The following is a 111,623-nucleotide window of genomic DNA, read 5'->3' as shown; positions in this document are numbered from 1 at the left end:
GGTGCTCGTGGCCGCCGTGGTGGGCCACGCCGTCGCCGCGTACCAGCTCAGCCGCCGGGACATCAGGGCGCGGCCCCGGGGATACGTCCACAAGCGGGCCCGGGCCAGTTACGCGACCCGCACCATGCGCTGGGGCGGCACCATCCTCGCCCTGTTCATCGTCTGGCACATCCTGGACCTGACGACCGGCACCGTGCACTCCGGCTTCCGGCCCGGCCACCCCTACCAGAACGTCGTGGACACCTTCTCCACCTGGTACGGGAACACGATCTACATCGTGGCGATGGCCGCGCTCGCCCTGCACGTCCAGCACGGCTTCTGGAGCGCCGCTCAGACCCTCGGCGTCGGCAACGCCACCCGCGACCGGGTCCTGAAGGCCCTCGCCAACGTCCTCGCCGTGCTGCTCTTCGCCGGATTCGTCTCCGTACCCGTCGCCGTCATGACCGGAGTGGTGAGCTGACATGACCTCGTACACCGATTACACGGCGGGGGACCCCGTCGTCGACGGCCGCGCTCCGCAGGGGCCGATCGCGGAGCGCTGGGACACCCGCCGCTTCGAGGCCAAGCTGGTCAACCCGGCCAACCGCCGCAAGCACACCGTCATCGTGGTCGGCACCGGCCTCGCGGGCGGCTCGGCGGGCGCCACGCTCGCCGAACAGGGCTACCACGTCGTCCAGCTCTGCTTCCAGGACTCCCCGCGCCGCGCCCACTCCATCGCCGCCCAGGGCGGCATCAACGCCGCGAAGAACTACCGCAACGACGGCGACTCCGTCCACCGGCTGTTCTACGACACCGTCAAGGGCGGCGACTTCCGCGCCCGGGAGTCCAACGTCCACCGCCTCGCACAGATCTCCGTCGAGATCATCGACCAGTGCGTGGCCCAGGGCGTGCCGTTCGCCCGCGAGTACGGCGGACTCCTCGACACCCGCTCCTTCGGCGGCGTCCAGGTCTCGCGCACCTTCTACGCCCGGGGCCAGACGGGTCAGCAGCTCCTGCTCGGCGCCTACCAGGCGCTCTCACGTCAAATCGCCGCCGGGAACGTGGAGTTGCACGCCCGCACCGAGATGCTCGACCTGATCGTGGTGGACGGCAAGGCGCGCGGCATCGTGGCCCGCGACCTGGTCACCGGGAAGATCGACACGTACTTCGCGGACGCGGTGGTCCTCGCGAGCGGCGGCTACGGCAACGTCTTCTATCTGTCGACGAACGCCATGAACTCCAACGCGACCGCGATCTGGCGGGCCCACCGCCGGGGCGCGTACTTCGCGAACCCCTGCTTCACGCAGATCCACCCGACCTGCATCCCGCGCACCGGCGAGCACCAGTCCAAGCTCACCCTGATGAGCGAGTCGCTGCGCAACGACGGCCGCATCTGGGTGCCGAAGGCCAAGGGCGACTCCCGCCCGGCGGCCGAGATCCCCGAGGACGAGCGCGACTACTACCTGGAGCGGATCTACCCCGCCTTCGGCAACCTGGTGCCGCGCGACATCGCCTCGCGCGCCGCCAAGAACGTCTGCGACGAGGGACGCGGGGTCGGCCCCGGCGGACAGGGCGTCTACCTCGACTTCGCCGACGCGATCGCGCGGATGGGCCGGGCGGCCGTCGAGGCGAAGTACGGCAACCTCTTCGACATGTACGCGCGGATCACCGCCGAGGACCCGTACGAGACACCGATGCGGATCTATCCCGCCGTGCACTACACGATGGGCGGACTGTGGGTCGACTACGACCTCCACACCACCGTGCCGGGCCTGTTCGCGATCGGTGAGGCCAACTTCTCCGACCACGGTGCCAACCGCCTCGGTGCCTCCGCCCTGATGCAGGGACTCGCGGACGGCTACTTCGTGCTGCCCGCCACCATCAACGACTACCTCGCGCGCAACCCGCACCAGGAGCCGGTCACCGACGCCCACCCGGCGGTCGCCGAAGCCGTCGCCGAGACCGAGGACCGCCTTCACCTGCTCCTCGCCGTGAACGGGGACCGCACCCCGGACTCCTTCCACCGCGAGATCGGTGAACTCATGTGGGAGTACTGCGGGATGGCCCGCACCGCGCCGGGCCTGCGCAAGGCGCTCGACCGGATCCCGCAGATCCGCGAGGAGTTCTGGCGCCGGATCAAGGTGCCGGGCAGCGGCGAGGAGTTCAACCAGTCCCTGGAGAAGGCCAACCGCGTCGTCGACTACCTGGAGCTCGCCGAGCTCATGTGCCTCGACGCGCTGCATCGCGCGGAGTCCTGCGGAGGCCACTTCCGCGAGGAGTCCCAGACGCCTCAGGGCGAGGCCGAACGCCGCGACGAGGAGTTCTCCTACGCGGCTGCCTGGCAGTTCACCGGCACCGGCACCGCGCCCGTCCTGCACAAGGAAGACCTCGTCTTCGAGTACGTCCACCCCACTCAGCGGAGCTACGCATGAAGCTCACCCTGCGCGTCTGGCGCCAGAAGAACGCCGACTCGCCCGGCGCCATGGCCACGTACGATGTCGACGACATCTCGGCGGACATGTCCTTCCTCGAAATGCTCGACACCCTCAACGAGGAACTCACCCTCAGGGGCGAGGAGCCGGTCGCCTTCGACCACGACTGCCGGGAGGGGATCTGCGGGGCCTGCTCGCTCGTCATCAACGGCGACGCCCACGGCCCCGAGCGGACCACGACCTGCCAGCTCCACATGCGGTCCTTCAGCGACGGCGACACCATCGACGTCGAGCCGTGGCGCGCCTCGGCGTTCCCGGTGGTCAAGGACCTGGTGGTGGACCGCTCGTCCTTCGACCGGATCATCCAGGCCGGCGGCTACGTCAGCGTGCCGACCGGTGCCGCCCCCGAGGCGCACGCCACCCCGGTGCCCAAGCCCGACGCCGACTTCGCCTTCGAGCACGCCGAGTGCATCGGCTGCGGCGCCTGCGTCGCCGCCTGTCCCAACGGCTCGGCGATGCTCTTCACCTCGGCCAAGGTCAACCATCTGAACGTGCTGCCGCAGGGCGCCCCCGAGCGCGAGACCCGGGTCCTGGACATGGTCGGGCAGATGGACGACGAGGGCTTCGGCGGCTGCACCCTGACGGGGGAGTGCGCGACGGCCTGCCCCAAGGGCATCCCGCTGCCGTCGATCGCGGCGATGAACAAGGAGTGGCTGCGGGCGACGCGGAAGGCTCGGAAGGTGGGCCGCTGACGCGGCCGGACGCGCCCCCGGAGGTCTTCCGGGGGCGCGCCGGTGTTCTCAACTCACTTACTTGAAAGCCGAGTTGGCTAGGCGACCGACAGATCGTCGCCGTACACCGCGCCCTGGCCGTACCAGCCGTGCAGGTAGACGGTCACGGTGCCCGAGGCGCCGGTGGTGAACGGCACGCTGAGCTGGGACCAGCCGGTGGTGCTGGTCCACGCGCTGCCGGTGGCGCCGCCCCGGACCCCGAGGTAGGCGTAGCTGCCCTGCACCCAACCGCTCAGTGTGTACTTGGTGTTGGGGGCCAGGGTGAGCGTCTGCGCGCACTCGCCGGTCGTCGACGAGGTGGGCGCGGTCTTCACGGCGTGCGTGCCGCCGTGCACCGGGCTCGCCACCACGGCGGCCCCGCCGTCACAGGTCCACGGGGTGAGCGAGCCGCTCTCGAAGCCGCCGTTGACGAGCGCGCCGGTGTTGCCGCCGGGGCCCGACACGGTGAGCGTGAACGTCGTCGAGTGGGTGAGCGTGCCCGCCGTGCCGGTGACGGTCACCGGGTACGTTCCGGGCGCGGCCGACGCCGATGCCGCGACGGTGAGCTGCGCCGAGGCGCCCGCCGTGACCGAGCTCGGCGTGAGCGTCGCGGTCACCCCGGCGGGAGCGCCGGTGGCGGTCAGCGCGAGCGACTTGGCGCTGCCGGAGGTCACGGCCGTACTCACGGTGGCGGTGGTGGAGCCGCCGGGCGCCACGGAGGCCGAGCCGGGTGCGACCGCCACCGAGAAGTCGTCCTGGACCGGTCCGCCGCCCCCGGTGAAGGGCTCGAAGGTGTGGCTGAAGTACCACGGGTCCTGAGCGATGCCGGAGCAGGTGTCCGAGCCGCCGGTGCCCGGGCAGCCGCCGTTGTCACGCTGGAGGGCCCAGAAGGAGAGGGTGTTGATGCCCTTGGCGGTGGCCCAGTTGTAGACGGCGGTGGCGTCCGCCGTGGTGAACGTCTCGGCCGCGCCGTAGTCGTCGATGCCCGGCATCTCGGTGACACCGACCATGCCCCACAGCTGGGTGGACGACTTGCCCGGGTAGAGCGAGGCCAGCTGGTTGTAGAGGCCGGTGGCGGCGGTCTGGGTGTCGTTCGCCATGTTGTGCGTGGCGCCGTCGTAGTAGTCGAAGGTCATGATGTTCACGACGTCGACCTTGGCGCCGTACTTGACCGCGCTGTTGAGCACCGCGAGCCCGCTGTCGGCGAGACCGCCGGTGGTGGTCGGCAGGGTGTAGGAGATCTGCACGGAACGCCCGTTGGCGGCGGCCCAGTCCTGCACCTTCTTGATCGCCTGGTTGCGGCGGTCGATACCGGCCTTGTTGGTGAGCGAGTTGTCCTCGATGTCCATGTCGAGACGCGACAGGTCGTAGGTGGTGATGACCTTCTCGTACGCGGCCGCGATCGAGTCCACGTTGGTGCAGCTGTCCGCGATCTCGGTGCCGCCGTTGTCGGCCGCGTAGCCGCCGAAGGACGGTATGACGTCGCCGCCGCGCGAGCGGATGGTGGTGATGTCGGCGCCGAACACGGACGACGAGATCGGCTGGCTGGTCGAACCGTTCCAGTACGGGGTGCAGGACCCCTTGGCCTCGGTCTGCACGAACGCCATCGTCAGGTACTTGGCCCCCGACTTCTGCGCGAGATCGGCGGGGCTGTCGGAGGAGTACGCCTCGAAGTACGGCGCGAAGACATGGGCGGGCAACGGGGTCGCGGCGTGTGCGGCGCCCCCGGCCCCGATGACGAGGCCGGCGGACGCGGCGACGGTACTGAGCGTGGCGAACAGGGCGCGGACGGATCTCGGACGTCTCATCGGGGCTCTCCGACGGGGGTGAGAGAAGGGTGCGGACGCCCCATGATTGGTCTGGACCAACGGCCGGTCAAGGGTCTAGGCCAATTCATTCCGCGCGCTTTGCCTTGAGCCCCAACTGACCTGCGGGGCAAGGGAGTCGACGCGTCTGCCGTTCCTGTCGGCGGCCCGCCGGGCCCGCGACGGCCCCGGCGGAGTTCGGCTACCGGGCCCGGGCGCCGCCGGCCAGCGCCCTCGCGAGGTAGGGCGCCGTGCGGCTCGCCGCCGAGGCGGCGATCTCGGCCGGCGGGCCCGCGGCCACCACTTGGCCGCCCTCGTCGCCGCCGCCCGGGCCGAGGTCGAGCACCCAGTCGGCGCCCGCCACCACGTTCATGTCGTGCTCGACGGCGACCACGGAGTGGCCCGCGTCGACCAGGCCGTGTAGCTGGCGCAGCAGGATCTCCACGTCGGCCGGGTGCAGACCCGTCGTCGGCTCGTCCAGGACGTACAGGGTGTGTTCGCGGCGACGGCGCTGCAACTCCGTCGCCAGCTTGATGCGTTGGGCCTCGCCGCCCGACAGCTCGGTGGCGGGCTGGCCCAGTCGGAGATAGCCGAGGCCGACGTCGAGCAGGGCGTCCAGGCCGCGGGCGGCCGACGGCGTGTCCGCGAAGACCTCGGCCGCCGCCTCCACCGTGAGGTCGAGGACCTCGGCGATGTTGCGGCCCCGGTGGGTCACTTCGAGGGTCTCGGCGTTGTAGCGGGCCCCGTGGCAGTCCGGGCAGGGCGCGTACGTGCTCGGCAGGAAGAGCAGCTCGACCGAGACGAACCCCTCGCCCTGGCAGGTCTCGCACCGGCCGCCCGCCACGTTGAAGGAGAACCGGCCCGCCTTGTACCCGCGCGCCTTCGCCTCCCGCGTCTCCGTGAACACCTTGCGCACGACGTCGAACAGGCCGGTGTAGGTGGCCGGATTGGAGCGCGGGGTCCGGCCGATCGGCTTCTGATCCACCCTCACCAGTCGGCCCACGCCCGGGAGTTGCTCGGTGATCGCATCCACGAGAGTGGACTTTCCGGAGCCGGAGACGCCGGTGACCGCGGTGAACACCCCGAGCGGGAACGCCGCGTCCACGCCGCGCAGATTGTGCCGGGTCACCCCGGTCAGCTCAAGCCAGCGCAGTGGCTCGCGGACTGTGCGGCGCGGGGCGGGGGAGCGGTCGAACAGGAAGCGACGGGTCGCCGACGCCTCCACCTCCGCCAGGCCGGCGGGCGGCCCGCTGTGCAGCACCCGGCCGCCGTGCTCGCCGGCCAGCGGACCCACGTCCACCAGCCAGTCCGCGTGCCGCATCACGTCCAGGTGGTGCTCGACCACGAACACCGAGTTGCCCGCAGCCTTGAGCCGGTCCAGGACCGTGAGCAGCGCCTCGGTGTCGGCCGGGTGCAGCCCCGCGGACGGCTCGTCCAGGACGTACACCACGCCGAACAGGCCCGAACGCAACTGGGTGGCGAGCCGCAGGCGTTGCAGTTCTCCCGCCGAGAGGGTGGGCGCGGTCCGGTCCAGGCTCAGATAGCCGAGGCCCAGCTCCACGACCGGGGCGATCCGGGAGAGCAGATCGCCGGTGAGCACGTCCGCGGTCGCACCGCCGCCCGCCTCGGCGAGCAGCCCGGCGAGGGCGGTGAGCGGGAGCGAGACGAGCTCGGCGATCGTCCGGCCCGCGAACGTCACGGCAAGCGCCTCGGGCCGTAGCCGGCGGCCCTCGCACACCGGGCAGTCGGCGGCGGTCAGGAAGCGCTCGGCCTTCGCGCGCAGCGTGGGGCTCTTGCTCTCCGCGAACGTCTTCATCACATAGCGCTGGGCGCTGAAGTACGTTCCCTGGTAAGGGCGTTGGATGCGACCGGCCTCGCGCACCGGGTGCACGGTCACCACCGGCTGCTCGTCGGTGAACAGGATCCAGTCCCGGTCCTTCCGGTCGAGCTCGCCCCAGGGCCGGTCCACGTCGTACCCGAGCGTGTCCAGCACATCGCGCAGGTTCTTGCCCTGCCAGGCGCCCGGCCACGCGGCGATCGCCCCCTCGCGGATCGACAGCGACGGATCGGGCACGAGAAGGTCCTCGCTGGTGCGGTGGACGCGGCCGAGCCCCTGGCACGCGGGGCAGGCGCCGGCGGCCGTGTTGGGCGAGAAGGAGTCCGAGTCCAGCCGCCCCGCGCCCGCCGGATAGTCCCCGGCCCGCGAGAACAGCATCCGCAGCGAGTTCGAGAGTGCGGTCACCGTGCCGACCGACGAACGCGAGCTGGGCGCCGAGCGGCGCTGTTCGAGCGAGACGGCGGGCGGCAGCCCCGAGATCTCGCCGACCTTCGGCGCCCCCACCTGGTGGATCAGCCGGCGCGCGTACGGCGCGACCGACTCGAAGTAGCGGCGCTGCGCCTCGGCGTAGATCGTGCCGAACGCGAGCGAGGACTTCCCGGACCCGGAGACGCCGGTGAACACGGCGAGGCAGTCACGCGGAACATCGACGTCCACCCCGCGCAGATTGTGCTCCCGGGCACCGCGGACACGGACGTACGGATCAGAGGGGCTTTGCATAACGGAATCCTACGGCCGGACACCCAGCCGTGATCTTCAGCGCCGGGGCAACGGGCGCCCGTGACCCTCCGGCCCCGATGCCGCGCCCAGACCCGCGAGCCGCGCCAGGCGACGGTAGGAGCCGAGCAGGGCCGTGCGGTCGTACGTACTCGTGGTGACCAGGAACTCATCGGCGCCGCTGTGCCCGATGACCTTCTCCAGGGCGTCGGCCACCTCCTCCTCGGTCCCGTACACCTGGCCGCGCAGCGCCTCCTCGAACAGGGCACGCTCACGGTCGGTCATCGTCCGGGACAGCACGTCCTCGGCGGGGGACAGGGGAGGGAACTCGCCGCGGGTGCGGGAGTACGCCGTCGACCAGGCCTCCGGGAGCAGGATCCGGCGGGCCTCCTCGGTGGTGTCCGCGACGGCCACGGTGCCCGAGAGGACGACGTACGGGTGCTCGGACCGGGCCGAGGGCCGGAAGGAGGCGCGGTAGTCGTCGATGGCCCGCAGCATCGCGTCCTCGCCCCGGACGTTCGCGATGACGAGGGGCAGCCCGGCCTCGGCCGCGACCCGGGCGCCCTTGCCCGTGGCCAGCACGAAGGCGGGCACAAAAAGGCCCTCGGCGGGGCGGGCGTGGACCTGGGGGTGGGCCCGCTGGGTCCCGTCGAAGTAGCCGAGCAGTTCGGCGAGCTGCCCGCCGAAGTCGTCGGCGTCCTCCTTGCCCCGGCCGAGCGCCTTGCGTATCCCGTCGGTGAAGCCCACGGAGCGGCCGAGTCCCATGTCGATCCGGCCGGGGAAGAGCGCTTCCAGGACCCCGAACTGCTCGGCGACGACGAGGGGTTGGTGGTTGGGCAGCATCACCCCTCCGGTGCCGACCCGGATCGTGGCGGTGGCCGAGGCGACGGCCGCGGCCAGGACCGCGGGGGCCGATCCGGCGACACCGGGCACCGAGTGGTGCTCGGAGACCCAGAAGCGGTGGTAGCCGAGCTGCTCGGCCTCGCGGGCCAGGGCCACGGTGTCCCGCAGCGCCTGCGGCCCGTCGTGCCCGGCGCGGGTGCGCGAGCGGTCGAGTACGGAGAAGCGGGTTGCCGCGATCACAGAGCTCACACCAGGGTTCAACGCCCGCGCGGCGCCAGGATTCCCGTCCGTCCGGTGCGGCCCGTCCGGCCGGTGCGGGGCGCACCGGCCCGCCCGCCGTGAAGCGCCGACGGCGAGTCGCCCCGAGCGCCTCGACAAGCGACCCGCCCCGAGCGCCTCGACAAGCGACCCGCCCCCGCGCGGCCGCGGTCCGCGCTCTAGCCTGGGCGCGTGATCGACAGAACCCGGCCCTACGCCGTCTTCGACCTGGACGGCACCCTCGCCGACAGCGCGCACCGCCAGCATTTCCTCGACGGCAGACCGCGCGACTGGGACGCCTTCTTCGCCGCGGCCCCGGCCGATCCCCCGCTGGCCGAGGGCGTGGCGCTGTGTCTGACGGCCGCCGAGGAGTGCGAGGTCGTCTACCTCACCGGGCGGCCCGAGCGGTGTCGCGAGGACACCCTGCACTGGCTCGCCGGACAGGGCCTGCCGGCCGGCACCGTCCACATGCGGCGCAACGACGACCGGCGGCCGGCCCGCGTCACCAAACTGGAGATCCTGCGCCGCCTGGGCCGCGACCGCGAGGTCCGGATGCTGGTCGACGACGACGAGCTGGTGTGCGACGCCGCCGAGCGGGCCGGGTTCCGGGTCGTGCGGGCGTGCTGGACCGGTGCCAGTGCCGCTCTGAAGGACGCCCAGGAGCGCGAGGGCCGCACCTGAGGGGACCGGGGCGTAACCCGGCCCGCAGGCCGCACCGCCGCACCTCTGCCCGCGGGTCGCACCGCCGCCCCTCGGGCCCGGGGGTCAGACCTCCGCGTCGTCGTCCAGGCGGAAGCCCACCTTGAGCCCGACCTGGTAGTGCTCGACGACGCCGTTCTCGATGTGGCCGCGGACCTGGGTCACCTCGAACCAGTCCAGGTTGCGCAGGGTCTGCGCCGCGCGGGCCACACCGTTGCGGATGGCCTGGTCCACGCCCTCGTGGGAGGTGCCGACGATCTCGCTGACGCGGTACGTGTGGTGGGACATGGAGGTGCTCCCCTCTCGTCGCATGACTCCACCGTGCCCCACCCGGCCGCACTCCGCGAGACAGCGGACCGCGGTCCGGCGCCGGCCGTCCGCCGGTGGCCGGAAAAGTTCGGTGCCCGCCGGGGCTTGACCACCCCATTGGTCCATACCAAACTCACGGGACAACACCCGAACAAGCTCATCGCGCTTGCCCCCCATGTCGGGTCATGACTGCTTGCCCACACGCAGAAGGTGACCTTTCGTGAGGATCCATCGTGCCCTTGCCTGCTCGCTCGCGCTGGTGTCGGTCTCTGCCGCCGGCGGCTGCGGCACACTGCCGGGATTCGGCGGCGACACCACCAAGGTGACCGTCTGGCTGATGCGCAACAGCGCCTCCGACGACTTCGTGCAGCGTTTCGAGCGCGACTTCGAGAAGCAGCACAACAACGTCGAGCTCGACGTCCGGATCCAGGAGTGGACCGGCATCGGCGAGAAGATCGACGCCGCCCTGAAGGGCAAGGACGCGCCGGACGTCATCGAGGTCGGCAACACCCAGGTCCCCCAGTACGCGGCCAGCGGCGGCCTGCTCGACATGACCCTGGAGTCGATCCGCGACTGGGGCAGCGACGCCTGGCTGCCGGGTCTCGCCCAGCCGGGCAACGTGGACGGCATGCAGTACGGCATCCCGTGGTACGCCGCCAACCGCGTCGTCATCTACAACAAGGACCTCTTCGCGGCCGCCGGGATCGCCAAGCCGCCGAAGGACCGCGCGGAGTGGCTGGCCGACACGGCGAAGCTCAACTCCGGCGGAAACCAGGGGATTTACCTGTCCGGACAGGACTGGTACACGCTGGCCGGATTTGTCTGGGACGAGGGCGGGCAGCTGGCCCAGGAGGACGCAGGCGACTGGAAGGGCACCCTCGACAGCCCGGCCGCCCTGCGCGGAATGGAGTTCTACAAGCAGCTCCAGGCACTCGGCAAGGGGCCGAGGAACGCCGACGAGGAGACCCCGCCGCAGGCCGGCGTCTTCGCCAAGGGCAAGGTCGCGCAGATGATCGCGGTGCCCGGCGCGGCCAAGGCCATCCAGAAGGCGAACCCGGCCCTCGCCGACAAGCTGGGCTACTTCCCGATCCCGGGGCCCACCGACGCCAAGCCGGGCGCGGTCTTCACCGGCGGGTCGGACCTGATCATCCCGCGCCGGACCGCGCACCGGGCCGAGGCCGTCCAGGTCGTCGCGGCGCTGACCGGCGAGAAGTGGCAGACCGACCTGGCCACGACCATGAACTACGTACCCAACAAGTCCAGCCTGGCGCCCGCCGTCGAAGGCCAGGCAGGTACCGCGACCATGGCCAAGGGCGCCGCCCAGGGCCGGGCCACTCCCAACTCGCCGCAGTGGGCCGCCGTCGAGGCGGACAACCCCATCAAGCCGTACATGACGGCCGTCCTGAACGGGGCCGATCCCAAGAAGGCCGCGAAGGCCGCCTCGGGGCGGATCACGAGCCTGCTGTTCCCCTGAAGCACCCCTGCCGGAGTCCAAGGGCGAGCCGGGATCGGGCCCGGGGACGGCGGATGTCAGGATGGGGCCATGCAGAACGTTTACTTCGACATCACCATTGACGGCGAGAAGGCCGGCCGCATCGTCTTCCGGCTCTTCGACGACGTCGTCCCCGAGACCGCCCGCAACTTCCGCGAGCTGTGCACCGGCCAGAACGACTACGGCTACGCCGGCTCCACCTTCCACCGCGTCATCCCCGAGTTCATGCTCCAGGGCGGTGACTTCACGCACGGCAACGGCACCGGCGGCAAGAGCATCTTCGGCGCCACCTTCGCCGACGAGAACTTCAAGCTCAAGCACGACCGGCCGTTCCTGCTCTCGATGGCCAACCGGGGCCCGGACACCAACGGCTCCCAGTTCTTCGTGACGACCGTCGTCACCCCCTGGCTGGACGGCAAGCACGTCGTCTTCGGCGAGGTCGTCGAGGGCGAGGACCTCGTGAAGAAGATCGAGGCGCTCGGCACCCGCAGCGGCGCCCCGCGCGCGACCGTGGTCATCAGCGAGAGCGGCGTCGTCGCCTGACGTCCGCCCCGTGCGCGAACGGCGCCGTCCGACCGGATCCATTCCGGCCGGACGGCGCCGTTCCGTGTGTCCGGGTGGGGGCATTCGGTGGTGCGCCCGCGCCGGGTTGATCACTATGGGGATGTTGACGAACGCCGGTCAGGGGCACTCGGGCAGTGGACGGGCCCAGTTCTCGTCCCCGTTCTCAGGTCCCAGGGAAAGGACGCACACCGTGGCACGACCGAGGATTCTCGTCGTAGGCGCCGGCTTCGCCGGAGTCGAATGCGTACGGCGCCTGGAACGCCGCCTCCAACCGGGAGAAGCGGAGATCTCCCTGGTCACCCCGTTCTCGTACCAGCTCTACCTGCCCCTGCTGCCCCAGGTCGCCTCGGGGGTGCTCACCCCCCAGTCGGTGGCGGTCTCGCTGCGGCGCAGCGCCAAGCACCGCACCCGGATCATCCCGGGCGGCGCCATTGGAGTGGACCCCAAGGCGAAGATCTGCGTCATCCGCAAGATCACCGGCGAAACACTCGACCAGCCGTACGACTACATCGTTCTGGCCCCCGGCAGTGTGACCCGCACCTTCGACATCCCCGGCCTCGTCGAGCACGCCCGCGGCATGAAGACCCTCGCGGAGGCCGCCTACATCCGCGACCACGTCATCTCCCAGCTCGACCTGGCCGACGCCAGCGACGACGAGGACGAGCGGGCCTCCCGGCTGCGCTTCGTCGTGGTCGGCGGCGGATACGCGGGCACCGAGACGGCCGCCTGCCTCCAGCGGATCACCACGAACGCGATCAAGCGTTACCCGCGCCTCGACCCGCGCCAGATCAAGTGGCACCTCATCGACATCGCGCCCAAGCTCATGCCCGAACTGGGCGACAAGCTCGGCAAGGCCGCCCTGGAGATCCTCCAGAAGCGCGGCATCGAGGTCTCGCTGGGCGTCTCGATCGCCGAGGCGGGGGCGGACAAGGTCACCTTCACCGACGGCCGCGTACTGCCCTGCCGCACCCTCATCTGGACGGCGGGCGTCGCCGCCAGTCCGCTGGTGGGCACCCTCGACGCGGAGACCGAGCGCGGCCGGCTGCTGGTCACCCCGGAGATGACCGTGCCCGGCATGGACGGCGTGTTCGCGCTCGGCGACGCGGCCGCGGTGCCCGACCTCGCCAAGGGCGAGGGCGCGTTCTGCCCGCCCACCGCGCAGCACGCGATGCGCCAGGGCCCCAGGCTGGCCGACAACATCGTGGCCTCGCTGCGCAACGAGCCGCTCGCGCCCTACCTCCACAAGGACCTCGGCCTCGTCGTGGACCTCGGTGGCCGCGACGCCGTCTCCAAGCCGCTCGGCATCGAGCTGCGCGGCCTGCCCGCCCAGGCGGTGGCCCGCGGTTACCACTGGTCGGCGCTGCGCACCAACGTCGCCAAGACCCGGGTCCTGACCAACTGGATGCTGAACGCGGTCGCGGGCGACGACTTCGTGCGCACCGGCTTCCAGGCGCAGAAGGCCGCCACCCTGAAGGACTTCGAGTACACGGACGCCTATCTGACCCCGGAGCAGGTCCGCGCGCACACGGCCTCACTGACCGTACGAGGCTGACGCGGGCGGCTCCCCGGCCCGCGCCCCGCGGCGGCTCTCGCGGGCGAGGCGTCGGCCGGATGCCGCGTACCACTGGAGCCCGACGACGGCCGCCAGGGCGATCTCCACGAGGTCGCCGCCGTAGTACATGAGCTCGGCGGCGGCCGCGAGGTCGTGCGCACCGAAGCCGGTGCCGGGCGGGGGAGCCGCGTACAGCGTCCTGGCGAGGACGGCGTGCGCGGCTCCCGCGCCGATCAGCGCCGCCGATCGGACGACGGTGCCGGGCCGGCGTGGCAGCGGGTCGAGCGCGCAGACGACGGCGGTGAACAGCAGCCCCGCCGCGAAGACGTGCACATGGACCAGGGCCGCGAGCCAGGGGCGTTCGTGTGCGGCCGCGAACAGCGGGCCGCGGTACAGCAGCCAGAGGCCGCCCACGTCGAGCAGCGCGGCCACCGGCGGACGGCTCAGCACCCCGACCGGACGCGAGCGCAGCACGCCGAGGAGACCCCGCCGGCCGCCCGGCGGCAGCGCGCGCGACGCGAGCGTGACCGGACGGCCGAGGACGAGCAGCAGCGGGGCCGCCATCGCGGTGGCCAGGTGCTGGGCCATGTGGGCCGTGAAGGGGCCACCGGGCGGTGCGAGGAGGGCCACCGCCACCAGCACGGCCGACCCCGCCGTGAAGGAGAGGTCGCGCAACGGCGACCAGCGGTCCCCGCGCCTTCGTAGCCGGGACGCCGCGAGCACATAGGCGAGCGCCCCGCACAGCGCGAGCCCGGCCGCGAGGAGGGCGAGCCGTCCATCCTGCTGATGCTGCATCAAGAGGTGTGCGCGGAAGGCTGGTTGACACTCCGGGCGACGCCACGGAGCAGGACCGCTCCCGCACCGATGAACACCACGGCGAGGATGTTCCACGTCAGGTCGTACGGCACGAGGTCGACGTGGTACCTGATCTGGTGCAGCCCCATCAGTTTGTGCTGGACCGTGCCGTCGTAGAGCTGGAACGCGCCCGCGCCGGCCAGGACGCCGCCGACGAGCGCACGTCGCACCAGGCCCGCCCGCTGGCGCAGGTCGGCGACCAAGACCAGGCCGATGACCACGGCGAACCAGCCGAAGGCGTGGAACAGGCCGTCGGAGACCAGGGCGACGCCCGGGGTGGAGCGGTCGTAGAAGTGGTGCCAGTGCAACAGCTGGTGGAAGACCGTCTCGTCGACGAAGGCGGCGATGCCCACGCCGATGAGCACGCCCGACCAGGCCGAACGGGCCCGCAGCGGCCGGCCCCGCGAGGGCTGGGGAGGGGGCTGCGGAGGGCGCTGGGAAGCGGCTGGAGTCGCCATCGGTGGCACATCCTCGGGGAGTCTGCGGAAGATCGTCCGACGCGGAACTGCACATCCCGTCCGCTGCCCGCACCCGTAACGGGCAAGCGTTCGAATCAGGCCTTCCTGTCCGCTCGGCGGATTCCGGCCTTCCTGCCACCCTCGGGTGTCCTTCGGCGCGGAAGGCGGACGTCGCGGGGAAGATGAGGGGAGCCGACGGCGTTTGACCGGAGGCCGGCCGAAGCACGGCCGGCCCGCAGGTTCACGGACGAAGGGACCCCACCATGCCTCTCGACGGCGAGTACGAACCGACCCCTACCGCGTGGGTGCGCAAACAGGTCGAGCTCATCGAGCAATCCGGCGGTGCCAAGGGAATGTCGATGAACGGCATGCGGGTGGTCCTGCTGACGACGCGCGGCGCCAAGAGCGGCAAGCTGCGCAAGTCCCCGGTGATGCGGGTCGAGCACGACGGCCGGTACGCGGTGGTGGCGTCCCTCGGCGGCGCGCCCAAGAACCCGCTCTGGTACCACAACATCGTCGCCGACCCGCGCGTCGAGCTCCAGGACGGCACCGAACGGCAGGACATGACGGCCCGTGAGGTGACGGGCGAGGAGAAGGCCGAGTGGTGGGAGCGGGCCGTCGCGGCGTTCCCCAACTACGCGGACTACCAGGAGAAGACGGACCGTGACATCCCCGTCTTCGTCCTGGAGGCGGTGCCCGGCGGCCACTGATCCCGGACGAGCGGGTGACGCGCGCACGGGCGCGGGTTCCCGCACGGGGCGCGGGTCCTGCGGCCGTGCCGCGCCGCAGGACCCGCGTGCCCGGCTCTAGCCGGCCGTCGCCAGGGAGAGCGCGAACCGCCCGGCCGCGTCCGTCCACCAGTGGGTGGGTACGAAGCCGGCCGCGCCCAATTCGGCCCGTACGCCCTCTTCGCGGAACTTGGCCGAGATCTCGGTGCGCAGTTCCTCGCCCGCCGCGAACGGGACCACCAGGTCGAGTTCCGGGATCTTCACCACCACGTCGCGGCGGGCCCGCAGCCGCATCTCGATCCACTCCTCCTCGCGGTTCCACAGCGCCACGTGGTCGAAGTCGTCCGGGTCGAAGTCGGCGTCCAGTTCCCGGTCGATGACGCTGAGCACGTTCTTGTTGAACGCCGCCGTCACCCCGGTGGGATCGTCGTAGGCGCGGACCAGGACGGACTCCTCCTTCACCAGGTCGGTCCCGATGAGCAGCGAGTCACCCGGGTCCATCAACTTCCTTACGGAGCTGAGGAATTCGGCCCGCTCGGCGGGCAGCAGGTTCCCGATGGTGCCGCCGAGGAACGCGACGAGCCGGGGGCCCGGCGCCTCGGGCAGTTCGAGGACCCGGGTGAAGTCCGCGATCAGGGCGTGCACACGCAGATCAGGATGGTCGGCGAGCAGCCCTTCCGCCGCTCCGGCCAGCGCGCTCTCGCTCACGTCCACCGGGATGTACGTGAGCGGCGCCGGCAGCGCGTCCAGGAGCAGCCGGGTCTTCTCCGAGGATCCCGAACCCAGTTCGACCAGGGTGTGCGCCCCGGTCGCGGCGGCGATGCCGGCGGCGCGGTCGGCGAGGATCTCCCGCTCGGCGCGGGTCGGGTAGTAGTCGGGCAGCCGGGTGATCTCCTCGAACAGCTCGCTGCCGCGGGCGTCGTAGAACCACTTCGGCGGAAGGGACTTGGGGGCCTGGGCCAGCCCGTGCAGCACATCGGCGCGCAGTGCGGCCCCGGTGGCGTCCTCGGGCAGGGTGCGGGTCAGCTGGAACGGGCGCACTACGGGGACTCCTTGAGGGGGGTGAGGAGGACATCGGTGCGGCTGGCGGTCAGCAGGGTGCGGTCGGGCACCTCGCGCCAGTGCGGATCGTCGTCGTAGGGCTCGGAGGCGACGACGGCGGAACGGCCGGGCGTGTGCAGATACCAGAGGGTGTCGCCCCAGGCCGTCGCCGTGATGGTCCCGCCGTCGGTGAGCAGCAGGTTCAGCCGCGAGCCGGGTGTGGCGGCGGCGAGTTCGGCGACGGTGTCGGCCAGCGCCTGCCCCGGCGCGTCACCGCTGTTCAGGCGGTGCAGGACCAGCGCCCACACGAACGCCGAGTCGCAGCGCGCCTCAAGGCGCAGCAGGGCTTCGGCGGGCAGCGCGGCGGCGAGCCCCGCCACGCCGTCGGGCCAGTTCCGCAGGGCGCCGTTGTGGCTGAACAGCCAGCGCCCGGAGGCGAACGGGGCGGCCGCGGCCTCGCCGTCCGCGCCCGCCTCGGTGGCGTCCCGGACCGCCGCGAGCAGCGTTCCGGTGCGCACCACCCGGGCCAGGTCCGCGAAGTTCGGGTCGGCCCAGATGGGCCCGGACCGCCGGTAGCGGGCCGGCGCGGGGTCGCCCTCCGCGTACCAGCCGACGCCGAAGCCGTCGGCGTTGACCGTGCCGTAGCGCTGGCGGCGTGGCGCCCACGACTGCCGGTGGAGGCCGTGCGGCGGCCCCACGAGCAGCTCGCCGAGGGTCGAAGGCGGTCCCGTATAAGCGATATGACGGCACATCAGGCGCCGTCCCGTGCGGTACGGAAGCCCGCGAAGATCTGGCGGCGGACCGGCAGGTCCCAGTTGCGGAACGTGCCCCGGCAGGCGACCTCGTCGACGGAGAACGCCCCGCCGCGCAGCACCTTGTGCCCGGGGCCGAAGAACACCTCCGAATACTCGCGGTAGGGGAAGGCCACGAACCCCGTGTAGGGCAGGAAGTCGCTCGACGTCCACTCCCAGACATCGCCCATCAACTGCCCGACCCCCAAGGGTGATCGGCCCTCGGGGTAGGCGCCGGCGGGCGCGGGCCGCAGATGGCGTTGGCCGAGGTTGGCGTGGGCGGCGGTCGGGTCGGCGTCGCCCCAGGGGTAGCGGCGCGAGCGGCCCGAGACCGGGTCGTGACGGGCCGCCTTCTCCCACTCCGCCTCGGTCGGCAGGCGCCGCCCGGCCCAGCGGGCGTAGGCGTCGGCCTCGTACCAGCTGACGTGCAGGACGGGCTCCTCCAGCGGCACCGGCTCGGTCACTCCGAAGCGCCGCCGCAGCCACTGGCCGCCCTCCTGCCGCCAGAACAGCGGTGCGCCCAGGTCGTGTTCGCGGATCATCGCCCAGCCCGCCGGCTCCCACCAGCGCTCCTCGCGGTAGCCGCCGTCCTCGATGAAGCGGAGGTAGGCCCCACAGGTCACCGGGGTCGTGTCGAGGTGGAAGGCGGACACCACGCGATGGTGGGCGGGGCGCTCGTTGTCCAGGGCCCAGGGCTCGGTCGAGGTGCCCATGGTGAACGGGCCGCCGGGGACGAGCACTTCGGCGCGGAGGCCGTCGGTGGTGCCGGTCGGCGGCTCGGGGGCGGTGAGAGCGACCGGGCCCGACCGCAGCTGATGGGTGATCAGCATGGTCTCGTCGTGCTGCTGTTCATGCTGGGCGATCATGCCGAAGGCGAAGGCGGCATCCGTCAGCGGGCCGCCGCGCAGCGGGGTGCTCTCCAGTACGTCCAGGGCCCGGCCGCGCACATCGGCGGCGTACCGGCGCGCCTCGGCGGGGGCGAGCAGCGGCAGGGTGGGGCGGGCGGCGCGGGGATGCTCGAAGGCGTCGTAGAGGGAGTCGATCTCGGGCCGGATCGCTTCCTGACCGGCGACGGCACGCAGCAGCCACTGCTCCTCCTGGTTGCCGATGTGCGCGAGGTCCCAGACGAGCGGTGACATCAACGGCGAGTGCTGCGCGGTCAGTTCGTGGTCGTCGACGGTGGAGGTGAGCGTGCCGGTGCGGGCGCGCGCAGCGGTGAGTGCTGTCAGGGCGCGGGCCCTGAGCAGCTCCGGGTCGGTCATGGGCGGAGGTCCTTCGGTGCGGCGGGCGAGGGTGTGTCGTCGGCCGGACATCGGCCCCGTACGACATAGCGATCGGTGAAGTCGGCCACCCGGTCCAGGAGGTCCGGTGCGGCGCCGAGCCGGGGGAGCGCGCCGAGTGCCGCCGCGAAGCAGGCCGTGGCCGCCTCGCGCAACTCGGGGTCGGTGAGACCGTCGCGGGCCGCCGCGTGCCAGAGCGGATTGCGCGGCGCGGTCAGTGAACCGGCGCGCTCGGCAAGGGGTTTGACGGTCCGGTAGGCGAGCTCGGCGGCCTCCGGATCGTCGAAAAGGGCGGTGGTCACGGCGAGCGGAACGGTCCACCCGTGGTCGCCGGGCTGCGCGTCGATCATGCGCAGTTCCAGGTGGCCGCGCGGCCGGACCGGCGGGAACAGGGTGGTCAGGTGGTAGTCGAGATCGGCGCGGGTGGGCGGCCGCGGTGCCTTGGTGCGCAGCCACTGCCGGAAGGTGAGGCCCGCCGGGGCGGACCACGGGCCGTGGTCGGACCGTACGCACAGGACCGGGGCGTCCATGACGTGCGCCGCCCAGGACGCGCGTGGCGGGGCATGGAGCGGCGGGGCGAGCGCGAACACCGGGTCGATGTCGCTCCAGTTGGCCTGCCGGACCGAACGCCAGCCGGTCGGCCGGCCCTGCTGCACGGGGGAGTTGGCGAACGCGGCGACCAGGACCGGTCCCAGGAGGTGGGCCATCAGCCAGCGCCGCCCGAAGCCGAGCGGGCCGGGCTCCTCGTACCCGGCGTCGAGGCAGACCTGCACGGAGGCCGAGGAGCACATCATGGCCCGGCCCGCGGGACCCGTTTGGTCGAACCGGGCCTCCATGGCGTCGTAACGGGCCTCGCGCAGCATGCGGCGCGGGGGATGCCAGGGTTCCTGGCCCAGTCCGACGAGGGCGAGACCGCGTTCCTTGAGGGCGCCGCGGACCGCCATCAGGTCCGCGGAGACGGTGGAGACGCACTCCATGAGCGATGCGGCGGGCAGCGAGCTGAGCTCAAGCTGACCGCCGGGTTCGACGGTGAGGGGCGTGCGCACCGGCAGGGTGCGCAGGGCCGCGTAGGCGGATCGGAGTCGGTCGTGCGGGACGGCGAGCCGGGGGTCGTGCAGATCGTGGACGAGCCACTCCAGCTCCACGCCCACAGTGCGTGGCGGACCCGTCTTGAAGCAGATACATCGCAGCAGGTCCTCGGCCTCTGTCTCGGTCAACTCACCTGCGGTCATGGGCGGATGTCCGCCTTTCCGGGGGCTCGGATGCACATGGCGTCTCACCTAAGTCTTCGCCGCCGCCGCGCACAAGAGCGCCTCCCCGGGCGGATATTCGATTGCGACAATCTTTCGCACACGTTCACGATGCCGTTCATGAGTGTACGATTGCGCGGGATTGCCCGCCACACGGTGGAGATCACCGACATCGGACGGTACGCGACCGGAAACGGCCGCACGGTGTCGATCGCCGAGCCGGTGGCGGCCGCCCTCGCCGGAACCACCCTGCACGGCCCGGACCCCGTCCCCGTCACCCCCGACCGCGATCGCTCGACCCGCATCGAGGTCACCCCGGAGAGCAGCCTCGACGCGGCCCGGCGGATGGTGGACGCGGACGGCACGGGCAGGGTCGCGGTGCTCACCTTCGCCTCCGCACGCAACCCCGGCGGCGGTTTCCTCAACGGCGCCCAGGCCCAGGAGGAGGCGCTGTGCCGCTCCTCCGCCCTGTACGCCACGCTGCTGCGGGTCCCGGACTTCTATGCCCACCACCGCGCGGACCGGGACGTGTTCTACACCGACCGGGTCATCCACTCGCCCGGCGTCCCGGTGTTCCGCGACGACCGCGGCCGGTTCCTGGAGACGCCCTACCAGGTGGGCTTCCTGACCTCGCCGGCGCCGAACGCGGGAGTGATCAGGTCCCGTACGCCCGAAGCCGCACCCCGCATCGGGCCCGCCCTCGACGCGCGGGCCGAACGCGTGCTGGAGACGGCGGCTCTGCACGGCTACCGGCGTCTGGTGCTCGGGGCGTGGGGCTGCGGGGTGTTCCGGAACGACCCGGCGCGGGTGGCCGCGGCCTTCCGCACACACCTGACGGGGGAGGGCCGGTTCGCGGCCCACTTCGACGAGATCGTCTTCGCGGTCCTCGACCGCGGCAGCGAGCGGGCCACATTGCGGGCGTTCGAACTCGCCTGGAAACAGCGGTGCGTGCAGCGCGGGTGGGTCGGACCCGGTGTCCCGGCCCGGAGCGACGGCGGCGGGCCGGGGCGTTCATCGGGAACGAGGCCGGACGGGCCCTAGCGCCAGCCGTACCGCTCGCGCAGCCGCTCCGCGACCAGGGCGAAGCGGGGCAGGTCCAGGGCACAGGCCTCACGGCGCATCCCCTGTTCGTGCAGCCGCAGCACCCGGTCGAGGTCGACCCAGGACTCACGGCCCTCCCGGTCCCAGGGGCCGACGCCGATCGGCACCCACTCGCGGTCGTGGTCGTGCCGCTTGCTGGACAGCTGCACGGCGAGCAGCGTGCCGGCCGCCTCGCGGGCCACCACGAGCACCGGCCGGTCCTTGCCGCGTCCGTCGTTCTCCTCGAACGGGACCCAGGTCCACACGATCTCGCCGGGGTCGGGGTCGCCGTCACGGTCCGGGGCGTAGTCCATGCGCACGGCCGCCACCCCGTGGGGGTCGGCCTGGCTGGTGGCGCTCGGGCCGCTCTGGCCGGGCAGCGGCGGGCGGTCGGTGTGGTCGTCGAGATATGCGGTCATCCGGACACCGTAGGGCCTGTACGGCCCAATGCGTGGAGCGGGTGGGCCGGTCGGGCCGCAGGCTCGGACGCATGGCCCTCCGCTCCGGCGCACGAACGCGCCTCGCCGCCCTGTGCGCCACCGCCGCGACCCTGACCGCCCTCCTCCACTCCCCGGCACGCGCCGAAGAACCGCTCCCGCCGCCCCTGCCGCGCACCGTCTCCGGCTGGCTTCCGTACTGGGACCAGGAGGGCGCGTACGCCGATGTGCTGCGGCACGCCGCCCAACTGCACACCGTCAGCCCGTTCTGGTATCAGGCGAAGGCGGCCGACCGGATCGACGGCCACCCCGGCGCGGGCGAGATCCGCATCATCGACGGCCTGCACCAGGCGGGCATCAAGGTCGTGCCGACCGTCATGGAGACGCTGAAGGCGGGCGAACTCGCGGAGATCCTCACGGATCCGGCCACGCGTACCACCCATGTGGAGGCGCTGCTCGCGCTGGTGCGCAGCCGGGCGTACGACGGGATCGACATCGACTACGAGTCGATCGCCCCGACCGGCGAGGCCGACTACCTCGCGGTGCGCGCCGCCTATGCCGCCTTCGCCGGCGAACTGTGCGGGCGGCTGCGCGCGTTGGCCAAGAGCTGCGTGCTCACGGTGTCCCCGCAGACCGCGACCACGGGACGGATCTGGGACTACGCGGCGCTCGGCCGGGTCGCGGACCGGGTCCGCGTCATGGGGTACGACCTGCACTGGCAGGGCGGCGACGCGGGCCCGCTGGCCAGCCCCCAGTGGTACGACGACATCCTGCGCCGGGCCACCGCGCTGATCCCCGCCGACCGCCTGGAGATGGGCGTGCCCGCGTACGGCTGGGACTGGGTGGAGGGCGGGAAGACCCGCCACGTGACCTGGAAGGAGGCCGAGGCCCTGCGTGCGGCGAAGGGCGCCCCGTACCGTCTCGACCCCGATTCCAGCACGCCCCACTTCACCTATGAGGAGGCCGGCGCCGTCCGGCAGGTCTGGTACCAGGACGCGGCGGGCATCACCGCGGACCTGCCGGTCCTGAGCCGCTACGGCATCCACCACACCGCGATCTGGGCCCTCGGCTTCGAGGACCCCGCGGTGTGGCCGGTCCTGGGACGGGCCTGAACATGGCCGGATCACGACGGAGGGAAAAGGACCGGACCACTGGCCGGTGCCGCGTGCTTGACCGTTGTCGCGGCGCACCCCCGGTGGGACGCCGGCCGGGGCACGCGCGCCCCGCGACGGAACCGTGCGCGTCGGCACGCTCCGGGTGGAGCTTCCCCGCCACGCCTCAGCGCGCGGGCAGCGGCTCGCCGGTCTCCAGAAGGGTCTTCAGGCTGGAGAGGATCGGCGGCCAGCCCTGGCTGCACATGTCGTGCAGGATGCCCTCGGGGTCGAAGTCCTGGGTCACGGTCAACTCGACCTGACTGCCCAGGGGTTCGAGATCGAAGGTGACGGTCGAGCGGCGCTCCACGGCGAGTTCGGCGCGCACCTCCTCCGCGATGCCCACCGCCTGCGCCCACTGCTCGGTGAACGTGTGCCAGGTGTAGGCGAGCCGGCGGTACGGGTCGGATACGAGGACCACCTGTTCGGGGTCGCTCATCGTGGCTCCGCCCTGCTTCCAGACGAGCGGGGAGCCCTCGGTCCAGTCGCTCTCGAAGGCCACGCCCCAGTACCGCTCCGTGAAGGCGGGCTCGGTGAGGGCCTGCCACAGCCGTTCCGGGGTGGTGGCGATGTAGGTCGTGTACACGAACGTCCTGCTGTCCATGACGGTCTGCTTCAGTGCTCTCTTCAGGTCCGCGAGGGCGGTGACCCTGCCGCGGTCGAAGCGGCTGATCCACCGCTCGGCGATGGCGTTGATCGGGACGGCGTTCACGTAGTGCAGCTTGTCCCGCCCCCGGCGCACCGTGGTGATGAGACCGGCGCTCTCCAGGACGGTGAGGTGTTTGCTCACCGACTGACGGGCCATGTCGAGCCCCGCGCACAGCTCCCGCAGGGTCTGTCCGTCGCGGTCCCCGAGCCGGTCGAGCAGCTGTCGGCGGCTCGGATCCGCCAGAGCCTTGAACACGTCGTCCACGGGGCGTCACCTTCAGTCATGCAGCCATCCGGCTGCCTCTCCATGATTGGCACCCGGACGGCTGCATGTCAAACGGAGGCCGCGTCAACCCCCGGGCGTGATCATCGTGGGCGTGTTCCACCCGGACACCCGCAGGCGTGGCGCCGAGCCGTGCAGGTCCGCCGTGCGGTAGGTCGCGGTCAGGGTCGCCGACTCGCCCGGCCACAGGCTCACCTGGTTGTCCGACCAGTGGACCGGCAGGACGGGGGTGCCCTTCGCGTCCACCAGGTGTACGTCCGTGAGGAGCGCCGGGGCCGGCCCGGAGCCCGTGTTCCGCACGGTCACCGTCGTCGTCGAGGTGCCGCCCGGGTCCCTCGTGGTCGCGCCCGCCGCCGTCACCGTCGCGCTCGGCATGGCGGCCAGTCCCTTCAGGTCGGCGTAGGACGTGGTCGGGGTGTGGAACCAGTCGGTGTGGGTGTAGTCGAGCGTGTCGGGCTTGGTGGAGAGCCAGTACACATTGCGGCTCACCTCCCGGCCCGAGGCGTCGGTGAGGACGAGCTTCGCCAGGTAGGTGGCGGGGAGGCCGCTCACCGACGCGGGGACCGTCAGGGCCGTGGTGCTCGCGCCGTCGCCGGCGACGTTCAGGCCCGTCGCCGTCCGGTCGTACTTCCGGGTGCCGTCCGGGGTGTGGAGCGAGACGTGTGCGGTCAGTCCCGAGGCCGGGGTTGGGCGGCTGTTGACCACGGTCACCGCGCGCGTGTCGTAGGAGTACTGGATGTGCAGCGGTTCGTTCGCCTTCTTCGCGCCGAAGTAGGCGCCGCCCTGGTCCAGGTAACGGTCCGTCAACTGCCAGTGCAGGGAGGTCCATCCGCTGTTGAACATCCAGTACACGACGCCGGTCGAGGGCTTCGAGGCGTCCTTGGCGTTACGGCCGTACGCCTCGAACTGGGCCCGGACGTTCTCGTACTGCGCGAGCTGCGCCTTGCGCACGTAGTCGTCGAGGCCGGTGGGGGCGCCGTAACGCCCCGCCAGGGCGTCGTCGTACAGCTTGAGCGTGGCGAAGGTGGCCGAGGGGGAGCGGTGGTACTGCTTGGCCGAGGGGGACCGCCAGAGGGTGTCGAGCTCGGACGGTGACAGCATGCGGCGCAGGGTGTCGAGCGTGGGGATGTCGGGGCCCGCGCTGGTCTCGGAGTTGAAGCCGGTGGCCCCGCCCTCCTGCTTGTTGTACCAGTAGCCGGGCGGCACCCAGTCGTAGGGCCCGGTCATCTTCATGCCCGAACTACCGCTGATGGGTGCCGAGTTGTCGGACGCGGCGGCGATCACCGGCGTCGGCCAGTCCGCCGCGCCGAGTGCTTCGACATACGTCTTCTCGATCGTCCGGTCCGGCGCGAAGTCGCTGCCGATCAGGAAGGAGATCACGCTGGGGTGGTCGCGCAGACGGGCCGCCTCCGCGGCCATGGACGCCTTCGCGACCGGGTAGTCGGCCGCCGTCCACGGGTCGCCCGTCTCGGCGCCGTTGACCTGGCCCTCCCACTTGTCGCAGCACTCCCAGCCGGGCAGGGTGAGGATGCCGTAGCGGTCGGCCAGGTCGAAGAACTCGTCCGGCTCGATGTGCCCCTCCAGGCGGATGGTGTTGAGCCCCAGGTCCAGGGCGTACTTGAGCCGGTCCTCGACAGAGGTGCGGTCCCAGCGCAGATACTCGTCGGGGGACCAGCCGCCGCCCTTGATCAGCAGCGGACGCCCGTTGATCACGTACTGGCGGGCTCCCGCCGCGTTGAGCGGAGCCTTCACATCGTGGATGCCGAACGACTCGTGGGCGGTGTCGGAGGTGCGGGAGGCGACCGTCGCCGTCAGGTCGAGGGCGTAGAGCGGCTGGCCGCCCATGCCCGCCGGCCACCACACCCGCGGTGCTGTCAGCCGGAGTTGGGGGTGGGTGAGGGGAGAGAAGGTGACCGCTCTCGTCTCGTGCGGGGCGAGTCCCACGTCCTGGCTGAAGGAGAGGCCACCGATCGTGCCGGAGACCGTCGCGGTGACCGGGGCCGCCGAGTCGTTGCGGACCCGGGCCTTCACGGTCAGGTCGGCCGAGGACAGCGACGGCACCGTGAGGGCCGTCATCACATGCGCGTCGCGCAACGCGACCGGGCCGCCGCGCCGGACCAGCACGTCGCGGACGATGCCCATGTTCTCGTCGGGCGGCGGTTGCAGCCAGTCGATCCAGCCCATCGTGAGGTTCTTGGCGGGGTCGTTGGGCTGGATGCGGAAGGCCACCGTGTTCGTGCCCGCCCTGACCAACTCGCTCACGTCCAGCTCGTGTCGGGTGTAGGCCCCGGTGACGGTGCTCTTGCCGGCGACCTGCTTGCCGTTGACGAAGACGTCGGCCGCCGAGATCACCCCGCTGAAGTCGAGGTAGGTGCGCGACGCGGTGTCGGCGACGGTGAAGTCCGAGCGGTACCACCAGGGGACCGCGAAGTCCGCCTTCGGGATCTTCTGCTGGTCGGTCGAGTAGAAGGGGTCGGCGTACTTGCCGGTCGCGAGCAGCGCCGCGAGGACCGTGGAGCGGGCGCCGGCCGGGTACCAGCCCGCCGTGGGGTAGCCGGGGCTCGACACGGCCGCCGGGGGGTCGGCGACCTCGGCCGTCGACCGGATGTCGTACCCGGCCAGGGCGGTCGCGTGGCCCGGGGCCGGGTCGACCGGTGTGGCGCGGGTATGCACGGGGTGGGCGTCGGGCGTGGCCGACGGAGTTCCGGCGGTCAGGGCGAGGAGCAGCCCGAGCACCGCGACGGCGGCGGTCTTCGGGTGCGTGGATACGGGGCGGTGGAACACGGTGGTCTCCCAGGGGGCTGGTCGGGACTTCCGCGCATCGCTACAGGTGCTTGTGCAGGTGCTTCGTCATGTGCTGGTTCGGGTGCTTGTCCATGGGGCGACAAGTAAAGGAACTTTACTTACTTACCAAGGATGTTGGAGGCGGTGATAGGGGCATGTCAATCACAGGCCTGAGGGGTGACGCGGTGTCCTCAGTGCGCCGCGCGGCGTTCGAAGGCCACGTCCCGTGCCGTGCCGAGCGCCGTCGCCACCGCGCCGAGCAGCACCGCGTCCTCGCCGAGCGAGCTCCGCGCCAGCTTCGGCCGCAGCGGAGTGAGCGCCCGCAGCGTCTCGCGCACGGGGCGAAGCAGCAGGTCCGCGCTGTGGCCGACGCCGCCGCCGAGTATCACGAGATCGGGGTCGAGAACGGCCGCGACCACCGCGACGGTGTGCGCGATCCGCTCGCCCTCCAGCCGAACCGCCTTGACGGCGGCGGACGTTCCGGCCCGCGCCGCGTCGAAGACGTCCTTCGCGGTGAGGGGGCCCGCCATGCCGAGCGAGCGGGCGGCCGCGACGACCGCGTCGCCGGAGACCGCGCCCTCCAGGGTGTCCGGCTTCTGACCGCCCGGCCACGGCAGGAAACCGATCTCGCCCGCACCACCGTGCGCGCCCGTGAAGAGCTGGCCCTCGCTGACCACTCCCATGCCGAGACCGGTGCCGATCATGACGTACACGAAGAGCCGGCTGCCCGCCCCGATGCCGAAGGTGTACTCGCCGAGGGCCGCCAGATTGGCGTCGTTGTGCACGGCCAGCGGCATGCCGAGCCGCTCCCGCATCTGGTCGAACAGGCCCGGCCTGCCCCAGCCCGGCAGGTGCTGCGCGTAGCGGACCCGGCGCTTCTCGGCGTCGTACACGCCCGGTGTGCCGACCACGGCCTGGGCGACCTTGTCCGCGTCCACGCCCGAACCCTCGACGAGCCGGTGGGCGCTGGTGACGACGAGATCGGCCATGCCGGCCGAGGTGCGCGCGTGGTTGCGGACCTCGGAGCGGGCCACCACGGTGCCGTCCAGGTCGGCCAGGGCGATCCGCAGCCAGGCCCGGCCGATGTCGATGCCCAGCGCGTAACCGGCCGTCGGGTCCGGCGCGTACAGCACGGCGGCCCGGCCGCGCTCGGGGATCATCGTGCCCGCCTCGCGGACCAGGCCGGCCGCTTCGAGGGAGGCGAGCGCACTGGACACGGTGGGCTTGGAAAGGCCGGTGTCGCGGGCGAGCTGGGCCCGGGAGGCCGGACCCTCGGCGCGCAGCCGGTCGAGCAGCAGGCGCTCGTTGGAACTGCGCTGGCGCTGTGGGTTCCAGGGCAGGTCGCCACCCTCGTCACTGCTGGTCATCGCATCATTCTCACGCATCGGTCCGAGCTGCCCACTGACGACCCCTTGACGGTGAAAGTAAGGGTACTTAACTTAAGCACGCCCAACGTCGAGGGGAATCCCTGCGCCACGCGTCGGCAGTAGCTTCCTTATCCAGACATCAGCCCAGGGAGGACCCCGTGTCCGCAACCCCTCCGCCCTCCGGCGGCTTCGTCCGCCGGATCGGACTGTTCCAGGCCACCGCCATCAACATGAGCCAGATGTGCGGCATCGGCCCCTTCGTGACCATTCCCCTGATGGTCGCCGCCTTCGGTGGACCCCAGGCCGTCATCGGGTTCGTGGCGGGCGCGGTCCTCGCGCTCGCGGACGGTCTGATCTGGGCCGAACTCGGCGCCTCGCTGCCGGGTTCCGGTGGCAGCTACGTCTATCTGCGCCAGGCCTTCCAGTACCGCACGGGCCGCCTCATGCCGTTCCTCTTCGTGTGGACGGCGATGCTCTTCATCCCGCTCGCCATGTCCACCGGCGTCGTCGGGTTCGTGCAGTACCTCGGCTATCTCGCCCCCGGCCTCGGCGAGACCGCCGGCGACCTGATCGGGCTCGGCATCATCGCGCTGGTGGTCCTGCTCCTGTGGCGGGGGATCGAGAACATCGCCCGGATCACCGCCGTGATGTGGGTGGTGATGATCGCCTCCGTGGGCCTGGTGATCCTCGCCGCCGCCACCGACTTCAGCCCCCGCCTCGCGTTCCACTACCCGGCCGGCGCCTTCGAGTTGACGAGCAGTCACTTCTGGATCGGCTTCGCGGCCGGACTCACCATCGGGATCTACGACTACCTCGGCTACAACACCACCGCCTACATGGGCGCCGAGATCAAGGACCCCGGACGCACCCTGCCGCGCTCCATCATCTACTCCATCTTCGGCATCATGGCGATCTATCTGCTGCTCCAGATCGGCACCCTCGGCGTGATCGACTACCACCGGATGCTGGACCCGAACGACATCGCCTCCTCGTCCGTGGCCTCCGCCGTCCTGGAGAAGGCCTGGGGCAGAACCGCCGCCGACGTGGTGACCGTTCTCATCCTCGTCACCGCCTTCGCCTCGGTGTTCGCCGGACTCCTCGGCGGCTCCCGGGTCCCGTACGACGCCGCACGCGACAAGGTGTTCTTCCGCCCCTACGCCAAGCTGCACCCCCGCCACCGCTTCCCGATGCTGGGCCTGGCCACCATGGGGGTCATCACCGCCATCGGCTTCATGATCGGCCGACGCACCGATCTGACCACCCTCATCCAGCTGCTCACCACGGTGATGGTCATCGTGCAGGCGCTCGCGCAGATCCTCGCCGTGACCGTACTGCGCAAACGCCAGCCCGCACTGCGCCGCCCGTACCGGATGTGGCTCTACCCGCTGCCGAGTCTGGTCGCCCTGATCGGCTGGCTCACCATCTACGGCTACTCCGACAAGAACTCGCCGGGCCGCCACCCCATCGAGTGGTCGCTGGCCTGGCTGGCGCTCGGCTGTGTGGCCTTCGTGCTGTGGGCGCGCTTCGAGAAGGTCTGGCCGTTCGGGCCGCGCGAGATCCACGAGGAGTACCTCGACCAGCAGACCGCGGAGACGCTGGCGGCCTGAGCCGATACGGCAGTCGGCCCCCCTCCGGTCGCCGGAGGGGAGCCGACTTCCTTTCATCCAGGCCTAGTTGCGCGTGCCGTTGGCCTCCTCCGTGATCGGTATGGTCTTGGAGCGGGGCGAAGGGGCGGCCGGGGACCGCCCGGTCGGGGCATCGCCGTTCTGGTTCATCGACGCGAGCAGCTGACGTGCGAGACCCAGGCCCGTGCCGCCCATCGTCAGCGCCTTCGCGAACATCTCCGACATGCCCTCGGCGCCGTTCAGGAGCACCATGTGCTCCACGTTGCCGAAGGCGGAGGCCCCCGCCTCCACGATCTGCGGCCAGTTCTCGGCGAGTTGCTGGGCGACCACGGCCTCCTGGTTCTCCGCCAGGGCCGCCGCCCGCGCCTTGATGGCCTCGGCCTCCGCGAGGCCCTGGGCCTTCGCCGACTCGGCCTGCGCGAGGCCCCTGGCCTGCGTCGCCGCCGCCTCGGCCTCGCCCGTCGCCCGGGTCGCCTTCGCGGCCGCGAGCCCGCGCGCCTCGGTGGCCTGGGCCTCGGCTGCCGCGGCCGCCTTCACCCGGGTCGCCTCGGCCGCCGCGGCGAGCTCGGTCTCCTTGGCCTTGGCCTGCGCGGCCGAGATGCGGGCGTCACGCTCGGCCTCGGCCAGCGTGCGCTTCTCGTACGCCTGGGCGTCGGCCGGCTTGCGTACGTCCGCCTGGAGCTGCTGCTCGCGGCGGTGGGCCTCCAGCTCGGCGACCCGGGTCTCCTGGACCACCACCTCCTGGCGGGCGGCGGCGTCCGCGAGGGGGCCCGCCTGGCGCGAGCTGGCCGCGGCCTTGTCCCGCTCGGCCTGATAGCCGGCCTGGAGGATCTCGCTGTCCCGGGTCGCCTCCGACATCCGCGCGAACGCGGCCTGTTCGGCCTCGGTGGCCCGCAGGTTCGCCTCGGCCTGCGCGATCCGCGCGTCCCGCTGCACCGCGGCGGCGTGCGGCATCGCCAGGTTCTTGATGTAACCGGTCGGATCCTCGATCTCGTGGATCTGGAGCGAGTCGACGATCAGGCCCAGCTTCTCCATCTCCGTACCGCAGGCCGCCCGGGTCTGCCCGGTGAGCTTCTCGCGGTCCCGGATCATGTCCTCGACCGTCAACCCGCCCACGATGGAACGGAGATGACCGGCGAAGACGTTGTGCACCCGGTCCGACATCATCTTCTGCTGGTCGAGGAAGCGGCGGGCCGCGTTCGCGATCGACACGAAGTCGTCGCCCACCTTGAAGATGACCACGCCGCGCACCCGCAGCGGAATGCCCTGCTGGGTCACACAGTCCACCGACAGCTCGGTCTCGTTGAGATCGAGCGACAGTTTCCTGACCGCCTGCACACCGGGCAGTACCAGGGTCCCCCGACCGGTGACGATCCGGAACCCCATGCCCTCGCCGAGCCCCTCGGTCCGGTGCTTGGACCCGGAGATGACGAGTGCTTCGTTCGGTTCGGCCACCCGCCACATGAGCTTGAACAGGCCTACCAGAACGATGATGGCGGCGAGAACGAGTCCCGCCGCGACGCCGATGACCATCGGCATACGCCCCCTTCACGCAGTGCCGCTCGGCACTGACGAGGGGAGTTTGCTCCTGGCCGCCGATGGCGGGAAGACGCTGACGATTCCTTGTCGCAATCTTGATACGCACCGGTGAACGTGCAGGTGAAGACGGGGGCCAACGTGAGCGTGGGAGTGCTCAGTTGTCGTATGCGGCCATCACGTAGACCGTGCGCGGAGGCAGATATTCCACCACCGTCACCACCGTCCCCGTCTCCAGTCGGCCGGTGCCCGGCGCGGGGTGGGCCAGGAAGTGCTCGGCCCCGCCCCGGATCCTGACGATGACCTCACCCACGAGCCCGGGCCCGACCGTTCCGGACACCCGGCCGGGCAGTCCCACCATGTCCTCGCTCATCGGGGGAGCGTAACGGACCGGCCGGGCAGCCCGTACGGGTGCGGCATACCGTATGGCCCATGACGCAGAACGACGGCGACCTGGACGGTCTGGTACGCAAACGGATCCGCGCCCTGCGGCTGGCCCAGGGCTGGTCCCTCGACGAGCTGGCCTCGCGGGCCAACCTCAGCCAGTCCACGCTCAGCCGGATCGAGAACGGGCAGCGCCGTCTCGCCCTGGACAGCCTGGTCACCCTCGCCCGCGCCCTGGACACGACGCTGGACCAGCTCGTGGAGACCGCCGCCGAGGACGTCATCATCAGCCCGACGGTCGACGCCACCCGAGGACAACTGCGCTGGCCGGTCAGGGCAGACCCCGGCATGAGCGTCATCCGCCAGCGCATGACCGAGCCGCCGCCCGACAGCCCCGCGCGGATGCGCGCCCACCCCGGCCGCGAATGGCTCGTCGTGCTGTCCGGCACCGCGGTCCTGCTGCTCGGCAACCGCCGCATCCGGGTGGAGACGAACCAGGCCGCGGAGTTCCCCACGATGCTGCCGCACGCCATGGGCGCGGAGGGCGGCCCGTGCGAGGTCCTCGGCATCTTCGACCGGGACGCCCGGCGCGGCCACCAGCGCGCCGAGAACGGTGGCGGGAGCGGTGGCGAGAACGGCGCCGAGAACGGTGGTCGGCGCGGTGGCCGACGGCCCGCCTGAGCAGCCGGGCCGCCCCCGGCGGAGCCGGGCAGCGGCCGCCTGACGAGCGGGGCCGCCGCAGGTCAGCGGGTTTCTTGCGCGTTCGGCAGCCGATCGGGGCATCGTCTTGCGCATTCGGGGGCGCGCCGTGCCGCGCCCGCGCGACCGGCTTAGCGTGGGCGGCATGAGTCACGCAAGCCCGAAGACCGCGCCCGACCAGCACGCCGGCCACGGCCACGCCGCGCACCGAGCCCACACCCACTCCCAGCCCTTCCGGCACGACGCCGACGGCGAGGCCGAGATCCTCGACCTGGACGCCGCCGTGCTCGCCGAGCACATCGCCTCCATCACCGCCTCCCTCCCGCTCACCGCCGACCCGCGCCACATCGTGGACTTGGGCTGCGGGACCGGCACCGGCACCTTCGCCCTGCTCACCCGCTTCCCCGAGGCCGAGGTGACCGCCGTCGACAGCTCGGCGGACCATCTGCGCCGTCTGCGCGAGAAGGCCGAGGACAGGGGAGTGGCCGACCGGATCCGCACGGTGCGGGCCGACCTGGACGACGAGTGGCCCGAACTCGGTGCGCCGGAACTCGTCTGGGCCTCGGCCTCGATGCACCACATGGCCGACCCGGACCGCACCCTGCGGGCGGTTCACGACCTGCTCGTGCCCGGCGGCCTCTTCGCCGTCGTCGAACTGTCCGGCTTCCCGCGCTTCCTGCCCGAGGACGCCCCGTCCGAGCGCCCCGGTCTGGAGGAGCGCAGCCACGCCGCGAGCGAGCGCCACCACGCCGAGCACGTGCCGAACCGCGGCGCCGACTGGGGACCCATGCTGGCCGAGGCCGGGTTCACCATCGAGGACCACCGCACGATCACCGTGCACCTCGACCGCTCCCACAGCGACGCCGTCGGCCGCTATGCCCTCCAGAGCCTGCTCCGCATGCGCGACACCGTCGTCCAGAACCTGTCGGCCGAGGACCTCGCCGCGTACGACCGGCTCCTCGACACCGGGAGTCCGCAGGGCATCGTGAACCGTGACGACCTCGCGGTGCGCACCGAGCGCACGGTCTGGGCCGCCCGGCGCCGGGACTGAGCCCGGGCGTGCCCGGCGCGGCGGCCCGGACGAGCCGGAGCGGGCCCGTGTCCGGATGTGACAGGGAATCGTCATTGCGGCCACCGGAGCGGGCGCGGAGGATGGGTGCATGCCCACTTCGCACCGGGTCGTCATCGCGGTCTTCCCCGACGTCGACCTCCTGGACGTCACCGGACCGGCCGAGGTCTTCGCCCTGGCCAACCGGGAGACCGGCGGCCGTGCCGGGTACGAGGTGTGCCTCGCCGGCCCCGCCGCCGGAGAGGTCCGCACATCGGCGGGCGTGCGGCTGATCGCCGACCTGTCGTTCGCGGAGGCCGGCCGACGCGTGGACACCCTGCTCGTGCCCGGCGCGGTCGACCTCACCGACGCGGGGCCCGTCGCCCGCATCGACCCGGACGTCGTGTCCTGGGTGAAGGACACCGCACGGCACGCCCGCCGGGTGGCCTCGGTGTGCGTGGGCGCCCATGTCCTCGCCGCGGCCGGGCTCCTCGACGGCCACACGGTGACCACGCACTGGCTGACGGCCGCTCAGCTCGCCGCCGACCACCCCGCCGTCACGGTCGACCCGGACCCCATCTTCGTCCGCTCGGACCGGGGGCGGCTGTGGACCGGCGCCGGGATCAGCGCCTGCCTCGACCTCGCGCTCGCCCTGGTCGCCGAGGACCGGGGGGAGGACGTCGCCCTGGCGGTGGCCCGGCAGTTGGTGATGTATCTCAGACGGCAGGGCGGCCAGAGCCAGTTCTCCGTGCCGCTCAGCCGGCCCGCCACCTCCCGGCGCGACATCGACGAGCTGCGCCTGTGGATCGCCGACCACCTCGACGAGGACCTGTCGGCCCAGGCCCTCGCGGCCCGCATGTGTCTGAGCGAGCGGCACTTCGCCCGGGTCTTCAAACAGGAGACCGGCGCGAGCCCCGCCTCCTATGTCGAGGCCGCCCGGGTCGAGTCGGCCCGGCGCCTGCTGGAAACCACCGATTGCCCGCTGGACGAGGTCGCGAACGCGTCCGGACTCGGCTCGGTCGAGACCCTGCACCGGGCGGTCAGACGCCAGCTCGCCACCACCCCGGCCGCCTACCGCCGACGCTTCCGCACCCAGCCCGCCTGAGCTCTGACCCCTCTTCCCGGGTTCCCCGAGCACGGGCCCCACGGCTTCGCCGTGCCGGGACGGCCTCGCCATGCCCGGAACCATGACCACACCGATATCTGATGCCCCGTCAATTTCCTTACGAAAGGCCCGAGATGAGCACCCGAGAGAACTCCGCCCACTCCGCCCACCAGTCCTCCACCCACCAAGCCTCCGCGACCCTGCGCGAGGTGGTGGGCCTGGACAGCCGGCCGCCGCGGCTCGGCGACTCGATCCTGATCCTGGTCGACTACCAGAACACCTACCGCACCGGCGTGATGGCCCTGGAAGGCGCCGGGGAAGCCCTCACGGCCGGCGCACGCCTGCTGGAGCGGGCCCGCGCCGAGGGCGCCCCGGTCGTGCACATCGTCAACGACGGGGGTGAGGGCGGACCGTACGACATCCGCGCCCACATCGGAGCCATCAGCGACGAGGTCGCCCCCAAGGACGGGGAGCCCGTCGTCGTCAAGCAGTTCCCCAACTCCTTCCACCGTACCGAGCTGGAGCAGACCCTCACCGACCTCGGCGCGGCCCCGGGCAGCGGCAAGGACCTGGTCATCGCCGGGTTCATGACCCACATGTGCGTCAACTACACCGCGCAGGGCGCCTTCAACCTCGGCTACCGGCCCACGGTCGTCGCCGAGACCACGGCGACCCGCTCCCTCGCCGCGCCCGACGGCACGGTCCTTCGGGCTGACGACCTCCAGGCCGCCGCGCTCACCGCGATCACCGACCTGTTCGGGGTCGTCGTGCCCACGGTCGACGCGCTCCCGGCCTGAGCGAGGACGGCGGGGCGGCCGGGACGGGGGTCCGGCCGCCCGACGCCGTCAGATCCAGCCGTCGAGCGAGGCCATGAACCCGTCGAAGTCGTCGCGGTGGATGGTGTGCCCCGCGCCCTTGACGGTACGGACCTCGAAGCCACGCGCTGCGAGGCGGGCCGCCTCCGTCGCGTCGTAGAGGAAGCTCGCCTCGGCGAGCTGGACGAGCGAGGGGACGACGGCCTTCGCGGGGACCAGGTCCGAGCCGAACATCGCGGCCAGGCCGAGGGCGGTGTTCTCGTCCCAGAGTCCCAGCGTCGCCAGCTCGATGTCGATGTCCTCCCGCTCCCAGCGCGGGTTGAGCTCCGCGATCATCTCCCGGGTCGCCCCCTTGAACTGGGCGAAGAGCTCCGGACTGACGCTCTCGTGAGACGAGTTGACGTTCCAGGCCGGATCCGAGTAGACCGCGCGGGCCGGACGCAGCCGCTCGGCGGCGAGCGAGAGGGAGAGTGCGCCGAGTGAGTGGCCGATCGCCAACTCGGCCCCGGCGGGCAGGGTTTCGACGAGGTCGTCGGCGAAGAGCTCGGGGCGGTACGCGCCGCGGCCGCTCGCGCCGTGGCCGCGCAGGTCCACCGCGATGACGCGATAGCCCCGGTCGGCGAGTGCCGGGCCCACCTTCCGCCAGGTGCGGTGGTCGGCCATGATCCCGTGGATCAGGAGGGCGACCCGGTCGCCCTCTCCCCAGGTGCGGGTGTTGAGTTGCACGATCTTGCCTTTCGGTGCGGTGGTGCCGTCGATCGGAGGGTGTACGGGCCCGGGGCGGGCGGCGCGGTCAGGTGCGGGCCCGCCCCGGAACCGTACGGATACGGCCCCGGACCGGCGCGCGTGTCAGGCACGCGCGGGCCCGGGCCCGTACGTCTGTCAGCGCACGGACCTGATCGGGCGCACGGCGAGCGCGCCCAGGACCGAGAGCGCCGCTCCGGCCAGGAAGAGCGCGGTGTAGCCGCCACTGGCCGAGACGATCAGGGAGGCCGCGAACGGGGCGACGATCTGCGGGCCCGCGTTGGCGACGTTGAGGACGCCCATGTCCCGGGCCGCGTCCTCGGCCTTCGGCAGGACGAGGGTGACGAGGGCGGTGTCGACCGCCATGTAGCAGCCGAAACCCAGGCCGTTGACGACCGCGAACGCGATCATCGCGGACCAGCTCGGCGAGACGGCCGGAATGACCAGGGCCGCCGCGGACAGTGCCGCCGAGGCCCCGACGAACAGCTTGCGCCGGTCGTGCCGGTCGGAGAGCCAGCCGCCGAGCACGGTCGAGACCACCATGGCGACGGCGTTGACCGGCGTCAGGATCGCCACCGCGTGTTCGGGCGAGAGGCCCGCCGGGAGACGGGTGTGGTCCTGGAGGATGTAGAGCTGATATCCGGCCACCGAGAAGTAGCCGAGCACGAGCAGGGCCCGGCCGATGAACGCCCAGCGGAAGTCGTGGTCGCGCAGCGCGCCGGTGAACGCGGAGAGCTGCCGGGTGAAGGGGAGCGGTGCCCTGGCCGGCCGTCTCTCCTCGCGCGTCCCGGCCGTGAACACGACCGCGGCGACGGCGATGAGGGCGCCGAAGACCAGGTAGCCGGTGCGGTAGTGATCGGAGAAGGCGGCGCCGAGCAGCGCGCCGACGGTGGAGCCGAAGGGCAGCCCGAGCCCGACGGCGGCCGAGGCCCTGCCGCGGGCGGACAGCGGCACCCGGTCGGGTACGACCGAGGTCAGGGCCGCCTGGTAGACGTTGAGGACGGCCTGGCCCAGACACCACACGATGGTCACGAGCAGCAGCGTGTGGACCGTGCCGAGCAGCAGCATGACCGGCAGCGCCAGCAGGCCGCCGCCGAGTATCCAGGGATTGCGGAGCCCCGAACGGTCGGAGAGCGCGCCCGCCACCGGGTTGAACACGGTCGCGAAGATGGCCGAGACGCCGGAGACGAGACCGAAGTCGGCGACCTTGTGCGCCGCGTCGATGTGCTCGATCTGGAGCGCGAGCAGCACCCCGGGCACGCCGATGTAGAGGGCGTACAGGGCGGTGTTGCCGAGCAGCAGCAGGGGAAGGAGCCCGCGTGCGGGCCGGGGAGCCGGGTCGGTGACGGCCAGGGGGATGCCGGTGCCGGGGGAGGAAAGGGCCACGCTGCCCTCCGAGGAGTGGGAAGAGGCGGACGAGGGGTACGAGCGCGTGCGGCGCGGGGCCCCACCGGGACGGAATGAGGGTTCCGGACGGTGGAGGACTCCCGGTGACACCGGTGCCGACGGGTCGACGGCCCGTGACCGACGGCGGTGACGCTGGGCGGTGACACGTGTAAACGAGTGCGTAGCCACTGTGTAGCATCGAATTCAGGCCATCCGCTAGACCCCGGCCCGGACGCGTCTGGAAAGATGCCGATCGCGATGAGCCAGACACCCAAGCAGCCTGCCGACCGTCCCGTCCCGACCAGTGCCGACGTGGCCAGGCTCGCCGGGGTCTCCCGGGCGACCGTGAGCTACGTGCTCAACAACACCTCGGCCGTGCGGATCAGCGAGCCCACCCGGATCAAGGTGCGGGCCGCCGCCGAAGAACTGGGCTATGTGCCGCACGCGGCGGCCCGCAGCCTGCGTGCCGGGCACACCCGGATCGTGCTGCTGCCGACCTCCCACATCCCGGTGGGGCCGCTCTACAGCCGGTTCTTCAACGAGCTCCAGTGGGAGCTGCGCCGGCTCGACTACACCGTCGTGCAGTACGGGAGCCTCGGGCTCGGCGCCGAAGAGGCGGCCCGCGCGTGGGCCGAGCTGCGGCCGGTCGCGGTGGTCTCGCTCGGCGAGATCGAGCTCACTCCGCAGGGCGTCCGGCTCCTCAAGCGCTCCGGGGCCCGCGCGGTCATCACACTGGGCCCGCAGCGCGTCGAGGGCGCCCACGCGCTCGTGATGGACCAGCGCGAGGTCGGCGAGAGCGCCGTCGCCCACCTCCTTGGGCGGGGCCGTCGCCGGATCGGTGTGCTGATCCCCGAGGAGCCCGGTCTCGAACTCTTCTCCCGGCCCCGCCTGGCCGGCGCACGCAAGGCCGCGCACGGCACGGACGCGGTCGTCGAGCCGGTCACGATGGCGTACACGGAGGAGTCGGCATCCCAACTCGCCCTCCGCTGGCGCGAGTCGGGTCTGGACGCGGTGTTCGCCTACAACGACGAGTACGCGATGCTCCTGATGCGCGCGCTCCAAGACGCTGACATCGATGTCCCCGGCGAGGCCGCGGTGATCGGCGCCGACGACCTGCTGCTCGGCAGGCTCCTGCGCCCCCGTCTGAGCACGGTGCGCGTCGAGATGGTGACCGGCCGCCACCTGGCCGAACTGGTCGACCGCGTGGTGCGCGACCCGGACGGCGCCCCCGAGCGGCACGACCTGATGGGCGCCCGCGCGCTGCCGCGCGAATCCAGCTGAACCCGTGCGCGGGACGGGGTGCGCCAGGGGCCCCGGGTGTCTAGCGTTCGGAGCATGAGCCATCAACCGCAGTACGCGAGCCGCCACCCGCGGCGCTTCGAGATCCTGCTGGTGCCCGAGCACGTCGAGTCCCGTGGCGAGGCCTCGGTGGTCGACAGCGCCGTACGGTCCGCCGTCGTCGAGGCGACCGGTGAGACGGGGGTCTCGGGCTACCCCCGCTACGCCGGCCACGGCATCGAGGCCGAGATCGACTCCGCCGGGCGGGCGGTCGAGGCGCTGCTGGTCGACGGGTCCGAACTCGACATCGGTCTGACCGCGGTGGTCAGGGACGTGCCGGCCCGCCCCGGCGGCTGACCGGGTTCCGGCCGGGGCCCGTTGACAGCGGACGGCGAGGGGCAGAGACTCGGGCGCAGCCATTCATGAACATCACTTCACTGGGCGAACAGGCTGCCGTGGTGGCCGCGAAGCGGTGAAGAGATCCGTGGGAGAGACCCGATGAGCATCCGCGACGTGTACATCGTCGACGCCGTCCGCACCCCGATCGGCAAGTTCGGCGGCGCCCTCGCCGCGGTGCGGCCCGACGACCTCGCCGCCCACGTGGTCAGGTCCCTGGTGGACCGCACCCCGGAGCTCGACCCGGCCCGCATCGACGACGTGTACTTCGGCGACGCCAACGGCGCGGGGGAGGACAACCGCGATGTGGCCCGGATGGCCGTGCTGCTCGCGGGGCTGCCCGTCTCGGTGCCCGGCGTCACCGTCAACCGGCTGTGCGGCTCGGGTCTCGAAGCCGTCATCCAGGCGGCCCGCGCCATCGCCCTCGGCGACGCCTCCGTCGCCGTCGCGGGCGGTGTCGAGTCGATGTCCCGCGCCCCCTGGGTCGTCCAGAAGCCCGAACGCGCCTTTCCCGCCGCGCATCAGCAGATGTTCTCCACCACCCTCGGCTGGCGCATGACCAACCCGAAGCTGCCCGCCGAGTGGACCGTCCCGCTCGGCGAGGGCGCCGAACTCATCGCCGACCGGCACGGCATCACCCGCGAACAGCAGGACGCCTTCGCCCTGGAGAGCCACCGCAAGGCCGCCGAAGCCTGGGCCAAGGGCCTCTACGACGGCGAGGTCGTCCCGTACGCCGGGGTCGAGCTCGCCCGTGACGAGTGCATCCGCGAGTCCTCCCCGGAGGCGCTCGCCCGGCTCAAGCCGGCCTTCCGGACGGACGGTTCGGTGACCGCGGGCAACGCCTCGCCGCTCAACGACGGCGCCGCGGCCCTGCTCCTCGTCGACGAGGACGGCCTGCGCGCGACCGGGCGCGAACCGCTCGCCCGCATCCGGAGCTCCGCCGTGACCGGCATCGAGCCCCAGCTCTTCGGGCTCGGCCCCGTCGAGGCGGTCCGCAAGGCGCTCGCCAAGGCCGGCAAGGACTTCGGCGACCTCACCACCTTCGAGCTGAACGAGGCGTTCGCCGCCCAGTCGCTCGGCTGCCTCGCCGAGTGGCCCGGCCTCGACCCCGCCGTGGTCAACCCGCGCGGCGGCGCCATCGCGATCGGCCACCCGCTCGGCGCCTCCGGAGCCCGCCTCGCCGGGGCCGTGGCCCACCAGCTCGCCGCGGCCGGCTCGGGCACGGGCCTCGCGGCCCTGTGCGTCGGGGTGGGTCAGGGCCTCGCCCTCGTACTGGAACGCTGACCGACCCGGACTCCGGCGGTGCCGCCGACGGCCGGTACCGTCAACCAGCCTGACCCGCACGGGACTTCACCCCTCCGACGTGAATGTGACTGGAGCGCCTTCATGACCCTGCTCGACCCCAGGACCTGGCAGCCCGCACCGCTCGCCGGGGGTGAGTACGAGGTCGTCGAGCCCGCCACCGGTGAATCGCTCGGCGCCGTCACCCTCGCCGCCGGCGAGGACGTGGAAACGGCCGCCGCCGTCGCCGCCGCGGCTCAGGCCGGCTGGGCGCGCACCCCGCACCTCACGCGTGCGGCCGTCCTGCGCAAGGCGGGCGACCTCTTCGGCCGCCACGCCGACGAACTGCGGGAATGGCTGGTGCGCGAGTCCGGCTCGATCCCCGGCAAGGCCGACTTCGAGCTGCACGTCGCCGCCCAGGAGTGTTACGAGGCGGCCGCCCTGGCCTCCCGCCCGCTCGGCGAGATACTTCCGAGCGAACAGCCGCGGCTCTCCTACACCCGCCGCGTCCCGGTCGGTGTGACCGGAGTGATCGCCCCGTTCAACGCCCCGCTCATCCTGTCCATCCGCTCGGTGGCCCCCGCGCTCGCGCTCGGCAACGCGGTGCTCCTCAAGCCCGACCCGCGCACCGCGGTCTGCGGCGGCCTCGCGCTCGGGGCCGTGTTCGCCGAGGCGGGGCTGCCCGAGGGGCTGCTGCACATTCTTCCCGGCGGTGCCGAGACCGGACAGGCCCTCGTCGCCGAGCCCCGGATCCCCGTCATCTCCTTCACCGGATCGACCGCCGCGGGCCGCCGGGTGGGCGAGGCGGCCGGGCGTCAACTCAAGCGGGCACACCTGGAGTTGGGCGGAAACTCCGCGCTCGTCGTCCTCGCGGACGCCGACATCGAGGGCGCCGTCGCCCAGGCCACCTGGGGCTCCTTCTTCCACCAGGGCCAGATCTGCATGACCACCGGCCGCCACCTCGTGCACGAGTCGTTGTACGAGGAGTACATCGAGCGGCTCGCCGCCAAGGCCGAAGCGCTGACCGTCGGCGATCCCCACCGTGAGAAGGTCCACCTCGGCCCCGTCATCGACCGGGGCCAACTCGGCAAGATCCACGGCCTGGTGGAGTCCAGCATCGCGCGCGGTGCCCGGCTCGCAGCCGGCGGCGGCCACCGTGACCTCTTCTTCCGCCCGACCGTCCTCGCCGACGTCGACGACCGCACTCCCGCCTACGCCGAGGAGGTCTTCGGACCGGTCGCGCCGGTGCGGTCCTTCGCCACCCTGGACGAGGCGGCGACCCTGGCGGCGAGCGGCCCCTACGGGCTCTCGCTCGGCATCGTCACCCGGGACACCGCGCTCGGCCTGGAACTCGCGGACCGCATCCCGACCGGGATCGCCCACATCAACGACCAGACGGTCAACGACGAGGCCGTGGCCCCCTTCGGCGGGATCGCCGCCTCCGGCACCGGCGCCCGCTTCGGCGGCTCCGCCAACCTGGACGCCTTCACCGAACTGCGCTGGACCACCGTGCGCCGCGAGGCCGCCGACCATCCCTTCTAGCCCGGCCGCCGAGGACGCGTGTCCGGTCAGCGGGACCCCGACGCCGAGGAGCGGACGCCGCTCGGGCATCCTTGGCCCGGTGCACTCGGTCTTCTCCGGATTCCTGCCCATCTGGATCGTCACCGCGTTCGGCTGGGCGGCCGGACGGTTCAACCTGCTCGGCGACCAGGCCCAACAGGTGCTCGGCCGCTTCGCGTTCACCTTCGCCATGCCCTCGCTGCTGTTCCTGACGATGGCGAAGTCGCGCCCCGGACATCTCGCACAGCCCGGCGTCGCGGTCTTCGCCCTCAGCCTGCTCGCCGTGTTCGCGGCGGGCCTGGTGGCGAGCGGGCGGCTCTTCGGGCGCGAACGGGCGGAGCGGGCGATCGGCGCGATGGGCGCCTCCTACGGGAACTCGGCCAACCTCGGGATCCCGGTCGCGGTGCACGTCCTGCACGACACCTCGTTCATCGTGGCCGCGGCACTCTTCCAGATGCTCTTCATCACGCCGCTGATCCTGGTCCTCATCGAACTCGACCTACGCCGTGACACCCCCGGGCGATGGCTCAGGATGCTCCAACTACCCCTACGCAACCCGGTGGTTGGGGCATCGGCCGCCGGGGTGGCGGTGGCCGCGCTCGGCCTCCGGCTGCCCACCGAGGTGACCTCGCCGCTCACCGTGCTGGGCGGCGGCGCCGTCCCCGCCGCCCTCTTCGCCCTCGGCATGTCGCTCACCGCGCGGACCGCGGCCGCCCCGGGGGAGCGGGCCGAGCGCGCCCTGCTCGTCACCCTGAAGACGGCCGTCCAGCCGCTCCTGGCCTATGGGCTGGGACGGTGGGCCTTCGGGCTCGGCGGCCCCGAACTGTTCGCGGTGGTGCTCTGCGCGGGGCTGCCCACCGCGCAGAACGCCTTCGTCTTCGCCTCCGAATACCGCCTCGACACCGCACTGCCCCGGGACACCGTGCTGCTCTCGACCCTCCTGTCGATGGCGTCCCTGTCCCTGATCGCGGCCCTGCTCGGCTGAGACCGCGGCCCCTTTCAGCAGGGCTGACGCCACACGTCCAGCTTGAGGTTCTTGCGCATCGAGGAGAGCCCCAGTTTGTCGGACTCGGCACAGAAGTCCTTGTTCGGCAGCTCGTACTCGACGTGGAACACGGCCTTGTCCGCCTTCACGAACGGCGTGAGCTTGGCGCACTCGTCGAACTGCGCGCACTGCTCGTTGACCGCGAACTCGAAGTCGGGCACCAGCTCCGAGATCTGCTGGAGGTCGTTCTTGAGTCCCACCGCGAGCCCCCGTGCGTGGGCGATCCGGGCGAGCATGCGGTTGTACGCCAACTGGTCCGCCGCCGTGAGCGGGAAGCCCGTCTTGTTGGCGTAGCCGTCCATCAGGTCGGGCTCGACGCCGTCGAAACCCTTCTGCTTGCACATGTCGAAGCGGCGCTCCATCAGCGGCCGCAGCACGTCGATCTGCCGGATGTCGAGCCAGCGTTCGCCCTCCCAGCCGTTGTTCTCGCCCAGCACCGAGCCGGGGAAGTCCCCCTTGTCCGACCGGAAGTTCTCCCAGGCGCCCGCGTTGATGTAGCAGATCGCCTTGCGGCCCTGGCTGTGCAGTTTGGCGACGTCGGCCGCGGTGTTCTCGAAGCCGTCGATGTCGTACACCGGGACGTCGGGCCCGTCCTGCACCCGGCCGTTGAGCTGCCACTGCCAGGCGGTGCCGGGCCTCGGCTGCCAGATCTTCGCCTTCGCCGGGCCGCTCGGCGAGGGCGACGCGGGCGGGGTGGGCGGGGTGGGTGTGGCCGGTGAAGGCGTGCCCGGCCTGCTGGGCGCCGGGGAGTGCGCGGGCGTGGGGCCGGTCGATGCCGGGGTGGGCCCGTCCGGGCCGTCCGCGTCGTCGTCGGAAGACCCGGACGAGCAAGCGGTCGCGAGCAGCAGCACGGTGACGGCGGTGCACAGCAGCGCGGTCGAACGACGGGGCGGAGTGCGGTTCATGGTGTCTTTCCGGGAAGCACGGGCGGCAGCGCCGCCCACGGATTGGGCAGCTCGCGCTCGACCACGCAGCACACACCGGCGCCGCGGTCGCCCGTCGTCCGCAGGGCGAGCGCGAGGAGCGCCCCGGGGACGCCGTACACCAAGTGGCAGAGCCGCTCGGGTGGTTGGCGGTCGGCCCAGGCGGGCCGGGAGAACGTGGACACATAGGTCGTCCAGTGTCCCTCGAAGGTGACCACCAGATCGGCGAGGCGCAGATAGCCGGGCGCGGGATGCACGCCCGGGTTGAGCACCAGCGTCGTGGCACCCGCCCGCCGCGCGGCCCGGGTGGCCTGCCGCACGAACGGCAGGCCGGTGCGGTCGGCGGGCGCCCGGTCGAAGAAGCAGCCGTCCGTGCCGTACCAGGCGCGATGGCGGTCGATGTCCCGGACCACGTCGGCCAGGGGCCGGGCGCCGTAGTCCAGGTCGACGTAGCCGAGCACCCGGACACCGGCCGAGCGCAGCGTCTCGACCGGGCCGGTGAATGCCGCGTCCGGGGCGGTGCCCGGGCCGTCGGCCGCGTTCAGCACCACCCCGTACACATCGTCCGCCGCCTCGGCGAGCCGCTGCCAGGCGGCCGGATCCTCGGCGGGATGGACGTAAAGGGGAACCAGCAGCATCAGTGCACCGGTTCCCGGTCCGGCTCGGCGTTCACGGCCGCCCACAGGGCCGACACCGAGTCGGCGAGGCCGTGCCGGGGCGACCAGTCGAGCGTGGTGCGGGCCGCGGCGGGGTCGGAACACTGCCAGGGCACGTCCGCCGAACGCGCCGAGCCCTCGGCGTTCTCCTCGATACGGCCCCTGAACCCGGCCGCGTGCGCCAGCTCGTGCACCAACTCCCTTACGGGAACGGCCTGTCCACGGGAGATGTTGAGGAGCGGAGGCAGCGGGCCGCGGCTGGTCGCCGCGAGGACCGCGGCGTGCGCGACATCGCGCGCGTCCACGAAGTCGCGGTGCGCCGAGAGATCGCCGAGCCGTACCGAGGCCCGGGGTCCGAGGTCGCGCAGCTGGCGGGCCAGCCGGCCCGGCAGCCCGGCGGCGGGTGCGCCGGGGCCGACCGGGTTGGTGATCCGCAGCACCACGGCGTCCAGACCCGACGAGGTGACGGCCAAGGTGCCGGCCAACTTCGTGGCCCCGTACAACGTGGTGGGCCGGGCCGCGGTCTGCTCGGTCACGCGCTCCCCGATCCCGCTCGGCCCGTACTCGGCCGCGGAGCCGAAGTGGACGAGCCGGGCGGTCGGGGCCGCCTCGCGCAGGGCCGCGCACAGCACGGCCGGCCCCCGCACATTGATCTCGGCGAGGGGCACGGACTGCGGGCCGACCGCGCCCGCGCAGTTGATGACCGCGTCGGGCGCGAACGAGAAGAGCTGCTCGGCGAGTTGGGCCGGGGCGACGGTGGCGAGGTCCACGGCGAGGTCCGAGGTGGGGCCCCGGCCCGCGCCGAAGTACCGCACACCGGGCAGGGCACGCAACTCCTGGGCGACATGGCCGCCCAGGTAGCCGCTGTGCCCCAGTACGAGGATGCGCATGGGGCGGTCAGGCCCCCTTCAGCAGGAGTGAACGGTGGGTGGTGAACTCGGCGTTGGCCCGGTCGTAGTCGTCCGGGCGGCCGATGTCCAGCCAGTAGCCGTCGAACGCGTAGGCGTGCGGCGGCGTCTGGGCCTTGAGCAGGTCCAGGACCAGCTCGTCGAAGCCCAGCGGCAGGCCCGGGGTGTAGTCGGCCAGCGTGCTGAGGGACAGGCCGTAGACCCCCATCGACACCCGGTAGTCCATGCTCGGCTTCTCGGTGAAGGCCACCACCTTGGTGTCGTCGGTGGTCAGCACCCCGAAGTCGATGTGCACCTTGCGGGCGTAGGTGGCGATGGTCAGCGGCGCGCCGCTGGTCCGGTGCCGGGTGAGGACGTCCGCGTAGTCGAGGTCGGTGAGGATGTCCCCGTTCATGACGAGGAAGGATTCCGGCAGCCGGTCCCGCATGGTCAGGAGCGGGCCGATGGTGCCGAGCGGGCTCTCCTCGGTGCTGTAGTCGATGTCCAGGCCCCAGCGTTCGCCGTCGCCCACGTAGGCGCGGATGATCTGGCCGAGGTGGCCGATGGCGATGGTGCAGCTGGTGAACCCGGAGGCCGCGAGCTGGCGCAGCACGATCTCCAGGATCGCGTGCTGGTCGCCGATCGGGACCAGCGGCTTGGGCAGCGCCGTGGTGTACGGCCGCAGCCGGACGCCCTTGCCTCCGGCGAGTATCACTGCGTGCATGGGAGCCTCCCTGAGAGTGGGGACTGCAGAGTCAGATGTTGTAGATGCCGGTCTTGTAGCGCGCGAGGTTGCCCGGGTCGCGGAAGAACTCCGCGGTCCGCTCAAGGCCCGACTCCAGGCCGAACCCCGGCTGCCAGCCGGTGGCCTCGGTGAGCCGGCTCGCGTCCGCCACCAGACGCATCACTTCGGAGTTGGCGGGTCTGATGCGCTGCTCGTCCTCGCGGACGTCGAGCTCGGCGCCCATGACCTTGCCGATGAGCCGCACCAGGTCCCCGACCGAGATCTCGGTGCCGGTACCGGCGTTGAACGTGCGCCCCACGACGCGCTCGGCGGGGGCGGTGCCCACCGCGAGGAAGGCCCGCGCGGTGTCGGCGGCGAACGTGAAGTCCCGGGTGGGACGCAGATCGCCGAGCGTGATGGTGCGCTCGCCCGCGGCCACCTGGCCGATGACGGTGGGGATCACCGCCCGCATCGACTGCCGCGGCCCGTAGGTGTTGAACGGCCGCAGCGTGACCACCGGAGTGGCGAAGCTCGCGAAGTAGCTGTCCGCGAGCCGGTCCCCGCCGGCCTTCGAAGCGGCGTACGGGGACTGGGTGTTGATGGGGTGGTCCTCGGTGATCGGCACGGTCTGCGCGGTGCCGTACGTCTCGCTGGTCGAGGTGTGCACCAGGCGCGGCGTGCCGAGGGCGCGGACCGCCTCCAGGACGTTGAGCGTGCCCGTGATGTTGGTGTCCACGTAACTGTGCGGGGCCTGGTAGGAATACGGGATCGCGATCAGGGCAGCCAAGTGGTAGACGGCTTCGGCCCCTTCGATCAGACCGCGCACCGAGCCCGGGTCGCGGACGTCGCCGAGGACGATGTCCACCTGGTCCAGGACTTCGGGGGACAGGGTCTCCAGCCAGCCGTAGGACGAGAACGAGTTGTACTGGGCCATCGCGCGGACCCGGTGGCCCGAGGCGACGAGGGCCTCGGTGAGGTGGGATCCGATGAAGCCTTCGGCTCCGGTGACGGCGACAAGCGGTGCGGAGGACAACTGCCGCTCCTCTCAAGGTGGTTCGGTACGTGTGGTGGTCGTTCGGGTGCGGTCTGCGAGGTCCCCGGGCCGGCTGGTGCGCGGGTGGGGCCGTGGTGCGGGGTCAGGCGTGTGCGGTGGGCCGCCCGAGCAGGTGCAGGGTGGTGCCCGTCAGGGCCAGGGCGGCGGTCGTACAACAGAGGAGCTCGGTGAGCGGCCCCGGCGGCGGTGCGGCCAGGGCCGCCGACGCGATCCCGGTCGCCGCCGCGAGGCTGACCGCGGCCGGTATCCAGGCGATGCCGAACGCCTGGAGCAGCAGCGCCGTCCACAGCAGTGCGGCGAGCGCGAGCAGGGGCGCGGGTTCGGCGCCGGTGAGCAGGGCCGCGGGGATCAGCGGCAGCAGGTAGACGAGGAGGCAGCCCCCGAGCACGGCGGCCGAGCGCCACCGGAAGGCGGCCGGGGTGGCCGTCGCCCGCAGCGCCGCGACCGACAGGCCCCGGTAGCGGTAGAGCAGCCATTCGGCAGGGCCCATGCTGAGCGTCAGCGCGATCACCGCGAGCGGATGCTGCTGTCCGGCGAAGGCCACCAGGACGCCCGCGGCGAGCCCGAACAGACCGTACGGGAGCGACGCCACGAGCGGCGGCCTCACCGGGGCGGACGCGGCGGGCAGCTTCAGGGCCTCGCGCAGGCAGTAGGCGGCGGTCGCGACCACCAGGACGAGCGTGAACACGCTGATCCCGATCCGCAGCGGTGCGCCCGGTTCCCGGAACGGCAGCGCGGCCGCCCCCACCATCAGCGGGGCGAGCGCGCCGAGCAGGAGCCGTTCGCGGGCGAGCACCAGCAGGATCCCGGCCGCCGCGAGGTAGCAGGACTGCCCCGCCACGAAGAACGCGGCCGGGCTCGGACCCACGATCGCCAGGCCCGTGACGAAGGCGAGCAGCGCGCCGAGCGGCGCTCCCGCCATCAGCGTGCGGGCCGCCTCGGGCCGGCCCGAGGCCATCCGCAGATAGGCGCGGTGGCCGAGCCCCTGCCCCCAGGCCCACGAGATCAGACCCGCCACGATCAGGGCGAGCACCGCCCGGTCGCTCTGCCACAGCCGGGCGGTGAGCGGATAGGCGAGCCCGGGCAGCGCGAACAGCGCGCCGCGCAGCCCGCAGCGCACCGGGTCGGGCTTCCAGGGGTCGGCGGCCGCGGGCGGCTCGGGGAAGCTGCGCGGCACCCGCCGGTACAGGTCCTCGGCCAGCGCGAACAGATCGCGGTGGCCGTACTCGTCCGCGATCTGCTGGGCCGTCAGGCCCTCCGACTCCAGGACCGCCGCGACCTCGTAGGCGTGGACGGCGGGCCCTATCTGCTCGGCGAGTTCGGCGGCCAGGCGGTCCACCGCGGCGTCTTTGCCCCACCGCGCGGACCGGCGGCCCGGCAGACGGAGCGTCATCGTCGACTCGGTGGCGAGCCGCAGCGTCAGCGTGTCGTCGCGGCCGTCGGGCGGCCCCAGACGGATGGGCCCGCTCACCCCGCCACCCGGCTCAGCTCATCGGCCCGTACCAGGCGCAGCGCCATGGTGACGTCCTCGTGGTCGTTTCCTCGCCGTACCGGGACGAGCCGGTCGCGTGCGGAGAGTTCGAGATAGATGGCCCGGAAGGTGTCGACGGTCTGGCGCAGCGTGAACTGCTCGACCACGCGCAACCGCGCCGCTTCCCCCATCGCGGCCCGGCGGGCCGGATCCCCCAGGAGTTCCAGGGCGGCCGCCGCCATCGCGGCCGGATCGCGCGGCGGCACCACGAGACCGGTCTCACCGACCGCTTCGCGCACCCCGCCCACATCCGTGGAGACGGTGGCCCGGCCGCAGCTCATCGCCTCGATGAGTGTGAAGGGGAAGCCCTCGCTGATGCTGGACAGCATGACCACGTTGCCCGCGGCGTAGGCGTCCCTGATGTCCTCGACGCGGCCCTCGAAGGTGACCGCCCCGCCCTGGTCGAGCGACTGGGCGAGCGCCTCGCAGCGCTCCCGGTACGCCTCGCCACCCCGGGGCGTGCCGCCGAACAGGCGCAGGGTGGCCTCGGGTAGCTCGGCCCGCACCTTGGCGAAGGCGCGGATGAGGGTCTCCAGGTCCTTGATCGGGTCAACCCGCCCCGCCCAGCTGAGCGTTGGGGCGGACGGTTCCGGTCCGGCCGGCGGGAACGCCGCCGGGTCGACCCCGTTGTAGACGGTGCGTATGAGCTGGGGATCGGCCCCGCCCTGCTCCTCCCACAGCCGGTTGTACTGGTTGCCGGGCGTGATCAGCGCGGCCCGGCGGTACGTTTCCTCGGCGAGCAGCCGGAAGAATCCGAGCAGCACGGCCTTGACCGGCCAGCGGTAGGGGGCAGTGCGGTATCCCAGGTAGCGCTCGCGCAGATAGACGCCGTGCTCGGTCAACAGCAGCGGTACGCCGTGGAGTTCGGCACCCACCAGGCCCGGTAGCACGGCCACGCCGCCGCTGACCGCGTGCGAGACGCCCTGGGTCGGCGGGGCGGCGGCGAGCGGCCGCAGCGCGTGCTCCAGGAGCCCGGTCGCGGTGACCGCGTCGTGCAACGTCGGCCGGGCCTCGCGCACCGCGAGCCCCGGCCGGTTCCACACCTCGGTCAGGACCCGTATCGCCGCGTCCCCGCGCAGGGCGGGGCTGAGCTGCCCGTCGCGGGCGGCCCGGGCCATCTCGTAGAGGGCAGGCCCGAAGCCGTCCTCGGCCGAGGGGTCCAGCAGGGCGGTCAGAAAGCGTTCGTAGGCAGCCATGAGGCGCCGTTCCTGTCGGCCGCGCGGGGCCGAACCTCCGGGCGCCGGGCCCCACATGGGGACCGAGACGGCTTCGGAGGCGTGCGGCGGGAGGTCCCAGACGGTGGCTTCGCGTCCGGTACCGGTGACCGCGATGATGTCGAAGTCGATGTCGGGCATTCCGGTGACGAGCTGGTCGCACCAGACGCTCACCCCGCCGTGGCTGTGCGGATAGGTGCCCTCGGTGAGCAGGGTGACCCGCGCCGCGCCGGAGCGCGGCGCGCGGTGTGGTACGTGCATGCATGCGCTCCGCGGCTGAAGAGAGCGGTGGGTGGTGAATGCGGCCCGGCGGACCGCCGCCGCGGGGGCGGCGGGCCGTCGGAGCTGGAGCGGACCGGTGTCAGCGCCGCTCGGCGCTGTACGGGACCGGCTTGGTGACACCGGCGGGGACCGGCGTGCGCGGTGCGCTCCCCGGTGTCACGCGCTCGGCGGACGACGCGGGGCGGGACTGCGGGGCCAGGGCTCTGGCGGGTGCCGGAGCCAGGGACAGGGCGACGCTGATCTGTCCGGACTGCGGCGACACCCAGCCGGACGTGCTTCCGGCGTAGGCCTGGCCGAACGCGGTGGTGCCGCTGCCCAGGACCTGGCTGGTGCCGTTCGGCATCGTCGCGGTGACGGCCACGCCCGAGGGGGCCTGCACGGTCACGCTGTCGCCGATCCGGTACGCGGTGACCTGGCCGGCCTTGACCGCCGTGTTCCAGGCGCCCCGGTTGCGCAGCTCGGCGCCGATGTCCTTCATCCGCAGGTTCACCAGCGGCGCACTGGCCGCGTAGAGCGCCTTGTACTGGCCGAGCACCCCGTCGAGCACGGGGTAGCCGATCCGGTCCTCGGCGAGGTTGGACTGGTGGATGAAGTGCGGCCTGGGGTCGTTGCCGAGCACATGGCCGAGGGCGACCTGGGTCTCCAGGGGCACGATGTGGCCGGCGTATCCGGTGGCCGGGTCGAGCGGCGCGGGCAGACAGGTGGTGTTCGGCAGGTCGTCGCACAGACCGCTGCCGCCCTGGGAGCGGCTGGTGTAGATCCAGTTGTACTCGTCGACCTGCTCGGAGGCGTGGCCCGCGTTGTAGAAGATGTTGATCGGGTAGCGGGCTACGGTGAGCGCCGGGCCGACCTGGCGCTGCTCGGGGTCGCGCGACATGTCCGCGCCCAGCCACGAGATCTTGTTGGTGGCGAGAGCCGGAGCCAAGTAGGGGTTGTCCTGCGGCTGTTGGGGCAGAAGCTTCATACCGGAGTGCTCTCCGGTGACCAACTCGTCGGACTCGACCGGAAGCCCGACGCCCTGTGCCCACTGCTGGTTGTCGGATATCTCCTTGGATATCTCCGACTGGCTCACGTACTTGGTGGAGCCGTCCGGGTTGGTCGCGCACTTCCACGGCACGACCGTGACGTTCTGCTCGCAGCCGAGGAAGGCGTGGTCGTAGGTGTGGTTGATCCAGCGGAAGTCGCCCTTGGCCGCGACGAACGCGTCGGCCAGCTCATCGGCGCCGTTGTGGTTCTCGCGGTACTCGACGCTGCCGCCGCCGTTGTAGGCGAGGTCGAGCGTGAAGCCGCGGGACTTCTCCCAGGCCGCGGCGTTCTGCACATCGGCCGGGGTCATCCGGATCGAGTCCTCGACGCCCTGTCCGGGCGGGCAGTCCACGTCGCCCGGCGTGCAGTTGAGGGTGGAGTCCCACCGGTCGTCACCGGCGAAGACGTCGTCCACGTGGACCGCGAAGTAGTTCCGGGAAGCGCCGAGCCGGACGTTCTGCGTCATCCAGTCGACGATGCCCCGGGCGAGCAGCTTGAACTGCTCCTGGTACTGGTTGTACGCGAAGGTGACGACCAGCTCCCGGCGCCCGTCGTGGCGGTACTCGCCGACGAGGCTGCCGTTGCCCGACCTGCCGGGGATCGGAGCCTCGACATAGCTCGTGAAGTCCGCGCCCGCGGCCGGCTGGGAGAGGAAGGCGTAACTCTCGCCCACCGAGGGCGAGTTGTCCTCGAACGGCACGGTCCCGTTGAGGTAGCCGAACGGCCCGGCGGTGCGGCCCGCGGCGGTCACCTGGGCCTTGACGCCGTCCACCGAGCCGCTGTAGCCGCTGCCGGCGGCCGGCTGGAGGCCGACCTGGGGGCGCGCGTAGGTGTAGGCGTCGACCTGGGGTATCGCATATGTCTTCTCGTACGCGGAGAGCGCGGCCATTTCCGCGGAGCCGGTCGGGAAGGGGTTGTCGTTCGGCAGTACCACGGCCTGGAACTTGGCCCGGGGCGCGCCGTTCACGGTGTCGGCGAGAAACGCCTGGTCGATCACGGGGCGGCCGGACCGCGTCAGATCGACCTCGGTGTACGGAGTGCCCTCGCCGTCGAGCTCGGCGGTGATGGCGTCGGTGGCGGGCCCGCCGTCCGACACGACCAGGACCTTGAGGTCGACGCGCGGCGTGGGCGTCGCCGAGTACGCCGGCGCCGCCGGTAGGCCCATGGCGAGCAGAACCGTGCCTGCGGCCAGGCCGGTCAGATGTCTGCTGCGGTGCGTATTCCGCTTCACGCGGTGAAGTCCCCTCCCCTGGAGGTCCGTTCGGCTCCCCTGCCTGTGCGGACCCCGCCCACGGCGCAACGGCCGCGCCCCGATGAGGAGGGCCTGCCGTTCCGCTCTGACGCGTCACATAGTGCGGGTCTTCGAGGAGTTTTCGAGTGGCTACTGTGAAACATGACGAAAAAATGTGGCCGACGTGATGGGGCGCAGGCCGGTGCACGATCCGGTGGGAGCGATTCCGGTCCCTCGCGCCGGTGGGCGCCGGGCCCGGAAAATCGGAGCAGTCGGGCGGGGTAACCGCTTTCGGTGCAGGGGGCGCACGCGGGCGCAAACCATCAATGGTCCAGACAACCAGGCGTTCCGGGACGTATACGGTTTTCGGCCACACGAGCGAAACATCCGCTCGAATCCGCGCTGCCGACGTCCACTTCCGGACACACGAAACCGGCCGACCCGGGGGGATGGGCCGACCGGCGAACGTGGGCCGCGGATGCGGGCGGCCGGTCCGGTGCTAGTGGGCGGCTGCCGGGGCGGGAGTGGCGCAGTTGACCCGCAGCGTCGGGGAGTTGAAGGTGCCGTCCTGGTGGCTCTGGCTGTCGTTGAACTCGTAGTAGACGTACGAGTAGAACGCGATGTTGCCGTTGCAGCCGGAGTCCGCGGCCACCTGGACCGGGATGGTGACCGTGCGGCTGGTGCCGGGCGCCACGGGCACGGAGTAGTTCACCCCGAGCGTGGTCGTGCCGGTCCCGGTGCAGGTCACGCCGGTACCGGAACACGAGGCGAGCGAGTACTTGAGGTCGGGGCGCTGGGTGGTCGCCCAGGTCGGCTGCACCGACTGGTAGACGAACCACACGTCGGTGGTCTGGTTGTTGGTGAAGGTCATGCTCAGGTTGACCGTGCCGCCGGGCTTGGCCGTCGTCGCGTCCGCGCTGAAGCTCACGTCCGGGGTGGCGGCACTGGCGGACTGGCCCATGCCGAACAGGGCGAGGGAGGAGGCAAGGGCAGCGGCGAGGCCGAAACGCCTCAGGTGTGTGATTCGCATGAGGACGGAGAGTAGGAGGAAGACCACGCAACGTCCGCCGGATCCTCACAGTGCGGGGGCCCGCTGGCTCGAACCCGGCAGGCATGAACTGGCCGTGAAGGGACGCCGGTTGGCATCTTGACGCCACGCCGGTCGCAGCCCGGAGGGGGCGTGCCCTCCGGTCGCGGCCGAACGTCTGACCGATAATCGATGCTCCCCGGGGCGCGCAGCAATGGCGCATTCCGGCCCCGGACGCGGCACGGCCCCCTGCCCGGTGGGGGGAGGGGGCCGTGCGCCACGGGAGGGCCCTGGGGCCGGCGGGCTCAGTTCTGCGGCGGGGTCTGCTGCGCCTGCTGCTGTGCCGCCTCGACCGACTTGCGGACCTCGTCCATGTCCAGGCCGCGGGCCTGGCCGATGACGTCCTCCAGGGCCGCCTCGGGCAGCGCGCCGGGCTGGGCGAAGACCGCCACGTTGTCGCGGACGATCATGAGCGTCGGGATCGACCGGATGTCGAAGGCCTGCGCCAGCTCCTGCTGGGCCTCGGTGTCCACCTTCGCGAAGACGAGGTCGTCATGGCGCTCGGACGCGGCCTCGTACACCGGGGCGAACTGGCGGCACGGGCCGCACCACGACGCCCAGAAGTCGATCAGCACGAACCCGTTGTCGGACACGACCGAATCGAAGTTCTCTTTGGTCAGCTCGACAGTGGCCATCACTCACACCTCTTCCCGGCCCCGGGGGTGGGACCGTCTCGCACAACCGCGTGCGCCGACGCGGTATTCCATCCTTGGCGGGTGCCCCTGTGGCCACGGAGTACACCGGGCACCAGACTGTGCGTATGACGGAAGCCGAGGAATACGACGTGGTGGTGCTGGGTGCGGGACCGGTGGGCGAGAACGTCGCCGACCGGGTGCGGGCGGCCGGCCTGAGCTGTGCGGTGGTGGAGAGCGAGCTGGTCGGGGGCGAGTGCTCGTACTGGGCCTGCATGCCGAGCAAGGCCCTGCTGCGCCCGGTGGTCGCGCGGGCCGAGGCCCGCAGGGTGCCGGGACTGCGCCAGTCGGTGCAGGGCCCGCTGGACGTCCAGGCCGTCCTGGAGCACCGCGACGACTACACCTCCCACTGGAAGGACGACGGCCAGGTCGAATGGCTCGACGGCATCGGCGTCCACCTGTACCGCGGCCACGGGCGGCTCTACGGCACCCGCAAGGTCAGCGTCACCAGTCCCGAGGGCGAGCACCACGTCCTCACCGCCCGGCACGCCGTCGCCGTGTGCACCGGCAGCCGCGCCCAGCTCCCCGGCCTTCCGGGCCTGGCCGAGGTGAACCCCTGGTCCAGCCGCGAGGCCACCAGCGCGCAGCAGGCGCCGGGCCGGCTCGTGGTGGTCGGCGGGGGAGTGGTGGCCGTCGAGATGGCCACCGCCTGGCAGGCGCTCGGCTCCCAGGTCACCGTCCTGGTGCGCGGCGGGGGGCTGCTGCCGAAGATGGAACCGTTCGCCGGGGAACTGGTCGCGGACGCGCTGCGCGAGGCGGGCGCCGAGCTGCGCACCCACACCTCGGTCACGGACGTCGTACGCAATGTGTCGACCGGCGCGGTGACGGTCTCGGTGCGCGGGCCCGAGGGCGACGGGCGCCTGGAGGCCGACGAGATCCTCTTCGCCACCGGGCGCGCGCCGCGCACCGACGACATCGGCCTGGAGACCATCGGCCTCGACCCCGGCTCCTGGCTGCCCGTCGACGACTCCTGTCGCGTCGAGGGCAGCGACTGGCTGTACGCGGTCGGCGATGTGAACCACCGCGCGCTCCTGACCCACCAGGGCAAGTACCAGGCCAGGATCTCCGGCGCGGCCATCGCGGCCCGCGCCGCGGGGACCCCGGTCCTGGAGAGCGACCCCTGGGGCGCCCACGCGGCGACCGCCGACCACGCGGCCGTGCCCCAGGTCGTCTTCACCGACCCCGAGGCCGCGTCGGCCGGGCTCACCCTCGCCGAGGCGGAGGCCGCGGGCCACCGGGTGCGGGCGGTCGACTACGACATGAGCGGCGTCGCGGGCGCCGGGCTCTACGCCGACGGTTACACGGGCAGGGCCCGCATGGTCGTCGACGAGGACCGGGGCGTGGTGCTCGGTGTCACCTTCGTCGGGCCGGGCGTCGGCGAGCTGATCCACTCGGCGACGATCGCCATCGCGGGCGAGGTCCCGCTGGAGCGGCTGTGGCACGCCGTCCCCTCGTACCCGACGATCAGCGAGGTGTGGCTGCGCCTCCTGGAGACGTACCGGGGCTGAGCCGGGCGGCTACGCCGCGAACGCGTCGACGCCGGTCAGCTCCGCCGAGAGCGCCCAGAGACGGGCGGCCTGCTCGGGGTCGGTCGCGTGCGCGCGCACGCCGGCGGTGAGCGCGCTCGCGTCCAGCTCGCCGTCGGTGACCCCGTTCGCCCCGGCTGTCACGAGTTCCGCGATGTCGCAGTCCTCGCAGTAGACACCGCCGAGGTCCGCGAGCCGCGGGGAGGTCGCCGCCCAGACCTGGGTGGCGGCGCCCTGCTCGGGGGTCTTGAAGTCGAGCGACCAGTTGCCCTCGGCGTCGACCCAGCCCGCCGCGAGTCGTTCCTCTTCGGAGACGTGGCGCACCAGAGGGGTGTTGATCTCGCCGGGGTGCACCGCGAACGCGCGCACCCCCGCGTCCCGGCCGAGCCGGTCGAGGTGCACCGCGAACAGCACGTTGGCGGTCTTGGCCTGACCGTACGCCTGCCACTTCTCGTAGCCGAGGTGGAAGTGCGGGTCGTCCCAGCGGATGGCGGAGAGCTGGTGGCCCCGGGAGGAGACGGCCACGACCCGGGCGCCGCCCGCGGCGAGGGCCGGCCACAGCCGGTTGACCAGGGCGTGGTGCCCGAGGTGGTTGGTGGCGAACTGGGCCTCCCAGCCCGGCCCCACCCGGGTCTCGGGGCAGGCCATCACCCCTGCGCTGTTGACCAGGACGTCGATGGTGCGGCCGGAGGCGAGGAAGCGGTCGGCGAAGGCGCGCACGCTGTCGAGGTCGGCGAGGTCGAGCGTGTCGACCTCCGCGCCCGCGATGTCCGCCACCGCCGCCCGGGCGACGTCGAGCCGCCGGGAGGGGACGACGACGTGTGCGCCCGCACCGGCCAGCGCGCGGGTCGTCGCCAGGCCGATCCCGGAGTAGCCGCCGGTGACGACCGCGAGCTTTCCGGCGAGGTCGATCCCGGCGAGGACGTCCGCCGTCGTGCTGCGGGCCCCGAAGCCCGACCCGATGCTGTGCTGAGGGGTGTGCTGCTCGGAAGTGGTCATGCCGACGAAGCTACGAGTTGAAGTGCACTCTCAGTCAACTCGCCTAGTCCGTTTGCTGGTTGAACGCCGTCCGGGTGTCGTCGCCCGCCGGCCGGCGTTCCGGCTCGGGGCCGCCCATGCCGATCGCTCGGCCCCGAAGGCCGGACGTTCGCCGCGCCTCCCGGGCGGAGCGCGGCGATGGGCCGGAGCAGGAGGAGCATCGCCGGTGCGTAATACTCCCTGTATGACCTCACGTATTACGACGGCCGGGGCGGGAGACGGCGTCGACATCCGGCGCGCTACCGCCCGCGACGCCAGGCGGCTGACCCGTCTGGTGCGCGGCTCCCGCGCCTACGAGGGCCCGTACGCGCCGATGGTCGACGGATACCGGGTGGGACCCGACTACATCGAGACCCACGAGGTCCACGTGGCGGCCGGCCCGGACGGTCGGGTGCTCGGCTTCTACGCGCTGCTCCTGACCCCGCCCGAGCTGGATCTGCTGTTCGTCGCGAACGACGCCCAGGGGTACGGTGTCGGCCGGCTCCTGGTGGCCCATCTGAAGGAGCGGGCACGCGCCGCGGGCCTCGATCGGGTGCGCATCGTCTCGCACCCGCCCGCCGAGGGCTTCTACCTGGGGGTGGGCGCGCACCGGATCGGCGTCGTTCCGGCCCAGCCGCCGGCGGTGATGTGGGACCGGCCGGAGCTCGAACTCCGCCTGGGCGAAGGGGGTCATCCGGTTGCCCCCGGCCGATATGCCGTATAAGTCCTCTTGCGTTATGAATCGGCATGGCAGGCCATCCGCGACTGCCGCCGTGCCGGAGCAGGCCCTCCGCGCGATGGGGCCGCGGGGCTCCGAGACGGCCGAGAGAGGGCGACATGGCGCAGAGTGCGGGACAGCCGGGGGACAGTGGCGTGCGGGACGACCGGAGCGGACCGGGCGTGGCGCCTCCCAGCGGCGCGACAGCGGTCGGGCGGCGGCGCCGGCTGCCGTGGAAGGCCCGCAGTGATCTGACGGTGCATCAACTCAAACGGCGCAAGCTGGCCACCCGGGGCGCGCTCGCGGTGTGCCTGCTGTGTATCGGCACGGTCGGCTACTCGGTGGGCGAGGCGCTGACCTACCCCGGCGACGACAGCACGGCGGCCCGCCTCGCCGGGTGGGCCCGCGAGCACGAGCTGGGCGTGGTCGTGGACAAGCTGGAGAACCTGCACTACCAACTCGACCCCCCGCAGGTGGGCGGCTCCCTGCCGAGCGCGGCCCTGGCCCGGATGCGGGCGACGGCCCCGCCCGTACCGGTCCACCACCGGAACGTGCCGTTGCGCGCCCCGATGCGGCCGCTGGTCAGCCCGGGGCTGCCGGGCGAGGGGGTGTGGCGGGTGCTCGGTGCCGCACACGGTGACCCCGTGGTGCAGGGCACGTACGTGCGGCCCGACGCCGACCACACCTCGTATCAGGCGGCCATCGCATGGATCAGCGGCAGCAAGGCGCGCTTCGAACTGCACCCCGGGGTGCGTGAGCCCGGCGGCAGCTTCTCCGTCCCGCCCAACATTCCGGAGGGCAAGCGCACCGGCCTGCTCGCGACCTGGAACGGCGGCTTCAAGGTCACCGACGGCGGCTCGCGCGGCGGCTTCTACCTCGGTGGCGAGACGGCGGGGCAGCTGCGCGACGGCGCGGCGTCGGAGGTCTTCTACAAGGACGGGTCGATCAGAATCGGCCAGTGGGGGCGCGACATGCGCATGACGAGCGACGTGGTCGGCGTGCGCCAGTGCCTCGACCTGATGGTGGACGGCGGCAAGGTCGTGCCGGACATCGACGTCGACTCCAAGTGGGGCGCCACCGACCAGAGCCGCATGTTCGTCGAGCGCTCGGGCGTCGGGGTGACCGCGCAGGGCGACGTCGTCATGGTCGTCGGCCAGGCCCTCACCGCCCGCACCCTCGCCGAACTCATGCAACAGGCGGGCGCCGTACGCGCGATGCCGCTCGACATGAACCGCGCCTGGCCCTCCTTCATGAGCTACGACCCCACGAAGGACCCGGCCAACCCCGCGCCCACCAACATCCTCGACTTCGACAACCCGCCGGAGCGCTACTACAACCAGGCGACCAGGGACTTCGTGGCGGTGTACGCGAAGTGACCGGGGCGGCCCGACCCCTACTTGCATGAATGCGCAAGTAGCGGTTACGGTCGACGGGCCAGGACGGAGAGACCGGGAACCGGGCCGAGGGGGTGAGGACATGGAGCGAAGTCGCGAAAGCGCGGACCGGCATCGGACGCGCGCCCCCCTGTCCCCACACCCCCGCGGCCCCCGGTGACGCCCCTCGGCGTGCTGCGAGGCCGGCGCGTCCGGCCGCCCGCGGCCGGGTGAGAGGAGCTCCCATGTCCACCCTCACCACCTTCGACTTCGCCCTGCGGCTCGCCGTCGGCGTCGGCTGCGGCGCCCTGATCGGCATCGAGCGCCAGTGGCGGGCCCGCACCGCGGGGCTGCGCACCAACGCCCTCGTCGCCGCCGGGGCCACCCTCTTCGTGCTGTACAGCGAGGCGGTCGGCGACGAGACCAGCCCCACCCGGGTCGCCTCCTACGTCGTCTCCGGCATCGGATTCCTCGGCGGCGGGGTCATCCTGCGCGACGGCGCCTCCGTGCACGGCCTCAACACCGCGGCCACACTGTGGTGTTCGGCCGCGCTCGGGGTCCTCGCGGCCTCCGGCCGGCTCGACCTCGCGCTCATCGGCACCGCCGCCGTCCTGGCCGTCCATCTGCTGCTGCGCCCCGCGGGGCGGCTGCTCGACCGGGCGCCCGCGCCCCGGTGCGGCCCCGAGACCTCCGAGGTGGAGGACGTACGGGACGAGGCGCGGGCAGGCGCCGGATGCGAGCGGCCGGCCGTGGACCGGCCGTCCGTCAGGTTGCCGGCACGCCGACCTGGGACCAGGCCTTGAGCACCGCCTGGATCTCGTCACCGTCGCCGTAGAGGCTGCGCGCGGTCGCCGCGGTGAGCCGTGCGAAGTCGGCGAACTGGGCGTCCTTGCCGAGTTCGCCGCCGGTGAGGGTGGCGTACCAGATCTTCCCCGCCCGCTCCCAGGCGTTGCCGCCGAGCGCGGTGGCCAGCAGGTAGAAGGCGTGGTTGGGGATGCCCGAGTTGATGTGCACCCCGCCGTTGTCGCGGCTCGTGCGGACGTAGTCCTTCATGGCGCCCGGCTGCGGGTCCTTGCCGAGCTGCGGGTCGTCGTACGCCGTGCCGGGGGCCTTCATTGAGCGCAGCGCCTCACCGTGGACGCCGGGGCCGAGCAGCCCCGCGCCGATGAGCCAGTCGGCCCGGTCCGCGCTCTGGCCGAGGGCGTACTGCTTGATGAGCGTGCCGAACACGTCGGACACCGACTCGTTGAGCGCACCCGACTGGCCGAAGTAGTCGAGGTTCGCCGTGTACTGCGTGACGCCGTGGGTCAGTTCGTGGCCGATGACGTCGACCGGCAGCGTGAAGTCGAGGAACAGCTCCCCGTCCCCGTCGCCGAACACCATCTGCTCGCCGTTCCAGAAGGCGTTGTCGTACTTCTCGCCGTAGTGCACGCTCGCGATCAGCGGCAGCCCGGAGTCGTCGATGGAGTGGCGTCCGTACGCCTTGAGATACAACTCGAACGTGGCACCCAGGCCGGCGTGGGCGCGGTTGACGGTGGCGTCCGCCGAGGGCTGGTCGGCCTCGGCGTGCACCTTGGCGCCGGGCAGCGTCTCCTGGTGCCCGGCGTCGTAGATGGTGCGGTCCGGCTTGTCGGACGGGGTGCCGGCGGGGGCGGCGGCGCCGCGGACCGTGGTGATCCGGCGCTGGGTGCGCAGCTGGGCGTCGTGCTCCAGGGTGCGGCGTGCGGGCCCGTATACGGCGGGGTCCTCGTGCTGGGCGAGCCGGTCGAGGATGTGAGGGGGTACGACGGAGCAGAAAACGGCGGGATTGTTCATGCGCAGCAATGTGGCACAGCGTGATGGAACTGTCACCGCGCGCAGTCGAGTTGGCTGGAATGTGACGTCCGGCGGGCGCCCCTGGTCGATCAGGGGCGCCCGTGCTGGCGGTCTCCGGCGGGTGGGAGTGCGCGTGCGAAGCCGGGGCTCACGCTCCGGCGCGCAAGGGGGCGGGGCCGGACACGGGGAGATCGCCCGCCATCGCGGCCGCCAATCGCAGATGCGGCGCCGCCTCGGCGGGGCGGCCCTGGCGCTCCAGGGTGCGGCCCAGCATCAGCGTGGCGTACTGCTCGACCGGGTCGCGTACGAGGACGGCACGCAGCTCGGCCTCGGCCTTCCCCAGCTGGGCGGAGTGGTAGTAGGCCCGGGCCAGGAGCAGGCGGGGAGCCACCTGCTCGGGCACCTCGGCGACCAGGCCGGTCAGGATGGCCGCGGCGGTGACGTACTCCTTGGCCTCGAAGAACATCAGGGCCCGGCTCCAGCGGTCGGCCGCAGTGCCGAACTCGTAGTAGCTGTCGGTGACTTCGTCGCGTGCGGTGGTCATGGGTGCGTCCTGTTCCGCGGGCTCCGGGGTGGATCCTCGCGCCTCGCTCAACACGAGAGTGTTGTTGAACATTCCACCACCACGTGCGGGCCGCACCGAGGGGTCGGCTCGCTCAGCGCGCGGCGGCCCTGTGCCGCCTGGCCAGCACGGCGACCAGGGCCGCGATCGGGACGATCAGCGCCAGTGTGACCGGGCCGGTGCCCCAGCCGAGGCCCGCCCTGCCGGCGGGCACGCCCATCCAGTCGGCGAAGGAGGCGCCGAGCGGCCGGGTGAGGACGTACGCCCACCAGAACGCGGCCACCGCGTTGAGCCCGAGGTAGCGGCCGGCCAGTGCGGGCACGGCGATCAGGGCGGCGAAGAGGAAGCCCGACGCGAGGTACCCGAGGTGCAGCGTGCCTGCCGTGAGGTCTCCGACCGCGGTGCCGAGGGCGAAGGTGGCGAGCACGGTGGCCCAGTAGAAGGTCTCCCGGCGGCGGGTGCGGATGCTGTGGATCGACAGCGTCCCCTCGCTCAGGTGCCAGGCGATGAACACCGCGCCGAGCGCCACGGTGAAGGCCACCGTCGAGACCGTGTACGGGATGCCCGCGACCACATGCACGACATCGGCGGCCATGGTGCCGAACACGCTGACCATGACGATCGCCGACCAGTACGTCCACGGCCGGTACCGGTCGCCGCGGAACTGCGCCACGAGTGCGACGACCAGGCCGCCGAGACCGAGGGCGCCGGCGGGGATCGGGCCGAGGGTGCGGCCCAAGTAGTCCGAGGCCGTCTCGCCCATGCCGGTGGTGAGCACCTTGACGATCCAGAACAGCGCGGTGACCTCGGGCACCTTGCTCAGGGCGGACTCGACCGGCCGGCCCGCCCGGCGGGCGCGTCCCTCCGGTAGCGGCCTCGTCATCGCCTCGCTGCTGGGCTGCCCCATGGTCGTCCCGCCCTCCCGGCGCGTCGCGCCCGAGCCTCAACCGCCGTGATTCCGGGCATGGTTGGGCCCACTGTGTCCGGCCGGGCGGTGATCGCGGCCCGGCGAATGTCTACGCGACTGTAGACGATGAAGTTGTGGGAAATGGCGGGAGGGGGTGTTCGCGCGGGGGCTCGTGCGGCGGGGGATCGTCGAGGCGCACAGCCCGCGCACAGGGCTTTGACCTGCGATGACCCTCACATGAAAGTCCCTTGACTACATGCGTGTAGACGATCCTGTGCTTTCGTGACTAAGGTATGCCTTCGCTAACTGAGGCGAGGACGCCTTCGCGGGCTGGGGAGAACGGCATGTGGGACGACGCGTTTCCAAGCTTCTTGATCGGACTGAGGGAGGGACTCGAAGGGGGGCTGATCGTCTCGATCCTGATCGCGACGCTCGTCCGCGCCGAGGCCAAGTCCCGCCTGCCGCAAGTGTGGACGGGTGTGCTCGCGGCGGTCGCCCTCGCGATGAGCTTCGGTGCGGTGCTCACGTTCTCGGCCGCGAACATGCCGACGACGGCCCAGGAGGCGTTCGGCGGCACGCTCAGCGTGATCGCGGTCGCGTTCGTCACGGCGATGGTGTTCTGGATGCGCCGCTCGGCCCGCACGCTCGCCGGCGAGATCAAGGAGAAGGTCACCGGGGCGCTGGCCATGGGCGCGGGCATGCTCGTCGTGACCTCGTTCCTCGCGGTGGGCCGCGAGGGCCTGGAGACGGCCCTGTTCCTGTGGACCACGGCCCAGGCGGCCGGCGAGTCGGCGGGTCCGATGATCGGCGCCGGGATCGGCATCGCCATCGCGACGGGGCTCTGCTGGGGCCTGTACCGCCGGGTCCTGAAGATCAACCTCACGAAGTTCTTCACCGCCACGGGCGCGGTCCTGATCGTGATCGCCGCGGGCGTCCTCGGCTACGGCCTGCGGGACCTCCAGGAGGGCGGGGTGCTGCCCGGCAGGTCCGCGTACGCCTTCGACCTGAGCCAGAGCATCGACCCGTCCGCCTGGTACAGCACCCTGGTGCAGGGCGTGCTCAACCTGACGCCGACGATGACCTGGCTCCAGGTCGTCGCCTATCTGGGGTACCTCGGTGTGGTGATGGCGCTGTTCGTGCGCGGCGTACGGGGCGTGCGGGCCGTGACGGCGAAGCCCGCCAAGGCTGTTGCGGCGACCGGTGCGGCCGCCGGTGCGACGGCCGAGCCTGGTGCTGGTGCTGGTGCTGGTGCTGGTGCTGGTGCTGGTGCTGGTGCCGGTGCCGGGGTGCCCGGGCCGCCGGGGGCGCGGGCTCGGCGCCGGCCCGCCTGGGTGGTGCCGGCCGCTGTGGTCGCGGTACCGGCCGTCGTCGCGGGCGCGGTCGTGGCCCTGAGCGGGTCCAAGCCGGCCGGTGCGGGGACCGTCGCCGTCTCCGAGCGGGACTGCGGCAAGGGGTTCACCGCGCCCAAGCCGGGGCGCCGGACCTTCCAGATGCACAACACCGGGGACAAGGCATCCGAGGTCTATCTCATCGACCCGGCGACCAGCGCGGTGTACGGCGAGATCGAGGGCCTGGCGCCCGGGACCACACGCGACCTCGTCGCCACCGTCGCGGGCGGCTCCTATGCCTGGCGCTGCGTGCCCACTGGCGGAAAGGCCGTCACCTCGGCGGCCGTACGCGTCAGCGGCGGCGGCGCGGCCAAGCCGGTCGTGCCGGTCGCGGCGGCCGATCTGGCCGCGCCGCTCACTGCGTACAAGCAGTACGTGAACCAGGGCCTGAGCACCCTCGTGGCGCAGACGAGGCGGCTGAGCGACGACATGGCCGGCGGCGACCTGAACGCCGCCCGCACGGACTGGCTCGCCGCACACCGTACGTACGCCTCGCTCGGCGCCGCCTACGGCACGTTCCAGGACTTCGACAAGAAGATCGACGGACGGACCGCGGGACGCCCCGACGGGGTGCGCGACAAGGACTTCACCGGCTTCCATCGCGTCGAGTACGGCCTGTGGCACGGCCAGGCGGCGAGCGACCTCAAGGCGCCGGCCGCTCAGCTCGCGACGGATGTGACGGACCTTCAGAAAGCCTTCCCGACACAGGACTTCGACCCCGCAGATCTTCCCCTGCGCACGCACGAGATCTTGGAGAACACCCTCCAGTTCGAGCTGACCGGCGAAGCCGATCAGGGCAGCGGCACCACCCTCGCGACCGCCGACGCCAACCTGGCCGGGACACGTGAACTCCTCGGCGCCCTGCGCCCGTTGCTGGTGGCACGCGACGCGCGGTTGCTCCCTGCGGTGGACGGCGACATCGCGCGGGTACAGGGACTGCTCGACTCCGCGCACCACGGCGGGAGTTGGACGCCGGTCGACCAGCTGGACGCGATGGCGCGGGCTCGACTGAACGGCGCGACGGGCCAGCTCCTTGAGGACCTGGCTCCGGTGCCGGACCTCCTGGAGATCCGCAAGTCCGCCTGATGACCACCCCGCACTGGCCCGCCGGGGCCCGGGCGACCGGCCGGCCGTCACACACCGACCCCCGCACCTCCCGAAGGGAACCCCGTCATGTCCGCCGAATCCCCTGCCCCGCAAGGCGGTTGCCCCGCCGGCCGGCGCTCCTTCGTCAAGACGGCCCTGGGCGCGGGCGCGGCCGGCGCCGCCCTGGCCGGCGGAGGGTTCGCGCTCGGCCAGGCGGGCGCCGGGCAGGCGCACGCGGCCGCCGCCGGCGACTCCGGCGCGGTGCCCTTCCACGGTGCCCACCAGGCGGGCATCCTCACCGCGCAGCCCGCGGCCGCGACCTTCGCCGCGCTCGACGTCGTCGCCGACAGCCGCGAGGGGCTCGCCGAGCTGCTGCGGACCATCACCGAACGAGCCCGTTTCCTCACGGCGGGCGGCGCGCCGGCCGACCTCGGCGTCGGAGCCCCGCCGTCCGACAACGGCATCCTCGGCCCGGTGGTCCCCGCCGGCGAACTGACCGTCACGGTGGGCGTCGGCGCCTCCCTCTTCGACGACCGGTACGGGCTCGCCAAGGCCAAGCCGGTACGCCTCACACCGATGCGGACCTTCCCCAACGACAACCTGAACCCCGCCGAATGCCACGGCGACCTCTCGCTCCAGATCTGCGGAGCCCGCCAGGACGTGGTGCTGCACGCGCTGCGCGACATCGCCCGGCACACCCGCGGAGCGATGCAGATCAAGTGGCGCATCGACGGCTTCCAGAACGCGCCGCGCCCCACGGGTGCCCAGCGCAACCTGCTCGGCTTCAAGGACGGCATCGTCAACCCGGACGTGACGTCCACGCGCGAGACCGACCGACTGATCTGGGTCGGCAACGCGCTGGGCGAGCCGTCCTGGGCGGTCGGCGGCAGCTACCAGGTGATCCGCGTCATCCGCATGCTGGTCGAATTCTGGGACCGGGTCTCGCTCACCGAGCAGGAGAAGATGTTCGGCCGCCGCAAGGACACGGGTGCGCCCCTGGACGGCGCGGTCGAGACCGACGCGCCCCAGTACACCAAGGACCCCCAGGGCAACGCGATCCCGCTTGACGCCCACATCCGTCTGGCGAACCCCAGGACCGCCGCGACCGACAACTCCCGCATCCTGCGCCGGGGTTACAACTACGACCGGGGCATCGACAGCGTCGGGAACCTCGACATGGGCCTGGTCTTCTGCTGCTACCAGCAGGACGTGAAGCGCCAGTTCGAGGCGACCCAGGAACGCCTCGTCGACGAGCCGCTCGTCGACTACATATCCCCGACGGGCGGCGGCTACTTCTTCGCCCTCCCCGGCGCGAAGGACACCTCCGACTGGCTGGGGCGGGGGCTGTTGGGGATGTGAGGGGCGGGGCCGGCGGGGCCCGGGGCCACTCCAGATCACTCCGGCGGTGCTCGGCGCCGGGCCGGTCGCCGGTCGCGCCCGGGCTCCCCGGGCGCCCGGACGGCCCCGCGACAGCGTGTCCCACCTGCGGCGACGACCGATGTGGCGGGACGCTTCCGTCGAACGCGGCGCGCCGGGCCCGCGAGGGAATAGGTTGGCCGCATGAGCAATCTCGATCGCCAGCCCGCGCTCTCCGTCTGCGGCGGACGCGGCTTCGTCGTGGCCGAGCCGGTCCGCGAGCTCCTCTCGCCCCGCACCGTGCAGCTCGGCGAGTCCACCCAAGTACGCCGGCTGCTGCCGAACCTGGGCCGCCGGATGGTCGGCGCCTGGGCCTTCGTCGACCACTACGGACCCGACGACATCGCCGACGAACCCGGCATGCAGGTGGCTCCGCACCCGCACATGGGCCTCCAGACCGTGAGTTGGCTGCACGAGGGCGAGGTGCTGCACCGGGACAGCCTGGGCAGCCTCCAGACCGTACGCCCCCGGGAACTGGGTCTGATGACCTCCGGCCGGGCCATCAGCCACTCGGAGGAAACCCCCAAGTCGCACAGCCGGTTCCTGCACGGAGCCCAACTGTGGGTCGCCCTGCCCGACGCCCACCGCAACGTCGAGCCGCACTTCCAGCACCACGCCGAGCTTCCGCACGTCACCGCGTCGGGCTTCGACGCCACGGTCATCCTCGGCGAGCTCGACGGCGCCGTGTCACCGGGGAGCACCTACACGCCCATCGTCGGCGCCGACGTGAACCTGACGGCGGGCGCCGAGCCCCGCCTCCCCCTGAACCCCGACTTCGAGTACGCGGTCCTGTCCATGTCGGGCGAGGCCCAGGTGGACGAGGTCCCCCTGCTTCCGGGCTCGATGCTCTACTTGGGCTGCGGCCGCACCGAACTCCCCCTCCGAGCCACCTCCGACGCCGCCCTGATGCTGCTCGGCGGCGAGCCGTTCGAGGAGGAGATCGTCATGTGGTGGAACTTCATCGGCCGCTCCAACGACGACATCGCACAGGCCCGTTCGGACTGGATGAACGGCGATCGTTTCGGTGAGGTGAAGGGCTACGACGGCCCTCCGATCCCTGCCCCGGAACTCCCGGGAGTGCCCCTAAAACCACGGGGTCGGGTGCGCTGATCCGGCCTCATGCCCCGATCGGGATCGGGTCGGCCGACGTTTCGCCGTCGGCGAATCGGCTGAGGGCAGAGCGACACGCCCTGCCGCGGTCCGGCGCTGCCGCCGATACTGGTCGGCATGAGCAGCCGACCCGTACCCAGCGCTCCCGTCCCCGTACGTCCCCTCCGTCTGGTGAAGCCCGACGAGGTCCCGCCCGCCAGGGAACCGCTCTGGCGCGATCTCGTCGGGGGTGTGCTGCGGCGGGAGCGGCAGGCGCAAGGGCGGACCTTGAAGGAGGTCGCGGACGATGCGCGGATCTCGATGCCGTATCTGTCGGAGGTCGAGCGCGGCCGCAAGGAAGCCTCCTCCGAGGTCCTTGCGGCCGCGGCGAACGCGCTGGGTCTGGGGCTCGGTGACCTGATCCTCCGTGTGCACAGCGACCTGTCGTCGACGCGCCGTCCGGCGGCGCCCGCCGGCGGCGCTCTCTGCCTCGCCGCCTGACCGGAACGCTCTGTTCAGGACGGTACGAGCACGCGCTTCCTGATCACTTCGTCGGCGAGCCCGTACTCCACCGCCTCCTGAGCCGTGAAGATCTTGTCGCGGTCCATGTCGGCGCGGAGTCGGGCCCCCTCGTGTCCGGTGTGGCGGGCGAGTACCTCCTCCACCTGGGCGCGGATCCGTTGCATCTCCCTGGCCTGGACCGCCAGGTCGGCGGCGGTGCCTTGGCGGCCGCCGCTGGCGGGCTGGCCGAGCAGCACCCGGGAGTGTTCGAGTACGAAGCGGCGCCCGGGGTCACCGCCGGACAGGAGGACCGCGGCGGTGGAGGCGGCCTGGCCGATGCAGTAGGTGGCGATGGGGGAGGAGATGAAGCTCATGGTGTCGTAGATCGCCATCAGCGAAGTGACGGATCCCCCAGGGGAGTTGATGTAGAGGGCGATCTCGCTCTCGGGGGTCGCGGACTCCAGGTGGAGGAGCTGGGCCGTGATGACGTTGGCGACGCCGTCGTCGATCTCCGTACCGAGAAAGATGATGCGTTCGGACAGCAGCGCGCTGTAGATGTCGGCGACGCGTTCGCCGTTCGGGGTGCGCTCGATGACGTTGGGGATCGTGTACTGGCTCATGGGATGCCTCCTTCGGGTGTGGTCAGCGGATGCCGAGGCCCGTGCGGGCCCGGGACGCGGCTGGACGGACGGAGTCGAGGGAGGTCAGGACCTGGTCCACCATCCCGTACTCCAGGGCCTGTTCGGCGGTGAACCAGCGGTCGCGGTCGCCGTCCCGAGCCACCGTCTCCGGTGACTGCCCGGTGTGCTCGGCGATGAGCTTCTCCATGGTCCGCTTGGTGAACTCCAGGCTCTCCGCCTGGATCGCGATGTCGGCGGCGACGCCGCCGATGCCACCCGAGGGCTGATGCATCATGATCCGCGAGTTGGGCAGCGCGTACCGCTTGCCCTTGGTGCCCACGGTCAGCAGGAACTGCCCCATGCTTGCGGCGAACCCCATGGCCAGGGTCGCCACGTCGTTGGGGATCAGCTGCATGGTGTCGTGGATGGCCAGACCTGCCGTGACCGATCCGCCGGGGGAGTTGATGTAGAGCGCGATGTCGGTGCGGGGGTCCTCCGCCGAGAGCAGCAGGAGCTGGGCGCAAATGCGGTTGGCGGAGACGTCGTCGACCTGGGTTCCCAGGAGGACGATCCGCTGGTCCAGGAGCTGGGCGGCCAGATGGTCGTCGTAGCGGGTGATGGGGGTGTCGCCTTCTTCGGCGGTGAAGCGGGAACTCATCGGGCGGCCTCCTCGGGCTGCGTGACGAAGGGCGGGCGTTTCCCTCAGCCTGCGCCGCGGGGGCGGGTGGTGGAACCGGTCTCTGCCCCGGGCAGATCGGCCCCTGGCAGAGCGACGGTGGCGCGATCTCGCGACAGGGTGCGGTGCCGAGTGAGCAGGCCGAACACTTCGCTGCTCCACCGGTGACGTGCTGCCGCTTCAGGCCCAGGCTCCGCCTCCCGCACATCGAGCACGCTGGGAGAGTGCCCCTTGTCGTCCTCACCGGGGGATCGTCGACCGGGGGATCGTCGGGGTCTGGGGACTGATGCCGTCCGGGGGTGTGCGGGACCGCCGACTACGTATTCTGATGTCTGCTTTCGCTCGAAGGCGTACGGGCGTACAGGTGTTCACCACGGGGACGGGGGAGCGGGCAGATGGGGTGGATGGTCAAGGGGTCGGGCGCGGTCACCCTCGGCGTTGCCGCGGCGGTGCTGGCTTCACTGTCGGGATGCAGCCGTTCAGGTGCTGCGCCGACGGCCGGGGCAACGCCATCGGCGGCTCCGCCGGGCATGTCTGTGGCGACGGCGCAACCCACTCGCACGCCTGGCGCGGTCGTGACAGCGACGCCGTCGGCGGTGTCCGCGGCAGTGGTCTACGGCTGCGACGAGCAGCCGGTCTCTTCGCCCGCAACCTTCACCCTCGCCTGCGGTGATGGGAAGGTGAGCCTCGGAAACCTGGTCTGGTCGAACTGGGGTCAACCGACAGCGAGTGCAACGGGGAAGTACTTGGCCGTCAGCTGCGTACCCAATTGCGCAAGTGGTACCGAGGTCCCCTATACGGCGACGGTGACTGTCGGCGGCTTGAGCAACGGCAGCTACACCGTGATGCACATCAGTGCCCCACAAGCTCCCAGCCCCACCTCCGCATACCGGCTCGACGCCAGGGGCCCGGTCGAGGCGCACTGACGGGCTCACCCGGCCGGCCTCACCGGGAACACGGCGGCCGGTACGCCAAGCGGGGCAGATATCGGCTCCACTGCTGGCGGGTCAAGGCCCCCGCGCTCGTCGCACAGATGCGCTGGGTCGCGTAGTTGACGTCCAGGTCCCACAGACGCAGGGTGCCGAGCGCGCTGCTGGCGAGGGTGTGTCCGTCCCGGTTGAACGTCACCGCGGGGGAGTCGTCCTTGCCGCCACCGACGAGCGGCTGGCCCCACGGACTGGGGGATCGAACATCGGCGACGTTCCATATCTGCACCAGACCGTCACCGCCGCCCGCGGCCAAGGTGCGCCCGTCGGGGCTGAACACCAATGAGCTGAGGGAACCCCTCATCTTCACGGAGGCCCGGCCGGCGAGGGTCGGAGCGCTGATGTCGGTCACGTTCCACAGCTGGAGCGAGCCGTCTGCCGCGCCGACAGCGAGGGCCCGCCCATCGAGGCTGATCGCCATCGCGGTGGTGTCGGCGGGTGGCCCGGCAACTGGCTGTCCTGGCCTGGTCGCAAAGCTCGGATCGGTGAGATTCCACCACGAGATGGCATGGTTGCCACCGGCGGCGAGCAGCGTGTGCCCGTCCGGGGTGAACGCCACCTTGGTGTCGGGGCCGAAACCAGTCAGGGGCTGCCCCACCAGGGAGGGATCGCGCGGGTCTGTGAGGTTCAGTAGACCGATCGTCCCGTTCTCGTTGCCAACGGCCAAGGTCCGCCCATCGGGGCTGAAGGTCAGCGAATCCACCGATTCGCTGGAGGCGGCCTGCGGTTGACTCAGCGCCAGCGGATGGCGCGGGTCGGCCACGTTCACCAGCCACAGTCCACCGCGGCCGCCCGTGGTGGCGCCAATGGCGAGGATGTGGCCGTCGGGGCTGAACGCCGTGGTGTTGGCGGCGGCACCGGGGTCGATGCGCACCCTGCCCAGGACGCTCGGATCAGCGCCGGTCATATCCCACAAGTCGATCGTGCTGTTGCCGCCGCCGGCAGCGAGAACATGCCCGTCCGGACTGAACACGGCTTCATTACCGGAGGCGGCCGTCGACATCCGCGGCAGGTGCCACAAGGCAACGGCACCGGAGTTGGAGGCCGCGGCGAGCAGGCGGCCGTCGGGGCTGAACGCCACGGCCCCGTCCGCCCGGGTGCCTCCGGCCAGAGGCTGGCCCACAGGGGAGGGGCCATCCGGCTCGGTCACGTTCCACATCGTGATGGAGCCGTCGTCGTGGGTGACGGCCAGGGTGTGTCCGTCGGCGCTGAAACCCAGTGAGTCGGTCGGGCGATCCACCAACGGCTTGCCGAAGAGCTTCGGTCCGGAGGGCGCCAGCGTGCTCATGTCCCACAGACGGATGGCGCCGTCGTCAAGACCCCCGGTGGCGAGGGTATGTCCGTCGGGGCTGAACGCCAGCGCGTCTGCTGCCGTGCCGAACGCCGAGACGGGACGGCTGGGCAGTGAGGGACGGCCCGGGTCGCCGAGACTCCACACCCGGACACTGCGGTCGTCCCGCCCTTCGGCCAGGGCGCGTCCGTCGGGGCTGAACGCCACTGTCAGCACCGAGCCATGGGGCTGAGCCGGCAGCGAGCCCAGAGGAGTCGGATGGTCCGGGTTGCTCAGGTTCCACAAGCCGATGGCTCCGGCCTGGTTGTCGCGGCTCGTACCGCCCACGGCCAGGGTTCGGCTGTCCGGGCTGAACGCCAGCGTGTTGACGAGGTTGTCGGTCAGCGTCAGCGCGGGGCCAAGGGATGTCGCGTGATGCGGGTCGGCGATGTTCCACAGGCTGACCGTGCCATTGGTGCTTCCGGCAGCCAGGGTTTTTCCGTCGGGGCTGACCTTCACCGACTTGACCGTGGTGGCACGTCCGGTCAGTGGCGGGCCCACGGCGGCGGGCCGCATCGGGTCGGCCATGTCCCACAACTGGACGGTGCCGTCCCCGCTGCCCGTGACGAGGAGGTGACCGGTCGGGCTGAAGGCGATCGAATCGAGGGGAGTGCTGGACACCGACAAGCGGCTGGCGATCGGGACGTTCTCCAGTCCCACGAGCCTTGATGCATTGTCCTGACTGGGAGTCAATCGATAGGCCTCCAAGGTGAGTTGAGCACTCAGAGCCGGATCGGTCGACGCCGTTTGTCCGGCTTCGGCGATGATCTGGTCATTCAAAGCGGCTGCGGCACCGGCCCGCAGATCGGCGCCCTGCCGGAACGCGAACACCGCGATCCCCGAGGCGATGAGAGCCAGGGCGACGATTCCGGCGACCGCTGTCCGGCGCAGCGTGCTGCCCCGCCGCTCCTGACGCCGGGCGGAGCCCAGAAATGCCTCAGCGGTGGTACTCACGTGGCCGGGACGTTTCGATGCCCAGCCGGCCGCCGCCTCCAGGCGACTCCCCCGATAGAGCCGTGAGGGTTCCCGCCCGGCCCGGTCCCACTCGCCGGCGGCGTCTTCGAGGTCTTGGCGGATCAGATGCTCCGCCCGGTCCTTCTCGATCCAGTCGTGCAGGCGCGGCCACGCGTGCAACATCGCCTCGTGCGTGATGGCCACGGTGTCACGCTCCTGCGTCAGCAGCCGTACCTGGGTGAACTCGTCGATGACCAGCCGCTCGACATCCGAACCCTCGGCAGACCGCATCAGGTCGACGCGTGGCACGTGCCGCCTGGTGTCCTCGGCACCCACGCCCAGTTTCACCATGCGCAGGAAGAGGCTCTCGGCAGCCTGCTGGGCGGGCGGGGCAAGCCGCGCGAAAGCCTGCTCGGCGGTGGTCGCCACCGCGTGCTCTATCCCCCCTGTGGTCCGATACCCGTCCAGGGTCAAGAGCCGCCCGTGCCGCTGCTGCCAGGTGGAGCGCAGGGCATGTGCCAGGAGCGGAAGCCGGCCCGCCCCGTAGTCGGCCGCCGGGTGTGCCGGCCTGGCGGAGCTTCCGATGACCTCCCGCAGCAGAGTGTCGACCAGGCCGGACTCGACCTCCAACCCGGCCGCCCTGGCCGGGTTCACGATCGCCGCGCGGAGGTCGTCCGGCGGCATCGAGCCGATGAAGACCTGGCTGTCCTGGAGCGCGGTCCGCAGCCAGAGGTGGTCCGCGCACCTCGCGTAGAAGTCGGCTCGCAGCCCCAGGACGACCAGGCCGGCCGGCTCCTGCCCGGCACCGGGATCTGTCAGCCACGCCAGCTCGTTGAGAAAGGCCCGCCTCTGCTCCTCGTCATCGCACTGGGTGAAGAGCTCCTCGACCTGGTCCACCACGACGACCACGCGTGAGCCGACGGCGGCGAATTCGTCTCGAAGAGCCTGGCGGAGCCTCGCCATGCACGCGTCCCGGCCCGTCTTGCAGCGCTCCGCCATCTCAGATGGGCTCAGGCCGATCAGTGGTGCCATCCGGGAGATCAAGGAGTGCAGCGGTTGAGGGCCGGGGGTGAAGACGATCCGCGGCCACTGCCGAGACCCTGTGGCGGGCAGGGCGCCGTCCTTGATGGCAGCCACCACTCCGGCCTGCAAGAGCGATGACTTGCCCGCGCCGGACGGTGCGACGACAACCAGTGGATTGCGCGTGCGCAGGTTGTCGGCCAAGCGCCCGATCAACGTGGCCACCAGCCGGTCCCGGCCGAAGAACCAAGCCGCCTGGTCGGGTCCGAATGCTGCCAGGCCGGGGTAGGGGCACTCCTCGGCGCCGTCCGAGGCAGCGCCGGTGGAGACACGGCGTACACCGTGCCCGAAGTGCACATGGACGTCCCGGCCCCCGATGACCTGGTCCCCGAGCGCCTGAAAGATCCGCGCCTGTCCCGACGCCTCGGCATGCTGAGACGACGACGACCCCGACGACGTCGGCCGCTCTTCGGCCGGCTCCGGCTCGCCCGACGCGCTCATTTCTCTGTGATGTGCTGGTCCCGCCCCGCCTGGTCCCGCACGTCGGTTGCGCGGAGTATCGCGATCGTGATTGCGCCTGCTGCCGCGAGGTCCGCGAGTTCGGTCTTCATGGTCCCCCTCCGAAGCCTGTGCGGTACGGCGGCCATGCTAGAGCGTGGCGAGCTGTCATACCGGTCAGACCGATGTCGGTCGGTCGGTTACTCGGTCAGGCAGGCCCGGGCCGGGCCCGCTCGCCCACGGCCGGGCCGCAACGGTGCTGTCGGCGGTCGAAGACAGCGCGGGCCAGGGGCTGTTCGCTGGGCTGCTCGGCGGCGGCCGCGAGTGCCGGCAGATGGCTTCGTCCAGGCCGGAGCCGTTCACAGGGCGGATGGCGGGGTGCCCTCCGTGAGCGTGCCGGTCTTGTCGAGTGCGACCCCGTCGACCTGCCCGAGACCTTCCATGACGACGGCGGACTTCACCAGGACGCCGCGGCGTCCGGCGTTGGCGTGGCCGACAGCGGTCTTCAGGCGGGAGTCTCCGCGGTGGCCGTCAGGACCGCGCGGCCGAGGATGTGGCCGGCCATGGTGAAGCCGAGGGCGGCCGGGGTGGCGTCGGCGGGGACGCCGATGGTGTCGACGTCGAGGGCGTGCACCACGGTGAAGTAGCGGTGCGGGCCGTGTCCGGCCGGCGGTGCGGCGCCGATGAAGCGGGCCGCGCGGGCGTCATTGGGCAACTGGAAGGCGCCCGCGGGCAGCCCCGAACCGGTGTCGTCCCCGGCGCCTTCGGGCAACTCGGTGACGGTGGCGGGGATGTCGGCGACCGCCCAGTGCCAGAACCCGGACCCGGTGGGGGCGTCGGGGTCGTAGACCGTCACCGCGTAACTCCTGGTGCCGTCCGGGGCGCCGCTCCAAGAGAGCTGCGGGGAGACGTCCTTCCCGCCGGGAATGCCGGAGAGGCCGGAGTACTGCTCTGCCGACCAGGCGGCGCCGTCGGTGACGGTGGTGCTGTCAACGGTGAAAGAGGCCGCCTCGGGGAGGCGGGCAAAGGGGTCGTTGGAACTCATGGTGTGGTCCCTCTCGGACGTGCTGTGCGGTGGACGTGACGCGGCGGACAGAGGTCTCGCCCTGGCGGCGCCAGGAGGTGGTGCGGTCGGGCTGCCGCCCATCATTGGGATCGACCATAACACCGATAATCGATTATCTCCGGGATCGTCTATTGTGTAGGCATGACTCAGACAACTCACACCTCGGCCTCGGCGGGGGAGCGGGCGGGGAAGCGGATGCTCTCCGAGCAGGTCTACACACACCTGCGGGAGGCGATCATGCGTGGGGACCACCCACCCGGTGATGCCCTCAAACCCCAGGACCTGGCCAAAGAACAGGGCGTGAGCCTGGCCGTCGTGCGCGAGGCGCTCGTGCGGTTGGTCGGCGAGGGCCTCGCCGACCGGCTGCCCAACCGCGGTTTCGCCGTGCCGGCCTACTCCGACCGTCGCTGGCAGGAGATCGGGGAGGCCCGTCGGACGATCGAACCGGTCATGCTCCGCATGTCCGTAGAACGCGGCGATGTGGACTGGGAGGCCCGCGTACGAGCCTCCCACCACCGTCTGGCCCGCACCCCGGCGTACGTACCGGAGGAGGGCGAGCACTACAGCAGCGCCTGGGCCGAAGCCCACCGCCTCTTCCACCGCACCTTGCTGGAGGGGTGCGACAACCCGGTCCTGCTGGAGACCTTCGACCGGATGTGGACCGCGAGCGAACTGGCCCGTCGCTGGTCGGCGCACCGCAATCCCCACCGGGACGGTGCCCTGGAGCACCGCCGGCTGGAGGAGGCGGCCCTTGCCCGGGACGCCGACGCCGCAGCCGAGTGCCTGACCCAGCACCTCACCCAGACCGCGACCGGGCTGACCGACCGCCCGCACCGCGAACCCACGGACGAAGCCTGATGCGCCTTGCCCGCCTGGCCGCACGACCGCACCTGATCACTGAAACCGGAGCCACGGCATGACCATCCTCGAAGCGAGCACGGGCCGCCACTGCCACAACGCCGTCAGCCCCCTGCACTCAGCCGTGTACTTCGCGCCGGAGCCGGAGGACGAACTCGCGGCGCTCGGGCTGGAGCGCGGAGCGATGGTCTACCTCGCGGCCCGCGCGGCACCGCTCGGACCCGTCGACGCGGGCACCGTCACAGCGACGTTCTACAACTTCGACCACGAGCATGTGCGGCGGTACATCCCCGCCGCATGGACCGTCACCACACCGGAGGAGGTGCTCACGGCACGGCTGCGCGGCGCGGACCGGACGCTCCGGCGGCTGCTCGGGCAGGAGGCGCTCGCGTCCAAGGAGATGGCCGAGGCGTCCGAACTGGCGCTGCACGCCACCGAAGCCTGCCGCCGGGAGGCCCGGCCGCTGTACTCCGCCAACGCCGACCTGCCCGTACCCGAAGAACCGCACCTGGCCCTGTGGCACGCGGCGACACTGCTGCGCGAGCACCGGGGTGACGGTCACCTCGCCGCCCTGGCGATCGCCGGCCTCTCCGGCATCGAGGCGCTGGTCCTGCACAACGCCACCGGCACGGCACCGACATCGGCCCTGTTCATGCGGACCCGCGGGTGGTCCGCGCGGCAATGGGACACCGCCCGGGACCAGTTGCGCGAGCGCGGCCTGCTGGACGAGGCGGGCAACCTCACGCAGGCGGGCACGGCTCTGCGCGGCGAGACCGAGGCGCTCACCGACCGCCTCGATGCCGCCCCGTACGACCACCTCGGCCCGGCAGCCACCGCACGCCTCACCGAACTGGGCGGCGGCTTCTCCGGAACCCTCAGGGCGGCGGGCGCCTTCCCCGCGGTGAACTTCGGCAAGGGCTGAGGGCCGGGGCCGGGGCCGGCGCGGCTGGGGCCGGGGCTGAGGCACGGAGATCGCCGCCGTTTTGCATCTGGCGGAGGCGACGGTGAAGAGGCAACTGAACCGGATCCTGGTCTAACTGGAGCTGCGCGACCCGGTCCAGGCTGTGGCCTTCGGCCTTCGCCTGTGAGACCCGGCTCGTGGGACCGGCGCAGGAAGCCGGCTCCGCACGAGCGCGGGCGTGGGGGCGGATCAGCGGACCACGTCGAAGACCTGCTTCTGCAGCCCGTTGGCGTAGGCCTCGTGCTCGACGAGCTTCAGCTTCTGGGTGTCCTTGTCCGTGGTGCTGAAGAGCCGCTTGCCCGCACCGAGCAGGAGCGGGAAGACCAGAAGGTGGTAGCGGTCGATGAGGCCGGCGTCCGACAGGGCCCGGTTCAGGGCGGCGCTGCCGTGGATGATGATCGGGCCGCCTTCGGTGCTCTTCAGCGCGGCGACGTCGTCGAGCGAGCGCAGAATCGTCGTCTCGCCCCAGTTCGACACCAGGTCGTGCTCGGTGAGGGTGGTGGAGACGACGTATTTCGGCATCACCTTGTAGTCGGCGAAGTCCGCCATGTCGGGCCACACCGGGCTGAAGGCTTCGTAGCTGTTCCGGCCCAGCAGCATCGCGGTGGCCTCCTGCTGCTCCCGGCCCTTGATCTCGAACGCCTCCGGCAGGAAGTCGACGTTCTTGAAGGTCCACCCGGCGTTCCGGTATCCGGCCTCCCCGCCGGGAGCCTCGACCACGCCGTCGAGGGAGATGAAGGCGGTACTGATCAGGGTGCGCATCTGGTATTTCCTCGGGGTCTGGTGTCCTACGGGCGGCACATACGGGTCGGGGCGCTTCGGCCGTGCTCATGGACGCGGCGTGCCAACCATGATCTATGACCGCGGAACAGGCAGGAACTCATCGCCGCCCGCCACCTCGCGTCGCGTGGGCTCGGCCGGACCCCGGCCCCGCCTAACGGCCGCCGGGCCGTGTGCGCTTCGGCGGATCCGGCCGCCAGCCGTGCTCCAGCAGGTCGAAGGCCTTGCTGACGGCCTGGCGGGGATCGTCGTGGCCGCGGGCGGCGCGGGGCGCTTCGAGCGCGAAGTGGGCCAGCGCGGTGCAGCCGGGATCGTCCTGGGGCAGGCCGCACTCCTCCGCGATCGCCTGGGCGAGCACCTCGGTGTGTCGCAGCCACATGGCCTGGACGTAGTCGCGCAGGGCCGGGGTGGTGTTGATCAGCTCGAAGAACGCGGTGAAGCGGGCGTCGCTCCCGGTCGCCGCCATGCGGTAGCGCAGCGCGTGTTCCCGCAGGGCCGCCGGGATCGACTGGCCCTGCGGGCGTTCGCGGACGGCGGCGAGCAGCAGAGCCTCCTGGTCGGCCTCCTCGTCGAAGACGAGGGCCTCCTTGACCGGGAAGTGCTTGAACAGGGTGGTGGTGGACACGTCCGCCGCGTCCGCGATCTCCCGGATGCCGACGTCGTCGTATCCGCGCTCCAGGAACAGGCGCAGCGCGGCATCGGCGATGGCCTGACGGGTGGCGGCCTTCTTGCGCTCGCGGCGCCCCATCGGAGGTGCCTCGGCGGGGGACTGGGTCTCGGGCATGAGATCGATCCTACCGCCAAGGTTGCCCGACTTCAAAAGTGAAACGGTTGCACTTAGTGAGTCGTTGTGCTCTTCTGGAGTAGCGGCCCGGCCCGGAGCATCGCCCCGGCCGCCCCTTCCGCTTCCGCTTCACCACCCTCCTGCCCGAAAGGAGCGATCCGTCATGTCCACGACCACATCCCTCCCGTCCACCCCGCACGCGGTCCCGAAGAACGTGCGCTGGGTACTGCTCGGCGTGATGCTCGCGATGCTGCTGTCGATGCTCGACAACATGGTCGTCAGCACCGCGATGCCGACGATCGTCGGCGACCTCGGCGGCCTGGACCACATCTCCTGGGTCGTCACCGCCTACACGCTGGTCACCGCCGTGACCACGCCCGTCTGGGGCAAGTTCGGCGACCTGTTCGGGCGCAAGCCCATGTATCTGGCCTCGATCGCGGTGTTCATCGTCGGCTCCGCGCTGTGCGGGGCGTCCCAGTCCATGGGCCAGCTGATCGCCTTCCGCGTCGTGCAGGGCATCGGCGCCGGCGGCATCGGCGCGGGCGCGTTCGCGCTGATCGGGGCGCTCGTGCCGCCGCGCGAACGCGGCCGGTACCAGGGCATGACCGCGTCCGTCATGGCCATCGGCACCATCGGCGGCCCGCTGCTCGGCGGGTTCGTCACCGGCCACTTCGACTGGCGCTGGGCGTTCTACGTCAACCTGCCGCTCGGTCTGGTCGCCCTGGTCTGGCTGTGGCTGCGGCTCCACGTCCCGGCCAGGCGCATCGAGGCGAGGATCGACTGGGCGGGCATCGCGCTGCTGACGCTCGCCATCACCGCCGTCGTCCTGGCGGCCACCTGGGCGGGCGTCACCTATGCCTGGGGGTCCTGGCAGATCCTGTCCCTCGCGGCCGCGGCCGTCATCGGACTCGCCGCTTTCGTGCTCGTGGAGAAGCGGGCCGCCGAGCCGCTGCTGCCGCTGACGGTCTTCACCAACCACCGCAACTACCCGCTCTCGATGGTCATGATCCTCGCGGCCGGAGTGGTCATGTTCGGCGCGGGCCTGTACCTGCCGCTGTTCCAGCAGACGGTCCAGGGCGCCTCGGCCACGAACTCCGGGCTGCTGATGCTGCCGATGATGATCCCCGTCGTGATCGTCGCCACCCTCGCCGGAAAGGTCATGTCCGCCACCGGCAGGTACAAGGTCTTCCCGGTGGTCGGCACCCTCTTCCTCACCGCCGGACTCGGCCTCCTGGCCACCATGAGCACCACCACGTCGTCTCTGCTGACCAGCGTGTACATGGTCCTCGTCGGCATCGGCCTGGGCTTCACCCTCCAGATGGCCGGCACCATCGCGCAGAACAGCGTCCCGCTGCGGGACATGGGCGCCGCGATGAGCTCGGTCAACCTCTTCCGCACGCTGGGCGGATCGCTCGGCGTCGCCGTCTTCGGCTCGCTGTTCACCCGCGCCGTCCAGTCGGTCCCGTCCACCGGGCCGAAGGCCGCCCACCTCACCGCCGTCACCAACGGCACCGGCCACATCTTCGCCCTCGGCGCGATCGTCTGCGCGCTCGCCTTCGCAGCGGCGCTCCTCGTCATCGAAGTGCCGCTCAAGAAGGCGGGCCCGCCCGCCCCCGTCGTCGCGGAGAACGCTTCGGCCGGCGCGGCCCACTGAGACCTCCGCGCCCCGCGTGCGTCGCAATCCCGCCGTACACGGCATGAAAGGAGCGCACCATGAACACCACCCCCACCCCCCGCATCGCGGTCATCGGCGCCGGCCCCGGCGGGCTGACCTGCGCCCGCATCCTTCAGCGGCACGGCATCACCGTCACCGTCCACGACGGCGAGGCCGGTCCCGAGTTCCGCGACCAGGGCGGCACGCTCGACCTGCACGAGGACAACGGCCAACTCGCCCTGCGCGAAGCCGGACTCCTGGAGGAGTTCCTCACTCTGTGCCGCCCGGAGGGTCAGGAGATGCGCCAGCTGGATCCGAGCGGGAAGCTCCTCTTCCACCACGTCCCGGAAGCGGGCGAGCGCTTCAAGCCCGAGATCGACCGCGGCGAACTTCGCGACCTCCTCCTCAAGTCCCTTGAGCCCGGCACGGTGCGCTGGGGCCACCCCCTGCGCTCCGTCGACGGGCGCGCCGACGGCCCCCGCCGACTCCACTTCGCCGACGGCACCACCCTTGAGGCCGACCTCGTCATCGGCGCCGACGGCGCCTGGTCCACGGTCCGTCGTGCCGTGTCCGACGCCACGCCCCACTACACCGGCGTCAGCTTCCTCGAAGCCTGGTTCCACGACGTCGAGAACCAGCACCCCGACATCGCCGGACTCGTCGGCCAGGGCAGTGCCGGGGTGTCCGACGGCGAGCGCGGCCTGTTCGCCCAGCGCAACAGCGGCGGCCACCTTCGCGTCTACTTCGTCCAGCGCGTCCCCGCCGACTGGATCACCGACGCCGGGCTGACCGTCGAGGACACGGCCGGCATCCGTGCGCTTCTCCTCGACCGGTACCGCGACTGGTCGCCCCGGCTGCGCCGGACGATCACCGACAACGACGGCCCGTACGTCCACCGCCCCCTCCACGCCCTGCCGGTACCGCACACCTGGCAACAGAACCCGGCCGTCACCCTGCTCGGCGACGCCGCCCACCTCATGCCGCCGCTCGGCGTCGGGGTCAACCTCGCCCTGCTCGACGCCTGCGAACTCGCCCTCGCCCTCGTGAACAGCGACACCGCGGCCGAGGCCGTCCGCGCCTACGAGGCGGCGATGGTGCCCCGCTCCCACGCGACGCAGCGGCTCCTGGAGCGCGGCGCCGAGGAACTGCTCTCGGCGGAGCTGCCCGACTTCGTCACGGACAGCGCTCACTGAAACTTCGTCACGGACAGCGGTCATTGAAAACCGGGCCACGAGATGCCCGGACCCGTACCCGGAAATCAAGTACGACCTGTTTACGCGTACCACGTGTTCCGGTGTCGATGAATTCTCTACGACGACATGCCTGTGGGCTCCCCGCCTTTTCCTGGCGGAGAGCCCACAATTCAGCGAATGCGCGGTCGAAAATTACCAGCGGTACCAGCGGCCGCTTCCTCCCTTGGGGCGGGCGACGAAGCCGACCAGCCAGACGACGAGCACGATGATCGCGATCCACCACAGGGCCTTCAGGGCGAAGCCCGCGCCGAAGAGGATCAGAGCCAGCAGAAGAACGAGAAGCAGGGGAACCATAGTTATCAACCTCCGAGCCACCGAATGCCCCCGCCGAAGCGGCCCACACCGGTAGACCGCGACTGTTTACAAGATTCTTGACCGGGCAAATGGTCATGCTTCTCCAGCCCCGCGATGGAGCGTCGGACCACCCGGACCGGCCGGGGGAATCCGGAGGACACCGCGCCACGGTCCGCGCGCCGGCCAGGCGCGGAGCGTGGCCGTGGGAAGCGAAGACAGCCGGCTGGGCGTGATCCGGCGGAACTCGGCGCCGGGCAAGTCCTCGGTGGCGTACGGGATCCGCGAGCGATTCGGCCGGGTCCTGGCCATGGCCGGACAGGACGACCGAGACGCCGGCGTGCCACAGGCCACACCGGATGCGGAGTACCCGACTCGGCCCACCGAGCGGGAGTCGCGCGCCCGGTATGGCGAACGCCACCTGCTCCCCGGGGGAGTTGGGACGGTCATCGGTGCCGCCGGCCTCCTCCACGAGACGGTCGACCACCTCGTGCGGGACGCGGGCCGGCGGAGTCGCCGCCGCGAAACCTCTGAGACCGTCGGCCGGACGCCGCACGAGGGCGGCCACCTCGCTCACTCGGATGGCTTAAAGTTCCGGTGGGGTCGCTTGATCCCTTGGAAAAGGGAGGCCCTGTGGCTGACAAGCATGTTTCGGAACGTTTGATCGGTCTGCTCTCGGTCCGGGGTGAGGATCTGGGCGCCGAGTGGGCGGAGAAGGTGACCGGTTCGCTGGGCGGACGGGTGGCGCGTGCCGAGGTCGAGCGCGAGTTGCGGGAGATCTACACCGCGCTGGTCGCCGCGTTGCGCGACGGGAGTGTGGACGGGCACGGCGAAGCGTTCGGCGAGGTACGGGCACTGCTGACCGAACTCTCCCGCACCCGGGCCCTCCAGGGCTTCACTCCCACCGAGACCGCGGCGAGCGTGTTCGCGCTCAAGGCGGTCCTGGAGCCGTCGCTCGACGGCAACGACGGCGACGTCGAGGCGTACCTGGAGTTCGCCGGTCTGCTGGACACCCTGGGCCTGTTCACCATCGAGGTCTACGCCCGCACCCGCGAAGAGCTGATCTCCGCGCAGGCCGAGCAGCTGCTCGAACTGTCGACCCCGGTCGTGAAGCTGTGGGACAACGTGATCGGCGTCCCGCTCGTGGGCACCCTGGACTCGGCACGCACCATGGTGGTCATGGAGAAGATGCTCCAGGCGCTCATCGACACCGGGTCGGAGCAGGCCATCATCGACATCACCGGTGTGCCGACGGTGGACACCGAAGTCGCCCAGCACCTCCTGAAGACGGTCGTGGCGGCCCGTCTGATGGGTGCCGAGTGCACGATCTCCGGCATCCGTCCGGGGATCGCCCAGACCATCGTCGCGCTGGGGATCGACTTCGGGGACATCGTCACCAAGGCCACGCTCGCCGACGCCCTGCGCCATGCGCTGCGCCGCACCGGCACCACGATCTCCCGTACGGCGCCGCAGGCCGGTGCCCAGTGAGCGAGCGGGTTCCCATCCTCAGGATCCGGCAGGTACTGCTGGTCTCCATCCAGACCGACCTGGACGACCAGGACGTGCTGCTGCTCCAGGACGACCTGGCGCAAGCGGTGGTGGACAGCGGGGCGCACGGGGTGGTCATCGACATCACCGCCGTGGAGATCGTCGACTCCTTCGTGGGACGGATGCTGGCCACCATCGCCGCGCTGTCCCGGTTGCTCGACGCGCAGACCGTCCTGGTGGGCATGCGCCCGGCCGTCGCCATCACCCTGGTCGAACTCGGCCTCTCGCTCGGTGGCGTGCGGACCGCGCTGACCTTGGACAAGGGGCTGCGGATGCTGGAGGACGACCACGCCGAGCGGGGCCGCGAGGATCTCGCGCCGGATGTCGCGGCCGGCGCATGAGCGGCGCCTCCCGTACCTCGGAGGTACTGGAGATCACCACCACCGCCGGTGTGGTGCAGGCACGCCAGCAGGTGCGCGCACTGGCCCAGCAGTGCCGGCTCTCCCTGGTCGACCAGACGAAGCTGATCACCGCCGCGAGTGAGCTGGCCCGCAACACCCTCGTGCACGGCGGAGGCGGCACCATGACCGCCTTCCTGCTGGACGAACGCGGCCGGCGCGGCGTGCGCCTGGCCTTCGCCGATCGCGGGCCGGGCATAGCGGACGTCGACCTCGCGCTGACCGACGGCTGGACCTCGGGCACCGGTATGGGGCTCGGCCTGTCCGGCTCCAAACGCCTGGTCGACGACTTCGTCCTGGATACCACGCCCGGGGCGGGCACCACCGTCACCATCACCAAGTGGGGCCGATGACGGTCACCCGTTCACCGGTGCTGGTGGACAGCGAGGACGTGGCCTGGTTCCGCGACCAGCCCGAAGCCGCCCGCGGCGCGGCCGCCGCGCTGGGCCGGCGGATCGGCCTGGATGAGCAGCGGACCGCCCAACTGGTGCTGGCGGTGGCCGAGTTGGCCGGCAACCTCACCAAGCACGCCGTCGACGGCTCCCTTCTGCTGCGCGTGGTGCGCACGCACGCCGAATCCGGAGCGGAAGCCAGGGCCGGGGTCGGCGTGACGGCCGGGGTGGAGGTGATCGCTGTCGACAGCGGGCCCGGCATGGCCGACATCCCGGCCGCCCTGCGCGACGGGATGTCGACCAGCGGCACCCTGGGCATCGGCCTCGGCGCGGTCCAACGCCTCGCCGACAGCTTCGACATCCACTCCCGGCCCGGTACCGGCACGATCCAACTCGCCCGCTTCTGGCCGCGCCCCGCACCGCCGGCCGCGAGCGGCGAGCCGGCCGTGGCAGGGGTCACCCGCCCGATCAGCGGTGAACAGACCTGTGGTGACGCCTGGGCCGCCCGCACCGACAGCGGCTCCCCGCCGACCGGCCGGGGCCGCACGCCGGCGGCCGGGCCACGGGGCGACGAGGCGCCCGCGTACGGTGTGTCCGGCGACGGCCGCCCCAGCTGGTCGGACCTGACCAACCCCCTTTCACACCAGATGCGTCCGACCGTCCCGCGGCACGCCGGTGCACGACCGGAAACACCGGGCCGGCCGGGCCCGGGCGAGGCCAGGACGGTCGCCGCCGGGACGGTCGCGGCCGGGCGGAGCGCCCCGGTGCGGGCCGCGTCGCCGGGGGGCGGGGAGGGCCTGCTCGTCCTGTCCTGCGACGGACTCGGTCACGGCCCGCAGGCCGCACTCGCCGCGCAGGCCGCCGTGCAGGCCTTTCGCACCGCGACGGGACGCACCCCCGAGAAGGTGATGGAGGACGTGCACCGGGCGCTGCGCGGGACCCGCGGCGCCGCCGTGGCCATCGCGCGCCTGGAACCGGACGGGCGGCTGCTGTTCTGCGGCATCGGCAACATCACGGCAGCCCTGGTCACCACGGCCGCCCGCACCACGCTGATGTCCCATCCCGGCATCGTCGGCCACCAGATGCGTCAACTGCGCACCTACGAAGCCCAGTTGCCGTCCGCGGGCGTCCTGGTCATGCACTCCGACGGGCTGAGCGAACGCTGGAGCGCCACCGATCTGGCGGGCCTGCTGCACCACCCGCCCGCGGTGCTGGCCACGGGCCTGCTCCGCCAGGCCGGGACCCGCCGCGACGACGCCAGCGTCGTGATCGCCCGCACCCCCCGCTGACGCCACCCGCCGCCCAGGGGCGAGGGCTGCCGACGATGAGGGCCACCGGGCTCAGCCGAGGCCCCGATGGGCGGCCCACAAGCCTGCGGCGCGGCCGGCGGCGTCGGCGATCAGAGCCGCGAGTTCGGGCTTCTCGGGCACGGGGAACGAGACGTAGGCGCCCCGGCCACCGCCGACCGGCCGTCCGTAGGCCTTGGCGGCGAGGCGACCGTCGGGGAGGAGCCGGACGTTGAGCGTGGTCAGCGTGAACTCCTGGCCGCGTCGCGTGTCCGTCCAGCGAAGCGCCTCGGGGACGGTGACGTTGATCGCCAGAGCACTCACTTCCAGGTCGTCGCTCATGGGCGGATGGTCTCACGCCCCTCGGCGTGGGCGGCGGCCTCCTCCCAACCCGCCGGACCAAAGGAGCGCCGTCGTCGTGCGCTCTCCCTTCCTTGAGCTTCTCGAAGTTGCTGAGGGCGCCGCCATGTGACCGACCTGTGGCCGATGCGTGGCCATGCGTGGCCGATGTGCGGTCCGGGCCGTGCGGGCTTCTGGCCAAGGGCTGACACGGTGGGCTCGCGGATGGCACAGTGGAACAATGCGCCCAAGCTCTACCTCTCCATCGCAGAAGGCAGCGGACACCGCGGCAGAGGTGAGTGGGCTGCTCGGTGTGCTGTTGGGCCGTGCGCAGGCGAAGGCCCCGGCCGGCCCGGTGTCGGCGTCGCAGACGCGTGCCCTGGTGGCGATCGAGCGCCTTGAGGGCGGAAATCTGCGGGCCCTCGGCCAGGCGCTGGGGTCGAGCGCGCCGGCCACGAGCCGGCTGTGCGACCGGCTGGAGGCCGCGGGCCTCATCGAGCGGCGCCTCAGTGCCGCCAGTCGCCGGGAGCTGGAGCTGTATCTCAGCCGGCAGGGGCGTGCTCTGCTCGACGAGGTGCGCCGCCGCGAGATGCGTGAACTCCAGCCCATCCTCGGCGCGATGGCACCGGAGGCGCTGGAACACCTGGCCAAGGGGTTGATCGCCTTTCGGGATGCGGCCGCCGGGGCCGTGGACGGAGCCACCGAGGACGGTCGCCGGACGGCGCCGCGGGACCCCGTGGACGAACCCCGTCTGAGGATCGCGCGCCCTGCCTGAACCGGCTGTCCGGCCGCAGCGTCGGCGTGTGCTGCCGGGCCGGATACCTGGCGGGGGCAACTGTTGCGCAAAGGCAACTGATCGTCCTAGTCTCGTCGCGGACGTGTCGGGCGGACGCAGGTGTCGCGGTGCCCGTGGCGAGAGGAGACATCCTGCCATGGGGATCAGCCCTGAAACCTGCCCGGAACCGGCACTGGGGAGACCTGCCGTGCCGGCCCAGGCCGTGTCGTCCGGGCAGCTCCCGCACACCGGGACCGGCAGGGCCGGGCGAAGCCCCGCCGACTCGCTCTGGGACGGCGAGCGCCCGCGCATGCTGCTGATCGAGGACGACGCGGGTGACGCCCTGCTCGTCGAGGAACTGGTCCTGGACAGCGGCGTACCCCTCGATCCCGTATGGGCGCGGTCGCTCGCGGACGCGCTCGTCCGGCTCCGTGCGGACATGCCGCACTGCGTCCTTCTCGATCTGCGGCTGCCCGACGCCCAGGGCCTGGAGGCCCTGGAGGAGGTTCTGCGTCGTGCGGCGGGGGCGGTGGTGGTGGTGCTGACCGGTCTCGCCGAGGAGGAGCCGGGCCTGGCCGCGGTGGCGGCCGGCGCTCAGGACTACCTGGTCAAGGGCCGCCTCGAAGCGGACCTGTTCGCACGGGCCGTCCGCTACGCGATCCAGCGCAAGCGCACCGAGCAGGCGGCGGCCGCGCTCCAGGCCGGGCGGCTGCGGGCGGAGGAGAACACCCGTCTGGAGCGGGGCCCGCTGCCCCGGCCGCCGCTGCTCGACGGCCGCGTGAAGGTCCACTCCCGCTACCGGCCGGGCCGGGCGCTCGTTCGTCCTGGCCGGGGCCAGGGGGCTGCCGGTGGTCTTGACGCTGGTACGTCCCATCGCCCGCGCCCGCGCGCACCAGCCGTCGGACACCTTCGTCGACGACCTCATCCACACTGCCCAGACCCTTGCCGCACCCGGCTGCGGCCTGGCCGACGACGTGGCAGTGCTGCTACGCGAATGGACGGTATGACTCCCGAACGCACACGGACATCGACGCTCGGTGCCAGGTGGCGCACGCTCACCGTCAGAAGGTGGTTCCTCCTCGCCCTGGGGGTGATGGGGGCCATGACGCTTCTGACGGCCGGTGTCGGAGCGGCCGTTCTGTCGCGGACCAATGAAGCGGCGGACCGTCTCGTCAACAGCGTCGCACCGGCCCGCACCGCCGCCTTCCAGCTCCAGGCGGCCCTGCTCGACCAGGAGACGGGCGTCCGGGGCTATCTCCTGACGGGGGACGGGACGCTCCTAGTGCCCTATGAGCGCGGCCGCCCGGCCGGGGCCGCGGCGCGCGCCCAACTGGGCACGCTGGTGGGCGAGATGGGGATGCGGACCGATGCGCTCGGCGCGCTCGACGCGGCGGTGAAACAGTGGCAGGAGAGATTTGCCGACCCTGCCGTCGCCGCCACCAGGACCCACTCGGGCACGGTCTCCGTGGCGCAGGGCAAAGCCGAGTTCGACCAGGTCCGTACGCGTCTGGCCACCGTCCTGCGGCAGTTGCAGCAGGAGCAGGAGCAGGCCAAGTCCCATCTGGCCGACATGCGCGCGCAGCGCGACCGGGCCTTCCTCGCGGCGCTGGCGCTGTTCGTCCTGATCGGCGCGGGGCTGGCGCTGCTCCTCCAGTTCACCGTCGTGCGCCCGCTGGAGGAAGTGCGTACGGCCTCGCGGAGGGTGGCCGACGGGGACTTCGAACATCCCATCCCCGTGCACGGGCCGGCCGACGTCCGGGCGTTGTCGAAGGCGGTCGAGGCCATGCGTCTTCGCGTGGTGGGTGAGCTGGGGGCCGGCCGCCGCCGGGAAGCCGTCATGGCGGAACAGGCGTCGGACATGGACGCCCAGGCGGTCGAGCTGCGCCGCTCCAACGCCGAACTGGAGCAGTTCGCCTACGTCGCCTCGCACGACCTCCAGGAGCCCCTGCGCAAGGTGGCGTCCTTCTGCCAGCTCCTGGAGAAGCGGTACGGGGACCGGCTGGACGAGCGCGGCACGCAGTACATCGCGTTCGCCGTCGACGGTGCGAAGCGCATGCAGACCCTCATCAACGACCTGCTGACCTTCTCCCGCGTCGGAAGGGTCAACGACGCCTGCGAAGCCCTCGACACGAACACCGTCGTGGACCGCGCGCTGCGCAACCTGGCCGCCGCGGTGGAGGAGCACGAGGCCCGCATCGACCGTCCGGACGAACTGCCGGGGGTGACCGGCGATCCCACCCTGCTCACCATGCTGTGGCAGAACCTGCTGGGCAACGCGGTCAAGTTCCGCCGCCCCGACCGGCCCCCGCACATCCGGGTGAGTGCCGAGCCGGACGAGGAACCCGGCTTCGTGCGGTTCGCCGTCACCGACAACGGGATCGGCATCGCCCCCGAATTCGCGGAGAAGGTGTTCGTCATCTTCCAGCGCCTGCACAGCAGGGACGCCTACGGGGGCACGGGCATCGGTCTCTCCGTATGCCGCAAAATCATCGAGCACCGGGGCGGCCGCATCTGGGTGGACACCGCCCACACGGACGGGACCCGGCTCGTCTTCACGCTCCCCGGTGTTTCCGTGCCCGAGGGCCCGGCACCGTCCGCCTCGCCATCCGAAGGAGTCGCCTCATGACCACACCTCCGCCGCAGCCCATCGAAGTCCTGCTCGTGGAGGACGACGCGGGCGACGAACTCATGACCCGTGAGGCGTTCGAGGACAACAAGATCGGCAACACCCTCCACGTGGTCCGCGACGGCCTGGAGGCGCTCGACTTCCTCTACCGGCGCGGGGACCACACCGAAGCGCCCAGGCCGGACCTGATCCTGCTGGACCTGAACCTGCCCAAGTACGACGGCCGCCAGGTGCTGGAGCAGATCAAGGCGGACCCGGAGCTCAGCCACATCCCGGTGGTCGTGCTGACCACCTCCTCGGCCGAGGAGGACATCCTGCGCAGCTACAAGCTGCACGCCAACGCCTATGTCACCAAGCCGGTGGACCTGGACCAGTTCATCCTGGCCATCCGCCAGATCGACGACTTCTTCGTCACCGTGGTGAAGCTTCCGAAGGGCTGATCCCCGCCGGTTCCTACACGTGGACAGGACCGTCGCGGAGCGCGGCGGCCCGGCCGGTGTGGATGGCGAAGACACCGCCCATGCCGAGGATCCGCAGCAGCCGCAGAACGGGCCACGACGGGGCGGCGATGCGCAGCCGGTCCCCGAGGCCCGAGCGGGCCCGCAGCAGGGTGTTGACGATGGCGGTGTCGGCGAACCGGACCCCCGACAGATCGACCACGACCGGGCCCGCGCCATAGCGGGTGGCTTCGTCCAGCGCCAGCCGCAGGGGCTGAGCCGAGTCGAGGTCGACTTCGCCCTCCACGGCGAGAACGACGGTGTCCGCACGGTGGTGGGTGACGAGGAACATCCGCTGATCGGTGATTGGGGTGTCCAAAACTGGCCCCTCGAATGGTGGCGGTGAAGCCGGTTGAGGCCCGATGGGGAGCTCAAAAACTCCCGTAGTCGTAAAGGGGAGGCCCCGTCAGGACAACCCGATCGGGCGACTGGACCCACCGTAGCGCCAACCGTTGCAAAAAGACAACAGTTCTCGGGAGTCAATGATTGGGTCAAGGGCGCACAGCGCGCCCGGTGCTCCGGGAAACACGTGCTTGAGGGCCCCGCGGTGCCGGTACGCTACTGCGTCCGGACCCCAACCCCCTGAACGAAGGCAGGCTGACGGTGAGCCGTTTCCTGGCCGTGGAACGCGCCGTGCGCGGTGCGCCCCCGCACGCTCTGCTCGATGCCGCGCGCGCCGCCCTCGTGCAGCACTACGAGGCCCACGGCGTGGAACTCCTGATGGCCGACTACGGCCTCACCGTCCTGCAACCGGTCACCGCGCTGCCCCACACCGCCCAGCCGCTACCCCTGCACACCAGCCCCGAAGGGCGCGCCTTCGGCAGCCAGGAACCCTTCGGCCAGTACACCGCACACGACGGCGCGGTGGACCTGCACCTGCCCGTGACCGTACGCGGCGACAGACTCGGCATCCTCACGGTGCGCCTGCCCAAACACAGATGCAGCCCGCAGGCCGTCGATGAACTCACCAGCCTCGCCGAGCTGTTGGGGCACGAGATCATCGTCGCCGAGCGGGACACCGACCTCTATTTGCAGGCCCGGCGGGCCAGCCGCCTGACCCTCGCCGCCGAAATGCAGTGGCAGCTCCTGCCGGGACGCTCCTGCGCCCGCCAGGAATACGCGATCGGCGCCCAACTGGAGCCGGCCTACGCCATTCACGGCGACAACTTCGACTGGGCCACCACCGCCGAGCGCCTCACCCTCACCATCACCAACGGCATGGGCGAGGGGATCCAGGCCTCGCTGCTCACCAATCTCGCCGTGAACGCCCTGCGCAACGCCCGCCGCGCCGGCATCGGCATCGCCGATCAGGCCGCCCTCGCCGACCAGGCCCTCTACGCCCAGCACGCGGGGGCCCAGTACGTGTCCACCCTGCTGCTGTCCTTCGAACTCGCCACCGGTCACGTGGAGATCGTCGACGCCGGATCCCCGCAACTGTGGCGCCAGCGCGACAAGACCGTCGAACGCATCCCCATCGAGGCGCAGTTCCCCCTGGGCATGTTCGACGAGACGCCCTATGCCGCCCAGAGCTTCCAAGTCCGCCCGGGCGACCGGCTGATCTTCGTGAGCGACGGGGTGTACGCAGCCGCCGGCCAACGCGGCGAGGCGTACGGGGAGCGGGCGCTGACGCGGGTCATCCAAGCGGCGAGTCTGCTGCCCGCCGCCGCGGTCCCGCGCGCCATCCTCGGCGAGCTGGCCGCCCACCGGGGCGACACGGCGGACGACGACGAACTCGTCGTCTGCCTCGACTGGTTCGGCCGCGACGACCGCGCGGCCCAGTAGCCCGCGCCCCCTCGGTCACCGCGCTCAGCCACCCCCTTTCGACGCGGGTCCGAGCTCTCACCGCGCCGGCCGCGTACGCGGCCGACCACGTCCGTCAGGCCAGGCCGAGCCACGTCAGGACGGTCTGGACGAGCAGGATGGTGGACATGGCGGCGACGGCGAGGACGACGAGGGCGGCGGCGACGCGATAGCGCGGTCCGTTGGCCGCGGAGCCCAGGACGGAACGGCGGTTGGTCAGGACGAGCAGGTAGACCAGGACGATGGGGCTGATCAGCCCCTGAAGGACCTGGGTGCCGATGAGCAGCTGGATCACGTTGACCGGGGTGAGGGCCACGGCGGCGCCCAGGATGATCTGGGCGGTGAACAGGCCGAGGAACAGCGGCGCGTCGCGGAAGCGGCGGGAGACCGAGCGCTCGACCCCGGCGGCCTCGCCGATGGCATAGCTGGCCGACAGCGGCACCACCGCTCCGGCCAGCGCGGAGGCGCCGATCAGGCCGAACGCGAAAAGGAGCTCCGCGCCCTGTCCGGCGACGGGTTCGAGTGCCTGGGCGGCCTGGGCCGCGGACCGCAGCGGTCCGCTGCCGCCGATGGCCGCGGCGGTGGCGATGATGATGGTCAGGCTGATGAGGCAGGCGAACACGGCACCCAGTACGGCATCGGCCCGGATGAGCCGGTAGTCCTCGGGCTTCGCGCCGCGGTCCACGACTCCGGCGGCGGCGTAGAACTGCATGTAGGGGCTGACGGTGGTGCCGATCAGCGCGACCGCGAGCAGGATGAACGCCTGGCTGCCTTCCATATGGGGGAGTGCCAGATGGGAGCCGACCCGGCCCCAGTCGGGGTGGCCGAGGACCATGGCGACGGGATAGGCGAAGAAGGCCAGCGACATGATCAGGAAGATGCGTTCGGCCCACCGGTAGGAGCCGAAGAGCACCAGGGCCCACAGCAGCAGGGCGGCCGGCGGGATGACGGCCCACTTGGGTACGCCGAGGAGTTCGAAGGCGGCGCCGATGCCGGCGAATTCGGAGACGACGAGGCCGGTGTTGGCCAGCAGGAGACAGCACAGGGCGAGTGCGGTCAGGCGCAGGCTGAACTGCTCGCGGATCAGGGCACCCAGGCCCTTGCCGGTGTGAGCACCGAGCCGGACCGCCATCTCCTGGACCATCACCAGGGCGATGGTGACCAGCACCATGAAGAACAGGGTGCCGTAGACGAACTGCGAGCCGGCCGAGGCGTAGGTGGCGATGCCCGCCGCGTCGTTGCCCGCGTTCGCCGCTACGAGGCCCGGGCCCGCGACCGCCGATACGGCGACCACCCTGCGCCACCCCGTCCGGGGCTTCCGCTGCCGCGTGCCGTGCGGAGCGACGTCCGCCGCGGTGGTGTCCGTGTCGCTCGTCATCGCAGGAACCTCCGGAAGCGGCGCCGCCCGCGCTCGGGCAGGAGCGCGTCGAGAATGTCGTCGGCGAGCAGGCGTCCCAACGGGGTCCCGTTCTCGTCGACGACCAGGACGGACGAGGCACGCGAGGCGAGCAGATGGTCGGCGACCTCGTCGAGCGCGGTGTCGGGACGTACCGCGACCTGTGGCCCGAACTGGACGAGCCAGTCCACCAGATCACCCAGGGGCGAGCTGTCCTCGGCGACGGTGAGGTGGAACAGCGGTACGTCCGCGATCAGCCGTCCGCCGGCGTCGACGACGGCGACGGCGTCGATCTCGGTGCGGTGCTCGGCCTGTTCGGCGAGCCGGCCGCGGACCTGGGCGACGCTGTGCTCGCGCAGCGCGGTGACAAGACGTGTGGTCATGGCGCCGCCCGCGGTGTCCTCGGGGCGGGCGAGCAGTCCGCGCAGGCCGGTGGCCTGGGTGGGCGCCATGCGGTCCAGGAGGTTCGAGCGCTCGCCCGCGCCCAGATCGCGCAACGCGTCGACGGCTTCGTCGGGTTCCATCTCGCCCAGCATCTGAGCGGCGTACGAGGGCCCGGCCTCCCGCAGCAGGTTCTCCAGCTCGCCGGGCTCCATCTCCTCCAGGGCGTCGGCGGCGTGCCCGGGTTCGAGCCAGGTCAGCAACTGCTGCCGCTCGGCGCGGCCCAGATCCTCCAGTACGTCCGCCAAGTCCGCGGGCCTGAGCCGGTGCAGCGAGGCGCGCGTGCCGCGCAGGCTGACCTCGGACGGCCCTTCGGTGGCGTGTTCGGCGAACGGCGCGATCGACTGCCAGTCCAGTACGCGCTCGGGAGTGGGCCGGGCCTGCCAGCGCCGTGGTCCCAGCCGGCGAAGCAGGGTGGGCAGCGACACGTCCACGCCCACCAGGACGATGCGTTCGGCCAGCGGCGCAAGGTACAGGTCGGCGGCGCGCGTGACCTGAATGCCGTCCACGTCCACGAGTTGGTGGTCGAGCACGTCCCGGGCGAGCAGCACCTCACCCGGTCGGCGCTCGTACTCGCGCAGGTCCATCCGCGCGGTCCGCAGGCGTACCCGTCCGGCGTCGATCCGCTCGACCGTGTCGATCTGGAGGAAGGCGCGCCGGCGTCCGACGCGGATGACGAGCCCGGTCACCGGCGGGTAGGCGTCCGTGCCGTACAGCCGGGCGACCACGTCGACGACACGGCCGACGTCGTCGCCGGCCTGGTTGGTGACGGGGCCCTTGACCAGGCCGGCCACGGAGACCAGGGAGCCGCGCACCGTCTTGGCGGCGAGGGCGCGGCGGGCGAGCTCGACGCGGCGGTCGCGCAGCCGCGCGGAGGTGGTCATGAGGAGATGGTTGGCAGACAAGGCGAACCCCCTGAACCCGCCACGGCGGGACCGGGCAACACCGGGTCACGCCAGACGCGCTCCGGGGACGAAGGAGCGGGGCTCGAACGGGACCACGGGGAGCGGCGGTCATCCGGTGTCGCGGAGAGACGGCGAAGAACACAGCAGGGAGGGCCGACTATGGCCCGGACCACTGTCCATCCCGCCTCCCCCCGCTCGTGAGCACCCGGTGCTCCGCTGTCACACCCCATGCCCGCGTGGCCGGATCGCGGCACTCGGCGGTGCTCGGACCGGTCACACCCCAACCTCCGCCGGTGGAGGCCCCGATGGGCGCGATGTGCCTCCGCAGCATACTGGAAACACTTGCCTAGTTGCGCAAGCGGTGCTTAGATCCGGGCAGCTGTCGAACAGGGGCCTGCCGCATGAAAATCTCACGTCACCGGCCCGGCGCGGTCGGTACGGCTGCCGCGACCCTCGGTCTCTGCGCCACGATCGAGGCGCTGGGCTTCGCGTACGCCCCGCCGGGAGCACGGGCGTTGCTCGGTTGCGCCGTGGCGGGCACGGCCGCCGCCGGCCTGGCCCTGTTCGTCGCCCACCGGCGAGCGCGGCGAAACGGCACGTGGTCGGACTCCGATGTCCGGGCGGCAGCCGCGTGCGCCGACGCACGGCATGAGGACCACTTCCCGATGGACGCCTTGCGGCCGCTGCTGCTCCGGGCCGACCCGCCCGGTCTGAACAGCTGTTACCTGGCCTGGACGCTCGCCCTGCGCGGCCACGACGCGCCGAGCCTCGTCGGCCTGCTGGGTCTCCGGGCCGATGCGGCCCGGCTCCTGGCGGAGCGGGCCGGCAAGTGCCGTTCCCGCGGCTCCGCGGCGCGCCCCCGCCGGACTCCCCGCGCGTACCGGATCCTGCTGATCGAGCGGCGGCGGGCGGTGCGCAGAGCGGCCCAGCGCCTCACCGAGCGGCCACCGCACCTGTCCGCCGACGCCGTCCTCGGCGACCTGGACGCCTGTATCGCGGCCCTGCACCGAGCGGTTGTGGACGCCTGGCGCACCGGCGTACCCCTCCAGGCCCTCGCGCAGGACGCCCGGCTCCCGGTGGCCACCGTCCAGCAATGGATCGCCTCCTACCGGACACAGCACGGCAGGGACGGGATTCCGGGCCCCGACGCCGACACCCCGCGCTGAGGCCGGGCCGGAGCCCACCGGATCCGCGGGGCCCAACCGCCGCTTCCCCGGCGGTGGTTGTGGGTAGACGTCACCCATGGCTGACGCGGTGGACGGAGACGAACTCCTGCGGCGCATTCGCGGGGCCCGTGACTGGGCGATCGATGAGGAGGCCAGGCTCCGCGCCGAGGCCGACGCGGCCCCCGGGGCGGAGGTGGCTTCCGCGCGTGCCGAGCTGGCCGGCGCGTTCACGGTGGTGCGATCGGTGCTCGACAAGATCATCGAACCGGGCAAACACCCGGACATCGACCAGGCGCCGAGCGGCCCCGGCAGCTGAGGGCTCCCGGCGTGGTCCCGGCCCGCGCGCGGTGGGCGGGGCGACTGCTCAGCTGTGCGGCGGGCGGGTCGCCGTCTCCAGGTAGAAGGCGTCGATGCTCTGCACCGCCTGCTCGAACTCCTGGAGGTTGACCGGCTTGGTCACATAGGCGTTCGCGTGGCTGCTGTAGGCGTCCGTCACGTCGTCCGGGGCGGAGGACGTGGTGAGCACGACGACCGGAATGGTCTGGAGATCGCCGTCGGTCTTGAGGACCCGGAGCAGCTCGCGGCCGTTCATGCGGGGCATGTTGAGGTCGAGCACGATGAGGTCGGGGCGCACCTTGCCGGGGTCGCGGAGGTGTTCGAGGGCGGCCACTCCGTCGGTGGCCTGCACGAGATTGCGGGCTCCGCGCTCGGAGAGCGCTTCCTCGATGAGCATGGCGTCGGCGATGTCGTCCTCGACGAGCAGAACGTCGAAGGCGCGGGCGGGGGCGGTCGTCATCGGTTGCTCCGTGGGTGCTTCGGGGGAGTGGTGGAAGAGTTCCGGCCAACGTCGGCGGGCACCCTGACGGGTCATGCCGCATGCTTCGCCGATCTGTGGGTACCCGGCACCGGCATGTGCGGCTCGCTCGGCCGCGGACCGCTGGAGACGTTCGGCGGACCGCTGGACCTGGACGAGGACGTGCAGCAGGGTCAGCGCCCGCGCTGCGCCATCGCCCTCCGGCTGCCCGGGATCTCGCGGCATGTCGGCGATGCGCCGCGCAAGGTCGCCGACCGCCCGGTCCGTGACCTCGGCCGTCTCCTGCGGCCGGGTCCGGGACGGGTAGTTCTTGCCAGGCATGTCTGGCACCTTAGGCCCCTCAGCGGCCCCGCGACAACATCTGTTGTCGTGGAGGCTCTACAGTGTGCGCGGCGCCGATTCGTGGCGGCACAGGCGGAGGGGTACAGGGATGACCGGCGAGGAGGAGCTACCGCGTGGGCGGCGGCTTTCCGGGTGGACCACGCGGCGGTGGCTGCGCGTCGGGGTGGCCGTCTCGTTGGCCGTCCTGACCGTGCTGGGCGCGACCGGGGCGTGGGTGCTGGGGCGTACGACCTCGATCAGTGACGCCCTGGTGAACGTGAAGTCCCCGGCGTTGAGCACCTCGTTCCGGCTGGAGTCGGCACTGCTCAACCAGGAGACCGGCATCCGGGGCTACGGGCTGACCGGCGCCCCCGATTTCCTCAAGCCGTACCAGCAGGGTCTCGCCGATCAGTCGACGCACGTCGCCACGCTCTCCCGGCTGCTGGGCGCGGACCGCGCCGAACTGGGCGATCTGCGCGGCGTCCAGGACGCGGTCGAGACGTGGCAGGCACGGATCGCCCGGCCGATCGCGGCCTCGCCGGCCGGGGCGCCCTCGGCGCTGGCGACCGAACGCGCGGCGGAGGGCAAGACGGAATTCGACGCGCTGCGGGCCGCCATGACGCGGCAGCAGGAGCGGCTGCGGGCCGACCAGGACGCCGCGCGTGCTGACCTGGTGGCCACCATGCGGCTGCGGAACTGGCTGTTCGCCGCGATCGCACTGGTCATCGCCGCGCTGGCCGGGCTGATCTTCGAAGCGATGCGCCGCGGCGTCACCAAGCCGCTGGAGCGGCTCGGCAGGGACGCCCGCAGCGTGACCGCGGGCGACTTCGGCCGCCCCATCGTCGCGACAGGACCCGCGGACCTGCGCCACCTCAGCGGAGAGATCGACGCGATGCGGCAGCGCCTGGTGCGGGAGCTGGAGGTCAGTGAACAGGCGCGGCAGCACCTGGACGCACAGGCCGCCGAACTCCAGCGGTCCAACGCGGAACTCGAACAGTTCGCCTATGTGGCCTCGCACGACCTCCAGGAGCCGCTGCGCAAGGTCTCCAGCTTCACCCAGCTGCTCCAGCGCCGCTACGCGGGCCGGCTCGACGCCAAGGCCGACCAGTACATCGCCTTCGCGGTCGACGGCGCGAACCGCATGCAGACCCTGATCAACGACCTGCTGGACTTCTCCCGCGTGGGCCGGGTGCACCACACCCAGGAGAGCGTCGCTCTCGATGCCGTGGTGGAGAGCGCGCTGTCCGCCCTGAGTGTCAGCATCGAGGAGACGGGCGCCGAGATCAGCTGCGAGGAACTGCCGACCCTGGTCGCGGATCCCACGCAGATGGGGATGCTGTGGCAGAACCTGATCGGCAACGCGGTCAAGTTCCGCCGCCCCGGACATCCGCCGCGCATCCACGTGACGGCGGCCCGGGAGGGCGAGCTGTGGCGGTTCTCGGTCACCGACGACGGCATCGGCATCGCGCCCGAGTACGCCGAGAAGGTCTTCGTGATCTTCCAGCGGCTGCACACCAAGGACGCCTACAGCGGCAGCGGCATCGGGCTCGCGATGTGCAAGAAGATCGTCGAGTTCCACGGCGGCACCATCGCCGTCGACCCGGAACACACGGGCGGCGCCCGCATCACCTTCACCCTCGCCGAAGCACCCCCGGCGGTGGCCGGACCGCTTCGGGAGCCCGAACCGCCGCGCAGCGGAGCCGAGTTGGGCAAGAGCGCGGGGGTGGAACCGGCCGCGATCCGGTCCGGGGCGGAGCCGACGCCATGACCAGCTCGGCGACCACGCTCCACGGCACCCGGCCCGGGGAGCCGGTGTACCGCGTCCTCCTGATCGAGGACGACGAGGGCGACACCCTGCTCGTGGAGGAGCTGCTCCACGACACGGGCCTGCGCTTCGAACTCACCAGCCGGTCCAGCCTGGCCGACGCCCGTGCGGACCTGGCCGCGGCGCCCCTGGACTGCATCCTGCTCGATCTGCACCTGCCGGACGTGGCGGGAACCGACGCCGTCACCACCGTCCGCTCCCTCGCCCCGCACACCGCGGTGATCGTCCTGACGGGCCTGTCCGAGGCCCAGGCCGGCCCCGAAGCGATGGCCGCCGGTGCCCAGGACTATCTCGTCAAGGGCAAGGTGGAGGCGGAGCTCCTGCGCCGCACCGTGAGTTACGCCGTCTACCGGAGCCAGACCGAACGCGCCGGCGCCGAGGCCCAGGCCGCCCGGCTGCGCGCCGAGGAGATGGCCCGTCTGGAGCGGGGCCTGCTGCCGCAGCCGATCCTCGACACCTCCACGGTGCGGGTCACCTCGCGCTACCTGCCCGGTGGTGAACTGGCCCTGCTCGGCGGGGACTTCCTCGACGTCGTCGAGTGCGACGACGGACTCCTGTGCGCCGTCGTCGGCGACGTCAGCGGCCACGGCCCGGACGCGGCCGCGCTCGGCGTGTGCCTGCGCATCGCCTGGCGCTCGCTGGTCCTGGGCGGACACCGGGGCCCCGAACTGCTGCACCTCATGGAACGCATCCTGATCGCCGAACGGGACAGCCACACCCTGTTCGCCACCTGCGCGCTGCTCACCCTTGAGGAGAAGACCCGCACCGCCACCCTCCACCTGGCCGGCCACCACGAGCCGCTGCTCACCACGCCTACGGGAACCCAGGAGGTGGCTGCCGCGCACGGCATCGCCCTGGGCATCGCGCCCGAACAGCGCGACTGGCCGGCCACCGTGATCCCGCTGCCCGACAGCGGGGCGCTGACCCTCTACACCGACGGCCTCACCGAGGGGCACAACGGCACGGCGGACGGCCGGCTCGGCGTCGAAGGCCTGCTCAGCCTCATCCACCAGCTGCCGCCGACCGACCCGGCCGCCCATGTGGACCGCCTCATCAAGGAGACCTACGCACTGAACGCCGGACGCCACTCCGACGACCTGGCCGTGCTCCGCCTCGACTGGGGAACGGTCTGACGGCCCCGCTGAACGGGGCGGATGCCGAGCCGGCGCTCGGCTAGGCTCAGAGGTCTGTGCATACTCCGCCGAGAGATCGACCGGCGGCCGGAAGGGGGTCGGGTGAGAGCGGCACGGGCGTTGGCCACGCTGGACGAGGTCGGGCTTGGGGACCACGTCTGCTGGCGCATGGACCCCACGGCGGCGCTCCTGGCCGACGCGCGGGCCTTCGTGGCCGATGGCGCCCTGTACGGGGACAAGATCGTCGTCATCGGCGGCACGGGCGACACCTTCGACCTTCCGCGTGATGCCGTGCCCTCGGCCTCGGTCGTGCTCGACTTCTCGGAGGCCGCGGACAGCGCCTCGGTCCTGGCCGCGGTGCGCCGCGAGGCACGTACCGCGCTGCGGGAGGGCTTCCGCTCCGTACGCGTCCTCACCGAGCGGGTTCCCAAGGCGGCCCCCGAGGGGGTCGAGGAGCTGCTGGACCAGGAGCTCAAGCTCGACCAGTTCGCGTCCGAGAGCGGTGCGATCGTGGTGTGTGCCTTCAGGCCCTCGCGGTGGAACGCGCCTACGCTGGAACACATGGCATGTGTGCACCCGCACGAGGTGGGCACACGTGCTGAACGCCCGGCCTTCCGGATGTTCAGCACGGGTGCCGACAGTTGGAGCGTGGACGGGGTGATCGACTCGGAGGGCGCGTCGGCGTTCAACGCGGCGCTGCGCGCAGCCATCGTTCAGGCACCCACCGTGACGTTGCGGTTCGACACCCTCGAAATGATCGACGCGGCCGGGATGCACGCCCTCGTCGACGCGGCCCGCCGGCTGCCGTCCCGCCGCATCGTCGTGGAAGGCGCCAACGAAACCGTCCGCCTGTGCTGGGAACTCGCCGGCTACCAGACGGCCGACCTCTCGGTGGTGATGGGCGCATGAGCGTCCCCCGGACCTCGAAGACATCCGCCGGACAGGAGTCCCCCTTCCGGCACGAGCTGTACCCGTACCGGGGTGACACGCAGTTCCTGACGGGCACGCTCGGTTTCATCCGGGAGGCCCTGGACGCGGGGGAGGCGATCATCATCGCCGTCCCTTCCGACAAGGCGTCGCTGCTGCGCGGGGAACTCACCGACGAGCCGGCCGTCACGTTCGTCGAGGCGTCGACGGCCGGAGCCAACCCCGGCCGCCACATCGCGGCCTGGACGGCCTGGATGAGCGAGCGGGGCGAGGGCGGAAGGCCGGTCCGCGGCATCGGCGAGACCGCCTGGCGCCTGGCGCGGAACGCGGCGCACCTCTCCGAGCTGCGCTACAACGAATGGCTGCTCAACCGGGCCTTCGCCCGCAGCCCGGCCTGGTCGATGCTGTGCCCCTACGACGCCGCCGACGAGGACCAGAGCGCGCTGCGGTCGGTCTCGCGCTGTCATCCACTGATCCATCAGGAAGGGCAGTCCGTACGCAACGAGGGCTATCTCAGCACCGACGACTACGTCTTCGACGCCCTGCCCGATCCCTGCGATCCGCTCCAGGAGCTGGCCTATACGCACGGTGACCTCTCCGCGGTCCGGTCGAAGGTCTCCCAGTGCGCCTCCGACGCGGGCGTGCCCGAGGACCGGCTGCCCAAGCTGGCGGTCGCCGTGACCGAGATCGCCACGAACAGCATCCGGCACGGTGGGGGGAGGGGAACGCTGCGGACCTGGGCGCGGGACGCGACCTTCCTGTGCGAGTTCCGGGACGCCGGATACATCTCCGACCGGCTGGCCGGCCGTACCCGCCCCACGGCGGAGCAGATGGGCGGCCGCGGCCTCTGGCTCGCCCACCAGCTGTGCGACCTGGTCGAGATCCGGTCCACCCGTGACCAGGGCACGACCATCCGCCTGCACATGGACATCCCGCAGTAGTCCGCCGCGGGGCCGTCCCGCGGCGGACGAGGCGGCGGCGGCCCGTTCCGTACCCTGGACGCATGCGCATACGTCCCACCCTGAGCTGGACCCCCACCGGGGAGATCGCGCCGGGCACCACGGACCTGGAGCCGGTCGCCGAAGCGCTGGGCGGCGGGGGAGTGCTGGTGCTCAGCGGGGCGGGCATCTCCACGGAGTCGGGCATCCCGGACTACCGGGGTGAGGGAGGGAGCCTGAGCCGACACACCCCGATGACCTACCAGGACTTCACGGCCGGCCCTCAGGCCCGCCGCCGGTACTGGGCCCGCAGCCATCTCGGCTGGCGGACCTTCGGCCGCGCCCGTCCCAACACCGGGCACCTGGCGGTGGCCGCGTTCGCGCGGCAGGGCCTGCTCTCGGGCGTGATCACCCAGAACGTCGACGGTCTGCACCAGGCCGCCGGGAGCGAGGGCGTCGTGGAGCTCCACGGCAGCCTGGACCGCGTCGTCTGCCTCTCCTGCGGCGCCTTCAGCCCGCGCCGCGAGCTGGCGGAGCGGCTGGAGGAGGCCAACGCGGGCTTCGCGCCGGTGGCGGCCGCCATCAACCCGGACGGTGACGCGGACCTCACCGACGAGCAGGTCAAGGACTTCCAGGTGGTGCCCTGCGCGCTGTGCGGCGGCGTCCTCAAGCCGGACGTGGTCTTCTTCGGCGAAACCGTGCCGCCGCGGCGGGTCGAGCACTGCCGGGCTCTGGTCCGCGAGGCGTCCTCGCTGCTGGTCCTCGGCTCCTCCCTGACGGTCATGTCCGGCCTCCGCTTCGTCCGCCAGGCGGCCCAGGAAGGCCGGCCGGTGCTGATCATCAACCGCGACCCGACCAGGGGCGACCGCCACGCCACCACGCGTATCGCACTCCCCCTGGGAGCGGCCCTCACCACCGTGGCGGAGCGGCTGGGGATCACCCCCGCTCCCGTGAGCGGGCCGCCGCTGGAGAACGCCGAGAGGCCGTGACGCCCGGGCTCCCGAACCGCACCACCGCCGGGCGGGCCTGCTTCCAACCGGGCTCGCCGAAGCAGGAGTTGACGGAGCGTCAGATGGCGCGCGCCCGCCTCGTCCGAGACCTGGGCCGGACGAGAACCGGGTCAGGCGTGCAGCGCGTCGATGGCGTCCTCGATCGTGGGCTGGAAGTTGAAGAGCTGATCGAGGCCGATGATGCGGAACACATGCATCAGGTCGGGGTTGACGCCGACGAGGGACAGCGGGGCCTCGGCCTCGCGCGCCCGCCGGTCGGCGCCGATCAGCACGGTGATGCCCGTGGAGTCGCAGTAGGTGAGCCCGGACAGATCGATCAGCACCGGGGCTTCGGTGCCGAAGGAGGTTTCCTGGATGAGCCGGGAGAGCTGCGGCGCCGTGTGGTGGTCGAGTTCGCCGGCCACGGCCAAAACCGTCGCCCCGCGGGAGTGGGTGTGTCGGGTGGCGGTCAGAGTGGGGTCGGTCACCGGTTCTCCTGAGCGGATGGGGGCGTGCGGTGGGGCGGGACGGACAGGGCGGGCAACGCGGTGTCGTCGCTCACCCCAGTACCCAGTTCGGCGAAAAGCTTGTGCGCCGGAGGCGTCGAACTGCCGGCCCCACCACCGGCGCGCGCGGACGGCGGGCCTGCCCCCGCTCGCCGAGCGTGCTCCCGTCGCCGGCCGGGGCGACGGTCGAGGGCCCGGCCGAGGCAGCGTGGAAGATGCCGAACAGCGCGGTGAGCCGCCGCTCTTCGCCCAGGATCTCGGCGCGTACGTCCCGGGGCACGGCGTAGTCGACCGCCGCCATGTCACCCCCCCGTCCCTCCTGGTCGACCGTGCCTGTTGGTGCGAGGCACGGCTGTCCTATCCTACGGATCACGTCAACGGGCTCGGCCCGGATGGTCCGGCGATCATGCGGGTATCTCATGGTCGAGCAGGCATGACGCGCGGCGGGGCGGCAGCACGACCGGCACTGACAGGTGCTCCGGCGACGGCTGCCGTGAACGAAGGGGTGGTCAGTGACGCGTTCCGAGGATGCCGGGCCGGAGGACACGGCGGCGGCCGGAACCGATGTGTTCGGCGCGGACACGGCGATCGGCCGGGACCTGGCCCTGGTGGACTGGGCGGCGACCACGCCGCTCGGGGACCCGGAAGGCTGGCCGCAGAGCCTGAGGACGACCGTCAGCATCCTGCTGTCGTCGAAGTTCTCGATGTGGATGGCCTGGGGACCGGAACTGACGTTCTTCTGCAACGCCGCCTACCGGCGCGACACCCTGGGACGCAAGTACCCGTGGGCGCTGGGGCGGCCTGCCAGCGAGGTCTGGGCGGAGATCTGGAGCGACATCGGTCCCCGGATCGACACCGTGCTCACCACCGGCGAAGCCACCTGGGACCAGGCGCTGTTGCTGTTCGTGGAGCGCTCCGGGTACCCCGAGGAGAGCTACCACACCTTCTCCTACAGCCCGCTGCGGGACGACGCGGGCCTCGTGGTCGGCATGCTGTGCGTGGTCAGCGAGGAGACCGAACGGGTCATCGGGGAGCGGCGGATGGCCACGCTGCGCGACCTGGGATCCGACCCGAGCGTGGTGCGCACGGAACAGGAGATGCTCGACTTCGCGTGCGTACAGCTGGGCCGGAACCCGCACGACCTGCCGTTCACGCTGACCTATCTGTTCCAGGACGACGGCAGTGCCGCGCTGGCCGCCGTCACCGGAATCGACGCGGGCCATCCGGCCGCCGAGAAGCTGCTCCCGGCGGGATCCGAGACCGTGTGGCCGACGGGGGCTCCGGCGCGGGGCGAGTCCGTGCTGACACCGCTGGACGGCGCCACGTTCGCGGATCTCCCGACGGGGGAGTGGGCCGAAGCGCCCCTCCAGGCGCTGGTGGTGCCCCTGCGGCAGCAGGGCGGCGCCCCCTACGGGTTCATGGTGGTCGGTCTGAACCGGTACCGGGATCTGGACGACGGCTACCGCGGCTTCGTCGAACTGGTCGCCGGCCATGTCGCCACCGGCGTCGCCAGTGCCCGCAGCTACCAGGCGCAGCAGCGCCGCGCGGAGGAACTCGCGGAGCTGGACCGGGCGAAGACAACGTTCTTCTCCAACATCAGCCACGAGTTCCGCACGCCCCTGACGCTGATCATGGGGCCGGTCGAGGAGCTGAGGCACCGGCTCACGGAGGCGGACGGGCGGGCGGAACTGGAGGTCATCCACCGCAACGGACTGCGCCTGGGCAAGCTGGTCAACACCCTCCTCGACTTCTCCCGCATCGAGGCCGGCCGGATGCAGGCCCAGTACGAGCCCGTCGACCTGGCCGCGGTGACCGGCGAACTGGCCAGCGTGTTCCGCTCCGCCGTCGACCGGGCCGGTCTGGACTTCCGGGTCGACTGCCCGCCGCTGCCCGAACCGGTCTTCGTCGACCGCAGCATGTGGGAGAAGGTGGTCCTCAACCTCCTCAGCAACGCGCTGAAGTTCACCTTCGACGGCTCGATCCGGGTCGCCGTGGGCGTCGAGGACGGCAGGGCGGTGGTGACCGTCGACGACACCGGGATCGGGGTCGCGGCCCAGGAGATGCCCCGCCTGTTCGAGCGGTTCCACCGCATCGAGAACGCCCGTTCCCGCTCCAACGAGGGCAGCGGCATCGGCCTGGCCCTGGTGAAGGAACTGGTCGGACTGCACGGCGGCGACATCAGCGCCACCTCCACCGAAGGCCGGGGCACCAGCTTCACCATCCGGCTGCCCTTCGGCTCCGCACACCTGCCGGCCGATGCCGTCCTCGCCGAGCCGGGCAAGGGCGCGGCTGCCACGGCCGACCCCTTCGTGCAGGAGGCCCTGCGCTGGCTGCCCGGCGAGCAGGCCATGACGATGCCGGTCGCGGTCGGGAGCGACGCGAACGCGAGTGCCGACGGCCAGGACCCCGGCGCCGAGTCGGCTCATGTGCTCGTCGCCGACGACAACGCCGACATGCGCGAGTACCTCATGCGGCTGCTGCGCGGCGCGGGGCACCGGGTCAGCGCGGTGAACGACGGCCGACAGGCGCTGCGGGCCGTCCGCGCGCGCGCCTTCGACCTGGTGATCAGCGACGTCATGATGCCCCACATGGACGGACTCGCCCTGGTCGCGGCGCTGCGCGCGGACTCACGGACCGCCTCGCTCCCCGTGCTGCTGCTGTCCGCGCGGGCCGGCCAAGAGGCGTCCATCGAGGGCCTGCGGGCCGGCGCCGACGACTACCTCGTCAAGCCGTTCGCGGCCGCCGAGCTCCTCGCCCGGGTCCGGGCGAACATCGAGCTGGCACGGCTGCGCAGCCATCACGCCCGCTGGCGCACCGCGCTGGTGGACTCCCTCCAGGAAGCCTTCTTCGTCTGTGACGAGGACGGCGCCGTCGTCGAGATCAACACGGCGTTCACCGACATCCTCGGCTACGGACCGGAAGGCCTGCCCTACCGGCCGGTCCACCCCTGGTGGCCCGATGCCACCGACTCCCAGGCGCACCAGCAGGTCAGCGACGCCTTCGCGCAGCTGCTCGGCAGCACCAAGGGTTCCTACACCATTCCGATCACCCACCGGGACGGGCACCGGCTGTGGGTCACGGCCACGTTCAACCAGGTCGACGATCCCGACACCGGCCGCCGGGTGACCGTCGGCACCTTCCGGGACGTGACGGCCGAGCACTACGCCATCCAACGCGAAAGCGCCCTGGCCGCCCTCGGCACCTGCCTGGCCCGGGCCACGAGCCTGCCCCAGGCGCTGGCCGGGGCTCTGGACGAACTGAAGAAGCTCTGGCGCGCCCGATGGGTCATGGCAGCCGTCTTCGACCACGCCGACGAGCCCACCCTGACCTCCACCGACGGGACGCCGCGCTGGGCGGAGCTGCCCGCCGAACGGCGCGACACCCTCGACTCCCTTCGCCAGGGGCCGATCCTGACCCCGGCCGCCGACCCCACCGGGGCCGGTGTCCTCCTGGAGTTCCCCGACGGCCCGCTCGCCCTGTGGATCGACCTGGGAGAGAACCGGCCCTTCACCGGGGAGGACCAGCTGCTGCTCTCCCTCCTGGCCGGCCACCTCGCCCAGGGTCTGAACCGGGCCCACCAGTTCGACCAGCAGCGCGAGACCGCCATCGCCCTGCAACGGGCCATCCTCGGCCCCGCACAGCTGCCCGACGGATTCGCCGTCCGGTACGAGCCCGCCACCCAGCCCCTGGAGGTCGGCGGCGACTGGTACGACACCGTCACCCTGCCGGACGGCCGCATAGGCATCGTGGTCGGCGACTGTGTCGGCCGGGGTCTCGAAGCCGCCAGCGTCATGGGTCAACTGCGCAGCGCCTGCCGGGCGTTGCTGCTCCAGGACGCCAGCCCGGCCCAGACGCTGATGGCCCTGGACCAGTTCGCCGCCGGTGTTCCGGGCGCCGTCTGCACCACCGTCTTCTGCGGTGTCCTCAACGCCGACACCGGACAGCTGACGTACTCCAGCGCGGGCCACCCGCCCGGCATCCTCGTCCACCCGGACGGCACCACCCTGCTCCTCGAAGACGGGCGGTCCCTTCCGCTGGCCGTCCGCACCGGCAGGCAGCGGCCCGAGGGCACCTGCGTCATAACGGCCCGGTCCACGCTGCTCCTGTACACCGACGGGCTCGTCGAGCGCCGCCGCCGTCCGCTCAGCGCGGGCATCGACCAGGCCAGCGCCGCCCTCCAGGACGGCCGCAACAGCGCGGTCGACGAGCTCGCCACCGACGTCATGGCCAAGCTGGCCCCCGTCGGCGGCTACGACGACGACGTCGCCCTGCTCCTCTACCGCCATCCGGCCCCGCTGGAGATGTCGTTCCCCGCCGAGTCCTCCCAGCTCGCCCCCGTACGCAAGTCGCTGCGCAGCTGGCTCGACCAGTGCGACCTGCCGCCCACCACGGTGCAGAACGTTCTGGTCGCCGCCGGCGAGGCCTGTGCCAACGCCATCGAGCACGGCCACCGCGACGCCCCGGGCGAGACCATCCATTTCCGGGCCGAGGCCTACGTCGACAATCTGCGTCTGACCATCGCCGACACGGGCCGCTGGAAGGCCCCGCAGCCGGAACTCAACACCCATCGCGGGCGGGGGATGAGACTGATGCGGGCGCTGATGCAGCACGTCACCGTCACCCCCGGGCCGTCCGGTACCACCGTCGACATGCACACGAGGATCGTCTGATGACCACTGCCCTGACCCTCACCCACGGACGACGGCCAGACGGAACCGGGCTGCTGACCGCGGTCGGCGAGATCGACATGAGCAACGCCGCTGAGCTGGCCGCCGCCCTCGCGGCCGCGGCCGGCCCCCTGGTCCTCGACCTCACCGGTGTGGAATACCTCGACAGCGCCGGCCTCAGCGTCCTGTTCCCGCACGCCGAGCGGCTCCAACTCGTCACCAACCCCCTGCTGGACCCCGTCCTGACCATCTCGGGCCTCAGCGACCTCACCACCGTCCACGGCGCATAGCCCGCCTCCGGACGTCCAGCCGCAGCGGATCCGGGCGGCTACTGGGCGGGCTTGCCGGGCTGGTCGTGGGTAGAGCAGTGGATGCCGCCGCCGCCGGAGGCGATCGTGTCGATCTTCACCATCACGATGTCACGTTTGGGGAAGTGCTCCTGGAGGATGCCCTTCGCCCGGTCGTCGGCCTGTGCGTCGCCGAAGCGGGGCATGAACACGGAGTCGTTGGCGACGTAGAAGTTCGCATAGGTGGAGACGAAGGAGTCGCCCCGGCCGGTGATCCTGTCGAGGTCGGGCTGCGGCAGGTCGATGACCTCAAGTCGCTTGCCCCGGGCGTCCGTCGCCCGCTTGAGGACCGACCTGGCCTGGTCCGCCGACTGCGACCAGACGTCCGGCGGGCTGCCGGGGAAGGCCTGGTCGACCAGGACGACGCCGGGCGCGGTGAAGCGGGCGATGCTGTCGACGTGCGCGTCCGTGATGTCCTTGCCCCGCACCCCGGCGAGCCAGAGCACCTTCTTCACGCCGAGGCTGCTCTTCAGCTCGGCCTCGATCCGGTCCCGTGACGTGCCGGGGTTGCGGTTCTTGTTGACCACCGAACTCTCGGTGACCATCAGCGTTCCCTCGCCGTCGGTCTCGAAGGAGCCGCCCTCGGCGACCAGTGGAGCCTTGGCGCGGGCGATGCCGTACTTCGCGAGCAGCAGACGGCCCACCTGCGCGTCGTTGGTGTGGACCTGCTTGTTGCCCCAGCCGCTGAAGTTGAAGTCGACGCCCAGGGTGTGGCCGTCCTCCTCCACGAACACCGGCACCGTGTCACGGGCCCACAGGTCGTCCACGGCCAGCGGAATGACCTCGACCTGGGAGCCGCACGCCTGCTGGGCCGCCGCCTGCTGGTCGGGCCTGGCCATCAGGACCACCGGCTCGTACTCCGCCACCGCGCGTGCCACCCGAGCGATGTCCGCCCGCACGGAAGGGAGTTGCTCGCCCCACACCGAGTCGAGGGCGGGCCACGACATGAACGTACGGACGTGACTGTCCCACTCGGCGCCGAAGCGACGGCCTGCCGTCCGCTCACCCGCCGTCCGCTCGCCCGCAGCCGCGGGGGAGTCGGAGGAAGGTCCGGCCGGGGCGTCCCCCGGGCCGCAGGCCGCGGCGGTGAGGGAGAGGGCGCCGAAGCCGGCGAACGTGCGCAGCGCGGTGCGCCGGGACATGGGGGGAGGGGTCACGGAGAAACTCCTGCGTCGTTCTGGTGGGTCGCCGTTCGGGGCGTACGGAGCCGGACGGATGCCGGGCAGAACCCGAAGAGCGGTCCCTTGGGAGGAAAGTAGCCGAGGGTGTTTTTCATTGCGCGCACCCGGGGCGGGCGTGCGTGTTGGGCCGCCGTGCGGGCGGATCCTGGATCAGAGGTGCGGCTGCTGCATCGTCGAGCAGTGGATGCCGCCGCCTCCGGCCATGAGGCGGTCCACGTCCAGCTGGACCACCTCGCGTCCGGGGAACGCCTCGGCCAGGACCCGGCGGGCCGCGGCGTCCTTCGCGTCGTCGCCGAACTGCGCCGTGAGGACCGCGCCGTTGACGAGATGGAAGTTGAGGTAGGAATCGACGAACGCCGAACTCCGCGACCGTACGGTCGCGGGACCGTCCACCCGGATCACCTGGAGCCGGCGGCCGCGGGCGTCGGTGGCCGCCGACAGGATCGCGAACTGCTCGCGCGCGTCGCGGGCCCAGACGTCGTCCCGGTCCTCGGGCGGCAGTTGGACCAGGACGACACCGGGGCGCACGAAGCGGGAGGTGACGTCGATGTGGTTGTCGGTGATGTCGCGGCCGCGCACTCCGGGAACCCAGATCATCTTCTCGGCGCCGTACGCCCTGAGCACGGCCTCCTCGATCTCCGGGCGGCCGGCCCCGCGATTGCGGTTCTTGTTCACCAGGCTGCTCTCGGTGGCCATGACCGTACCGTCGCCGTCGGTCTCGACCGAGCCGCCTTCTCCGACGAAGCCGGCCCGGTGGAATCCGAGGCCGGTGAACTCGGCCACGCACGCGGCGACTTCGGCGTCGGCGTGATGGGCCTGCTTACGGCCCCAGCCGTTGAAGCCCAGGCCCACGGCGTCGAGGCCGCCGTGGCCGTCGCGGCGGAAGACCGCGCAGGTGTCCCGCATCCACAGGTCGTCGGTGGGGATCGAGTCGAGGACGGTGACGCCGGGACCGCACGCGGCCCTGGCCTGCGCGGCCGTGGAGTCGTCCGGGGCACACAGGACGACGGGCTCGTACGCCGCGACCGTACGGGCGATCAGCGCGATGTCCCGCTGCACGCCGCCCAGTTGGCGCCCCCAGATGGACCTGCGGGTCGGCCAGGACATCCAGGTCCTGGCATGCGGCACATCGTCCGCCGGTACTCGCCAGGCGCCGTTCACGCGACCGGCGGCGGGTGCGGCGGAGGGGCGCGTGCCGAAGAGGGCATCCAGCAGACGCCTGCCTGGGGGGAGGTGGCTCATGGGTGGTGCTCCGCATCGCGTGCTGTGGATCGAGGGTGGCCTCGGTGTACGGACGGCCTCCCGACGGGCCGACGCGGACTCGGGGCACGCGGGGCTCCTGTGCGTACCGCGCTGCCCGTGGGTACGGCGCTCTGTGTACACGGTGAGGGTGCGCCCCGTACACCGGGCGCACCGGAGGCCCGGACGTCGGCTGTGCTTCCACTCTTGCACTGACTGAAAATTCAATCAAGACGAGGGCGGGCCTGGACGCACTCGGCGTGAGGGGCGTCGGGGCCGGCCGGGCGGACCTACGCGGTGGGCAGGAGCTCCCGATCCAGGGCCGCCTCCACGTGGGCCCTGGCCTCCGAGGTGGTGACCAGGCCGGCCAGCCAGCGACCGCTCAGGCCTTCGACCAGGGCGGTCAGCCGGATCGCGGCGGCTCGTGAGTCCACCGAGGCGGGAATGGTGCCGTCGTCCTGGCCGTCGGCGATCAGCTCGGCCAGGTCGACCAGCCAGCGTTCGGTGAGTGCGGTCAGGACGGGCCTGAGCCCCTCGTCGAAGGTGGCCGCCGCGCGGACCTCGGCCCACACCGCGGAGTTCTCCCGTACCGCGGCGTCGTCCTGGAACTCCGCGGCGAGCAGGCGAAGGAGCAGGTCCCGGGCCGGGGAGTCGTCGTCCTCCGCGATGTCCGCGTAGCCCTCGGCGCGGTCGTTGACGTACTCAAGGGCGCTGGTGACCAGGCCCGCGCGATCGCGGAAGTGGTAGTAGATCAGCGTCTTGGAGACGCCCGCCTCGGCGGCGACGTCCTCCACCCGCAGCCCCCGGACGCCCCGCAGGGCTATCACTCGGCAGGTCGCTTCCAGCAGCTTGGCACGTCGAGTACTCACGTTCGTACAGTAACCAGTCAACAGCGGTGCGCTCGCCGTGCGGGGCAAGCCCCGGGCGCCCGGCTACTCGCGGTCGAGACGCGCCAGCTCGACGGCGACGGCTTCGAGCAGCAGGGTGCGGGCGTGCGTCAGCGGAAGGATGCCGCTGAGCCAGCGCATGCTGAGCCCCTCCAGGAGTGCGGTGAGCCGCTCGGCCGACGCGGCCAGGCTCGCGGCCGGGGACATGGGGCTGACCCGGCCGAGCAGCTCGGCGATCTCCTGCACCCAGATCAGCGTGGCCTTGGCGAGGTCTTCGCGCAGTTCGGGATCGAAGACGGCGTTCGCCCGCAGCTCGCCCCAGGCGGTGCTGTTCTCCCGGACCACGGGCTCGTCCTGGAGTTCCAGGAGGAGGGTCTGCTCCAGCTCCCGGCGCGGGTCCGGCGGCCGGGCCGGCGTCTCGCGCTCGGAGGTGTAGCGCTCGGCGCGGTCGCTGATGAACTCCAGGGTGCGGCGCAGGATTCCGGCCCGGTCCTTGAAGTGGTAGTAGATCAGCGCGGTGGACACTCCGGCCTCGGCGGCCAGCTCCTCCACCCGCAGTCCCCGCACCCCGCGCCGGGCGATGACCCGCGCGGCCGCTTCCATGATCGCTGTTCTCCGGTCACCCACGGTCGCCCACCCTATCCGGCCGGCCGGACCGCGTTCGGCCGGCCGGGAGTGAGCGCTCATGCTGCCGACGTCTTCTCGTCCGATGTCTTGACTGAATTTTCAGTCAGTGAGATGTTCAGGCCTCGGGCCGCCGACCCGCCACAGGACCGGCCCGTACCGAAAGGCCCTCGTCGAAAGAGGTTCCCTCATGCCTGTCAACGCCCCCGTCCCGGTTCCCGTGCCGGGCGTCCCGCCGGAGTCGCGGACATGCGGCTGACCCCCACGGAACGCGACCGGCTCCTGCTGTTCGGTGCCGCCGAGCTGGCCCGGGCCCGCAGGGCCCGGGGGCTGCGGCTGAACGTGCCGGAGGCGACCGCGCTCATCGCCGACGCGGTCTGCGAGGCGGCCCGGGACGGTGCCCGGCTCGCCGAGGCCGTCGCCGCGGCCCGCAAGGTCCTCGGACCCGAGGACGTGCTGCCCGGTGTGCCCGATGTCGTCACCGAGATCCATGTGGAGGCGGTGTTCGACGACGGAAGCCGGATCGCCGTGGTCGGGGATCCGTTCGGCGGCGGAGGCCTCGGCGCGCTCGCTCCGGGGGCGGTGCTGCCCGGCGCCGGGGACGTGCGCGGCCCCGAGCCGGAATGTGTGCTGACGGTCCGCAACACCGCGGCCGTGCCCGTCTCGGTCACCTCGCACTTCCACTTCTTCGAGGCCAATCCGCGGCTCGACTTCGACCGGGCCGCCTCCTATGGCATGCGGCTGTGTGTGCCCGCCGGCTCCTCGGTGAGGTTCGGGCCCGGCGAGAGCGAGGAGGTCGGCCTGGTCCCCATTGGCGGTGACCGCGTGGCGATCGGCTTCGCGGGTCTGGTCGACGGTCCCCTTGACGCGCCCGGCGCCAAGGAGGAGGCCCTGCGCAGGGCCGCGGC

At 71.8% G+C, this 111,623-nt stretch carries 100 protein-coding genes and 2 pseudogenes (1 of these 102 running past the window's edge); 51 read left to right on the top strand and 51 right to left on the bottom strand.

Translation table 11 applies throughout. The features are described 5' to 3' along the window. The 3 genes in view from ACFYNP_RS32660 to ACFYNP_RS32650 are tightly spaced (at most 1 nt apart) and all read left to right on the top strand, a layout consistent with a single transcriptional unit that may run on beyond the window. Positions 1 to 460, top strand: the 3' portion of a protein-coding gene (locus ACFYNP_RS32660) for a succinate dehydrogenase (RefSeq protein ID WP_388790642.1). 257 nt of this gene lie to the left of the window's left edge; only the last 460 of its 717 coding nucleotides appear in the window; its start codon lies beyond the left edge, outside the window; the stop codon is at positions 458 to 460. 1 nt (position 461) lies between these two features. Next, positions 462 to 2,411, top strand: coding sequence for a fumarate reductase/succinate dehydrogenase flavoprotein subunit (locus tag ACFYNP_RS32655; protein WP_388790639.1), 1,950 nt, complete (start codon positions 462 to 464; stop codon positions 2,409 to 2,411). After that, entirely contained in the window at positions 2,408 to 3,163 is a 756-nt protein-coding gene (locus tag ACFYNP_RS32650; RefSeq protein WP_388404816.1) for a succinate dehydrogenase/fumarate reductase iron-sulfur subunit, read from the top strand. The genes ACFYNP_RS32655 and ACFYNP_RS32650 overlap by 4 nt, the downstream gene beginning before the upstream one ends. Before the next feature lie 77 nt (positions 3,164 to 3,240). Here the strand turns inward: ACFYNP_RS32650 and ACFYNP_RS32645 are convergent, their stop codons facing one another. The 3 genes from ACFYNP_RS32645 to ACFYNP_RS32635 form a co-directional block, all read right to left on the bottom strand. After that, on the bottom strand, positions 3,241 to 4,989 hold the full coding sequence (locus ACFYNP_RS32645) for a carbohydrate binding domain-containing protein (RefSeq protein WP_388790636.1): 1,749 nt from the start codon (positions 4,987 to 4,989) through the stop codon (positions 3,241 to 3,243). A gap of 199 nt (positions 4,990 to 5,188) precedes the next feature. Continuing rightward, entirely contained in the window at positions 5,189 to 7,543 is a 2,355-nt protein-coding gene (locus ACFYNP_RS32640) for an ATP-binding cassette domain-containing protein (protein ID WP_388790633.1), read from the bottom strand. 36 nt (positions 7,544 to 7,579) lie between these two features. Continuing rightward, complete coding sequence (locus ACFYNP_RS32635) at positions 7,580 to 8,632, bottom strand: LLM class flavin-dependent oxidoreductase (protein WP_388790631.1); 1,053 nt, start codon at positions 8,630 to 8,632, stop codon at positions 7,580 to 7,582. Positions 8,633 to 8,833: 201 nt separating this feature from the next. Between ACFYNP_RS32635 and ACFYNP_RS32630 the strand changes: the two genes are divergently transcribed. Beyond that, complete coding sequence (locus ACFYNP_RS32630; protein ID WP_388790628.1) at positions 8,834 to 9,322, top strand: hypothetical protein; 489 nt, start codon at positions 8,834 to 8,836, stop codon at positions 9,320 to 9,322. A gap of 84 nt (positions 9,323 to 9,406) precedes the next feature. Here ACFYNP_RS32630 and ACFYNP_RS32625 read toward each other — a convergent pair whose 3' ends face one another. Continuing rightward, positions 9,407 to 9,628, bottom strand: a complete 222-nt coding sequence (locus ACFYNP_RS32625) for a dodecin (protein ID WP_388404829.1) — start codon at positions 9,626 to 9,628, stop codon at positions 9,407 to 9,409. 241 nt (positions 9,629 to 9,869) lie between these two features. Here ACFYNP_RS32625 and ACFYNP_RS32620 point away from each other — a divergent pair, with 241 nt between their 5' ends. From ACFYNP_RS32620 to ACFYNP_RS32610, 3 genes are all read left to right on the top strand, one after another. Beyond that, positions 9,870 to 11,123 (top strand): extracellular solute-binding protein, encoded by a 1,254-nt coding sequence (locus ACFYNP_RS32620; RefSeq protein ID WP_388790625.1) that lies wholly within the window; start codon positions 9,870 to 9,872, stop codon positions 11,121 to 11,123. A 69-nt stretch (positions 11,124 to 11,192) separates the two neighbouring features. Next, complete coding sequence (locus ACFYNP_RS32615) at positions 11,193 to 11,684, top strand: peptidylprolyl isomerase (RefSeq protein WP_388404835.1); 492 nt, start codon at positions 11,193 to 11,195, stop codon at positions 11,682 to 11,684. 211 nt (positions 11,685 to 11,895) lie between these two features. Beyond that, entirely contained in the window at positions 11,896 to 13,257 is a 1,362-nt protein-coding gene (locus ACFYNP_RS32610; RefSeq protein ID WP_388404838.1) for an NAD(P)/FAD-dependent oxidoreductase, read from the top strand. Here ACFYNP_RS32610 and ACFYNP_RS32605 read toward each other — a convergent pair. Together ACFYNP_RS32605 and ACFYNP_RS32600 are read right to left on the bottom strand one after the other, a co-directional pair. After that, a complete protein-coding gene (locus ACFYNP_RS32605) occupies positions 13,237 to 14,052 on the bottom strand; it encodes a cytochrome c oxidase assembly protein (RefSeq protein WP_388790622.1) in 816 nt (271 codons plus the stop codon). The two genes, ACFYNP_RS32610 and ACFYNP_RS32605, sit on opposite strands and share 21 nt — an antisense overlap. Next, positions 14,052 to 14,570: a DUF2243 domain-containing protein gene (locus ACFYNP_RS32600; protein WP_388790620.1), complete on the bottom strand. Its 519-nt coding sequence runs from the start codon at positions 14,568 to 14,570 to the stop codon at positions 14,052 to 14,054. Before ACFYNP_RS32600 ends, ACFYNP_RS32605 begins: the two co-directional genes overlap by 1 nt. Before the next feature lie 263 nt (positions 14,571 to 14,833). Between ACFYNP_RS32600 and ACFYNP_RS32595 the strand changes: the two genes are divergently transcribed. Then, entirely contained in the window at positions 14,834 to 15,280 is a 447-nt protein-coding gene (locus tag ACFYNP_RS32595) for a nitroreductase family deazaflavin-dependent oxidoreductase (RefSeq protein WP_100578938.1), read from the top strand. 96 nt (positions 15,281 to 15,376) lie between these two features. On the opposite strand, the gene egtD is transcribed toward ACFYNP_RS32595, so the two are convergent. Genes egtD through egtA form a run of 4 tightly spaced genes read right to left on the bottom strand, consistent with a single transcriptional unit; the run spans position 15,377 to position 19,642 of the window. Beyond that, positions 15,377 to 16,339 (bottom strand): L-histidine N(alpha)-methyltransferase, encoded by a 963-nt coding sequence (egtD, locus tag ACFYNP_RS32590; protein ID WP_388404848.1) that lies wholly within the window; start codon positions 16,337 to 16,339, stop codon positions 15,377 to 15,379. Continuing rightward, the gene (gene egtC / locus ACFYNP_RS32585) at positions 16,339 to 17,091 is read right to left on the bottom strand and encodes an ergothioneine biosynthesis protein EgtC (protein WP_388790617.1); all 753 of its coding nucleotides are present in this window, start codon (positions 17,089 to 17,091) and stop codon (positions 16,339 to 16,341) included. Before egtC ends, egtD begins: the two co-directional genes overlap by 1 nt. Next, positions 17,091 to 18,392: an ergothioneine biosynthesis protein EgtB gene (egtB, locus tag ACFYNP_RS32580; RefSeq protein WP_388790614.1), complete on the bottom strand. Its 1,302-nt coding sequence runs from the start codon at positions 18,390 to 18,392 to the stop codon at positions 17,091 to 17,093. The genes egtC and egtB overlap by 1 nt, the downstream gene beginning before the upstream one ends. Then, on the bottom strand, positions 18,389 to 19,642 hold the full coding sequence (egtA, locus tag ACFYNP_RS32575) for an ergothioneine biosynthesis glutamate--cysteine ligase EgtA (RefSeq protein ID WP_388790611.1): 1,254 nt from the start codon (positions 19,640 to 19,642) through the stop codon (positions 18,389 to 18,391). Before egtA ends, egtB begins: the two co-directional genes overlap by 4 nt. Positions 19,643 to 19,780: 138 nt before the next feature. Here egtA and ACFYNP_RS32570 point away from each other — a divergent pair, with 138 nt between their 5' ends. Next, entirely contained in the window at positions 19,781 to 20,701 is a 921-nt protein-coding gene (locus tag ACFYNP_RS32570) for a TIGR02452 family protein (RefSeq protein ID WP_388404859.1), read from the top strand. Here the strand turns inward: ACFYNP_RS32570 and ACFYNP_RS32565 are convergent. Beyond that, positions 20,698 to 21,159, bottom strand: coding sequence for a type II toxin-antitoxin system PemK/MazF family toxin (locus ACFYNP_RS32565; protein ID WP_388404861.1), 462 nt, complete (start codon positions 21,157 to 21,159; stop codon positions 20,698 to 20,700). The genes ACFYNP_RS32570 and ACFYNP_RS32565 overlap by 4 nt on opposite strands. A gap of 71 nt (positions 21,160 to 21,230) precedes the next feature. Between ACFYNP_RS32565 and ACFYNP_RS32560 the strand changes: the two genes are divergently transcribed. Continuing rightward, complete coding sequence (locus ACFYNP_RS32560) at positions 21,231 to 22,289, top strand: glycosyl hydrolase family 18 protein (protein WP_388790608.1); 1,059 nt, start codon at positions 21,231 to 21,233, stop codon at positions 22,287 to 22,289. A gap of 166 nt (positions 22,290 to 22,455) precedes the next feature. On the opposite strand, the gene ACFYNP_RS32555 is transcribed toward ACFYNP_RS32560, so the two are convergent. The 3 genes from ACFYNP_RS32555 to ACFYNP_RS32545 form a co-directional block, all read right to left on the bottom strand. After that, the gene (locus ACFYNP_RS32555; protein WP_388790605.1) at positions 22,456 to 23,241 is read right to left on the bottom strand and encodes an ArsR/SmtB family transcription factor; all 786 of its coding nucleotides are present in this window, start codon (positions 23,239 to 23,241) and stop codon (positions 22,456 to 22,458) included. A gap of 84 nt (positions 23,242 to 23,325) precedes the next feature. Then, on the bottom strand, positions 23,326 to 26,043 hold the full coding sequence (locus tag ACFYNP_RS32550; RefSeq protein WP_388790603.1) for an exo-beta-D-glucosaminidase: 2,718 nt from the start codon (positions 26,041 to 26,043) through the stop codon (positions 23,326 to 23,328). A gap of 191 nt (positions 26,044 to 26,234) precedes the next feature. Further along, the gene (locus tag ACFYNP_RS32545; protein WP_388790600.1) at positions 26,235 to 27,410 is read right to left on the bottom strand and encodes an ROK family protein; all 1,176 of its coding nucleotides are present in this window, start codon (positions 27,408 to 27,410) and stop codon (positions 26,235 to 26,237) included. Between the two features lie 158 nt (positions 27,411 to 27,568). On the opposite strand from ACFYNP_RS32545, the gene ACFYNP_RS32540 reads away from it, so the two are divergent. Beyond that, positions 27,569 to 29,017, top strand: a complete 1,449-nt coding sequence (locus ACFYNP_RS32540) for an APC family permease (protein WP_388790597.1) — start codon at positions 27,569 to 27,571, stop codon at positions 29,015 to 29,017. A 63-nt stretch (positions 29,018 to 29,080) separates the two neighbouring features. On the opposite strand, the gene ACFYNP_RS32535 is transcribed toward ACFYNP_RS32540, so the two are convergent. Both ACFYNP_RS32535 and ACFYNP_RS32530 read right to left on the bottom strand, forming a co-directional pair. Continuing rightward, the gene (locus ACFYNP_RS32535; protein ID WP_388790594.1) at positions 29,081 to 30,574 is read right to left on the bottom strand and encodes a flotillin family protein; all 1,494 of its coding nucleotides are present in this window, start codon (positions 30,572 to 30,574) and stop codon (positions 29,081 to 29,083) included. Between the two features lie 154 nt (positions 30,575 to 30,728). Next, positions 30,729 to 30,932: a hypothetical protein gene (locus tag ACFYNP_RS32530; RefSeq protein WP_100578928.1), complete on the bottom strand. Its 204-nt coding sequence runs from the start codon at positions 30,930 to 30,932 to the stop codon at positions 30,729 to 30,731. A gap of 71 nt (positions 30,933 to 31,003) precedes the next feature. Between ACFYNP_RS32530 and ACFYNP_RS32525 the strand changes: the two genes are divergently transcribed. The 4 genes from ACFYNP_RS32525 to ACFYNP_RS32510 all read left to right on the top strand — a co-directional run bounded on the left by ACFYNP_RS32525 (position 31,004) and on the right by ACFYNP_RS32510 (position 34,604). Further along, on the top strand, positions 31,004 to 31,636 hold the full coding sequence (locus ACFYNP_RS32525) for a helix-turn-helix domain-containing protein (protein ID WP_388790592.1): 633 nt from the start codon (positions 31,004 to 31,006) through the stop codon (positions 31,634 to 31,636). A 163-nt stretch (positions 31,637 to 31,799) separates the two neighbouring features. Beyond that, positions 31,800 to 32,705 carry a class I SAM-dependent methyltransferase gene (locus tag ACFYNP_RS32520; RefSeq protein WP_388404885.1) on the top strand — a complete coding sequence of 302 codons (906 nt, stop codon included), beginning with the start codon at positions 31,800 to 31,802 and terminating at the stop codon, positions 32,703 to 32,705. 109 nt (positions 32,706 to 32,814) lie between these two features. Further along, a complete protein-coding gene (locus ACFYNP_RS32515) occupies positions 32,815 to 33,807 on the top strand; it encodes a GlxA family transcriptional regulator (protein ID WP_388404888.1) in 993 nt (330 codons plus the stop codon). Positions 33,808 to 33,941: 134 nt separating this feature from the next. Beyond that, positions 33,942 to 34,604 (top strand): cysteine hydrolase family protein, encoded by a 663-nt coding sequence (locus ACFYNP_RS32510; protein ID WP_388790590.1) that lies wholly within the window; start codon positions 33,942 to 33,944, stop codon positions 34,602 to 34,604. Between the two features lie 48 nt (positions 34,605 to 34,652). Here the strand turns inward: ACFYNP_RS32510 and ACFYNP_RS32505 are convergent, their stop codons facing one another. Both ACFYNP_RS32505 and ACFYNP_RS32500 read right to left on the bottom strand, forming a co-directional pair. Further along, a complete protein-coding gene (locus ACFYNP_RS32505; RefSeq protein WP_388790588.1) occupies positions 34,653 to 35,348 on the bottom strand; it encodes an alpha/beta fold hydrolase in 696 nt (231 codons plus the stop codon). Positions 35,349 to 35,504: 156 nt separating this feature from the next. Further along, positions 35,505 to 36,752, bottom strand: a complete 1,248-nt coding sequence (locus ACFYNP_RS32500) for an MFS transporter (RefSeq protein ID WP_388790584.1) — start codon at positions 36,750 to 36,752, stop codon at positions 35,505 to 35,507. Positions 36,753 to 37,010: 258 nt separating this feature from the next. On the opposite strand from ACFYNP_RS32500, the gene ACFYNP_RS32495 reads away from it, so the two are divergent. From ACFYNP_RS32495 to ACFYNP_RS32475, 5 genes are all read left to right on the top strand, one after another. After that, positions 37,011 to 38,033, top strand: coding sequence for a LacI family DNA-binding transcriptional regulator (locus ACFYNP_RS32495; protein ID WP_388404896.1), 1,023 nt, complete (start codon positions 37,011 to 37,013; stop codon positions 38,031 to 38,033). Positions 38,034 to 38,087: 54 nt separating this feature from the next. Beyond that, complete coding sequence (locus ACFYNP_RS32490; protein WP_388790581.1) at positions 38,088 to 38,387, top strand: hypothetical protein; 300 nt, start codon at positions 38,088 to 38,090, stop codon at positions 38,385 to 38,387. A gap of 141 nt (positions 38,388 to 38,528) precedes the next feature. Then, positions 38,529 to 39,710 carry a thiolase family protein gene (locus tag ACFYNP_RS32485; RefSeq protein WP_388790579.1) on the top strand — a complete coding sequence of 394 codons (1,182 nt, stop codon included), beginning with the start codon at positions 38,529 to 38,531 and terminating at the stop codon, positions 39,708 to 39,710. A 102-nt stretch (positions 39,711 to 39,812) separates the two neighbouring features. Next, the gene (locus ACFYNP_RS32480; RefSeq protein WP_388790576.1) at positions 39,813 to 41,249 is read left to right on the top strand and encodes a benzaldehyde dehydrogenase; all 1,437 of its coding nucleotides are present in this window, start codon (positions 39,813 to 39,815) and stop codon (positions 41,247 to 41,249) included. Between the two features lie 79 nt (positions 41,250 to 41,328). Next, positions 41,329 to 42,252, top strand: coding sequence for an AEC family transporter (locus ACFYNP_RS32475; protein WP_388790573.1), 924 nt, complete (start codon positions 41,329 to 41,331; stop codon positions 42,250 to 42,252). A gap of 14 nt (positions 42,253 to 42,266) precedes the next feature. On the opposite strand, the gene ACFYNP_RS32470 is transcribed toward ACFYNP_RS32475, so the two are convergent. The 10 genes from ACFYNP_RS32470 to trxA all read right to left on the bottom strand — a co-directional run bounded on the left by ACFYNP_RS32470 (position 42,267) and on the right by trxA (position 53,562). Then, complete coding sequence (locus ACFYNP_RS32470; protein ID WP_388790570.1) at positions 42,267 to 43,217, bottom strand: endo alpha-1,4 polygalactosaminidase; 951 nt, start codon at positions 43,215 to 43,217, stop codon at positions 42,267 to 42,269. Continuing rightward, positions 43,214 to 43,876 (bottom strand): spherulation-specific family 4 protein, encoded by a 663-nt coding sequence (locus tag ACFYNP_RS32465; protein WP_388790660.1) that lies wholly within the window; start codon positions 43,874 to 43,876, stop codon positions 43,214 to 43,216. The genes ACFYNP_RS32470 and ACFYNP_RS32465 overlap by 4 nt, the downstream gene beginning before the upstream one ends. Next, positions 43,873 to 44,781 carry an NAD-dependent epimerase/dehydratase family protein gene (locus tag ACFYNP_RS32460; RefSeq protein ID WP_388790567.1) on the bottom strand — a complete coding sequence of 303 codons (909 nt, stop codon included), beginning with the start codon at positions 44,779 to 44,781 and terminating at the stop codon, positions 43,873 to 43,875. Before ACFYNP_RS32460 ends, ACFYNP_RS32465 begins: the two co-directional genes overlap by 4 nt. A 7-nt stretch (positions 44,782 to 44,788) precedes the next feature. Continuing rightward, positions 44,789 to 45,502, bottom strand: a complete 714-nt coding sequence (locus ACFYNP_RS32455; RefSeq protein ID WP_388404910.1) for an NDP-sugar synthase — start codon at positions 45,500 to 45,502, stop codon at positions 44,789 to 44,791. A 31-nt stretch (positions 45,503 to 45,533) separates the two neighbouring features. After that, positions 45,534 to 46,535, bottom strand: coding sequence for a GDP-mannose 4,6-dehydratase (locus ACFYNP_RS32450; RefSeq protein ID WP_388404912.1), 1,002 nt, complete (start codon positions 46,533 to 46,535; stop codon positions 45,534 to 45,536). 103 nt (positions 46,536 to 46,638) lie between these two features. Next, positions 46,639 to 48,027, bottom strand: a complete 1,389-nt coding sequence (locus ACFYNP_RS32445; RefSeq protein WP_388790564.1) for a hypothetical protein — start codon at positions 48,025 to 48,027, stop codon at positions 46,639 to 46,641. Continuing rightward, positions 48,024 to 49,562: a GT4 family glycosyltransferase PelF gene (gene pelF, locus ACFYNP_RS32440; protein WP_388790561.1), complete on the bottom strand. Its 1,539-nt coding sequence runs from the start codon at positions 49,560 to 49,562 to the stop codon at positions 48,024 to 48,026. Before pelF ends, ACFYNP_RS32445 begins: the two co-directional genes overlap by 4 nt. A 100-nt stretch (positions 49,563 to 49,662) precedes the next feature. Then, positions 49,663 to 51,774, bottom strand: a complete 2,112-nt coding sequence (locus tag ACFYNP_RS32435; RefSeq protein ID WP_388790657.1) for a hypothetical protein — start codon at positions 51,772 to 51,774, stop codon at positions 49,663 to 49,665. Positions 51,775 to 52,339: 565 nt separating this feature from the next. Continuing rightward, entirely contained in the window at positions 52,340 to 52,870 is a 531-nt protein-coding gene (locus ACFYNP_RS32430; RefSeq protein ID WP_388404917.1) for a hypothetical protein, read from the bottom strand. 302 nt (positions 52,871 to 53,172) lie between these two features. After that, complete coding sequence (gene trxA / locus ACFYNP_RS32425; RefSeq protein WP_100578912.1) at positions 53,173 to 53,562, bottom strand: thioredoxin; 390 nt, start codon at positions 53,560 to 53,562, stop codon at positions 53,173 to 53,175. 125 nt (positions 53,563 to 53,687) lie between these two features. On the opposite strand from trxA, the gene ACFYNP_RS32420 reads away from it, so the two are divergent. Next, the gene (locus ACFYNP_RS32420) at positions 53,688 to 55,127 is read left to right on the top strand and encodes a dihydrolipoyl dehydrogenase family protein (RefSeq protein ID WP_388790558.1); all 1,440 of its coding nucleotides are present in this window, start codon (positions 53,688 to 53,690) and stop codon (positions 55,125 to 55,127) included. A 9-nt stretch (positions 55,128 to 55,136) separates the two neighbouring features. On the opposite strand, the gene ACFYNP_RS32415 is transcribed toward ACFYNP_RS32420, so the two are convergent. Continuing rightward, the gene (locus tag ACFYNP_RS32415) at positions 55,137 to 56,144 is read right to left on the bottom strand and encodes an SDR family NAD(P)-dependent oxidoreductase (protein WP_388790555.1); all 1,008 of its coding nucleotides are present in this window, start codon (positions 56,142 to 56,144) and stop codon (positions 55,137 to 55,139) included. Positions 56,145 to 56,367: 223 nt separating this feature from the next. On the opposite strand from ACFYNP_RS32415, the gene ACFYNP_RS32410 reads away from it, so the two are divergent. The 3 genes and pseudogenes from ACFYNP_RS32410 to ACFYNP_RS32400 form a co-directional block, all read left to right on the top strand. Further along, the gene (locus ACFYNP_RS32410; protein ID WP_388790553.1) at positions 56,368 to 56,886 is read left to right on the top strand and encodes a GNAT family N-acetyltransferase; all 519 of its coding nucleotides are present in this window, start codon (positions 56,368 to 56,370) and stop codon (positions 56,884 to 56,886) included. 113 nt (positions 56,887 to 56,999) lie between these two features. Further along, entirely contained in the window at positions 57,000 to 58,256 is a 1,257-nt protein-coding gene (locus tag ACFYNP_RS32405; protein ID WP_388790550.1) for a phosphodiester glycosidase family protein, read from the top strand. Between the two features lie 242 nt (positions 58,257 to 58,498). Continuing rightward, positions 58,499 to 58,918, top strand: a pseudogene (locus tag ACFYNP_RS32400) (MgtC/SapB family protein); the annotation flags it as partial. Between the two features lie 100 nt (positions 58,919 to 59,018). Here the strand turns inward: ACFYNP_RS32400 and ACFYNP_RS32395 are convergent. The 3 genes from ACFYNP_RS32395 to ACFYNP_RS32385 all read right to left on the bottom strand — a co-directional run bounded on the left by ACFYNP_RS32395 (position 59,019) and on the right by ACFYNP_RS32385 (position 61,537). Further along, entirely contained in the window at positions 59,019 to 60,068 is a 1,050-nt protein-coding gene (locus tag ACFYNP_RS32395) for a M4 family metallopeptidase (protein ID WP_388404930.1), read from the bottom strand. Between the two features lie 148 nt (positions 60,069 to 60,216). Then, entirely contained in the window at positions 60,217 to 60,612 is a 396-nt protein-coding gene (locus tag ACFYNP_RS32390) for a tetratricopeptide repeat protein (RefSeq protein ID WP_388790548.1), read from the bottom strand. Positions 60,613 to 60,724: 112 nt separating this feature from the next. Further along, positions 60,725 to 61,537 (bottom strand): hypothetical protein, encoded by an 813-nt coding sequence (locus tag ACFYNP_RS32385; protein WP_388404935.1) that lies wholly within the window; start codon positions 61,535 to 61,537, stop codon positions 60,725 to 60,727. Positions 61,538 to 61,881: 344 nt separating this feature from the next. On the opposite strand from ACFYNP_RS32385, the gene efeU reads away from it, so the two are divergent. The 4 genes from efeU (at position 61,882) to ACFYNP_RS32365 (ending at position 67,017) form a co-directional block, all read left to right on the top strand. Next, entirely contained in the window at positions 61,882 to 64,011 is a 2,130-nt protein-coding gene (gene efeU, locus ACFYNP_RS32380) for an iron uptake transporter permease EfeU (protein ID WP_388790545.1), read from the top strand. 87 nt (positions 64,012 to 64,098) lie between these two features. Further along, positions 64,099 to 65,370 (top strand): iron uptake transporter deferrochelatase/peroxidase subunit, encoded by a 1,272-nt coding sequence (gene efeB / locus ACFYNP_RS32375; protein ID WP_388790542.1) that lies wholly within the window; start codon positions 64,099 to 64,101, stop codon positions 65,368 to 65,370. Positions 65,371 to 65,571: 201 nt separating this feature from the next. Next, on the top strand, positions 65,572 to 66,537 hold the full coding sequence (locus ACFYNP_RS32370) for a pirin family protein (RefSeq protein ID WP_388790540.1): 966 nt from the start codon (positions 65,572 to 65,574) through the stop codon (positions 66,535 to 66,537). A 117-nt stretch (positions 66,538 to 66,654) separates the two neighbouring features. Next, the gene (locus ACFYNP_RS32365) at positions 66,655 to 67,017 is read left to right on the top strand and encodes a helix-turn-helix domain-containing protein (RefSeq protein WP_388404945.1); all 363 of its coding nucleotides are present in this window, start codon (positions 66,655 to 66,657) and stop codon (positions 67,015 to 67,017) included. 14 nt (positions 67,018 to 67,031) lie between these two features. On the opposite strand, the gene ACFYNP_RS32360 is transcribed toward ACFYNP_RS32365, so the two are convergent. From ACFYNP_RS32360 to ACFYNP_RS32340, 5 genes and pseudogenes are all read right to left on the bottom strand, one after another. Beyond that, a complete protein-coding gene (locus ACFYNP_RS32360; RefSeq protein WP_388404948.1) occupies positions 67,032 to 67,637 on the bottom strand; it encodes a ClpP family protease in 606 nt (201 codons plus the stop codon). Positions 67,638 to 67,659: 22 nt separating this feature from the next. Further along, positions 67,660 to 68,295: an ATP-dependent Clp protease proteolytic subunit gene (locus ACFYNP_RS32355; protein WP_388790537.1), complete on the bottom strand. Its 636-nt coding sequence runs from the start codon at positions 68,293 to 68,295 to the stop codon at positions 67,660 to 67,662. 963 nt (positions 68,296 to 69,258) lie between these two features. After that, positions 69,259 to 73,104, bottom strand: coding sequence for a WD40 repeat domain-containing protein (locus ACFYNP_RS32350; protein ID WP_388790535.1), 3,846 nt, complete (start codon positions 73,102 to 73,104; stop codon positions 69,259 to 69,261). A gap of 250 nt (positions 73,105 to 73,354) precedes the next feature. Continuing rightward, positions 73,355 to 73,589 (bottom strand): annotated as a pseudogene (locus ACFYNP_RS32345) (heavy metal translocating P-type ATPase); the annotation flags it as partial. A 17-nt stretch (positions 73,590 to 73,606) separates the two neighbouring features. After that, on the bottom strand, positions 73,607 to 74,146 hold the full coding sequence (locus tag ACFYNP_RS32340) for a YbhB/YbcL family Raf kinase inhibitor-like protein (RefSeq protein ID WP_388404957.1): 540 nt from the start codon (positions 74,144 to 74,146) through the stop codon (positions 73,607 to 73,609). A gap of 162 nt (positions 74,147 to 74,308) precedes the next feature. Between ACFYNP_RS32340 and ACFYNP_RS32335 the strand changes: the two genes are divergently transcribed. Then, entirely contained in the window at positions 74,309 to 75,025 is a 717-nt protein-coding gene (locus tag ACFYNP_RS32335) for a GntR family transcriptional regulator (RefSeq protein ID WP_388790532.1), read from the top strand. 58 nt (positions 75,026 to 75,083) lie between these two features. Beyond that, positions 75,084 to 75,947 carry a hypothetical protein gene (locus ACFYNP_RS32330; RefSeq protein WP_388790530.1) on the top strand — a complete coding sequence of 288 codons (864 nt, stop codon included), beginning with the start codon at positions 75,084 to 75,086 and terminating at the stop codon, positions 75,945 to 75,947. A 228-nt stretch (positions 75,948 to 76,175) separates the two neighbouring features. Here the strand turns inward: ACFYNP_RS32330 and ACFYNP_RS32325 are convergent, their stop codons facing one another. Continuing rightward, the gene (locus tag ACFYNP_RS32325; protein WP_388790527.1) at positions 76,176 to 76,748 is read right to left on the bottom strand and encodes a dihydrofolate reductase family protein; all 573 of its coding nucleotides are present in this window, start codon (positions 76,746 to 76,748) and stop codon (positions 76,176 to 76,178) included. A 172-nt stretch (positions 76,749 to 76,920) separates the two neighbouring features. Continuing rightward, positions 76,921 to 77,550: a TetR/AcrR family transcriptional regulator gene (locus ACFYNP_RS32320; RefSeq protein ID WP_388790525.1), complete on the bottom strand. Its 630-nt coding sequence runs from the start codon at positions 77,548 to 77,550 to the stop codon at positions 76,921 to 76,923. A 163-nt stretch (positions 77,551 to 77,713) separates the two neighbouring features. Between ACFYNP_RS32320 and ACFYNP_RS32315 the strand changes: the two genes are divergently transcribed. Next, positions 77,714 to 79,204: an MDR family MFS transporter gene (locus ACFYNP_RS32315; RefSeq protein ID WP_388790523.1), complete on the top strand. Its 1,491-nt coding sequence runs from the start codon at positions 77,714 to 77,716 to the stop codon at positions 79,202 to 79,204. 59 nt (positions 79,205 to 79,263) lie between these two features. After that, complete coding sequence (locus ACFYNP_RS32310; protein WP_388404974.1) at positions 79,264 to 80,397, top strand: FAD-dependent oxidoreductase; 1,134 nt, start codon at positions 79,264 to 79,266, stop codon at positions 80,395 to 80,397. 192 nt (positions 80,398 to 80,589) lie between these two features. Here the strand turns inward: ACFYNP_RS32310 and ACFYNP_RS32305 are convergent, their stop codons facing one another. Further along, complete coding sequence (locus tag ACFYNP_RS32305; protein WP_100575597.1) at positions 80,590 to 80,751, bottom strand: hydrophobic protein; 162 nt, start codon at positions 80,749 to 80,751, stop codon at positions 80,590 to 80,592. A 202-nt stretch (positions 80,752 to 80,953) separates the two neighbouring features. Between ACFYNP_RS32305 and ACFYNP_RS32300 the strand changes: the two genes are divergently transcribed. From ACFYNP_RS32300 to ACFYNP_RS32280, 5 genes are read left to right on the top strand one after another with little or no spacing between them, the layout of a single operon-like run. Beyond that, positions 80,954 to 81,412, top strand: coding sequence for a hypothetical protein (locus ACFYNP_RS32300; RefSeq protein ID WP_388790521.1), 459 nt, complete (start codon positions 80,954 to 80,956; stop codon positions 81,410 to 81,412). Continuing rightward, positions 81,382 to 82,236, top strand: coding sequence for an STAS domain-containing protein (locus tag ACFYNP_RS32295; RefSeq protein ID WP_388790519.1), 855 nt, complete (start codon positions 81,382 to 81,384; stop codon positions 82,234 to 82,236). The genes ACFYNP_RS32300 and ACFYNP_RS32295 overlap by 31 nt, the downstream gene beginning before the upstream one ends. Beyond that, positions 82,233 to 82,637 (top strand): STAS domain-containing protein, encoded by a 405-nt coding sequence (locus tag ACFYNP_RS32290; RefSeq protein ID WP_388404979.1) that lies wholly within the window; start codon positions 82,233 to 82,235, stop codon positions 82,635 to 82,637. Before ACFYNP_RS32295 ends, ACFYNP_RS32290 begins: the two co-directional genes overlap by 4 nt. After that, positions 82,634 to 83,047 (top strand): anti-sigma regulatory factor, encoded by a 414-nt coding sequence (locus ACFYNP_RS32285; RefSeq protein ID WP_388404982.1) that lies wholly within the window; start codon positions 82,634 to 82,636, stop codon positions 83,045 to 83,047. The genes ACFYNP_RS32290 and ACFYNP_RS32285 overlap by 4 nt, the downstream gene beginning before the upstream one ends. Then, on the top strand, positions 83,044 to 84,375 hold the full coding sequence (locus ACFYNP_RS32280; RefSeq protein ID WP_388790517.1) for a SpoIIE family protein phosphatase: 1,332 nt from the start codon (positions 83,044 to 83,046) through the stop codon (positions 84,373 to 84,375). The genes ACFYNP_RS32285 and ACFYNP_RS32280 overlap by 4 nt, the downstream gene beginning before the upstream one ends. A gap of 51 nt (positions 84,376 to 84,426) precedes the next feature. Here ACFYNP_RS32280 and ACFYNP_RS32275 read toward each other — a convergent pair whose 3' ends face one another. Beyond that, complete coding sequence (locus ACFYNP_RS32275; protein ID WP_388404987.1) at positions 84,427 to 84,714, bottom strand: hypothetical protein; 288 nt, start codon at positions 84,712 to 84,714, stop codon at positions 84,427 to 84,429. Between the two features lie 238 nt (positions 84,715 to 84,952). Between ACFYNP_RS32275 and ACFYNP_RS32270 the strand changes: the two genes are divergently transcribed. From ACFYNP_RS32270 to ACFYNP_RS32260, 3 genes are all read left to right on the top strand, one after another. Continuing rightward, positions 84,953 to 85,486 carry a MarR family winged helix-turn-helix transcriptional regulator gene (locus tag ACFYNP_RS32270; protein WP_388790515.1) on the top strand — a complete coding sequence of 178 codons (534 nt, stop codon included), beginning with the start codon at positions 84,953 to 84,955 and terminating at the stop codon, positions 85,484 to 85,486. Between the two features lie 208 nt (positions 85,487 to 85,694). Then, entirely contained in the window at positions 85,695 to 88,112 is a 2,418-nt protein-coding gene (locus tag ACFYNP_RS32265) for an ATP-binding protein (protein WP_388790511.1), read from the top strand. Next, positions 88,109 to 88,552 carry a response regulator gene (locus ACFYNP_RS32260; protein ID WP_388405000.1) on the top strand — a complete coding sequence of 148 codons (444 nt, stop codon included), beginning with the start codon at positions 88,109 to 88,111 and terminating at the stop codon, positions 88,550 to 88,552. Before ACFYNP_RS32265 ends, ACFYNP_RS32260 begins: the two co-directional genes overlap by 4 nt. 13 nt (positions 88,553 to 88,565) lie before the next feature. Here ACFYNP_RS32260 and ACFYNP_RS32255 read toward each other — a convergent pair whose 3' ends face one another. Further along, on the bottom strand, positions 88,566 to 88,928 hold the full coding sequence (locus tag ACFYNP_RS32255; RefSeq protein WP_388405003.1) for an STAS domain-containing protein: 363 nt from the start codon (positions 88,926 to 88,928) through the stop codon (positions 88,566 to 88,568). A gap of 284 nt (positions 88,929 to 89,212) precedes the next feature. Here ACFYNP_RS32255 and ACFYNP_RS32250 point away from each other — a divergent pair, with 284 nt between their 5' ends. Then, entirely contained in the window at positions 89,213 to 90,391 is a 1,179-nt protein-coding gene (locus ACFYNP_RS32250) for a PP2C family protein-serine/threonine phosphatase (RefSeq protein ID WP_388790509.1), read from the top strand. 94 nt (positions 90,392 to 90,485) lie between these two features. Here ACFYNP_RS32250 and ACFYNP_RS32245 read toward each other — a convergent pair whose 3' ends face one another. Further along, positions 90,486 to 91,787, bottom strand: a complete 1,302-nt coding sequence (locus ACFYNP_RS32245; RefSeq protein WP_388790506.1) for an NRAMP family divalent metal transporter — start codon at positions 91,785 to 91,787, stop codon at positions 90,486 to 90,488. Beyond that, entirely contained in the window at positions 91,784 to 93,130 is a 1,347-nt protein-coding gene (locus ACFYNP_RS32240) for a magnesium transporter MgtE N-terminal domain-containing protein (protein ID WP_388790503.1), read from the bottom strand. The genes ACFYNP_RS32245 and ACFYNP_RS32240 overlap by 4 nt, the downstream gene beginning before the upstream one ends. Positions 93,131 to 93,552: 422 nt before the next feature. On the opposite strand from ACFYNP_RS32240, the gene ACFYNP_RS32235 reads away from it, so the two are divergent. Continuing rightward, the gene (locus tag ACFYNP_RS32235) at positions 93,553 to 94,317 is read left to right on the top strand and encodes a hypothetical protein (RefSeq protein ID WP_388790501.1); all 765 of its coding nucleotides are present in this window, start codon (positions 93,553 to 93,555) and stop codon (positions 94,315 to 94,317) included. Between the two features lie 76 nt (positions 94,318 to 94,393). Next, positions 94,394 to 94,633 carry a hypothetical protein gene (locus tag ACFYNP_RS32230; RefSeq protein ID WP_388405016.1) on the top strand — a complete coding sequence of 80 codons (240 nt, stop codon included), beginning with the start codon at positions 94,394 to 94,396 and terminating at the stop codon, positions 94,631 to 94,633. A gap of 48 nt (positions 94,634 to 94,681) precedes the next feature. Here the strand turns inward: ACFYNP_RS32230 and ACFYNP_RS32225 are convergent, their stop codons facing one another. Beyond that, positions 94,682 to 95,452 carry a response regulator gene (locus ACFYNP_RS32225; RefSeq protein ID WP_388405018.1) on the bottom strand — a complete coding sequence of 257 codons (771 nt, stop codon included), beginning with the start codon at positions 95,450 to 95,452 and terminating at the stop codon, positions 94,682 to 94,684. Positions 95,453 to 95,561: 109 nt separating this feature from the next. Between ACFYNP_RS32225 and ACFYNP_RS32220 the strand changes: the two genes are divergently transcribed. From ACFYNP_RS32220 to ACFYNP_RS32200, 5 genes are all read left to right on the top strand, one after another. Beyond that, positions 95,562 to 97,220 (top strand): ATP-binding protein, encoded by a 1,659-nt coding sequence (locus ACFYNP_RS32220; RefSeq protein ID WP_388790498.1) that lies wholly within the window; start codon positions 95,562 to 95,564, stop codon positions 97,218 to 97,220. Next, positions 97,217 to 98,410 (top strand): PP2C family protein-serine/threonine phosphatase, encoded by a 1,194-nt coding sequence (locus ACFYNP_RS32215; protein ID WP_388790495.1) that lies wholly within the window; start codon positions 97,217 to 97,219, stop codon positions 98,408 to 98,410. The genes ACFYNP_RS32220 and ACFYNP_RS32215 overlap by 4 nt, the downstream gene beginning before the upstream one ends. Positions 98,411 to 98,512: 102 nt before the next feature. After that, positions 98,513 to 99,319 carry an MEDS domain-containing protein gene (locus tag ACFYNP_RS32210; protein ID WP_388405025.1) on the top strand — a complete coding sequence of 269 codons (807 nt, stop codon included), beginning with the start codon at positions 98,513 to 98,515 and terminating at the stop codon, positions 99,317 to 99,319. After that, positions 99,316 to 100,278 (top strand): anti-sigma factor RsbA family regulatory protein, encoded by a 963-nt coding sequence (locus tag ACFYNP_RS32205; protein ID WP_388405028.1) that lies wholly within the window; start codon positions 99,316 to 99,318, stop codon positions 100,276 to 100,278. Before ACFYNP_RS32210 ends, ACFYNP_RS32205 begins: the two co-directional genes overlap by 4 nt. 62 nt (positions 100,279 to 100,340) lie before the next feature. After that, complete coding sequence (locus ACFYNP_RS32200; RefSeq protein ID WP_388790492.1) at positions 100,341 to 101,264, top strand: NAD-dependent protein deacetylase; 924 nt, start codon at positions 100,341 to 100,343, stop codon at positions 101,262 to 101,264. A 131-nt stretch (positions 101,265 to 101,395) separates the two neighbouring features. On the opposite strand, the gene ACFYNP_RS32195 is transcribed toward ACFYNP_RS32200, so the two are convergent. Both ACFYNP_RS32195 and ACFYNP_RS32190 read right to left on the bottom strand, forming a co-directional pair. Beyond that, the gene (locus tag ACFYNP_RS32195) at positions 101,396 to 101,752 is read right to left on the bottom strand and encodes an STAS domain-containing protein (protein WP_388405033.1); all 357 of its coding nucleotides are present in this window, start codon (positions 101,750 to 101,752) and stop codon (positions 101,396 to 101,398) included. A 70-nt stretch (positions 101,753 to 101,822) separates the two neighbouring features. Beyond that, positions 101,823 to 102,071 carry a hypothetical protein gene (locus ACFYNP_RS32190; RefSeq protein ID WP_388405036.1) on the bottom strand — a complete coding sequence of 83 codons (249 nt, stop codon included), beginning with the start codon at positions 102,069 to 102,071 and terminating at the stop codon, positions 101,823 to 101,825. A 211-nt stretch (positions 102,072 to 102,282) separates the two neighbouring features. Between ACFYNP_RS32190 and ACFYNP_RS32185 the strand changes: the two genes are divergently transcribed. Beyond that, positions 102,283 to 106,440 carry a SpoIIE family protein phosphatase gene (locus ACFYNP_RS32185; RefSeq protein WP_388790489.1) on the top strand — a complete coding sequence of 1,386 codons (4,158 nt, stop codon included), beginning with the start codon at positions 102,283 to 102,285 and terminating at the stop codon, positions 106,438 to 106,440. Further along, the gene (locus ACFYNP_RS32180; RefSeq protein ID WP_388405040.1) at positions 106,440 to 106,727 is read left to right on the top strand and encodes an STAS domain-containing protein; all 288 of its coding nucleotides are present in this window, start codon (positions 106,440 to 106,442) and stop codon (positions 106,725 to 106,727) included. The genes ACFYNP_RS32185 and ACFYNP_RS32180 overlap by 1 nt, the downstream gene beginning before the upstream one ends. A 38-nt stretch (positions 106,728 to 106,765) precedes the next feature. Here ACFYNP_RS32180 and ACFYNP_RS32175 read toward each other — a convergent pair whose 3' ends face one another. The 4 genes from ACFYNP_RS32175 to ACFYNP_RS32160 form a co-directional block, all read right to left on the bottom strand. Then, positions 106,766 to 107,926, bottom strand: a complete 1,161-nt coding sequence (locus ACFYNP_RS32175; RefSeq protein ID WP_388790655.1) for an agmatine deiminase family protein — start codon at positions 107,924 to 107,926, stop codon at positions 106,766 to 106,768. A 189-nt stretch (positions 107,927 to 108,115) separates the two neighbouring features. Continuing rightward, positions 108,116 to 109,207 carry an agmatine/peptidylarginine deiminase gene (locus tag ACFYNP_RS32170; RefSeq protein WP_388790486.1) on the bottom strand — a complete coding sequence of 364 codons (1,092 nt, stop codon included), beginning with the start codon at positions 109,205 to 109,207 and terminating at the stop codon, positions 108,116 to 108,118. A 287-nt stretch (positions 109,208 to 109,494) separates the two neighbouring features. Then, a complete protein-coding gene (locus tag ACFYNP_RS32165; RefSeq protein ID WP_388405046.1) occupies positions 109,495 to 110,073 on the bottom strand; it encodes a TetR/AcrR family transcriptional regulator in 579 nt (192 codons plus the stop codon). Positions 110,074 to 110,136: 63 nt separating this feature from the next. Beyond that, positions 110,137 to 110,694 (bottom strand): TetR/AcrR family transcriptional regulator, encoded by a 558-nt coding sequence (locus ACFYNP_RS32160; protein WP_388790653.1) that lies wholly within the window; start codon positions 110,692 to 110,694, stop codon positions 110,137 to 110,139. 270 nt (positions 110,695 to 110,964) lie between these two features. Here ACFYNP_RS32160 and ureA point away from each other — a divergent pair. After that, on the top strand, positions 110,965 to 111,623 hold a 659-nt coding region (ureA, locus tag ACFYNP_RS32155), incomplete at its 3' end, for an urease subunit gamma (RefSeq protein ID WP_388790483.1).

This window comes from Streptomyces sp. NPDC006691 (assembly GCF_042869955.1).
Classification (GTDB): Bacteria; Actinomycetota; Actinomycetes; order Streptomycetales; family Streptomycetaceae; genus Streptomyces.
This window is presented reverse-complemented; position numbering and strand designations above follow the sequence as displayed.

What these genes read in the sequence shown, in the direction of transcription:
- ACFYNP_RS32655 (WP_388790639.1), top strand. Translation starts at nt 462, where the DNA reads ATGACCTCGTACACCGATTACACGGCGGGGGACCCCGTCGTCGACGGC.
- ACFYNP_RS32650 (WP_388404816.1), top strand. Translation starts at nt 2,408, where the DNA reads ATGAAGCTCACCCTGCGCGTCTGGCGCCAGAAGAACGCCGACTCGCCC.
- ACFYNP_RS32645 (WP_388790636.1), bottom strand. Translation starts at nt 4,989, where the DNA reads ATGAGACGTCCGAGATCCGTCCGCGCCCTGTTCGCCACGCTCAGTACC.
- ACFYNP_RS32640 (WP_388790633.1), bottom strand. Translation starts at nt 7,543, where the DNA reads ATGCAAAGCCCCTCTGATCCGTACGTCCGTGTCCGCGGTGCCCGGGAG.
- ACFYNP_RS32625 (WP_388404829.1), bottom strand. Translation starts at nt 9,628, where the DNA reads ATGTCCCACCACACGTACCGCGTCAGCGAGATCGTCGGCACCTCCCAC.
- ACFYNP_RS32615 (WP_388404835.1), top strand. Translation starts at nt 11,193, where the DNA reads ATGCAGAACGTTTACTTCGACATCACCATTGACGGCGAGAAGGCCGGC.
- ACFYNP_RS32605 (WP_388790622.1), bottom strand. Translation starts at nt 14,052, where the DNA reads ATGCAGCATCAGCAGGATGGACGGCTCGCCCTCCTCGCGGCCGGGCTC.
- ACFYNP_RS32600 (WP_388790620.1), bottom strand. Translation starts at nt 14,570, where the DNA reads ATGGCGACTCCAGCCGCTTCCCAGCGCCCTCCGCAGCCCCCTCCCCAG.
- ACFYNP_RS32595 (WP_100578938.1), top strand. Translation starts at nt 14,834, where the DNA reads ATGCCTCTCGACGGCGAGTACGAACCGACCCCTACCGCGTGGGTGCGC.
- egtC (WP_388790617.1), bottom strand. Translation starts at nt 17,091, where the DNA reads ATGTGCCGTCATATCGCTTATACGGGACCGCCTTCGACCCTCGGCGAG.
- egtB (WP_388790614.1), bottom strand. Translation starts at nt 18,392, where the DNA reads ATGACCGACCCGGAGCTGCTCAGGGCCCGCGCCCTGACAGCACTCACC.
- egtA (WP_388790611.1), bottom strand. Translation starts at nt 19,642, where the DNA reads ATGACCGCAGGTGAGTTGACCGAGACAGAGGCCGAGGACCTGCTGCGA.
- ACFYNP_RS32570 (WP_388404859.1), top strand. Translation starts at nt 19,781, where the DNA reads ATGAGTGTACGATTGCGCGGGATTGCCCGCCACACGGTGGAGATCACC.
- ACFYNP_RS32565 (WP_388404861.1), bottom strand. Translation starts at nt 21,159, where the DNA reads ATGACCGCATATCTCGACGACCACACCGACCGCCCGCCGCTGCCCGGC.
- ACFYNP_RS32560 (WP_388790608.1), top strand. Translation starts at nt 21,231, where the DNA reads ATGGCCCTCCGCTCCGGCGCACGAACGCGCCTCGCCGCCCTGTGCGCC.
- ACFYNP_RS32545 (WP_388790600.1), bottom strand. Translation starts at nt 27,410, where the DNA reads ATGACCAGCAGTGACGAGGGTGGCGACCTGCCCTGGAACCCACAGCGC.
- ACFYNP_RS32535 (WP_388790594.1), bottom strand. Translation starts at nt 30,574, where the DNA reads ATGCCGATGGTCATCGGCGTCGCGGCGGGACTCGTTCTCGCCGCCATC.
- ACFYNP_RS32530 (WP_100578928.1), bottom strand. Translation starts at nt 30,932, where the DNA reads ATGGTGGGACTGCCCGGCCGGGTGTCCGGAACGGTCGGGCCCGGGCTC.
- ACFYNP_RS32525 (WP_388790592.1), top strand. Translation starts at nt 31,004, where the DNA reads ATGACGCAGAACGACGGCGACCTGGACGGTCTGGTACGCAAACGGATC.
- ACFYNP_RS32520 (WP_388404885.1), top strand. Translation starts at nt 31,800, where the DNA reads ATGAGTCACGCAAGCCCGAAGACCGCGCCCGACCAGCACGCCGGCCAC.
- ACFYNP_RS32515 (WP_388404888.1), top strand. Translation starts at nt 32,815, where the DNA reads ATGCCCACTTCGCACCGGGTCGTCATCGCGGTCTTCCCCGACGTCGAC.
- ACFYNP_RS32510 (WP_388790590.1), top strand. Translation starts at nt 33,942, where the DNA reads ATGAGCACCCGAGAGAACTCCGCCCACTCCGCCCACCAGTCCTCCACC.
- ACFYNP_RS32495 (WP_388404896.1), top strand. Translation starts at nt 37,011, where the DNA reads ATGAGCCAGACACCCAAGCAGCCTGCCGACCGTCCCGTCCCGACCAGT.
- ACFYNP_RS32490 (WP_388790581.1), top strand. Translation starts at nt 38,088, where the DNA reads ATGAGCCATCAACCGCAGTACGCGAGCCGCCACCCGCGGCGCTTCGAG.
- ACFYNP_RS32485 (WP_388790579.1), top strand. Translation starts at nt 38,529, where the DNA reads ATGAGCATCCGCGACGTGTACATCGTCGACGCCGTCCGCACCCCGATC.
- ACFYNP_RS32480 (WP_388790576.1), top strand. Translation starts at nt 39,813, where the DNA reads ATGACCCTGCTCGACCCCAGGACCTGGCAGCCCGCACCGCTCGCCGGG.
- ACFYNP_RS32470 (WP_388790570.1), bottom strand. Translation starts at nt 43,217, where the DNA reads ATGAACCGCACTCCGCCCCGTCGTTCGACCGCGCTGCTGTGCACCGCC.
- ACFYNP_RS32460 (WP_388790567.1), bottom strand. Translation starts at nt 44,781, where the DNA reads ATGCGCATCCTCGTACTGGGGCACAGCGGCTACCTGGGCGGCCATGTC.
- ACFYNP_RS32455 (WP_388404910.1), bottom strand. Translation starts at nt 45,502, where the DNA reads ATGCACGCAGTGATACTCGCCGGAGGCAAGGGCGTCCGGCTGCGGCCG.
- pelF (WP_388790561.1), bottom strand. Translation starts at nt 49,562, where the DNA reads ATGCACGTACCACACCGCGCGCCGCGCTCCGGCGCGGCGCGGGTCACC.
- ACFYNP_RS32435 (WP_388790657.1), bottom strand. Translation starts at nt 51,774, where the DNA reads ATGGGCCTACCGGCGGCGCCGGCGTACTCGGCGACGCCCACGCCGCGC.
- ACFYNP_RS32430 (WP_388404917.1), bottom strand. Translation starts at nt 52,870, where the DNA reads ATGCGAATCACACACCTGAGGCGTTTCGGCCTCGCCGCTGCCCTTGCC.
- trxA (WP_100578912.1), bottom strand. Translation starts at nt 53,562, where the DNA reads ATGGCCACTGTCGAGCTGACCAAAGAGAACTTCGATTCGGTCGTGTCC.
- ACFYNP_RS32420 (WP_388790558.1), top strand. Translation starts at nt 53,688, where the DNA reads ATGACGGAAGCCGAGGAATACGACGTGGTGGTGCTGGGTGCGGGACCG.
- ACFYNP_RS32415 (WP_388790555.1), bottom strand. Translation starts at nt 56,144, where the DNA reads ATGACCACTTCCGAGCAGCACACCCCTCAGCACAGCATCGGGTCGGGC.
- ACFYNP_RS32410 (WP_388790553.1), top strand. Translation starts at nt 56,368, where the DNA reads ATGACCTCACGTATTACGACGGCCGGGGCGGGAGACGGCGTCGACATC.
- ACFYNP_RS32405 (WP_388790550.1), top strand. Translation starts at nt 57,000, where the DNA reads ATGGCGCAGAGTGCGGGACAGCCGGGGGACAGTGGCGTGCGGGACGAC.
- ACFYNP_RS32395 (WP_388404930.1), bottom strand. Translation starts at nt 60,068, where the DNA reads ATGAACAATCCCGCCGTTTTCTGCTCCGTCGTACCCCCTCACATCCTC.
- ACFYNP_RS32390 (WP_388790548.1), bottom strand. Translation starts at nt 60,612, where the DNA reads ATGACCACCGCACGCGACGAAGTCACCGACAGCTACTACGAGTTCGGC.
- ACFYNP_RS32385 (WP_388404935.1), bottom strand. Translation starts at nt 61,537, where the DNA reads ATGGGGCAGCCCAGCAGCGAGGCGATGACGAGGCCGCTACCGGAGGGA.
- efeU (WP_388790545.1), top strand. Translation starts at nt 61,882, where the DNA reads ATGTGGGACGACGCGTTTCCAAGCTTCTTGATCGGACTGAGGGAGGGA.
- efeB (WP_388790542.1), top strand. Translation starts at nt 64,099, where the DNA reads ATGTCCGCCGAATCCCCTGCCCCGCAAGGCGGTTGCCCCGCCGGCCGG.
- ACFYNP_RS32370 (WP_388790540.1), top strand. Translation starts at nt 65,572, where the DNA reads ATGAGCAATCTCGATCGCCAGCCCGCGCTCTCCGTCTGCGGCGGACGC.
- ACFYNP_RS32365 (WP_388404945.1), top strand. Translation starts at nt 66,655, where the DNA reads ATGAGCAGCCGACCCGTACCCAGCGCTCCCGTCCCCGTACGTCCCCTC.
- ACFYNP_RS32360 (WP_388404948.1), bottom strand. Translation starts at nt 67,637, where the DNA reads ATGAGCCAGTACACGATCCCCAACGTCATCGAGCGCACCCCGAACGGC.
- ACFYNP_RS32355 (WP_388790537.1), bottom strand. Translation starts at nt 68,295, where the DNA reads ATGAGTTCCCGCTTCACCGCCGAAGAAGGCGACACCCCCATCACCCGC.
- ACFYNP_RS32350 (WP_388790535.1), bottom strand. Translation starts at nt 73,104, where the DNA reads ATGAGCGCGTCGGGCGAGCCGGAGCCGGCCGAAGAGCGGCCGACGTCG.
- ACFYNP_RS32340 (WP_388404957.1), bottom strand. Translation starts at nt 74,146, where the DNA reads ATGAGTTCCAACGACCCCTTTGCCCGCCTCCCCGAGGCGGCCTCTTTC.
- ACFYNP_RS32335 (WP_388790532.1), top strand. Translation starts at nt 74,309, where the DNA reads ATGACTCAGACAACTCACACCTCGGCCTCGGCGGGGGAGCGGGCGGGG.
- ACFYNP_RS32330 (WP_388790530.1), top strand. Translation starts at nt 75,084, where the DNA reads ATGACCATCCTCGAAGCGAGCACGGGCCGCCACTGCCACAACGCCGTC.
- ACFYNP_RS32325 (WP_388790527.1), bottom strand. Translation starts at nt 76,748, where the DNA reads ATGCGCACCCTGATCAGTACCGCCTTCATCTCCCTCGACGGCGTGGTC.
- ACFYNP_RS32320 (WP_388790525.1), bottom strand. Translation starts at nt 77,550, where the DNA reads ATGCCCGAGACCCAGTCCCCCGCCGAGGCACCTCCGATGGGGCGCCGC.
- ACFYNP_RS32315 (WP_388790523.1), top strand. Translation starts at nt 77,714, where the DNA reads ATGTCCACGACCACATCCCTCCCGTCCACCCCGCACGCGGTCCCGAAG.
- ACFYNP_RS32310 (WP_388404974.1), top strand. Translation starts at nt 79,264, where the DNA reads ATGAACACCACCCCCACCCCCCGCATCGCGGTCATCGGCGCCGGCCCC.
- ACFYNP_RS32305 (WP_100575597.1), bottom strand. Translation starts at nt 80,751, where the DNA reads ATGGTTCCCCTGCTTCTCGTTCTTCTGCTGGCTCTGATCCTCTTCGGC.
- ACFYNP_RS32285 (WP_388404982.1), top strand. Translation starts at nt 82,634, where the DNA reads ATGAGCGGCGCCTCCCGTACCTCGGAGGTACTGGAGATCACCACCACC.
- ACFYNP_RS32280 (WP_388790517.1), top strand. Translation starts at nt 83,044, where the DNA reads ATGACGGTCACCCGTTCACCGGTGCTGGTGGACAGCGAGGACGTGGCC.
- ACFYNP_RS32275 (WP_388404987.1), bottom strand. Translation starts at nt 84,714, where the DNA reads ATGAGCGACGACCTGGAAGTGAGTGCTCTGGCGATCAACGTCACCGTC.
- ACFYNP_RS32270 (WP_388790515.1), top strand. Translation starts at nt 84,953, where the DNA reads ATGCGCCCAAGCTCTACCTCTCCATCGCAGAAGGCAGCGGACACCGCG.
- ACFYNP_RS32260 (WP_388405000.1), top strand. Translation starts at nt 88,109, where the DNA reads ATGACCACACCTCCGCCGCAGCCCATCGAAGTCCTGCTCGTGGAGGAC.
- ACFYNP_RS32245 (WP_388790506.1), bottom strand. Translation starts at nt 91,787, where the DNA reads ATGACGAGCGACACGGACACCACCGCGGCGGACGTCGCTCCGCACGGC.
- ACFYNP_RS32240 (WP_388790503.1), bottom strand. Translation starts at nt 93,130, where the DNA reads ATGACCACCTCCGCGCGGCTGCGCGACCGCCGCGTCGAGCTCGCCCGC.
- ACFYNP_RS32235 (WP_388790501.1), top strand. Translation starts at nt 93,553, where the DNA reads ATGAAAATCTCACGTCACCGGCCCGGCGCGGTCGGTACGGCTGCCGCG.
- ACFYNP_RS32230 (WP_388405016.1), top strand. Translation starts at nt 94,394, where the DNA reads ATGGCTGACGCGGTGGACGGAGACGAACTCCTGCGGCGCATTCGCGGG.
- ACFYNP_RS32225 (WP_388405018.1), bottom strand. Translation starts at nt 95,452, where the DNA reads ATGCCTGGCAAGAACTACCCGTCCCGGACCCGGCCGCAGGAGACGGCC.
- ACFYNP_RS32220 (WP_388790498.1), top strand. Translation starts at nt 95,562, where the DNA reads ATGACCGGCGAGGAGGAGCTACCGCGTGGGCGGCGGCTTTCCGGGTGG.
- ACFYNP_RS32215 (WP_388790495.1), top strand. Translation starts at nt 97,217, where the DNA reads ATGACCAGCTCGGCGACCACGCTCCACGGCACCCGGCCCGGGGAGCCG.
- ACFYNP_RS32205 (WP_388405028.1), top strand. Translation starts at nt 99,316, where the DNA reads ATGAGCGTCCCCCGGACCTCGAAGACATCCGCCGGACAGGAGTCCCCC.
- ACFYNP_RS32200 (WP_388790492.1), top strand. Translation starts at nt 100,341, where the DNA reads ATGCGCATACGTCCCACCCTGAGCTGGACCCCCACCGGGGAGATCGCG.
- ACFYNP_RS32190 (WP_388405036.1), bottom strand. Translation starts at nt 102,071, where the DNA reads ATGGCGGCGGTCGACTACGCCGTGCCCCGGGACGTACGCGCCGAGATC.
- ACFYNP_RS32180 (WP_388405040.1), top strand. Translation starts at nt 106,440, where the DNA reads ATGACCACTGCCCTGACCCTCACCCACGGACGACGGCCAGACGGAACC.
- ACFYNP_RS32175 (WP_388790655.1), bottom strand. Translation starts at nt 107,926, where the DNA reads ATGTCCCGGCGCACCGCGCTGCGCACGTTCGCCGGCTTCGGCGCCCTC.
- ACFYNP_RS32170 (WP_388790486.1), bottom strand. Translation starts at nt 109,207, where the DNA reads ATGAGCCACCTCCCCCCAGGCAGGCGTCTGCTGGATGCCCTCTTCGGC.
- ACFYNP_RS32160 (WP_388790653.1), bottom strand. Translation starts at nt 110,694, where the DNA reads ATGGAAGCGGCCGCGCGGGTCATCGCCCGGCGCGGGGTGCGGGGACTG.